Source organism: Chryseobacterium sp. GM_Chr_2, from assembly GCF_026540445.1.
In the GTDB taxonomy this organism is placed as follows: Bacteria; Bacteroidota; Bacteroidia; order Flavobacteriales; family Weeksellaceae; genus Chryseobacterium.
In genome coordinates this window covers 230,686-319,442 of record NZ_JALNUD010000005.1, presented here as the reverse complement: position 1 = coordinate 319,442, position 88,757 = coordinate 230,686, and the positions used below count along the sequence as shown (strand labels likewise).

The 88,757-nt window shown below is 34.1% G+C and carries 84 protein-coding genes; 31 read left to right on the top strand and 53 right to left on the bottom strand.

What is annotated here, in order from left to right:
* Positions 1-351: 351 nt before the first annotated feature.
* Positions 352-819 (bottom strand): VanZ family protein, encoded by a 468-nt coding sequence (locus OXQ85_RS10830; RefSeq protein WP_267404383.1) that lies wholly within the window; start codon positions 817-819, stop codon positions 352-354.
* A gap of 187 nt (positions 820-1,006) precedes the next feature.
* Positions 1,007-2,635, bottom strand: coding sequence for a carboxyl transferase domain-containing protein (locus OXQ85_RS10825; RefSeq protein WP_267404381.1), 1,629 nt, complete (start codon positions 2,633-2,635; stop codon positions 1,007-1,009).
* Between the two features lie 364 nt (positions 2,636-2,999).
* On the opposite strand from OXQ85_RS10825, the gene OXQ85_RS10820 reads away from it, so the two are divergent.
* The 4 genes from OXQ85_RS10820 to OXQ85_RS10805 are packed head-to-tail and all read left to right on the top strand — an operon-like array spanning position 3,000 to position 6,435.
* A complete protein-coding gene (locus OXQ85_RS10820; protein WP_267404379.1) occupies positions 3,000-3,878 on the top strand; it encodes an EamA family transporter in 879 nt (292 codons plus the stop codon).
* Positions 3,879-3,890: 12 nt separating this feature from the next.
* A complete protein-coding gene (locus OXQ85_RS10815; protein ID WP_267404377.1) occupies positions 3,891-4,973 on the top strand; it encodes a PorV/PorQ family protein in 1,083 nt (360 codons plus the stop codon).
* Positions 4,974-4,980: 7 nt separating this feature from the next.
* Complete coding sequence (locus OXQ85_RS10810; RefSeq protein ID WP_267404376.1) at positions 4,981-5,637, top strand: hypothetical protein; 657 nt, start codon at positions 4,981-4,983, stop codon at positions 5,635-5,637.
* Positions 5,638-5,649: 12 nt separating this feature from the next.
* A complete protein-coding gene (locus tag OXQ85_RS10805; protein ID WP_267404375.1) occupies positions 5,650-6,435 on the top strand; it encodes a hypothetical protein in 786 nt (261 codons plus the stop codon).
* A 98-nt stretch (positions 6,436-6,533) separates the two neighbouring features.
* Here OXQ85_RS10805 and OXQ85_RS10800 read toward each other — a convergent pair whose 3' ends face one another.
* Together OXQ85_RS10800 and uvrC are read right to left on the bottom strand one after the other, a co-directional pair.
* Entirely contained in the window at positions 6,534-7,313 is a 780-nt protein-coding gene (locus OXQ85_RS10800; RefSeq protein WP_267404374.1) for a T9SS type A sorting domain-containing protein, read from the bottom strand.
* A gap of 125 nt (positions 7,314-7,438) precedes the next feature.
* Positions 7,439-9,241, bottom strand: a complete 1,803-nt coding sequence (gene uvrC / locus OXQ85_RS10795) for an excinuclease ABC subunit UvrC (protein WP_267404373.1) — start codon at positions 9,239-9,241, stop codon at positions 7,439-7,441.
* Positions 9,242-9,350: 109 nt separating this feature from the next.
* Here uvrC and OXQ85_RS10790 point away from each other — a divergent pair, with 109 nt between their 5' ends.
* Entirely contained in the window at positions 9,351-11,027 is a 1,677-nt protein-coding gene (locus tag OXQ85_RS10790; RefSeq protein ID WP_267404372.1) for a T9SS type A sorting domain-containing protein, read from the top strand.
* A gap of 63 nt (positions 11,028-11,090) precedes the next feature.
* On the opposite strand, the gene OXQ85_RS10785 is transcribed toward OXQ85_RS10790, so the two are convergent.
* Together OXQ85_RS10785 and OXQ85_RS10780 are read right to left on the bottom strand one after the other, a co-directional pair.
* Complete coding sequence (locus tag OXQ85_RS10785; RefSeq protein ID WP_267404370.1) at positions 11,091-11,390, bottom strand: hypothetical protein; 300 nt, start codon at positions 11,388-11,390, stop codon at positions 11,091-11,093.
* Complete coding sequence (locus OXQ85_RS10780) at positions 11,390-11,851, bottom strand: hypothetical protein (protein ID WP_267404368.1); 462 nt, start codon at positions 11,849-11,851, stop codon at positions 11,390-11,392. The genes OXQ85_RS10785 and OXQ85_RS10780 overlap by 1 nt, the downstream gene beginning before the upstream one ends.
* A gap of 130 nt (positions 11,852-11,981) precedes the next feature.
* Between OXQ85_RS10780 and hutH the strand changes: the two genes are divergently transcribed.
* From hutH to OXQ85_RS10765, 3 genes are all read left to right on the top strand, one after another.
* Positions 11,982-13,469: a histidine ammonia-lyase gene (hutH, locus tag OXQ85_RS10775; RefSeq protein ID WP_267404366.1), complete on the top strand. Its 1,488-nt coding sequence runs from the start codon at positions 11,982-11,984 to the stop codon at positions 13,467-13,469.
* Positions 13,470-13,590: 121 nt separating this feature from the next.
* Positions 13,591-14,037 carry a GNAT family N-acetyltransferase gene (locus tag OXQ85_RS10770; protein WP_267404364.1) on the top strand — a complete coding sequence of 149 codons (447 nt, stop codon included), beginning with the start codon at positions 13,591-13,593 and terminating at the stop codon, positions 14,035-14,037.
* Positions 14,038-14,153: 116 nt separating this feature from the next.
* Positions 14,154-15,653, top strand: a complete 1,500-nt coding sequence (locus OXQ85_RS10765) for a S8/S53 family peptidase (RefSeq protein WP_267404362.1) — start codon at positions 14,154-14,156, stop codon at positions 15,651-15,653.
* Between the two features lie 211 nt (positions 15,654-15,864).
* On the opposite strand, the gene OXQ85_RS10760 is transcribed toward OXQ85_RS10765, so the two are convergent.
* Positions 15,865-17,034 (bottom strand): carboxypeptidase-like regulatory domain-containing protein, encoded by a 1,170-nt coding sequence (locus OXQ85_RS10760; protein WP_267404360.1) that lies wholly within the window; start codon positions 17,032-17,034, stop codon positions 15,865-15,867.
* A gap of 277 nt (positions 17,035-17,311) precedes the next feature.
* Here OXQ85_RS10760 and OXQ85_RS10755 point away from each other — a divergent pair, with 277 nt between their 5' ends.
* Positions 17,312-17,584: a hypothetical protein gene (locus OXQ85_RS10755; RefSeq protein WP_267404358.1), complete on the top strand. Its 273-nt coding sequence runs from the start codon at positions 17,312-17,314 to the stop codon at positions 17,582-17,584.
* A 53-nt stretch (positions 17,585-17,637) separates the two neighbouring features.
* Here the strand turns inward: OXQ85_RS10755 and ygiD are convergent, their stop codons facing one another.
* Both ygiD and OXQ85_RS10745 read right to left on the bottom strand, forming a co-directional pair.
* Entirely contained in the window at positions 17,638-18,465 is an 828-nt protein-coding gene (gene ygiD, locus OXQ85_RS10750; RefSeq protein WP_267404356.1) for a 4,5-DOPA dioxygenase extradiol, read from the bottom strand.
* A 158-nt stretch (positions 18,466-18,623) separates the two neighbouring features.
* Entirely contained in the window at positions 18,624-19,136 is a 513-nt protein-coding gene (locus tag OXQ85_RS10745) for a YceI family protein (protein WP_267404354.1), read from the bottom strand.
* A gap of 670 nt (positions 19,137-19,806) precedes the next feature.
* On the opposite strand from OXQ85_RS10745, the gene OXQ85_RS10740 reads away from it, so the two are divergent.
* Both OXQ85_RS10740 and OXQ85_RS10735 read left to right on the top strand, forming a co-directional pair.
* Positions 19,807-21,948, top strand: coding sequence for a S9 family peptidase (locus tag OXQ85_RS10740; RefSeq protein ID WP_267404352.1), 2,142 nt, complete (start codon positions 19,807-19,809; stop codon positions 21,946-21,948).
* A gap of 230 nt (positions 21,949-22,178) precedes the next feature.
* Positions 22,179-23,204 (top strand): LLM class flavin-dependent oxidoreductase, encoded by a 1,026-nt coding sequence (locus OXQ85_RS10735; protein WP_267404350.1) that lies wholly within the window; start codon positions 22,179-22,181, stop codon positions 23,202-23,204.
* Between the two features lie 128 nt (positions 23,205-23,332).
* Here the strand turns inward: OXQ85_RS10735 and OXQ85_RS10730 are convergent, their stop codons facing one another.
* The 9 genes from OXQ85_RS10730 to OXQ85_RS10690 form a co-directional block, all read right to left on the bottom strand.
* Positions 23,333-23,842 carry a hypothetical protein gene (locus tag OXQ85_RS10730; RefSeq protein WP_267404348.1) on the bottom strand — a complete coding sequence of 170 codons (510 nt, stop codon included), beginning with the start codon at positions 23,840-23,842 and terminating at the stop codon, positions 23,333-23,335.
* A 310-nt stretch (positions 23,843-24,152) separates the two neighbouring features.
* Entirely contained in the window at positions 24,153-24,344 is a 192-nt protein-coding gene (locus tag OXQ85_RS10725; RefSeq protein WP_267404346.1) for a hypothetical protein, read from the bottom strand.
* A 79-nt stretch (positions 24,345-24,423) separates the two neighbouring features.
* Positions 24,424-25,071 carry a hypothetical protein gene (locus OXQ85_RS10720; protein WP_267404344.1) on the bottom strand — a complete coding sequence of 216 codons (648 nt, stop codon included), beginning with the start codon at positions 25,069-25,071 and terminating at the stop codon, positions 24,424-24,426.
* Positions 25,072-25,216: 145 nt separating this feature from the next.
* Positions 25,217-25,957, bottom strand: coding sequence for an intradiol ring-cleavage dioxygenase (locus OXQ85_RS10715; protein ID WP_267404342.1), 741 nt, complete (start codon positions 25,955-25,957; stop codon positions 25,217-25,219).
* A 403-nt stretch (positions 25,958-26,360) separates the two neighbouring features.
* Positions 26,361-27,035 carry a LytTR family DNA-binding domain-containing protein gene (locus OXQ85_RS10710; protein WP_267404340.1) on the bottom strand — a complete coding sequence of 225 codons (675 nt, stop codon included), beginning with the start codon at positions 27,033-27,035 and terminating at the stop codon, positions 26,361-26,363.
* 5 nt (positions 27,036-27,040) lie between these two features.
* On the bottom strand, positions 27,041-28,129 hold the full coding sequence (locus tag OXQ85_RS20710; RefSeq protein WP_267404338.1) for a sensor histidine kinase: 1,089 nt from the start codon (positions 28,127-28,129) through the stop codon (positions 27,041-27,043).
* Positions 28,130-28,254: 125 nt separating this feature from the next.
* Positions 28,255-31,284, bottom strand: coding sequence for an SbcC/MukB-like Walker B domain-containing protein (locus OXQ85_RS10700; RefSeq protein ID WP_267404336.1), 3,030 nt, complete (start codon positions 31,282-31,284; stop codon positions 28,255-28,257).
* Positions 31,285-31,287: 3 nt separating this feature from the next.
* Positions 31,288-32,493: an exonuclease SbcCD subunit D gene (locus OXQ85_RS10695; RefSeq protein WP_267404334.1), complete on the bottom strand. Its 1,206-nt coding sequence runs from the start codon at positions 32,491-32,493 to the stop codon at positions 31,288-31,290.
* Complete coding sequence (locus OXQ85_RS10690) at positions 32,490-32,642, bottom strand: hypothetical protein (protein ID WP_267404332.1); 153 nt, start codon at positions 32,640-32,642, stop codon at positions 32,490-32,492. Before OXQ85_RS10690 ends, OXQ85_RS10695 begins: the two co-directional genes overlap by 4 nt.
* A gap of 884 nt (positions 32,643-33,526) precedes the next feature.
* Between OXQ85_RS10690 and OXQ85_RS10685 the strand changes: the two genes are divergently transcribed.
* Both OXQ85_RS10685 and OXQ85_RS10680 read left to right on the top strand, forming a co-directional pair.
* Entirely contained in the window at positions 33,527-33,772 is a 246-nt protein-coding gene (locus OXQ85_RS10685; protein WP_267404330.1) for a VF530 family protein, read from the top strand.
* A gap of 112 nt (positions 33,773-33,884) precedes the next feature.
* Positions 33,885-34,385 (top strand): peptidylprolyl isomerase, encoded by a 501-nt coding sequence (locus OXQ85_RS10680; RefSeq protein WP_267404328.1) that lies wholly within the window; start codon positions 33,885-33,887, stop codon positions 34,383-34,385.
* Between the two features lie 172 nt (positions 34,386-34,557).
* On the opposite strand, the gene OXQ85_RS10675 is transcribed toward OXQ85_RS10680, so the two are convergent.
* Positions 34,558-34,935: a YchJ family protein gene (locus OXQ85_RS10675; protein WP_267404326.1), complete on the bottom strand. Its 378-nt coding sequence runs from the start codon at positions 34,933-34,935 to the stop codon at positions 34,558-34,560.
* A gap of 214 nt (positions 34,936-35,149) precedes the next feature.
* Positions 35,150-37,288 (bottom strand): M3 family metallopeptidase, encoded by a 2,139-nt coding sequence (locus tag OXQ85_RS10670; RefSeq protein ID WP_267404324.1) that lies wholly within the window; start codon positions 37,286-37,288, stop codon positions 35,150-35,152.
* 59 nt (positions 37,289-37,347) lie between these two features.
* Here OXQ85_RS10670 and OXQ85_RS10665 point away from each other — a divergent pair, with 59 nt between their 5' ends.
* Entirely contained in the window at positions 37,348-38,169 is an 822-nt protein-coding gene (locus OXQ85_RS10665) for a DUF2807 domain-containing protein (protein ID WP_267404322.1), read from the top strand.
* Between the two features lie 52 nt (positions 38,170-38,221).
* Here the strand turns inward: OXQ85_RS10665 and OXQ85_RS10660 are convergent, their stop codons facing one another.
* The 7 genes from OXQ85_RS10660 to OXQ85_RS10630 form a co-directional block, all read right to left on the bottom strand.
* Positions 38,222-38,968 (bottom strand): carbonic anhydrase family protein, encoded by a 747-nt coding sequence (locus OXQ85_RS10660; RefSeq protein WP_267404320.1) that lies wholly within the window; start codon positions 38,966-38,968, stop codon positions 38,222-38,224.
* Between the two features lie 18 nt (positions 38,969-38,986).
* Positions 38,987-40,294 carry a hypothetical protein gene (locus tag OXQ85_RS10655; protein WP_267404318.1) on the bottom strand — a complete coding sequence of 436 codons (1,308 nt, stop codon included), beginning with the start codon at positions 40,292-40,294 and terminating at the stop codon, positions 38,987-38,989.
* A 596-nt stretch (positions 40,295-40,890) separates the two neighbouring features.
* The gene (locus OXQ85_RS10650; protein ID WP_267404316.1) at positions 40,891-42,768 is read right to left on the bottom strand and encodes a monovalent cation:proton antiporter-2 (CPA2) family protein; all 1,878 of its coding nucleotides are present in this window, start codon (positions 42,766-42,768) and stop codon (positions 40,891-40,893) included.
* Positions 42,769-42,774: 6 nt separating this feature from the next.
* Entirely contained in the window at positions 42,775-43,296 is a 522-nt protein-coding gene (locus OXQ85_RS10645; protein ID WP_267404315.1) for an NAD(P)H-dependent oxidoreductase, read from the bottom strand.
* A 377-nt stretch (positions 43,297-43,673) separates the two neighbouring features.
* On the bottom strand, positions 43,674-44,480 hold the full coding sequence (locus OXQ85_RS10640) for a TPM domain-containing protein (protein ID WP_267404313.1): 807 nt from the start codon (positions 44,478-44,480) through the stop codon (positions 43,674-43,676).
* On the bottom strand, positions 44,461-44,892 hold the full coding sequence (locus OXQ85_RS10635) for a TPM domain-containing protein (protein ID WP_267404311.1): 432 nt from the start codon (positions 44,890-44,892) through the stop codon (positions 44,461-44,463). The genes OXQ85_RS10640 and OXQ85_RS10635 overlap by 20 nt, the downstream gene beginning before the upstream one ends.
* Positions 44,892-45,500 carry a LemA family protein gene (locus OXQ85_RS10630; RefSeq protein ID WP_267404309.1) on the bottom strand — a complete coding sequence of 203 codons (609 nt, stop codon included), beginning with the start codon at positions 45,498-45,500 and terminating at the stop codon, positions 44,892-44,894. Before OXQ85_RS10630 ends, OXQ85_RS10635 begins: the two co-directional genes overlap by 1 nt.
* Before the next feature lie 72 nt (positions 45,501-45,572).
* On the opposite strand from OXQ85_RS10630, the gene OXQ85_RS10625 reads away from it, so the two are divergent.
* Entirely contained in the window at positions 45,573-46,058 is a 486-nt protein-coding gene (locus OXQ85_RS10625) for a dihydrofolate reductase (RefSeq protein WP_267404307.1), read from the top strand.
* Between the two features lie 104 nt (positions 46,059-46,162).
* Positions 46,163-46,732 carry a DUF2892 domain-containing protein gene (locus OXQ85_RS10620; RefSeq protein WP_267404305.1) on the top strand — a complete coding sequence of 190 codons (570 nt, stop codon included), beginning with the start codon at positions 46,163-46,165 and terminating at the stop codon, positions 46,730-46,732.
* A gap of 157 nt (positions 46,733-46,889) precedes the next feature.
* Here the strand turns inward: OXQ85_RS10620 and OXQ85_RS10615 are convergent, their stop codons facing one another.
* From OXQ85_RS10615 to OXQ85_RS10600, 4 genes are all read right to left on the bottom strand, one after another.
* Positions 46,890-47,525, bottom strand: coding sequence for a trimeric intracellular cation channel family protein (locus OXQ85_RS10615; protein WP_267404303.1), 636 nt, complete (start codon positions 47,523-47,525; stop codon positions 46,890-46,892).
* 39 nt (positions 47,526-47,564) lie between these two features.
* Positions 47,565-47,927, bottom strand: coding sequence for a four helix bundle protein (locus tag OXQ85_RS10610; protein ID WP_267404301.1), 363 nt, complete (start codon positions 47,925-47,927; stop codon positions 47,565-47,567).
* Positions 47,928-47,969: 42 nt separating this feature from the next.
* The gene (gene coaD / locus OXQ85_RS10605; protein WP_267404299.1) at positions 47,970-48,428 is read right to left on the bottom strand and encodes a pantetheine-phosphate adenylyltransferase; all 459 of its coding nucleotides are present in this window, start codon (positions 48,426-48,428) and stop codon (positions 47,970-47,972) included.
* Positions 48,429-48,502: 74 nt separating this feature from the next.
* Entirely contained in the window at positions 48,503-49,495 is a 993-nt protein-coding gene (locus OXQ85_RS10600; protein ID WP_267404297.1) for a D-alanine--D-alanine ligase, read from the bottom strand.
* Between the two features lie 156 nt (positions 49,496-49,651).
* Between OXQ85_RS10600 and OXQ85_RS10595 the strand changes: the two genes are divergently transcribed.
* The 5 genes from OXQ85_RS10595 (at position 49,652) to murI (ending at position 54,990) form a co-directional block, all read left to right on the top strand.
* Entirely contained in the window at positions 49,652-50,725 is a 1,074-nt protein-coding gene (locus tag OXQ85_RS10595; protein ID WP_267404295.1) for a PASTA domain-containing protein, read from the top strand.
* A 73-nt stretch (positions 50,726-50,798) separates the two neighbouring features.
* Positions 50,799-51,872, top strand: coding sequence for an RluA family pseudouridine synthase (locus tag OXQ85_RS10590; protein WP_267404293.1), 1,074 nt, complete (start codon positions 50,799-50,801; stop codon positions 51,870-51,872).
* 51 nt (positions 51,873-51,923) lie between these two features.
* Positions 51,924-52,874: a PorP/SprF family type IX secretion system membrane protein gene (locus OXQ85_RS10585; protein ID WP_267404291.1), complete on the top strand. Its 951-nt coding sequence runs from the start codon at positions 51,924-51,926 to the stop codon at positions 52,872-52,874.
* A gap of 50 nt (positions 52,875-52,924) precedes the next feature.
* Complete coding sequence (hemW, locus tag OXQ85_RS10580; RefSeq protein WP_267404290.1) at positions 52,925-54,049, top strand: radical SAM family heme chaperone HemW; 1,125 nt, start codon at positions 52,925-52,927, stop codon at positions 54,047-54,049.
* Positions 54,050-54,159: 110 nt separating this feature from the next.
* Positions 54,160-54,990 carry a glutamate racemase gene (murI, locus tag OXQ85_RS10575; RefSeq protein WP_267404289.1) on the top strand — a complete coding sequence of 277 codons (831 nt, stop codon included), beginning with the start codon at positions 54,160-54,162 and terminating at the stop codon, positions 54,988-54,990.
* A gap of 39 nt (positions 54,991-55,029) precedes the next feature.
* Here murI and OXQ85_RS10570 read toward each other — a convergent pair whose 3' ends face one another.
* The gene (locus tag OXQ85_RS10570; RefSeq protein WP_267404288.1) at positions 55,030-55,632 is read right to left on the bottom strand and encodes a nitroreductase family protein; all 603 of its coding nucleotides are present in this window, start codon (positions 55,630-55,632) and stop codon (positions 55,030-55,032) included.
* 84 nt (positions 55,633-55,716) lie between these two features.
* On the opposite strand from OXQ85_RS10570, the gene OXQ85_RS10565 reads away from it, so the two are divergent.
* Positions 55,717-56,070 (top strand): winged helix-turn-helix transcriptional regulator, encoded by a 354-nt coding sequence (locus OXQ85_RS10565; protein WP_267404287.1) that lies wholly within the window; start codon positions 55,717-55,719, stop codon positions 56,068-56,070.
* Here the strand turns inward: OXQ85_RS10565 and rsmD are convergent, their stop codons facing one another.
* From rsmD to OXQ85_RS10540, 5 genes are read right to left on the bottom strand one after another with little or no spacing between them, the layout of a single operon-like run.
* Positions 56,071-56,676 (bottom strand): 16S rRNA (guanine(966)-N(2))-methyltransferase RsmD, encoded by a 606-nt coding sequence (rsmD, locus tag OXQ85_RS10560; protein WP_267404389.1) that lies wholly within the window; start codon positions 56,674-56,676, stop codon positions 56,071-56,073.
* Positions 56,677-56,721: 45 nt separating this feature from the next.
* On the bottom strand, positions 56,722-57,438 hold the full coding sequence (locus tag OXQ85_RS10555) for a DUF3822 family protein (RefSeq protein ID WP_267404286.1): 717 nt from the start codon (positions 57,436-57,438) through the stop codon (positions 56,722-56,724).
* 18 nt (positions 57,439-57,456) lie between these two features.
* On the bottom strand, positions 57,457-57,951 hold the full coding sequence (locus OXQ85_RS10550) for a Smr/MutS family protein (protein ID WP_267404284.1): 495 nt from the start codon (positions 57,949-57,951) through the stop codon (positions 57,457-57,459).
* Positions 57,952-57,953: 2 nt separating this feature from the next.
* Entirely contained in the window at positions 57,954-58,451 is a 498-nt protein-coding gene (locus OXQ85_RS10545; protein WP_267404282.1) for a metallophosphoesterase family protein, read from the bottom strand.
* A gap of 55 nt (positions 58,452-58,506) precedes the next feature.
* On the bottom strand, positions 58,507-58,956 hold the full coding sequence (locus OXQ85_RS10540) for a GNAT family N-acetyltransferase (protein WP_267404280.1): 450 nt from the start codon (positions 58,954-58,956) through the stop codon (positions 58,507-58,509).
* 81 nt (positions 58,957-59,037) lie between these two features.
* Here OXQ85_RS10540 and OXQ85_RS10535 point away from each other — a divergent pair, with 81 nt between their 5' ends.
* Positions 59,038-60,582, top strand: coding sequence for a serine hydrolase (locus OXQ85_RS10535; protein ID WP_267404278.1), 1,545 nt, complete (start codon positions 59,038-59,040; stop codon positions 60,580-60,582).
* Between the two features lie 59 nt (positions 60,583-60,641).
* Here the strand turns inward: OXQ85_RS10535 and OXQ85_RS10530 are convergent, their stop codons facing one another.
* Positions 60,642-61,118, bottom strand: coding sequence for a histidine phosphatase family protein (locus OXQ85_RS10530; protein ID WP_267404276.1), 477 nt, complete (start codon positions 61,116-61,118; stop codon positions 60,642-60,644).
* Between the two features lie 113 nt (positions 61,119-61,231).
* Here OXQ85_RS10530 and ruvX point away from each other — a divergent pair, with 113 nt between their 5' ends.
* The 6 genes from ruvX to OXQ85_RS10500 all read left to right on the top strand — a co-directional run bounded on the left by ruvX (position 61,232) and on the right by OXQ85_RS10500 (position 65,947).
* Complete coding sequence (gene ruvX, locus OXQ85_RS10525; protein WP_267404274.1) at positions 61,232-61,648, top strand: Holliday junction resolvase RuvX; 417 nt, start codon at positions 61,232-61,234, stop codon at positions 61,646-61,648.
* Positions 61,645-62,217: a peptide deformylase gene (gene def / locus OXQ85_RS10520; RefSeq protein ID WP_267404272.1), complete on the top strand. Its 573-nt coding sequence runs from the start codon at positions 61,645-61,647 to the stop codon at positions 62,215-62,217. Before ruvX ends, def begins: the two co-directional genes overlap by 4 nt.
* Positions 62,218-62,317: 100 nt before the next feature.
* Positions 62,318-62,878 carry a DUF5606 domain-containing protein gene (locus OXQ85_RS10515; RefSeq protein ID WP_267404270.1) on the top strand — a complete coding sequence of 187 codons (561 nt, stop codon included), beginning with the start codon at positions 62,318-62,320 and terminating at the stop codon, positions 62,876-62,878.
* Positions 62,879-63,222: 344 nt separating this feature from the next.
* The gene (gene mazG / locus OXQ85_RS10510) at positions 63,223-63,990 is read left to right on the top strand and encodes a nucleoside triphosphate pyrophosphohydrolase (protein ID WP_267404268.1); all 768 of its coding nucleotides are present in this window, start codon (positions 63,223-63,225) and stop codon (positions 63,988-63,990) included.
* Between the two features lie 2 nt (positions 63,991-63,992).
* Positions 63,993-65,072, top strand: coding sequence for an FUSC family protein (locus OXQ85_RS10505; protein WP_267404266.1), 1,080 nt, complete (start codon positions 63,993-63,995; stop codon positions 65,070-65,072).
* Positions 65,073-65,074: 2 nt separating this feature from the next.
* Entirely contained in the window at positions 65,075-65,947 is an 873-nt protein-coding gene (locus OXQ85_RS10500; protein WP_267404265.1) for a hypothetical protein, read from the top strand.
* Positions 65,948-66,003: 56 nt separating this feature from the next.
* On the opposite strand, the gene OXQ85_RS10495 is transcribed toward OXQ85_RS10500, so the two are convergent.
* A complete protein-coding gene (locus OXQ85_RS10495) occupies positions 66,004-69,720 on the bottom strand; it encodes a metallophosphoesterase (protein WP_267404263.1) in 3,717 nt (1,238 codons plus the stop codon).
* 26 nt (positions 69,721-69,746) lie between these two features.
* Here OXQ85_RS10495 and OXQ85_RS10490 point away from each other — a divergent pair, with 26 nt between their 5' ends.
* Both OXQ85_RS10490 and OXQ85_RS10485 read left to right on the top strand, forming a co-directional pair.
* On the top strand, positions 69,747-70,919 hold the full coding sequence (locus OXQ85_RS10490; RefSeq protein ID WP_267404262.1) for a Pycsar system effector family protein: 1,173 nt from the start codon (positions 69,747-69,749) through the stop codon (positions 70,917-70,919).
* Positions 70,920-70,949: 30 nt separating this feature from the next.
* Entirely contained in the window at positions 70,950-71,864 is a 915-nt protein-coding gene (locus tag OXQ85_RS10485) for a bestrophin family ion channel (RefSeq protein WP_267404260.1), read from the top strand.
* Here OXQ85_RS10485 and OXQ85_RS10480 read toward each other — a convergent pair.
* From OXQ85_RS10480 to OXQ85_RS10415, 14 genes are all read right to left on the bottom strand, one after another.
* Positions 71,861-74,167 carry a GAF domain-containing protein gene (locus OXQ85_RS10480; protein ID WP_267404258.1) on the bottom strand — a complete coding sequence of 769 codons (2,307 nt, stop codon included), beginning with the start codon at positions 74,165-74,167 and terminating at the stop codon, positions 71,861-71,863. The genes OXQ85_RS10485 and OXQ85_RS10480 overlap by 4 nt on opposite strands.
* A gap of 233 nt (positions 74,168-74,400) precedes the next feature.
* Positions 74,401-74,856, bottom strand: coding sequence for a hypothetical protein (locus tag OXQ85_RS10475; protein WP_267404256.1), 456 nt, complete (start codon positions 74,854-74,856; stop codon positions 74,401-74,403).
* Between the two features lie 86 nt (positions 74,857-74,942).
* Positions 74,943-75,839 carry a hypothetical protein gene (locus tag OXQ85_RS10470; protein WP_267404254.1) on the bottom strand — a complete coding sequence of 299 codons (897 nt, stop codon included), beginning with the start codon at positions 75,837-75,839 and terminating at the stop codon, positions 74,943-74,945.
* 24 nt (positions 75,840-75,863) lie between these two features.
* Complete coding sequence (locus OXQ85_RS10465; RefSeq protein ID WP_267404252.1) at positions 75,864-76,235, bottom strand: hypothetical protein; 372 nt, start codon at positions 76,233-76,235, stop codon at positions 75,864-75,866.
* Between the two features lie 411 nt (positions 76,236-76,646).
* The gene (locus tag OXQ85_RS10460) at positions 76,647-77,594 is read right to left on the bottom strand and encodes a hypothetical protein (protein WP_267404250.1); all 948 of its coding nucleotides are present in this window, start codon (positions 77,592-77,594) and stop codon (positions 76,647-76,649) included.
* Between the two features lie 4 nt (positions 77,595-77,598).
* The gene (locus tag OXQ85_RS10455; RefSeq protein WP_267404248.1) at positions 77,599-79,869 is read right to left on the bottom strand and encodes a glycoside hydrolase family 104 protein; all 2,271 of its coding nucleotides are present in this window, start codon (positions 79,867-79,869) and stop codon (positions 77,599-77,601) included.
* A 17-nt stretch (positions 79,870-79,886) separates the two neighbouring features.
* The gene (locus OXQ85_RS10450) at positions 79,887-80,711 is read right to left on the bottom strand and encodes a PAAR-like protein (protein WP_267404246.1); all 825 of its coding nucleotides are present in this window, start codon (positions 80,709-80,711) and stop codon (positions 79,887-79,889) included.
* 37 nt (positions 80,712-80,748) lie between these two features.
* Positions 80,749-81,804 (bottom strand): LysM peptidoglycan-binding domain-containing protein, encoded by a 1,056-nt coding sequence (locus OXQ85_RS10445; protein ID WP_267404244.1) that lies wholly within the window; start codon positions 81,802-81,804, stop codon positions 80,749-80,751.
* 740 nt (positions 81,805-82,544) lie between these two features.
* On the bottom strand, positions 82,545-83,930 hold the full coding sequence (locus OXQ85_RS10440) for an NADH-quinone oxidoreductase subunit N (protein WP_267404242.1): 1,386 nt from the start codon (positions 83,928-83,930) through the stop codon (positions 82,545-82,547).
* Positions 83,931-83,946: 16 nt separating this feature from the next.
* Entirely contained in the window at positions 83,947-85,440 is a 1,494-nt protein-coding gene (locus OXQ85_RS10435; protein WP_267404240.1) for an NADH-quinone oxidoreductase subunit M, read from the bottom strand.
* Positions 85,440-87,353 (bottom strand): NADH-quinone oxidoreductase subunit L, encoded by a 1,914-nt coding sequence (gene nuoL, locus OXQ85_RS10430; protein ID WP_267404238.1) that lies wholly within the window; start codon positions 87,351-87,353, stop codon positions 85,440-85,442. The genes OXQ85_RS10435 and nuoL overlap by 1 nt, the downstream gene beginning before the upstream one ends.
* A gap of 2 nt (positions 87,354-87,355) precedes the next feature.
* Positions 87,356-87,685, bottom strand: a complete 330-nt coding sequence (gene nuoK / locus OXQ85_RS10425) for an NADH-quinone oxidoreductase subunit NuoK (RefSeq protein WP_055982308.1) — start codon at positions 87,683-87,685, stop codon at positions 87,356-87,358.
* 4 nt (positions 87,686-87,689) lie between these two features.
* A complete protein-coding gene (locus tag OXQ85_RS10420) occupies positions 87,690-88,187 on the bottom strand; it encodes an NADH-quinone oxidoreductase subunit J (protein ID WP_267404220.1) in 498 nt (165 codons plus the stop codon).
* The gene (locus tag OXQ85_RS10415; RefSeq protein ID WP_267404218.1) at positions 88,187-88,744 is read right to left on the bottom strand and encodes an NADH-quinone oxidoreductase subunit I; all 558 of its coding nucleotides are present in this window, start codon (positions 88,742-88,744) and stop codon (positions 88,187-88,189) included. Before OXQ85_RS10415 ends, OXQ85_RS10420 begins: the two co-directional genes overlap by 1 nt.
* Positions 88,745-88,757: the final 13 nt, after the last annotated feature.

Genomic DNA, 88,757 nt, shown 5'->3' with positions numbered 1-88,757 from the left:
TATCTATCTATCTATTTTTCAAAAAATAGGATTATCATCCTATCCTGATGTAAATCGCCACTTCGTGGCTCATGGATACCTTGAAGATTTACGAAAGTAAATATGGAAAAAGTATTTTTTTCTGAGAATATTTAAAAATCTGATTAAAATTGAAGAGCAAATTAATTGAAATAAGTGAGAAAGGAGATATTTTCTGACATCTTGAAATATTAAAATAACAGACCAAATCCCTAGTCCCGATTGAAATGAAAATCCTTTTTTGAAAAAAAAGATTGCAATGAAAAGCGGGAAATAGCTCCTAATAATTTAATTTAGATATTAGTGATCTATAAATTAATACAATTATAAATTTTAAGAAGTCTGTATTTTATAGTTTTTATCGTAAAGTTCGAAATGGGATCTGATATTTGCCAAGTTTTTCCACGTAGCATATTTAAATAAAATAAATCCTATAATCATTCCCAAAGTATTTAAAAAAACATCATCTACATCGGCCACTCCGCGACCTGTGTAGGATTGAGTTAATTCAATTAATGTGATGGTAATAATAAAGAAAAATGTGATAGGAAAGAATTTATTAAATTTTCGAATACAAAGACCTAACCACCCAAACGGACTGAAAACAAATACATTACCTATAATATTAATGATAAAATCGGTCTCCTCAACGCGACTATCTGTGAAGAACATACGTATGGTATTAAAAGGCTTGAGCTGAAGATAGAAGCAATCTGAAGCTTCTCTACCCGAACCAAAGAACATCATATATAATAAAAAGACGGCGTATACAGAAATTAGAACTGCAAAATGTTTTTTCATAGGTTTCCTTTTGGGATTAGTAATAAAAAAGTTTTGTAGTGCTATTAGTTTTTGAAGTTATTTTTATAACAAAAACCTTACCCTTATAGTATGTGGTTTAGAAACTTTATGCTTATTTAATATTTTTTAACAAAATAAAAGCCTTATTAAAAATAATAAGGCTTAAATGTATTTTGAATTAATTTTATTATACTTGAATTACTCCTAAGTTGAATTTTTCAGTAATAGGAGCGTGATTAGCGGCTTCAATTCCCATAGAGATCCATTTTCTAGTATCTATCGGATTAATGATTGCATCTGTCCAAAGTCTTGCCGCTGAGTAGGTTGATTCTGTTTGCTTTTGATATTTTTTTGAAATTGTATCTAGAATTTCTTTACGCTCTTCTTCAGAAATCTCTTTGCCTTGCTTTTTCAATGTCGATTCCTGGATTTGCGCTAAAACTTTAGCAGCCTGCGCACCTCCCATTACGGCAAGATCTGCCCAAGGCCAGGCCACAATTAATCTAGGATCATAAGCTTTTCCGCACATTGCATAGTTTCCTGCACCGTAAGAATTTCCTGTGATAATCGTAAATTTTGGAACCACAGAATTAGAAACGGCATTTACCATTTTTGCTCCATCTTTAATGATTCCGCCATGTTCTGATTTTGAACCAACCATAAAACCAGTCACATCCTGTAAGAAAACCAAAGGTATTTTTCTCTGATTACAATTTGCAATAAATCTTGTTGCTTTATCAGCTGAATCAGAATAAATAACTCCGCCAAACTGCATTTCACCTTTTCCACTTTTCACCAATTTTCTTTGATTGGCAACGATTCCCACAGACCAGCCGTCGATTCTTGCTGTGGCGCAAACAATACTTTTACCGTAATCAGGTTTATATTCTTCGAATTCAGAATTATCAACTAAACATTTAATGATTTCATACGTATCATATTGTTCAGCTCTTGAAACCGGCATAATTCCGAAAATATTTTCTGGTTTTTCTTTTGGTTGAGCACTTTCAATTCTGTCAAATCCAGCTTTCTCAGTAGAGCCTAAAGATTTCATAATATTTTTGATTCTATTCAAAGCATCTTTATCATCTTTAGCCTTATAATCCGTAACTCCGGAAATAGAACAATGCGTTGTTGCTCCACCCAAAGTTTCGTTATCAATGCTTTCTCCAATTGCAGCTTTCACCAAATAGCTTCCTGCAAGGAAAATAGAGCCCGTTCCGTCCACAATCATCGCTTCATCGCTCATAATCGGTAGATAAGCTCCACCGGCAACACAACTGCCCATTACAGCGGAAATCTGGATGATTCCCATGGAACTCATTTTAGCATTATTTCTGAAAATTCTCCCGAAATGTTCTTTATCAGGAAAAATTTCATCCTGCATTGGTAAATAAACACCTGCTGAATCTACCAAATAAATAATTGGAAGTCTATTTTCCATAGCAATTTCTTGGGCTCTCAGGTTTTTCTTGCCAGTAATCGGAAACCAAGCACCCGCTTTTACCGATGCATCATTGGCTACAACCAAACATTGTCTCCCCGAAACATATCCCATTACCACAACTACGCCACCGCTTGGGCATCCGCCGTGTTCTTCATACATTTCATAGCCTGCAAAAGCACCAATTTCTATGGAATCTGAATCTTTATCGAGAAGATATTCAATTCTTTCTCTTGCCGTCATTTTTCCTTCATCACGAAGCTTCTGAAGTCTTTTTTCTCCACCTCCTTTTTTAATTTCGGCAAGCAGACGATTTATCTCGGATAGCTTTAATCTGTTTTGATCTTCCCGTTTGTTGAATTCAATGTCCATAAACTTTCAATTTTTACGCCTAAAGATACTATTTTTCATAACATTTTAGATTTAAATAAAACGAGTGTTTAATTTATTGGTTTTCAGAAATTTGTGAAATTTTTAACTAAAAAATGTTTTTAAATACATGATTTTTTTTCTAACTTTACATCAGAGTATTGGGGATAATATCCTCTACAAAATACTCTAGTTCCTAGTTTATTTTTTTAATAGTTTATTATTTGAAGGCCCTGAAAGTTGAACAAATTTTCAGGGTTTTTCTTTTTTAATTAAGATTAAATTTCCCCTGTAATTTTTGAATTTTTTATAAGAATTGTAAAACCTATTTGTAAATTTGCATGTTGAAATTCAAAGAGGTTAAGGTATGCATAAATTAGCACTTTTCAGGTTGCATTTGATTGTTTTTTTGTGGGGGTTTACGGCAATTTTAGGAAAGCTGATTCATGCGAATGCGCAGATTCTTGTTTTCTACCGAATGCTTTTTGCTGCGATTTTTCTTTTTGCATTTATCAGAATTTATAAAAAGGAAAGTATAAAAGTTTCAAAGAAAATTTTCTTTCAATTGGCTGCGATTGGTTTTACCATGGCGCTTCATTGGTATTGTTTCTTTTATTCCATTAAAGTTTCGAATGTTTCGATAGCTTTAAGCTGTCTCTCGTTATCCACTTTATTTGCCTCAATTTTAGAACCGATTATTTTTAAACGGAAGATTGATATTTCTGAAGTTTTGATGGGAATTGTGATTGTAGCCTGTATTTTATTAATATTTAAAACTGAATTCCAATACAAAGAAGGAATTATGTATGGCGTTTTATGTGCTATTTTCGGAACTATATTTTCCGTTTTTAATGGGAAGATGTTTGGAAAGACGAGCTCTGGAAACATTATTTTTTATGAAATTTTCTGCGGATGGTTCATTTTGATGATAATTTATTTGTTTTCCGGACAAATTTTTCAAATGAATGAAATAAGTTACCGTGATATTGCGTTAATATGCTTGTTGGCGAGTGTTTTCACCGCTTTTCCGATGTTAGAATCGGTGAATTTAATGAAATATATTTCGCCTTTTACACTAATTTTAACAGTTAATTTAGAACCAGTTTACGGAATTATACTAGCTTTTTTTATCTTTGGGGAATCGGAACATATGAGCTCTATTTTTTATGTAGCATCAGGTGTTATGATACTGGCAATCATTGTCAACGGATTAATAAAAGCTAAGAAAACAAAAAAATTAAATTAAGCATCGACATCTATGATGAAAAAATATCTTTTGCTTGCATTCTCCCTGGTTTTTGGGGTATCTCAGGCTCAAATTATCAGAAAATATTCCAATGAATTTTTAAATATTGGAGCCGGAGCGAGAGGGCTTGCGATGGGAGGAGCTGTAATTTCTAATCAGGATGATGTATATTCTCCGATGTGGAACCCGGCAGGTTTAATGGCCATTCAAAAAGATTGGCAAGGAGCTGCGATGCACGCGGAATATTTTGAATCAATTGCAAAGTATGATTACCTCGCGTATGCAAAAGTATTGGAAACCGGAGTTTTTGGAGTTTCAGTGGTGAGACTTGGTGTTGATAATATTTTGAACACGACCCAAATGATCGATCCTGAAGGTAATATTGATTATGATAAAATCACAAAATTCTCTCAGTCGGATTATGCTGCAGTTCTTTCCTATGCTTTTAATCCAGGAGGAAATCAAAGATTGGATGTTGGGGTGAATGCCAAATTAGTTTACAGAAATGTAGGAAAATTTGCCAACGGTTATGGTTTTGGATTTGATATCGGTGCCATCTACAAATTAGATAATGGTTATAAAATCGGGGGAATGTTGAGAGACGCAACAACTACAGTGAATTTCTGGACGGTAAATCAAAAAGAACTTTCCACTGTTGTGAATGGTGAGGAATTCAACCCTGCGCCGAAAGATAAGATGGAACTTACGATGCCAAAACTGAATGTTGGGGTAAGTAAAAATTTTGAAATCAACAGCAGTGTTTACGTGTTGCCAGAAGCGGGTATTAATGTTGATTTTGCTAAGACAGCAGCTCTTTTATCTACAGATTTCGCGAGTATTACTCCTTATGCGGGGGCCGAGTTAGGATATCAAAAAATGATTTTTGTAAGATTAGGGGTAAACCGTTTCCAGAATATTACAGATATTGAGGATTTAAAAAGAAAAGTTTCGTTCCAGCCAAGTGCAGGTATCGGGATTAGATATAGAGGGTTAACGCTGGATTATGCGATTACCAACTCGGGAATTGGAGGTTCTAATTTTTATTCAAACTTTTTCTCTCTGAAATTAGATATGGGAGAGTTTAGAAATGATTAATTTTAAAATGAAAAAAGCAATATTCCTATTCTTAATGTTTTGGAAAATAAGTATTTTTTCTCAAACAGTTGGATTTGCAACTAACATTAATTCTAAGCTTAAACACATTCATGCTGAAGTAGGGACAAATGTTGCCGTTAAATTTACTGAAGTACTTAATTATGATGCGTCAGATTTTATAAAAAAGCTCACGGCGCAAACTAAAACGTTGAATGATTTTGATTTCAGTATTTTAGAAAATAACAATGTTTTTTCGGAGAATAAGCAACGAGAATATTTACACGATTTTTGTAGAAAAAATAATATTGATAAAATCATTGTTCTTTATAGAAATCCTTTTTTTACACAATACTCACCATATAAAAATCTTTATAGATTGAAATTTGATTTTGGAATTCTAACCCAAGAAAGAAAAAAGAAAGTTATTTATTATATGAACAGAATGATACTAGCATATTATGATAATAAGATAGATAAATTAATGCCTACTTATTTATCCGGAGAAGAATCATTCCATAGAGAATATTATAAAAGAAACAGTGGAGAAATAGTTGTAGATAAGGAGTCAAAAAAGTTGATAAATAGTAGTGAAGTTGAAGCAGATTTTATAAAAGATTTTGAAAATAGGCTTAAACAGAATTTTGATGAAGCTATGAAAAAATAAAATTTACACATTATGGACAATAAAATCAAGAAGGCAGGAATGTTAATATTTACATTTTCATGTTTAGTTGCCTTCGGACAAAAAGTTTCTGATTATAAATATATTGCTGTACCAGAAAAATTTAAAGATTTTGAGAAAGAATCTTATGGACTGGAGGGGTTTTTGTCTAAAAATTTGACATCTAAAAAATACGTTGTCATTCCTTCAGATAAAAGTAAATGGCCTGCTGAAGTAGGAAATCCTTGTAATGTCTTGAATGCAGAAGTTTTAAATACAAGTAGTTTTTTAAAGAATAAAGTTACAGTTCAGTTTAAAGATTGTAATGATAAAACTATTTCTGAAGCAAAAGGTGGCTCAAGTATTAAAGAATTTCAAGAAGGATACTCAGATGCGTTAAGAACTGCATTGGTTGGTATTTCTTCATCAAATCCTACAGTTAACTTAGCCGCTGTTGAAAATACTCAACGTGTAGAAGTACAACCCGTAAAAGAAGCTCCTGTTCAGACTCAAACTAAAGAAGCTGCCGCAACTACTTTTACAACAAGTACCGCAACGAAATTCAGCAACGGAAAATTAAATCTTCAGAAAATTAAGTTAGCCGAAGATCAGTTTATTTTGGCTGATCCTAATAGTTCTGTTCCTTACGCCACTTTTAAAGCAACAGCAAAAAAAGATGTCTTCAGAGTAAAATTGGCAAACGGTGAATCTACTCTTGGATATATTGAGAATGGAAATATCGTTATTGAAATGCCTCAGACAAACGGAGATTTTTCCAGAGACATTTTTACAGGAAAGTAAAATTAATTGTTACATAAAATATAATATCCTTAATTTCATGAAAGAATTAAGGATATTTTTTTATTAAAGGTTCTGAGAAGGATCTACCAAAAAAACTTTTATTTCTTGATAAATTTAATAGTCTGGCTTTCTTTATTATTTTTAATCTTAGCTGTATACATTCCCGGAACTAGATCTGATAATTTCACAGATGCATTTTTTCCTAATTGAGAAATATTTCTAACCATTTTTCCATTGGCATCATAAATTTCTACAGATTCGATTGTATTTTTATCTTCAATATTCAGAACATCAGAAACCGGGTTTGGATAAATTTTAGCAATTGATTTCGTCACTTCAGAAGTTGCCAAAGGCCCTAAAATATTTGCCGTGTAGTCTGTCCAGGTTCCATAAGCATAAGAACCACATGCAGAAGTTCCTGGTTGTGCATTAGCTTCACGAGTCCAGATTCTCATTCTATAGCTTCCTGTAGTAACAGATGAAGGTACAGTAAACGAACCGGAATACGTTTCCGGACTTGTATTTCCAATGTAAGCAGGCATGTAAAGATTTTCACCAGCATCATCAAAATCACCATCTTTATTAAAGTCGATAGCCAATCCGCAAGACATCCATCCCATAGTAGTTACACTCACATTATAGCTGAAATTTGTATTCAGATTTACAGAAACAGATGTTCTATCCCTACCTGATGTGCAAGTGCCTGAAGCAAATGTATTATTAAAATTAGCTCCCGGAATAGATACTTGTGTAATTCTCCAGCTACTACAGCCGTTGGAATAGGTTGGGCTACAATACGTTTGAGCATTAAACAAACCTGAAAACGCAGACGCGCATAAAAATGCAAATGATTTTGCCAAATTGTAATAATTTTTCATAATTGTACTTTTTTATTTTTACAATATGAAGATAGAAAAATAATTAAATCATTCGTAATTATAAGCGTTATTTAATGATATTAATTTAATTAGTTAAAGTTTTTTGTTACTGATAATTTTAGCAATTATGAAGAAGGTTGATTGTCGAAGAAATCACGAATAATTTTCGCCTTACTTTTTCCGATAATTTCTTCTAATGTCACCAAATCAGCCTCCTTGATCCTTTTTACAGACTTTAATTTAGATAAAAGCAATTCGATAGTCTTTCCGCCAACTCCCGGAATTTCCTCTAGTTCAGATTTTATCGTTGAGTTCTTTCTTCTGGTTCTGTGGTGTTTTACTCCAAAACGGTGCGCTTCGTCTCGAACTCTCTGTAAGATTTTCAACGTTTCAGACTTTTTATCGAGATACAATGGAATTGGATCTTCGGGGAAAAAGATTTCTTCCAATCTTTTAGCAATCCCTACAATGGTTATTTTCCCGTATAACCCTAATAATCGTAAACTTTTTACAGCAGATGATAATTGCCCTTTTCCACCATCAATCAAAATTAATTGTGGCAAATTTTCACCCTCGTCCAGCATCCTTTTGTAACGACGATAAATGACTTCTTCCATCGTGGCAAAGTCGTTCGGCCCTTCAACGGTTTTGGGATGAAAAATTCTATAATCGGCTTTACTTGGCTTTCCATCTTTAAAAACTACACATGCCGAAACAGGATTCGTTCCCTGAATATTCGAGTTATCAAAACCTTCAATATGTCTAGGTTCCACTGGCATTCTCAGCAGTTTTTGCATTTCTGCCATAATTCTGTTGGTATGTCTTTCCGGATCTACAATTTGAACTTGTTTTAATTTTTCTAAACGATATTCCTTCGCATTTTTTTCAGAAAGTTCCACGATACGTTTTTTATCACCTACTTTCGGAACGATCAATTTTACATTCGGAATTTCCACTGATAAATGAAAAGGGAGCAAAACTTCTTTGGAATCGGAAGCAAATTTCTGACGAATCTCAATCAGCGCTTCTTCCATAATATCTTCGTCAGATTCCTCAAGGATTTTTTTAATTTCAGTCGTAAAACTTTGAATGATATTTCCGTTCCTGATCTTAAAGAAATTTACATACGCCGCTGTTTCATCACTCGTCATTCCGAAAACATCAACATCATCAATATTAGGATTTACTACCGTGTTTTTAGACTGATAATCTTCCAGAATATCAAGTCTTTCTTTGATGATTTGGGCATCCTCAAACTTTAGATTGCTGGCATATTTCATCATTTGTCCGGTAAGATATTCTTTTGCTTTTCGGAAATCTCCCTTTATAATTCCGCGGATGGCATCTATTTTTTCATCATAATCTTGCTTGCTTTCCAAGCCTTCGCAAGGGCCTTCGCAATTTTTAATATGATATTCAAGGCAGACTTTATATTTTCCTTCGTCGATTTTACTCGGAGCTAAATTTAAATTACAAGTCCTTAATTTATAAATATGTTTAATGGTATCCAGTAAAATCTTTGCAGGACGCACTTTCGCATAAGGCCCGAAATATTCTGAACCGTCTTTAATTTTATTTCTCGTTAAAAATATTCTTGGAAATTCTTCATTTTTAATGCAAATCCACGGATAGGTTTTGTCATCCTTCAACATGACATTATAAAAAGGCTGATGTTCTTTAATCAGGTTGTTTTCCAGCAAAAGCGCATCATATTCACTGTTTACAATCGTGGTCTCCAATCGTTGGATTTTACTGACCATGATTTTAATTCGGTAACCCGAAAGATTTTTATTGAAGTAGGAAAGAACCCTTTTTTTGAGGTTTTTAGCCTTCCCGACATACAATAGTTGTTCGTTTTTATCATAATAACGATAAACGCCGGGCTCAGATGGTAAAGTTTTCAGCTGTAATTCTAACGAAGGATTCATAAGACAAAATTAGTAAATGAATATTAAATGGAAAACACAAATTTTTACCCCATAATCATTCGTAAGTAACCTAAAAATCAATATTTTTGTATCAAAATAAACTAAAATTATGAAAAAGCGATCAATTTTTTTAATTGCGTCAATTTCGTTGATGGGCGTAAAAGGGCAAACACTAGAATGGCAAAAAAGTTTTGGAGGAAGTAATGTTGAAGATTTTGTGAAAAATATAGAATCTTCGGATGGTAATTTTGTTTTTACAGGGAGTACTTTAAGCAATGATGGAGATATTCCTACTAATAATGGATTGAAGGATGTTTTTGTTACAAAAATAGATAATAACGGAAATTACCTTTGGAAAAAAGTATTTGGTGGAAATAATGATGATGTTCCTGTAACTATGGTTAGTTCAAATGATGGAGGAACAATTTTACTATCTAAATCAAAATCCAATTCAGGGAATTTTAATATAAATAGAGGAGGTGATGATCTTTGGGTTACAAAACTAGATTCTAGTGGAAATATTGTTTGGAATAATTCTTTTTCGGGTTCCGGTAACGAATCAGGAGCTCAAATAATATCTATTCCCAATGGTTATATATTAACAGTGAATACCAACTCCAATGATTTTGATTTTGCCCACGCAGGTACAACCGGTAAAGATGTTTGGGTAATAAGACTGGATGAATCTGGAAATGTAATTTGGAAAAAACTTTTACAGGGTTCTCTTGATGAAGTATCGAGTAATTTAAAAACTGTTAATTCTAATGAATTTTTGTTACTGGTAAATTCTGCTTCAATAGATGGTGATTACTCTTCCAATACGGCAACCAATGCCTATAAAGGATTTATCTACAGAATGGATGTGAATGGTAATATATTATTAAACTCTAAGATAGAATCAACAGATATACAACAATCGAATTTCATTAATGACATAAAAGCTTTAAGTGACGGATATATCATTGGAGGAAGGGAAAATGTGCCTTTTACTTCCGGTTCTACGACATATGAAAATTATGATGCGACATTTGTGAAAATTTCAACATCTGGAAATTTATTATGGAAAAAGACATTTTCATCTAATGGACCTCAATTTGATGAAGCATTATTTACCGAAACTACAACTGATAATGCTAATTTATTCTTTGGTTACTCAAAATATAATCTTGTGGTATTAGATTCTTGGATGATGAAGATAGATAATAATGGGAATATAATTAAGAAAACTTCATTTGAGAATTATGATAATTTATCTGACTTAAAAAAAATACCTTCATCAGGTAATTTTATTCTTAGTACGAGACGTATGGTAATCGGCTCTGGTGGAGATTTTAGACATTATGTTATTTCTCTAAATTCAATAGGTACAAATATTGTTAACAGTACATTAATCAATACAGGGCAGGCTAACCCAAGTTCTTATTTTTGCTTATCTAATGTAACAAATGAAGGTAAAATCTTTGGTTTTTTAACAGAAAGCCCCTTTAATTCAAATCCTAATTATAATGTTTTAATATCTAAATTAAATATTCCTCAATCTTTTCTTTCGGTAACAGAACTTAATAATTCTAATGTGAATGTATTCGTATATCCTAATCCTACTAGTGATTATATAAAAATTTCTGAAAAGATGGATTTATTAGTTTTATATGATTTAACTGGAAGAGTTGTTATTACAGCTAAAAATGCTGATAATATTGATGTGAGAAGTATAAACTCTGGAAATTATATTTTACAAATTAGCAATAAAAAGATTAATCAATCATTTAAGATTATTAAAAAATAATTCTTAAACACAAAAAAAAGCTGTAGAAAACTTTTCTACAGCTTTTTTTATTATAATTTAGTTTTACCCGTTTGTCATGGCAGTATATTCCTGAACCAAAAAGCTGAAATAATCCCATTCTACAGAATTTTTAGGATATTTTTTCATGAATTCTGCATTATCTCCGAAAAGAAAATCATAATTATCTTCAAAATCATCTTTGTGAAGCCACATTACTTTATCTCCTTTTTTTACATAATAAGATTTGCTAACGCCACCACCTAGCTGAGGGCTCCCTCCGATTGAAAAACCTGATGTTTCCTTCGCTCTCGGATCATAATAAACAGAAATAATATCATCAAATTCAGGATTGATGACCTGCATTAAAATTCTTTATCATCTTTTTTATTTTTAAGTGAAACGGTTTGATTTACAAAATAAATTCTGTCGTTATTGGTTCTTTTAGTTAATTTTTTCGTGCTGTAATTTCTGATGTTTCCCATGTATCTTGCCACTTTTGCAATTTTTTCGGCATTGCTTGGGTAGATATATATCTCCGCAATTTGATCGGCATTGAAAACCTCACTTTTCTTCGTGATGCTGTCTTTTAAAGCCACTTCAAAAATCTGTCCCTTTTTAGTGTCAGTTTTGCTGCAGAAGCCTTTGTGAGTACTTCCATCTTTTAAAATAATAGTAGATGTTTTCTTGGGCGATGGTGTGTTGAATCCTTCATTAAAAAGATACATCTCCATTTTTTTAATGTCTTCTTTAGAATATTTCACCTTTTGAGCAAAAGTAGTCATGCTTACAAGACATGAGGCAAAGAGTAAAGCTTTGATTTTCATAAGTTATTATAATTGTTTTAAGAGCGTAAAAATAATAAATAAAACCAGTTGTGATGCAAAATATTTTTAGTCGAAATTTAGTTTTTCCAGTTATGGCTAAATGTGTAATTTTAAGACAAATTTTTAGAGAATGATATACGGTGTAGATGTTTTCAGTTTCCATGATGTATTGGAAATCTGTAAAACTCCAAATAAAGCTAAACTGAATAAAACGGCAAAAGAACAGATCTTAAAATCTCAGAAAAATGTTCAGAAAATTGTAGAGTCGGATAGATGTGTGTATGGAATTAACACAGGTTTCGGACCGCTTTGTGATACTAAAATTTCTGCTGATGAAACTGCGCAGTTACAATATAACTTAATTATTTCTCACGCTGTTGGTGTAGGAAAACCGATTGACAAAGAATTTTCAAAGATCATGATGATTGCTAAAGTTCATGCTTTGTCAAAAGGTTTCTCAGGAGTTTCTTTGGAAGTCATTGAGAGAATGATTTTGATGTTGGAGAAAGACATTATTCCCGTAGTTCCGGAGCAAGGTTCTGTAGGAGCTTCCGGAGATTTGGCTCCGTTGGCTCACTTGGTTTTACCATTATTAGGATTAGGAAAAGTTTGGGTTGGAAATGAAATTTTCAATACTGCTGAAATCTTGGAAAAAAATAATCTTGAACCATTAGTTTTAGGTCCAAAAGAAGGTTTAGGATTAATCAACGGAACTCAGTTTATTCTTTCTCATGCCATTAAAGGGTTAGAAAAATTCGAATATTTATTGGATTTAGCGGATATGACTGCAGCGATGAGTCTTGAAGCGTACAGAGGTTCTGAAAGTCCGTTCAAAAAAGAGCTTCACGAGATCAGACCATTCGAGGGAAGTAAAAAAGTAGCTGCAAGAATGTTGAAATTCTTAAAAGGTTCTGAAAATATGAAAGCGCACGAAGATTGCGAAAGAGTTCAGGATCCTTATTCGATGAGATGCGTTCCTCAGGTTCATGGTGCGAGCAGAAATGCTTTTGAACATTTAAAAATGATGGCTGAAACAGAACTGAACTCTGTAACAGATAACCCGATTGTTTTAAGTGCTGAAGAATCTATTTCAGGAGGAAATTTCCACGGACAGTTGATGGCTTTGCCTTTAGATTATGCAACTTTAGCTGCTGCGGAATTAGGAAATATTTCAGACAGAAGAAGTTATTTATTATTGGAAGGAAAATACGGTTTACCAAGATTATTAACGGAAAGCTCAGGATTAAATTCAGGATTTATGATTCCTCAGTATACCTCTGCGGCGTTGGTTACAGAAAATAAAACGTTGTGTTTTCCGGCTTCGGCAGATTCTATTCCAACAAGTTTAGGACAAGAAGATCACGTTTCGATGGGAAGTATTTCGGGTAGAAAATTCAATCAGGTTCTTGGGAATCTGGTGAATATTTTATCGGTTGAATTAATGTTTGCGGCGCAAGGATTAGAATTCAGGAGACCTTCAAAATGTTCAAAAATTATTGAAGAAAATTTTGCTATTCTTCGTTCAAAAGTAACAAAGCTTGAAGATGACCGATTAATTGGTGAAGATATGCTGGCGATTGCAGAATTAATTAATGAAAGAAAGTTTGTGGTTAATTAATTTTAAATGATACAAAGACTTCCAGAAATGGGAGTTTTTTTTGTTTTTATCGCGTCTATTCATAAAATATTGCTGTAATTTATGTTTAAATAAATAATTTTGTACTATCAAAAACAATTCAATGACAATCACAAGAACAGACTCTTCCAATACAGATTTTCAATATTTAGTAAAATTCCTGGATCAGGATTTAGCCGTTCGCGACGGTGATGAACATGCCTTTTATCATCAGTTTAATGCTATCGATCAGCTTAAAAACTGTGTTCTTTTCTTTGTTGATGAAAAACCGGTGGCTTGCGGAGCCTTTAAAAAATATGAAGACGATACGGTAGAAATCAAAAGAATGTATTCGCTACCGGAATATAGAGGGAAAGGTTTTGCCTCAAAAATATTGGCAGAGCTGGAAGTTTGGGCAAAAGAAGAAGATTTTACCTTTGCCGTTTTGGAAACCGGATTGAAACAGCCGGAAGCCATTGCTTTATACCAAAAAAACGGCTACGAACTTATTCCTAATTACGGACAATATATTGGGATCGAAAATAGCGTTTGCTATAAGAAGACGCTTTAATTCATTGTGTTAAATTAGTATTTTAAGCATAGTAAAATTAAAGAATATTTAAAATTCATCTTTTTTTAATTCAATGTAAAGTGATAACTTGGTTTTACTAATCAAATTTACTTTATATGAAGAAAAATGTTTTTTACCTTATGATGTTGTTCTTGGTTTTCACGGCTTGTAACAGGGAAGACGTTCAGAACAATCCTGCCAATATCGAAGTGGCGCAGAAAGATCCCTTAAGTTCGAAGGAAATTAATGAGAAAATTAATGAAACGATCAAAACCAAAGGGAAATTTTCCTGGAAAGAATCTTCAGATCATTTTGTATGGAGTGCTATTTTTCAGGGAAATAAAATTGCGTCTATCGGTTTCGGATCATCATTCGACAGAGGTTTAGATTCGAATAATGCGGCTATCGAAAACGAAATTTTAGATTTAATTAAAAAATATGAAGGAAAAACCGACCGTATTTTGTTGTCTTCGGATAAATATTTAAATCAAATTGATGTTGCGATAGAAAAACAGGAAACAATTATTGCACTTCGAAAAATGAAAAATATCCGTTATCTGGAGCCTGCTGATTATCGTTATTTTGAAAATGAAAATAAATATAACGGTACAGCAGCAAAATCCAGCGGAAGTTCTTCTGGTTGCGGATTTGAATCTACCGCTTTAAATGCAGCAGATTATACAACCGTAACACCGAATGCGAAAGCGCCCTGGTCATTTGCAAAACACAATATTACAAGCGCCTGGAATTATAGCACAGGAGCCGGAGTTACAATTGGCGTAATTGACAGTGGTGTTTCTTCCGAACAGTCTTTATTGGGAAGCAGTTTCAATAACGGACTTTCTTCTGGAAGAACGATCAGTAAAAATGGAGTGTATGTAGATTCTGTTTGGCCGTGGAGTACAGGTTACGACGGTTCTGCTGATAAATGTGGTCACGGAACGAGCATGGCTTCGGCGATGGCGGCTCCGAGAAATAATCAGGGGCAGCCGGTTGGGGTAGCTTATAATGCTAATTTGGTGACTTACAGAGCGGCTTCTAATGTAGTTTTGGATGGTTATCACGAACAAAACGGAGTGAAAATCGCGTTTACAGAATTGGGAAATAATAACAATGTGAAAATTATTTCTATGTCGATGGGACACATTTTCTCTGTCGGGAAAATTGAAGATGGGGTGAAATATGCGTACTCAAAAGGAAAATTAATCTTCTGTGCGGGCGGAACTTCCACAAGTTTTACGACTTTTGTCGGGGTTATTTTCCCGGCTTGGATGCCAGAAACACAAGCCATCACAGGAGTAAAAGAAAATACGTCTAATCAAAAATGTGATGTTTGCCATTCGGGAGCTGAGATTGCTTTTACCTATCAAATGGAAAGAGCTTCAGGAAGCAATATTCCGGTGTTGAGCTATTATAACGGGCAGACAGATTACGTTGGTGGTTCATCAGTCGCAACGGCTTCTACAGCAGGAATCGCGGCATTAGTTTGGTCTAAAAATCCTTCATGGACGAGAGATCAGGTGTTGAATAAAATGAGACAATCATCAACTTATTATCCAACAAAAAATTCAGACTACGGCTATGGAAACATTAATGTTTTACAGGCTGTTCAGTAAGTTTTAACTAAAATTTTTTAACCGCAAAAGCAACATTTTTTTGTCATTCTGAATAGAATTTTGCGAAGCATTATGAAATGAAGAATCTTTTAATATTAAGATATTTGAGATTTTTCGACTTCACTTTGTTTCGCTCAAAATGACAGCGTGTACAATTGAAATTTTGAACTTAAAAAATGTATCTTTTGCGGTTAAATTTTAGAGTAATACATCAATCTCCCAACTGATAATCCAACGGCAGCATGTTTTCAATTTTATTTTTAGAAAAATCTCCCTCAGTAATCAGTAAATCAGGATTTGTAATATTTCCGTCTTTTGAAACTTCAAAAGTTTCACCTTCAGGATGCAAAAAAGAGGAAATTACAACGGGATCTTTCGTTTTTATAAATTGTTTTCCTTTCAATTCGTACTCATATTTCTGATAATTCACCTGAAGCATATCTTTAAAGGTAAACAATACTTTTCTATTCTCTCTTTTCACATAATCCGTGTCCGGAATTAATGTTTTTGTAATGGCCAAAGCGTAAGGTTTATTGGCGTTTTTCCTTTGTGAAATATCTAAAATGTCGTTAGGAACAGATGATATTTTTGAAATTCTTGCCATCTCTTTAAAATTGCTCAGTCTGGCTAGTTCTTCTTCTGTAGGGTATTTCGGATTGGGAACTTTTACCACATGATTTACAATAAACTGATCTTTAGAAATCGTATTCTGATAAATACTTCTGAAAAAATGAAGCGCACTTCCATCGTAGGCATTCATTCGGTTCAGTTTTATTTTATCTGAATTTTTTGTTTCCCTGAAAAAACTTGTCCCGACATAATTCACCATTTTAGTATTGAAATCGGCTGCGAAATTGATCAGGTTGTACTCAATTTGATAGCCGAGTATTTTATTTTCAATAAGTAATGTTTTGGGAGCTTTTACTTTTAAAATCTGATTCTTTTTATCGAAAGCAAATTTTAGAGTTCTTTGGTTTTTAATTCTTACATTTTCACGATCAAATCCAAGAAAATTATCTAAGAAATAATTAATAAAATTTTTATAAGCTTCTTCTGTGTAAGGAATAATTCGAACTTCTTCTATATCATTACTTTTCAGCAAAACAACCTTCAACGTTTTATTTAAAACTGCCGAAAGCGGCGTAGAAAATGTTTCATAACCTTCTTTCTGGAAAACAATATTTCCCGAATTGTTGGCGGGTGAATTTAAACTGAAGCTTCCATCTTCCTTGGAGTTTGTTCCAATTTTGGTTCCATCAATATAAATCGTTACGTTGGCGATTTTCTGTTCGGCATCATTCGTCACTGTCCCTTTAATAATCTGAGCAATTACTTGATAGAAAGGCAGTAATACTAAAAAAAGTAAGAGTGTTTTTTTCATGGTAAACAATATTACTAAATTTTTAGTGATAAAAAAATCCGAGGCAATAGGTACTTCTACGGAGTCTGAAAATTGAGTATTACTACGCTTTTATTTTCTTTTTTTCTGGGCTAGCTTTGTGATGTAATTATAACGGTAGCATTTTAAAGAACAATAAAGTTTTAAAATCATCAGAAAAATTGCATTCAAAAAAACTAATAACCATGGAGACCAGAAACCATTAAAAACGGGGCGAAATCCGAAAAGCCATAAGAGTAGGAATACCAAAATATTAATTATGGAAACTCAAGAATTAGTAGTAGGAGGGTGGACGAAATATCACGCTCTTACACCAGAAGATCAAAAAGTATTTGACGAAGCAATGGGCGGAATCATTGGTGTAAATTACAAACCACAAGAAGTCTCTACACAGCTTGTAAACGGAAAAAACTACCGTTTCAAGTGTTTGGCGTCTTTGCCAGGCGGTTCACAGGTTGTGTGGGAAGCGATAGTGGAAATTTATGCTCCGATTGAAGGGCAGCCACACGTTGTTTCTATCCACAGAATTTAATTACAGCATTTTCGTATAGAAATCGGAGGAATAATTTTCTTCCGATTTTTTGTTTATCCAATTCTCACGCTCGTCATGCTTAATGAGCCCCCAATTAATTCATCATTGAACAAAGCTAAATTTTCAGATTTATCTTTTAAACCTAAAGTATAAATCAATGGTAAATAATGATCTGGAGTCGGAATTGCATATTGCAGTGAAGTTCCTTGTTTTTGATAATCGATAATATGTTGGAAATCTTCATCCAAAAGCCAGTTATTGGTTTTTTCACGAGCTTCAATCGCCCAATCCCAGCCGGCTCCAACGGTGTTGATATTTCTCCAGTCAATTAATCTTAAATTATGAACAATATTTCCGCTGCCGATAATTAAAATACCTTTTTCGCGAAGTTTATTTAATCTTTTAGCTAAATCAAAATGATATTGAGGAGGTTTTGTATAATCAATACTCATCTGAATGACAGGAATATCTGCATTCGGATACATATGTTTGATGACAGACCACGCTCCATGATCCAAGCCCCAATTATGATCTTCTTCCACGAAAATAGGTGCTAATAATTCGACAGTTTCTTTTGCTAGTTCAGGATTTCCTGGCGCAGGATACTGAACATCAAAAAGAGCCTGTGGAAAACCTCCAAAATCATGAATAGTTCTCGGCATATCCATCGCGGTCACTTTCGTTCCGTGTGTAAACCAGTGTGCAGAAATACACAAAATTGCATTCGGTTTCGGAATTTCGGTTGCTGCTTTTCTAAACCCTTGCACACACTGATTTTCTTCAATCGCATTCATCGGAGAACCGTGTCCTAGAAAAAGGACAGGCATTCTTTGAGTATTATTGAAATTTTCGCTTATGTTTTGTAGATCGTTGAGGTTCATTGTATTGATTATTAAATGAAAAAAGGTTCAAGGTTTTTAGCAATCCTTGAACCTTTTTATGTTGAAATTTTTTGGATTTTATTCAATTTAAATAGGATTAGCATCCTATTCTGTGTTAAGTCGCCCTTTCAGGGCTCCCCCAAAACCCGTTTAATTTATTACGCTTGTTTTACGAACTGTAATTCTCCGGCGATTTTTACTTCTTCGCTTACCATTACACCTCCAGCTTCAAGAGCAGCATTCCAGTTTAATCCGAAATCTTTTCTGTTGATTTTCCCTTCAAAAGAGAAACCAGCCTTTGTATTTCCCCATGGATCTACGTTGATTCCGTTGAAATCTACATCAAGAGTTACAGGCTGTGTAATTCCGTTGATTGTTAAATTTCCAGTTACTTCGTTGTTCAAAGCAGAAGATTCGAAAGTAATTGTCGGGTTAGCTTCAGCGTTGAAGAATTCTGCAGATTTTAGGTGATTATCTCTGTCTGCGTTGTGTGTAGAGATAGAGCTTGTCTGAATCGTAGCCGTTGTTTTCGCGTTGGCAAAAGTATCGTCTTCAGCATCGATTTCTGCAGTGAAGTTGGTAAAGTTTCCTTTAATATTAGAGATCATCATGTGTTTTACTTTGAAAGTAAGTTCACTGTGAGCTGGGTCTAGGTTCCATTTTGTAGCCATTGTATTAATATTTTTTGTTGTTAATTATAATGCAAATTTAGATCAAGCGAGAGGTACAATTCATTGATTTAGGATAAGAAATGATTTTATGCTAATTTTTTCTTTTAATTAAACATCAATAATATCATTCAAAAACTTCAATCACCCATCTTCTGACTTCCTTTCTTTTTCAGTAGCTTTTTCCCGCTATCCACTATATCTTTTTTGTTATGGCTTCCGCTTCGCTCCAGCCGCAACAAAAAAGGATGCCGTTTCTATCGGGGCTAGGACTGTAGTATGAGACTTCAATATTTGTCATTGGGAGAAAGCAATCTTAAGAAGTTAGAAAAACTTCCATCCACTTTGTCATCCTGTAAGGATCTCAACAACCTTTTTAGATAACAGTATGGAAAGATTCGTGTCTAGATCCCTACGGAATGACAAACAGAGTGTAAAAATTTATGAATATAAATTCTTCATTCCATTATGTTTCATTTTGAAAGACAGTTAATCGCGAATCCAATATAAGAATCCCATCAACCATCAACTAAAAACTATCAACCAAAATCCTCATATTAAGGTAAGAATTATTTCCTATCTATATCACAATCTCATTTTACGAATGTTTTAATTTAACACTTCTTAACGAACCGTTTTTATTTCTTATTTTTGATGGATTCAATTTTATGCAATGAAATTATATAAGTTATCTTTATTGATGCTGGTTTTGGGTGGTTCTGCAATCGCTCAGACTCAGAAATTCACAATGGCGGAGGCAGTTAATGGCTTGAGAACGAACTTGGCCGTTAAAAATATTTCACAATTTTCATGGTCGAATGATGGGAAATCATACATTCAGGCTGTGAAAGGCGGATATTTAATCACTGATTTAAAAACCAATAAACAGGATACCTTGGTGTCTTTAACTCAGTTGAACAGAAATTTGGCGGACAATAAACTAAAAGCGGTTCCACAAATCAAATTCATCAGCAATTCCCACGGATATTACAATGCAAACGACAAAATGGTTTGGGTTGAAAAATCAGGAAGCGACTGGAAAGTGAAAAATTCTGTGTCAATTGATAAAGAGGCTTCAAATATGAAGGTCTTTGGTGATAACCAAACTTTTGCTTTTACGGTAAAAAATAATTTATTTGTTAATAAAAACGGAAAAACAATTGCTGTAACGAATGATTCTAATGAAAACATTCTAAACGGAGCAGCAAACGTTCACAGAAACGAATTCGGGATCGATACGGGAATTTTCCCTGCGCCAAATTCTGAAAGTGTAGCGTTCTACAGAATGGATCAGACGATGGTTGCAGATTATCCAATCATTGATTGGTCGGTAACGCCTGCGGTGAACCACAATATCAAATATCCGATGGCGGGGCAAACTTCTCATCAGGTGACGTTGGGCGTTTTTAATATCAAAACGCAACAAACAATTTTCCTGAATGTTGAAGGTGAAAAAGATCAATATTTAACGGCAGTTACATGGAGTCCGGATTCAAAATATATTTTCGTCGCGGTGCTGAACAGATGTCAGAATCACATGAAAATGAATCAGTATGATGCGGCAACAGGAAATTTAGTAAAAACTTTATTTGAGGAAACAAGCGATAAATATGTTGAACCACAACATCCGTTGACGTTCTTCCCGAATTCAAATACAGATTTTATTTGGCAAAGTCAGAGAACGGGGTACAATCATTTATTCCATTATAATGTAGAGAAAGGATTGGTTTCTCAGATTACAAAAGGTGATTGGTTGGTAACTGATATTTTAGGTTTTAATGATAAGAAAAAGGAAATTTATTTCACTTCTACGAAAGAAACGCCTTTAGAAAAACATTTGTATAAAATCAACTGGACGAACTTCAAAATGCAGCGTTTAGACAATGCAGAAGGAGTACACAATGGAGTTTTAAGCAGTGACGGAAATTACTTGTATGATTCTTACAGCAATGCTAATACGCCTCGAAGTATTAATTTAATCAACACCAATACCTTAAAATCAAACAATCTTCTGACTGCTGAAAATACCTTAAAAAATTATCAGCGTCCGGAAATTAAAAATATTGAATTAAAAGCAGACGACGGAACGCCTTTATACGGAAAGATCATTCTTCCAACGAATTTCGATCCGAACAAAAAATATCCGACCATCGTTTATTTATATAATGGACCACATTTACAATTGATTACAAATACTTTCCCGGCTTCAGGAAATCTTTGGTACGAATATATGGCTCAAAACGGATACATCATTTTTACGATGGATGGAAGAGGTTCTGCGAATCGTGGTCTGAAATTCGAACAGGCAGTTTTCAGAAATTTGGGAACTACTGAAATGAACGACCAGATGAAAGGGGTGGATTATTTGAAATCGCTTCCTTATGTAGATGCTCAGAAACTGGGAATCCACGGTTGGAGTTTTGGTGGATTTATGACGACAAGCTTCATGCTTCGTAAACCGGATGTTTTCAAAGTTGGTGTGGCAGGAGGTCCTGTAATCGACTGGAGCATGTACGAAATCATGTACGGCGAAAGATATATGGATACACCGCAGGAAAATCCACAAGGGTATGCAACGGCAAATCTTTTAGATAAAGTTCAGAATCTGAAAGGAAAATTACTGATGATTCACGGAGCGCAGGATGACGTGGTTGTTTGGCAACATTCCGTGAAATTCATTAAATCGGCTGTTGATAATGGAGTGCAGTTAGACTATTTTGTTTATCCGGGACATCCGCACAATGTAATCGGGAAAGACAGAGTACATTTGATGCAGAAAATCACCGATTATTTTGATCAGAATTTAAAGAAATAAAAAACAAATCCGGTCTTTTAGGGCTGGATTTTTTATTTGTTGAAATCTAAACGACCTGGGAAACAGAAGCGTTAAGAAAATTAAAATTTGATTCGTTAAAAAATTTCCACTGTTCGAAGCGCGAGAATACTATTGTTTCAAGACAAAAGAAAAAGCATATTCCATTCTTACCAAAGATCAATGTTTTTGAAGTTCCATTATCCTAATTTTGCTTATCTAAAATCAACAATATGGAATTAGGCATAGGAATGTTTGGCGATCTTTCATTAGATCAGTCAACCGGAAAATATAGAGACGCAGGCGTGAAAATTCGTGAAATTCTGGATCAGGTGAAGTTCATGGATGAGGTCGGAATTGATGTTTTTGCGATGGGCGAGCATCACCGTCCGGATTATGCGGTTTCATCACCCGAAATTGTTTTGGCTGCGGCGGCAAGTATCACCAAAAATATAAAATTGGCAAGTGGAGTAACGGTTTTAAGTTCATCCGAGCCTGTAAAAGTATATGAAGATTTTTCAACATTAGATTTAATTTCTGATGGACGTGCCGAGATCTTCGTAGGCCGTGGAAGTTTCATTGAATCTTTTCCATTGTACGGTTATTCTTTGAATGACTATGAACAGCTTTTCGATGAAAAATTAGAATTATTATTAAAAATCAATTCAGAAGAAAACGTTTCTTGGTCGGGAAAACTTCGCGCGCCGATGCAAAATCAAACGGTTTATCCAAGAGCGAAGAATGACGGAAAACTTTCGATCTGGAGAGCAGTTGGCGGAACCCCGCAATCAGTTTTAAGTGCTGCTCAGTTGGGAATGCCTTTGGTGGTAGCCATTATCGGAGGAATGCCGATTCAGTTTAAAAATTTAATTGAATTTTATAAGCACGAATATCTAAAAGCAGGTCATGATGAGTTTAAAATGCAGATTGCAATTCACTCTCATACTTTTGTAAGTGATAATCAAAATGTGGTAGACGGATATTTTCATAATTACAAATCTCAGATGGACAGAATTGGTTCGTCAAGAGGTTGGGCGCCTTACACCAAAGCGCAGTATGACGGTGGAAAAAGTAAAGATGGCGCTTTATTTATCGGAAGTCCGGCAGAAGTCGCTGATAAAATTGCTTATATGAAAGAAATCTTTGGAATTACAAGATTTATCGGTCACATGGATGTGGGAGATCCTGCACATGATGTGATGATGAAATCTATTGAATTGTTCGGAAATGAAGTAAAACCGACGATCAAAGATCTATAAAAAACAACCTCCGTTGAATTCTCAACGGAGGTTTTAATTACTTCTAAATAATTATATGAAGCCGAAAGGCAACGTTTCACTTTTAGTGAGTCCTGAAAGAACGATTTAAATCAGAATAGGATAAAATCCTATGCTTTTATAATTGAATCATAGTACGAAATTGCAACCTGCGGATGAAAAGCAAACATGTAAGTTTCAAATCCGTTTTCTGTGTTGAGATTTTTACTTAAAAGATATTTGTTGTCAATAATATCAATTAATAATAATTCAGGCGTATAAAATGTAATTCCGATTTTATGTTTTGAAGAATCTTCCACATTCGAGCTGATGAGGTCGAGTTTAAAACTTTCGATCGGAAAAAATGTATTTCCCAACACATCAGGAAGACTTTTAATTTCGCCGTTCAGTTGTGAAATATAGTTGGTAACAGAAGCGCTCAACAAAAAAGGAATTCTTTCTGCATGAGGATTTTTTGTCAGCAATTCCCAGTAATTTTTCACCGGATTTTCTTTTTCATCAAAAACCTGATGCTGAATTTTATATTCAAAATAGGTGTCTTCAAAAATATATTTATCCCACGTCAGCGTAGAATTCTGATCGATGACAATTCGGAAGGCCAGTTTTATTTTTGCTTTCATTGTTTTACGTTTTAAGCTTATTCAAACTAAATATTTTTTTAACCACAAAAGAAGCAAAAGCTATTTTTACAGGTATTACTAGACCATTAAAAGTTTTCAAAAGGATAAAAATCAAAGATTTTTAAGAGCTAATGTTTTCTTTTTTTCTGTTGAATAGTAAGCTTTAATTACATTATCAAAATCTTTTGTGCCTTTTGCGGTTGAATAAAAAAGCTTAAACAAGTTCTTTAATAAAATCAGGGCAGTTTTCCACGCCTACCCTGATTTCAAAACAAATTGATTATGAAAAAAATATCTAACACTAAATGTATTAAGTGATCTCTATGATTCGGTTTTCAGTGGATATCCCGGATGAATTTTCAATTATTATTTTCAAATGATACACTCCGGATTTTAACTGATTTCCGCTAAATTTTATCTCCTGTTTTCCTTCGGAAAGTTCCTGTTGATCAAGAATCGTCTGAAGTTTTGTCCCGTTTTCCGCATAACATTCTACCGTCACCCTAGATTTTTCATTTAAATGGATGAAAAAAAAAGTTTCTCTTCGGAACAAATTGGGAGCACTTCTTTTCACGATGGTTTCAGACTTCAAAAAACAGAATCAGCGCATTTTCGCTTAATGCTTCAAATTCCAAAATTTCCACTTCGGAAAGAAGAATAGCATCTCTGGTTTCCATCAGCCGGTTTTGGAATTCAAAAGCACCGTTGATTACCATTCCGAAAATTGATTTTCCTTTTTTGTATAAAGCATATTCCTGTTCTTCTCTTCCGTCATACAAACCGATGAAGTTGGAGAATTTCAGATTTTCAGAAATTTGAATTAATGTATTTTTTTCGTTGAGGTTTAAATTTTCAACAGAAAAAAAGGTTTCAGAGGTTCTGTTTTTAAATTCCAGCAATAAAATATCAGCTTTCTCATTCGGAAGATGATTCTGAATTTTTAAAATATTACTTTCAATCGATTGTAAGGTGAAAATCTGTTCTGAAGAAATAGGCTTTTCAAAATCATTGATTAAAATTTCACCATATAACACAATGACCAGAATGCTGCTTTTTTCCGGATAATGAAAATCAAAAACTTCATTTTCATCTACAATGATTTCGACCGCTTTTTTCAGTTTTATATTTTCTTCACCCGAGAAAATTTCATTCACCAACGACAAATTTTCCTTTTTCCAAACAGAAAAATCAGATTTAAATATTTTTGAAGGACTTTGAACTAACATCATTTCTTAGGTTTAATATTTCCACAAGGCACAGATCAACACCTTGCTTTTGATTTTTAACACTTCACATATATAGTTTCGATCGGTGTAAGCCTGTGCGTTTGTGGAAACGGGTAATAACTAATATTAAACAACCTCTCTCTTCAATTTAAGCCGAAACTTTTATGGTGTGGGTCAGAGAAAAACCTCCGCTGACACTTCCCGAAATACTGGACATTTCGTTGGAGGTTCCATCACTGAACACGTTATCATTCGCATTGTAAGTATATCCGCTCATGCCTTTGTAGCCTGTACTGGCTCCTACGAGCACTACCGCGCTGTCACTGCCTTCGGGAAATGCAATCTGAGTCACCAAAAGCGAGTGTCCGGAAGAACTGTAGACATGAACGTGAATATGCGTAGCTCTGCCATTATACCAACCCGGAAAAATAGAGGTAAAAGCTACCTGCCCGTTAGCGTCCGTTGTTTGTCTTCCTCTCAGGAAATGAACTGTTGTATAATTCGCCGACTGCATTCCCGTTCCGCCATATTCAGAATAATTTCCATCTTTATCACAATGCCAGATATCTACTAAGGCACCTTGTAAATTGGCACAGCTTGCATTCACATTCTGAATGGTAAGGGTAATGGTTAACGGAACTCCCGTTCTGTCACTCACAATATTGGTTTGAACCAAACTGGAAGGTACTTTTGTAGGAAATGGGCCTTCTGTTTCAGAATTCGTCACAGAACATCCTGTGGAAGACGAGCCTGAACCTGACGAGCTGCCGGATGTTGAATCTAAAACATCATCATCACTTCCGCAACGGATTAAAAGAGGAGCAGCAACAGCAGTTACGCCTGCTAATCCAAGAGTTTTTAAAAATCCTTTTCTTGTTACTGTTTTCATAATACGGGGTTTTTAGAGTTACTATTTTAAAAGACAATTAGGATAGCTCTCGCCTATTTTTTTGTTTTTCAAATTTTATACTTCAAATGTATTTTCAAAAAACGTCCCCGTGAAATTTATGAGGTAAACTTATAAAATGTGTCGGTAAATGATTGTTTTTTAAGAGTTGTTAAGAATATGATCAGGAAGAAATATGTGACCTAGGAAATAAAAACGTTAAGAAAATAAATTTTTATGAGCGTTAAAAAAATTCTACTATTTGAGCGTGACAACAATGCTGAAAATAAAACAAAATTTTGAATTCGCGCGAGTTTTAGAATTTTTAGAGAATAAAATTTATTTTTAGTTTTTATTTCCAGTCTTGAATTTTTGATTCTTTTGTCTTGAAACAAAAGAATAGAAGTTATTTATTCACAATCCTCATCACCTCATCCTTATAAGTTTCCCCAATCGGAATGATAAAATCTCCGATATGAATATTGCGGTTAACAATGGTTTTGATATTCTGAACCGGAACAATATAAGAACGGTGAACGCGGGTAAAATCTTTTTCAGAAAGCTTTTCCAGAATATTTTTCATCGAAGAACGCGCAATGATTTTCGAATGATCTTTTAAATGAATCTGAATATAATCATCCAGACTTTCAATCAGCAGAATATCATCAAAATTGATCTTATGAAGCTTATAATCTGCACGAATTGAAAGATGTTTTACCTCATCAGTTTCATTATTGGTTTTTACTTTTTCCACTGCGGCTTTAAATCTTTCAAAAGAAAATGGCTTCAATAAATAATCCACGGCATTCAGGCTGAAAGCATCAACAGCATACTCAGAATAAGCCGTTGTGAAAATAACTTTGGTATTTTGGGAGATATTTTTGTAGAAATCCATTCCGTTTTTGGATGGCATTTCGATATCTAAAAAGATGAGGTCAACAGGAAATTTGTTTAAATATTTTTGGGCATCACTTTGGGTATTGAAGATCTTTTCAAGAGAAAGATTTTCAATTTTTCCTGCATAATTCTCAATAATTTTGAGTGCGAGAATTTCATCGTCCAAAGCAATGGCTTTTATCATATTTTTTAGATTAAATTAATTTTTAAATCCACTTCAAAAGTAGCTCCGTTGTTGTTCATTTCCAGAGTATGTTTGTCCGGATAGGTTTGCTGTAAATGTTCTATCGTATTTTTTAGACCAACTTTCAGACTGTTTTCGTCAGCTACTTTTTTATTCACAATATTATTGAAAACATTGAAGCTCAGAATATCTTCTTGAACAATTACTTTTACTGCAATTTTTGAGTTTTCTTCGGCATTAAAACCATATTTGAAGGCATTTTCAATAAAATTCACCAAAATAAAAGGGGCAATTTTCAGTCCTTTCATTTCTCCGATTTCGGTATAAGAAAAATCTAAACTGCTGTCTGTTCTTACCAATTGAAGCGCAATATAATCCTTTAAATATTCGATTTCTTTATCTAATTCAACGAAATCTTTACTGCTTTCCTGAACCACATACCGCATTACATTCGAGAGCTTTAAAATTCCATTCGGAGCATCATCTGATTTCAACAATGCCAAAGAATAAATGGAATTTAAAATATTAAACAAAAAGTGCGGTTGAAGTTGATATTTTAAATTTAACAGTTCGGCTTTTGCTTTCGATTTTTCCAGTTCTTTTTTCTCATTATTTCTGAAAATAAAAAGTGAAGAAAGGAAAGAAAAAAGAAAGGGCAATACAGAGGAAAAGATCATCTGTCGATAAGAACCTTCATTTCTCGGTCCGAAATTTTCATGAGGAGCTCTGTCCATTGAAGGAGGAGGAAAATCTCCATTGGGATAATGCATTGGGGGTGGCCCCAGTTCCATTTGAGAGGGCTGTCCGGAGAAAATATTTTCTGAAGCCAGATAATAAGGCAGAAAAATCATCATTCCAAAACAGATTAAAATACAAACGGTGAAGGCTAAATATTTTTTCTGATTGTAAAGCTTTGGTAGAAAAATATTCAGATTGACATAAAAGAAGATAATCACCATTACAAAACGAATAAATTCCCGCTGAAATGGCGAAACTCTGAAAACAGATAACGTACCGTCAAAATCCGGAGACGAAACGATCGGAATTGTTAACAGTAATGGAATCAGTATAATATGTGGCCATATTTTCTTCACTAACTAATATTTTTATTCAAATATAAATAAAATACGAAGGACATTATCATATGAAAGACACTTCAATAAATAAAATGACCACTTTAAACCTCCTGCTTCAACCATCCATCTTCCAGCGATTGCATTTAAACGATATGGATCAAGCTTCCGCGTTCTTCATCTTTCACAATTTCCAGTGCAACAGGAATTTTTTCTTTCAGCTCTTCCACATGCGAAATAATTCCTACAATTCTGTTTTCTTTTTGAAGTGCATTCAATGTTTCAAATACAATATTTACAGATTCAAGATCCTGGGTCCCAAAGCCTTCGTCAATGAAAAAAAAGTTTTTATCTGATTGGGCATTAGCTTGGACACTTTCTGCCAAAGCAAGCGCTAGACTCAAAGAAACCTGAAAAGATTGCCCACCAGACAAGGTTTTTACACTTCTGCTGCGACCTTCATTCAGGTAATCGATAATTTCAAAATCATTATTTTCATTCAGTTGCAAACTGAGTTGATTTCGCGTCATTCTATGGAATCGGATATTGGCATGATCGCAAAGCTGTCGCAGATAAATTGATGAAACATATTGTACAAAACCGGCAGCTTTAAAAAGATTGGTCATTACTTTTAGATTTTCAGAACGCTTTTGAAGTTGAGATAATTCTTTCAGTAAATCTTCTTTTTTGCGGTATTCTTGTTCAAGTCTTTCGATTTCCGATGATAATTTTACAACCAGATCATTAATTTGCTTTAAATGATTTTCTGCATCATTAAATTCATTTTCTTTGGCCGCAAACTGTTCATGATCAAAAGAAAAATCTTTTAGTTTTTCTTCTAATTCATGAATTCCGTTCTTTAATGTTTCAAAATCGATTTTGAATTTTTGGATCCAATTTCTCCTTTCTTCAACATTTATTTTTTGATGCAGAATCGTTTCGATTTCAGAAAAACTATTAAAATTGTTTTGACTTAATGAAGCGTTGATTAATTCCGTATTCGACAAAATTTCCAGCTTTAATTCTGAAATCTGTTTTTCCAACTGATTCAAAATGGCTTTTTCTTCTGCCAGTTTTGGAGAAATTTGTTTTTCTTTCTGAACTAATTCATGATAATTTTTCTCTGTCTCAGTATTGGATTTTGACAGTGTGTGATAAATATTTTCAATTTCTTCTGTTGTTTTATCAGAATAATTTTCCCAATTCAGTATTTTTAAATTAGAACGGTTGCTATTAATTTGCTCCTCTTTTTTAGCTTCCTGAATTTTAAACGTTTCAAGTGCCTTTTGGTATTTTTCTAAATTTTCAATTTCTTTAGCTAAGGTTTCCCTTTCCTTGAAAATAGTTTGATTCAATTGCTCAATTTGCTTTTCGGCCTCGAGAGAAGAGCTACGTTTTGCCTCAAATTCAGCTTCTTTTTCATAGCTGAATTCAGTCCAGATAAATTGTTTTAGATGATTTTCAATATGATGTTGAATGTCTGAAATAATTTCCTGTTCAGCTTTTAATTGATTTTCAAAAATTCCTTTTCTTTCCAGAATTTTATCAATCTCATTTTCCTTTTTTTGTAGGTTGATTAATTCTTTATCTACAGATTGAACTTTTTCCTCAAATTCTTTCAATTCTGAATGTACATCATGAAATTCCACAATATTCGGATGTTCAGAAGATCCACAAAGCGGACAAGCTTCACCGTTATGAAGTTCACTCGAGAATTTTGCTAACTCTTGCTGAATTTTTAAATGATCCAGTTTTTGTAAAAATTCTTTCTTTTGAATCTCAAGGTTTTCCTTTTTCTGTTGAAAGTTTTCTTTGAAATTTTCAGGAAATGCTTTTAATTCATCTGAAATTTGCTGAATCTGTAATTCCTGTTTTTTTATTTTTTCAGATTGATCTTCTTGCGATTTTTTTAAATTCTTTTGTTGAATAAACCAGTTTCCAACCTGTAAAAGAAGATTGGAATCAAGTTTCTTTGGCTTTAAAGTTTCGGCTTCCTTGGAAAGAAGATCGATATTGTGCTGAATATTTTTTCTTTTTTCTTCAACTTCCTGAACTTCCTTTGAACCTTTTTGAGTTCTTTCCTTAAGTTTTTTAATTTCATCGGAATAATTGAGAATCTGCACAATTAAATTCAGGTCGTTTTCCTGTATTTTAGATTGCTCCAATGCCTCAAACTTCGGCTGAATAGCGGTAAGCTGTTCTTTTATGAAATGAAATTGAGCTTCGGTTTTCTTAACAGTGGTATTTTGTTTTTCAGCATCAGATCGCTTTGCCGAAATTTCTTTTGAAAGTTTATCTTTTTCAGCCAATAGAGGATTGAAAATTCTGGAAACTCGGTCGTAAATATCAGTTTGGGTTTCTAAAATATCAATTTCCGCTTTTTGCGCAGAAAGGTTGCTGAAGTTTTCTTTTTTCTGTTTTAAATTTTCAAAATCTGTTTTTAGATTTTTAAGCTGTTGAAAGCTCGCCGAAATTTTTTGGAAATTATCTTTTGCTTCTGAAAACTTGTGTTGTTCCGTTTTTAAAGTTTCTTTTTGCGCAGAAATCTGTTCCTCGGTAATTTCTTCAAAACCTTTTAACTGCCCATCCAGCTGATCGAGTTCAGATCTGTTTTTAACATTCAGAGAAGCTACATTATTCTGAAGATCAAAACGCTGAAGGTTGAAGATTTCCTTCATCATCGTCGTTCTTTCCGTCGCGCCAAGTTCTAAAAATTCTTTAAACTGACCTTGCGGAATAATGATGGTTCGTTTGAAATTAGCATAATTCAGTCCGATAATTTGCTCGGCATTCGAATGCTCCAAAGGAATCCATTTCCCCTCAATCTGCTGATAAAAAGTAACCGAACTTGGTTTTACATCGTCAAATTTTTTAGAATTACGTCGAAAATCTCTTGTCGCACGGAACAGTTTGTTTTCAAAATTCAAAAAATCAAACTCAATATAGGAAGTGTGCGATTTTAAATTCATCATATTATACGCTCTTTTATCACGCATATTCAGACGTTCTGTTTCGCCATAAAGGGCAAAAGAAATGGCTTCAAGAATAGATGATTTTCCGGAACCTACGGAACCAAAAATACCGAACAAACCAGCATCGGTAAGATTTTTAAAATCAATGATCTGTCTTTCCTGATAAGAGTAAAGTCCTTCGATAGTGAGCTGAACAGGGATCATGGCTTAGGCATTTAAAATTTCGTTAAACAAATTCATTAAGTCTTCATTGGCTTCCTGGCCGCCGTTTTTAGATTTAAAATAATCCTGAAACAGAGTTTCTATATTTTGGTTTAAATTGATCTCATGAATCGAATTTTCAGCAAATTCCTGATTTTTAATTTTAGGAATCAGATAGACAATTCCGTTATGCGACTGATATAATAGTTTTCTTTCGTCAGCCGTCAGAAATGTGGTGCTTTCTAATGTTAATTCAACAAAAGTATGAGGATTTTCTGTGAGCCAGTTAACCGCGTTTTCTACGGAATCAAATGTTTTTCGTACTAAACTTTTTCCGCTTTCTAACTGTATTTTTTCAAAAGAAACGTTTTTTCCGCTTTCTGCATTAATGATAGAAATATATTTTTTTTGTCCGGCTTCACTAAAACTGTAACAAAGTGGCGAAGATGAATAGATAACAGGTTTTTCAACAGTTCCGATATTTTGAAATCCGTGCAAATGTCCCAATGCGGTATACTGAATCTGATGCGGAATGATGTCTGAAAAAATAAGATCTGCATTGCCTATTTTAATGGGCTTTTCACCTTCAGGCTCTTCAATAATTTCGTTTCCTTTTTTGTTCATATATAAATGAGCCGTGAGAATATTGATTCCGTTTTCATCACAGAATTCATCGGCAAGGTATTTCCAGTTTTCTGCTAAAACGTTGTTGATTTCCTCTTCTTTATTTTCTCCAAAATATTCTTTTAAACGAATTTCATTCGCGTAAGGCGTGTGAAGAATACGAATAGGAGTTTCTGAATTTTTTAATACTAATTCTATAAAACCTTCTTCCGATTTTGAAATCGTAAAATATTCGGTTTCAAAAGGATTGATCTTCGCTTTGGGATGACCAATAAGAATAATGCCGCACTCACGCGCCAAAGGATCGGGAGCATTGATGAGATTGGGAGAATCATGATTTCCAGCGATCGCAATTACGGGACGTTTTCCGTTTAATGATAAACGTTTCAGGGTTTTATAAAATAATTCTACCGCTTCCACACTCGGATTGAAATTGTCAAAAAGATCTCCAGCAATCAAAACAATGTCTACATTTTGTTCATCAGCAATTTGAACAATTTCATCCATAATAGAAACCTGTTCTTCAAGTCTTGAAAAACGGTCGAGGCGTTTCCCTAAATGCCAGTCGGCGGTATGTAGAATTTTCATATTGTATCGTTCTCTTCTCTTGCTTTAAAATCTTCGCGAATCTGTTTTAAACGTGCTTTTCTTTCTGCTTCCGCATTTTGTTGCTTCCGTTTTTTCTGATCGATCTTCTTTTTATTTTTTTGCCTGTTGGCTTCGTTATTTTTGCTCATATCAATGTATTCCCAAAAGTAATTTTATATGAATAGATGATCAAAAATACTAAAGATTAAGGGGGAAAGCAATTTTTCAATCTAAGGTTGATGAAATATTTTATAATGAGTCATCAAACCTCACAGGTTTTTAAAACCTGTGAGGTTTAGTCATAATCACATGGATAAAGCGTAGTCATTCTTTGATTAACAGGATCTTTTCTTCCAGCGAGTTTGTTTATAACCTGCATACTTTTTACAAAGTTTCATACAAGGTTGTTTGTAATGAAATACAACTGCATTTGATTTGTTTCAAGGTTGTTTGTGACTTCCTGCGTTTGCATTTTGTCTGTTTCACCATTGTTTGTAATCAACTGCAATTGTATTTGGTTTGTTTTACTATTGTTTGTAATCAAATGCAATTTTAAATCATAAAACCAAGCTAGTTTCTGGAATCTGTTTGCGGATCAGTTACAAAATTTGGGGATTATCCAAAAAGTTTGTCATCCCCGTAGGAATCTAAGCATAGTATTAGAAAATAAAAATCAAGCAATTGTTAATTTTCTTCTTTAACGCTATTGATCGCTAAGGCTTTGTGTCTCATTATGCCTATTTTCGGTCGCAAGGGCGTTCTACTCAGCAAATGATAGCAGTATTTAACTGTTTTAACTATAAAAATTCAAAATCTTACACTTTGAACACAAAGCCCACAGAGTTTTATGATTATGATATGTTTTTAAGTTTCACAAAACGAAGTTTCGCCGATTCAGATTAAATCAATTTTATAATTGAGGCAATGCCGTTTCACTTATAAAAGACAATAATAAAGCTTATCTATTTTCTCCCCAAGTTTTGAGACTGAGCCCTGTTTGCTTTAGAAATGAAATCAATATCTTTACAGCATTATGGAACAGCAATCAAAAGATCCGCTTCACGGAAAAAGACTGGACGCCATTCTTGAGGAATTGGTAGATTATTACAATGGTTTTGAAAAGTTGGGCGAGCAGATTAATATCAAATGTTTTACAGATAATCCCAGTATCAGTTCTTCACTGAAGTTTTTGAGAAAAACAGATTGGGCGAGGACAAAGGTGGAAAGTTTATATCTTTTTGTACTAAGACAGAAAAAAAGAGACGAAAGAAAAGGGTAGAAGTAATATGGAGGGAATTCTTGTTTCAACCCAATTACTCGATCAATGATTTCAAAAGCAGTATATTTGTACAATTAATCGTGAACTGAAACTCACGACAAAAAATTAAAATATGACAATCGAAAACAATCATGTTGTAGCTGTAAAGTACATCCTTCACACGATAGAAGAAGATGGAACAAAGGTTTTAGTAGAAGAAACAACAGCAGAAAATCCATTAACATTCTTATACGGTGTGGGAATGATGATTCCTAAGTTTGAACAAAATATCCTTGGTTTGAAAGCAGGTGATAAGGCAGATTTTGTAATTCAGCCAGAAGAAGCTTACGGTGAAAAGCAAGAAGATGCTATCGCTCAGTTGCCAATCGATATGTTCGCAGAATCTGGAATTCCGCCAGTAGGAGCTATCTTGCCTTTGTCTGACAATCAAGGAAATAATTTCCAGGCATTTGTAGTAGAAGTTACTCCTGAAGCAGTGGTTGCAGATCTTAATCACCCAATGGCTGGTAAAGTGTTGGATTTCCAGGTGGAAGTTTTAAATACTCGTCCTGCGACTGAAGAGGAGTTGTCTCACGGTCACGCGCACGGAATCGACGGAAACGAAGCTCACTAAGAGTTTTCTAAAAAAATATGAATGTCCGGCAGAAATGCTGGACATTTTTTTGTTTGAATTACTATAAAATATCATACAATCAATTTTATCGAAGATAAAATCCTTGCGCCTTAAACCATAATGGCTATAAAAAACTTAGTGCCTTTGCGATGACCAACCAGAGGATTTATATTTAATCTAAAAACTCACCACTCACATAAAACCAACGATTTTGGATCATTTTGAATGTTGATAACTCATGATGAACCTGCTTCTGACCATCCTGATCAGTATAAAAAGCTTTAAATTCCACTTTATTCATAGATGGTTTATCCACAATTTCAAGTTTCGTCCATTCATTGATTTCTCCCCATTCCTGCAAATCCTTTTTATTGTGATATTTTCTTTTGGACGGAGAGGTGGTTTCCATTAAATATCCTCCATTCGGAATGGCAAACGCCGAAAACCTCGAACGCATTAATGCTTCTGCTGTAGGTGCATTTTTTTCTCCGGTGTGATAAGGTTGGCAACATTCTTCGTAAGATTTTCCTGAACAGCAGGGACAATTCATTTTTCTAAATTTTATTTAAACGCAAATTTACATTAATATTTTTCTCTCTCAGATTTTACAGATGACGCAGATTTAATATTATCATGGAGAATTAAAATACAAACATCTGCGAAATCTGCGAGATAGTTAGTAGCGCGATCCGTGAAAAACATTAGAGCCATTAGTGTTTAGAAAAAATCAAAAAAAGCATCCAAAATTGAATGCTTTTAAAAATTTATTTAATAAAACCTCTGTTTCTCAATAAAGGCTTGATATCCGGATCGTGTCCTGTAAAATCTCTGAATGCCTGATTCAGATCCACAGAATTTCCTACCGAAAGAATATATTTTCTGAACCGATCTCCGTTTTCTCTCGTCAGTCCGCCGTTCTTAGAAATCCATTCCCAAGCGTCGTTATCCAAAGTTTCAGACCACAAATAGGCGTAATATCCTGCAGAATAACCACCGCCCCAGATGTGTGCAAAATATGGTGTGTGATATCTTGGAGGAACGGTTGCCAAAGTAAATCCGTGTTTTGTTAAAGATTGTTTTTCGAAATCTAAGACAGGAATTAATTGACTTTCATTCGTTACTGTATGCCAATCCATATCCAGTTCGGCAGCAGAAACCAATTCGGTAGTCATATATCCTTGATTGAAGGTTGCTGCTTTTTTAATTTTATCAACCAAAGCCTGTGGAATTGGCTGTTTTGTTTCGTAATGTAACGCGTAATTTTTCAAAACAATAGGATCTAAAGCCCAATGTTCATTGATTTGTGAAGGGAATTCCACGAAATCTCTTGGTACATTCGTTCCTGAAAGTGAAGGATATTTTTGGCTGGCGAACATTCCGTGAATAGAGTGACCAAATTCATGGAAGATTGTTGTTACATCATCATAACTAATTAAAGAAGGTTTTCCAGGAGCTGGCTTCTGATAATTGTAGCAGTTGACAATGACAGGTTTTGTTCCTAGCAAATAAGATTGTTCAACGAAGTTACTCATCCATGCACCACCATTTTTAGAATCTCTCGTGTAGAAGTCTAAGTAATAGATTGCGATAGATTTCCCGTCGTGATCGAAAACTTCGTACGTTACCACATCTGGATGATAAACTGGAAGATCTGTTCTTTTTTTGAAAGTCAATCCATAAAATTTTTCAGCTGCGAAGAAAACACCTTTTTCCAAAACCGTTGTAATTTCAAAATAAGGCTTGATTTGATTTTCATCTAAATCGAATTTCGCTTTTCTTACTTGTTCAGCGTAAAAATTCCAGTCCCAAGGTTCAACTTTGAAACCTCCTTTTTGTTGATCGATCAAATCCTGAATATCTTTTGCTTCACGTCTTGCAGTTTCTACGGCAGGAGTTGCAATTTGATTCATTAAGTTGGTTGCCGCTTCAGGATTTTTTGCCATCTGATCCTGCAATTTCCATTCTGCGAAACTTTTCTTACCTAAAACCTGAGCTTTTTTAAGTCTAAGTTTAGCTAATTTTTCAATCGTTTCTCTCGTGTCGTTTCCGTCACCTTTTTCAGCTCTCAACCAAGAAGCTTTGAACAGTTTTTCTCTGGTTGCTCTGTTTTTAAGGTTTTGTAAAAGAGGCTGTTGCGTGGTATTTTGTAAAGCCAATAAATATTGACCAGGTTTTCCTGCATTTTTAGCATCAGAAGCTGCCGCTGCGATTTCATCAGCTGAAAGTCCGTCTAATTCTTTAGCATCATTAAAGAAAACTCCGCCTTGCTTTCTCGCTTCCAATAATTTGTTGGAATATTGAGTCGAAAGTGAAGCCAATTCCTGATTGATTTGCTTTAATTTTTCCTTATCAGCAGAAGAAAGATTGGCTCCTGCTATTTCAAAATTTTGCTTATAATATTGTAATAACCTTTTGCTTTCAGAATCTAAACCATTTTCAGAAATAGCTTTAATTCTTTTATAAAGATTTTCATTCAGATACATTTTATCAGAATGAGCCGCGAAAATCGGAGCGTATTCTTCATCTAAAGCCTGCAGAGTAGGGTTTGTGTTGGCACTTGTAAGGTTTGAAAATACAATCGTTGCTCTTTTCAGAATTTCCCCGCTTTGTTCTAAGGCTACAATCGTATTTTCGAAAGTCGGAGCTTCAGGATTGTTGGCAATTTTCAGGATTTCAGCATCGTGTTGTTGTAATCCGAAATCAAAAGCAGGTTTAAAATGTTCGTTTTTAATTTTATCAAACTCCGGAGCTTCGTACTGAAGCTTGCTTTTCTTCATGAAAGGGTTTGAAGCTAATGAAGCAGGAATTGTGATTTCCTGTTGTGTATCGGTTTTTTTCATTGTAGTACAAGAGTAATTAAATGCTAATGCAGAAATTAATAATACCGATGTAATATTTTTCATAAATTAGTTGTTAATAAAGTATAAAGATAACTAAAACTTAATTCATAAAACCATTTAACATGAAATCTACACCGCTTTTTATATTCTCAGCCTTCCTTTTACTGTCTTCGTGTAACGAAAAACATGAACGAAGATCCCACGAAAATGATAAAAATACATGGGTTGAAAAGGTTGTCAGTAAAGATAATGGACCATTAAAACAGAAGGAAATAAGCGGCGATTTTGATGAAATTGAGGTTTCTCAAGCCATTAATGCCGAAATTATAAAATCTGAAACCGAAAGAGTAGTAATCTCCGCGCCTGAAAGTATCATTAATGAAGTTTTGGTGGATATTGACGGAAAAGAACTTCATATTCATTACAAACCGGGAATTCGGGTAATGAACAATAATAAGGTAACTGCGAAGATTTATACGAGAGATTTCACAAAGTTGAAAGCAAATTCCGCAGCAAGTATCAATGTAAAAGATAAGTTCACTCAGGAAAAAACGAATATTGATATTTCGAGTGCTGCAAGTATTTCCGGAGATCTGGAAGCTAACGATTTTGAAATTTCAGTAAGCAGCAGCAGTAGTTATTCTGGAAAAATTTGGGCAGTTGACCTTGATTTGGATGCTTCTTCTGCAGCAAGTGTGGATATTTCCGGCAAGGCTAAAAATGCAGAAATTTCTTCTTCGTCAGGAAGTAGCGTGAATGCCAAAGACGTGATTGCAGATAATGTAAAAGCTGAATCTTCAAGCGGATCAAGCATTGAGATTAGCGCACTTTCCAAAGTTGATGCAGATGCGTCGTCGGGAGGAAGTGTGAATGTTTATAAAAAAGGAAATGTTTCTACAGTCAATAAAAGAGAAAGCAGCGGAGGAAGTGTAAATATTCAATAGAAATTGATACATTATAGAATAAGTTTCGGCGGCCGAAGGCCACCGAAACTATTTATTTCAAACTAAAACTAGAAACTTTTCGACCATTTAGCGGCTGAATTGATCTGTTATTGCTTTTAGGAAGGTGTTTTGCGATATCTTCAATTTCATCTTCGGTCATTTCAATAGGATTTTTAAATACAATCCATGTCACGTTATCCGAACAAGGAGGAGTGGTAAGCGAACCAGCATAAGTGAAATAACTCTTATTTTTAGGATACATTTTTTCAGGGTTGAAAATAATGTCTGTATCTTCTTTTTTCTCTTTTGCTAAAGTTTTAAATACTTTCAGCTTTTCAAAGTAAGAATTCTCTTTGCCTTCTTTTACCATCACACCAAGCACAAGAACCGAACCGTCCAAAGCTTTATGAACAAAGTGTAATTCTAAAGGATATCTGATACCATCAATTTTATGTTCTGATTCTTCATGGGCATGAAACTGCATCAGGAAATATTTCTTATTGTCGTAAGTCACAAAATTTCCATCTTTAAAATCGAATTGTAGCGTATGTCCGTTGTCATTAATATCTTTAATATCACTTTTATCATAGTTGAATCCGATGTTTTTAATTCCTTTTCCGGGAACCACTTTTGAAGTTACAATATTAATAGGAGACTGGCTTTTGCTTTGTCCGCATTTTTCATTTCCTGTCATTTCTCCCCAGTGCTCAGGAGATTCATTTCCCTCATAGCCCCAATGTTGCTGAGCATTTACAAAACCTAAAGAAAGTAAGCTGATTGATAAGATTATTTTTTTCATTATAGATGTTTATTTTAATTATAAAGATACTTGATATTGTAATAAAACTGCATTTTTTGTTGTGATTTTATCGCCTGCATTATTGTAAACAGGGTGATTTTGATAAGAAACTGTTACTTTTGAGTTTTGTCCTGAAAGTAGCCACGTTACTCCCATATCCCAAAAATTAACCGACTGATTCAGCCTTTCAAAATCTGAATGTTGAAGCGATGCATAAGGCATTAAGGTAGTTTTTCCGATGAGGTTATCCTTTAATTTATATCCGGCTTGTACGTAATATGTTGTTCCTGTTCCGTACATGGGAAAAGCGACTCCGCCACCATTTAAAATATCAGGATTATTTTCTCCGTTAATAGGATTCATCGTTCCGGCATTTCTGATGTAATTTTTTCCGAAATCAGAATGAGTGATGTTTCCATATAAGCTAATCGCTCTACCGTCCTTTCCAAGCGGGGCGTCATAGAAAACGTCTGCTGCTAAATGAAACATATTGCTTTGTATGGTATCTTTCGCTTCATTGGTTCTCCACATTGCATTTTTTTGATAAATAAGTCCGGCTCCCACATTGAAAACAGACTTTTTACCTAAATAAGATCCTGATAAATAAGGGGTTTGGTTAGATTCCTGATCTTTAAACTGATATTGAACATACCCATTATACTGCATTTTTGGAGGTAAGGCAGAAAAACTCGCATTAGAAGTAATTGCAGGATTATAACCTGCCATTTTTTTGATAGACATTGGCTGAGCCATTTGCACACGATAATCGAACTTTCCTAATTTACCTTTTGCAAAAACGGATAATTTTCTCAAGAACTGATCTGTCACATCATTCGTCATTTGCTGATACAATGGTGCGTCAATTCCTAATTGTGAACCAACTGCGGGAGAAGCAAAACGAGACAATCCGCTCCATCCGGATAATCCCATCCCTAATGATAATTTTGTTTTGTCGATCGCGTATTCACCATAGGCATCATGAACGAAAAAACCTTGCTTTCGGTCTGACAACGTGTTTAAATTATTCAATCCAAATTGAGTATACATAAAAACACGGTCTGTGATTTGACCAAAGACCTGAATATTAGTTCTTCGTATTCCGATGTCTGTGCCGCTGTTTTTTAATGTTCCATCGAAAGTAGATCCCGGATTGTATTGTGCCGAACGTATCCAGGCTTGTGTTAAAAATGTGAATTTTAAAAAGTTACTTCCATCTTCGTTCAATGGGATTTTTCTGTCTTTCAGAAAGCTGGAAGTTTGTGCATTGATGTTTTGTGCCCCAAAGAATGCCAGGCAGGAATAAAAAATTGTTTTTAAATTTTTCATTTTTGTGTTTATTGTTAAAATTGTTTTTAAAATTTGTGTAAATGGATCTTGATCTTCACTTTTCAGAAAAAGATTTCGAGAATGATTAGATAAAATCATTAAAAATGGTAAAATGAGAAGTTTTTAGCAGTCAGATCGCCACTCACAAAATAGATCGTACAAGCAAAGAGAATTACTAAATTCTGTACGATAAAAAATGGAATTAGAACTATTTTGAGAAAAATAATTCGTTTTTATTTTTAACGAAAATAGGATAGGAGAAGTAAAATATTCAAAACCCTCATCACCCTTTTCAGAATCTGAAAACTGAGAATTCAGTTCATATTTTTCAAAATTATAAGTATTGTTTTCAGAATCTTTTTTTTGAAATGTTTTTACATTACCATTATTTTTTTCATAATGGATGATGTTTGAAGTCATAAATGCCAGAAATAAAACCAGCAGCAGACTATTGCAATATTTAAAAGAATTTGAGAACATTTGTGTAATGCAAAAATAATCGCGAAAAATGAGATTCTGTTAAAAAAGCAATAGATTTATTATATTAAAAAACGTATTCGATTATTGATTTTTATTAAATTTTAAATAATTATGAATTAATTTTCGTTATTTTCTTCTTCTGTTGGAAAATCATCTACAATTCCGGTGTCGAAACTTAAATTATCATAAGCTAATAATTCTTCTTCACGTTGAAGAATTTCTTTTGTTGTAAATAACCTGATTTCGTCTTCGTCATGTTTCGCTTTTGCCAATCTTCGGATAGATGCTTTATCAATCGTCATAAATCTTTGTCCTAAACGTCTGGCTGCATATTTTCGCATTCCGGTTTCATGAAGAACGTCAACCGCCATGTCTACGGCAGTTCCCAGAGTTTCACGATAAATATTGTTGATTCCATTATTGAGGTAATCATACGCATCAATTCTGTTTTTAGCTCTTACAAAAATTTTCACTTTTGGATAATGCTCACGAACTAAATCTGCAATAAATTTGTTATCAGCAGGATCATCCAGGCAAAGAACTAATATTTCGGCATCTTCAATTCCAGCGGCACGCAGAATAGGAATTCTGGTAGCATCGCCATAATATACTTTAAAACCATAACTTCTTAACAGTTTTACACGGTCAGAATCTCTGTCCAAAACGGTAGCCGAGATTTTATTTGCCTTGAGCAAACGTCCGACCGTACTTCCAAAATGCCCGAACCCCACAATAATAATTTTCTTTTGCGAAACATCATTATCTAAAATATTGAAATCATTATCCTTTTCAGTAACTTCTTTAATGAATTTTGGAGTAATCAGTTTGTCATTAATAATTAATAAAAATGGGGTAATGCACATGGTAATCGCGATAACGGCCATCATTTGAGCATTTAATTCTGAACTTAAAAGATATAGGCTGGAAGCATAATTTATCAATACAAAAGCAAATTCTCCCACCTGAGAAAGCGCAAACGCATAAAATAAACTTTGAGGGGTGTCTATCCTGAAAAATTTTCCGATCGCAAATAGAACAATAAATTTGATTGTCAATACCGCGAATACCGTACTGAAAATAAATAAAGGATCTTTCGCAATGACATTAAAATTCATCGTTGAGCCTACGCTTACGAAGAATACGGCTAATAATAATCCTTTAAACGGATCAATCTGTGCCTCGAGTTCATGACGAAATTCGCTGTTCGCCAGCATCACGCCTGCAAGGAAAGCTCCTAACGCAGGAGAAAGTCCGATGGAAACCATTAATTCTGAAACACCAATCACCAGAAATAGAGAAGATGCGGTTAAAAGTTCTGTCATTCCTGATTTTGATACATATCGTAAAAAAGGAACAAAAACATATCTACCCAGTAATATTAAAATTACAACTCCGAAAATTACGGTGGTTGCCTGTAACCATTCGGGAAGGGTTTGTATTAAAACCTGAATATTATTATCGTTGTGTCTCGCTTTATAATTCGCAATAATCGGAAGAATAGCAAGGATAGGGATCACTGCAATATCCTGAAATAAAAGTGTTGAAAAAGAGGCTTCGCCGGCAAGTGTCTTTAAATTATTTTTCTCTTGTAGAGTCTGCAAAACAATGGCGGTGGAAGATAGGGCAAAGCACATGGCAACGGCAACCGCTTTGTCGATTCGCCAACCCGCCCACATAAAAACGGCAAAAAGTAATGAAATGGTTAATAACATCTGCGTTAACCCCAACCCGATTATTTTCTTCCGCATTTCCCAGAATTTACGGGGCTCCAGCTCTAATCCGACTAAGAATAAAAGCATGATGACTCCAAATTCGCTGGCGTGCATAATATCGTTCACGTCTTTTCCCGTTAATCGCAGAACGTAAGGCCCAATGATAATTCCTCCGGCAATATATCCGATTACGGAACTTAGCCCGAATTTCCTAGCCAGCGGAACCATAATAATGGCTACGCCCAGAAAAATCAGAGTGTTCATTGCTAAAGTAGATTCCATAATTTTTTATTGATTGAGAAGTTCTGCAAATTCTTTTTTATGAAGAATAATATCTTTTTTTGATAATTTATTGGCTTCGTAAACGATCTTTATGGTTTTAATATTGGCTTTAAAAACATTGAGCGAAACAATTAATCCACTAATGAGCTCTTCCACGGTGTATTTATAAGTTCCGTCTTTGGTAAAGGATCGTTCTCTGCCGCCGGTTGTGATCAGAATATGAATTTCTTTGCCTTCCAAAGGGTTGTATTGCCCTTCTTTGAGCCAGTCTCTGTCAAAAACTTCGTCTATCCAAAGTCGTAAAAGGGGAGGCATTCCAAACCAGATCAGCGGAAACTGAAAAATGAAACGCTCATATTCAACGATTCTTTTTCGCTCCCGAAAGGCGGCAATATGAAAGTCAGGATATTCTTCATAAAGATCCCGAAGGGTAAAATGCTGATGACGGACGTAGAAATTAATGAGCTCAACATTGGAATTGGAGTGCTCTAAATAAGGGTGTGCAAAAACTACCAACGTCTTCTTCATAAACCTGTTTTCAGTAAATATAATGAAAAATTTTTGAATTAAAGTTGGTTTTTATGTGGTATTATTAATTTTTTAATATTAAAAGAGAAGATTTATGTTAAAATAAATTAAAGAATAGAATTTTATATTTTCTTTTCTTTAATATTTGGTAATGCAAGTTTTTTAACGCAAAGCCCGAAAAGATTTTTTTAATTAATTGAGAATACTTTGTGTTCGCAAAGGCATTTCACTCAGTAAAGTGATTACATTGTTTTCATTTCGACCTACATTGAAATCTCTTAAATAATCTTAACTCCTTAATTCTAACCTTAATGGTTCAAATTTTTAAAGAAATTTATTGATGACTTATAAAAAGTATATTGGTTTTAGAAAAATATCTACCAGCCTCCAGAAGCACCGCCACCACCGAAACTTCCGCCACCGCCGAAGCCTCCAAATCCTCCGCCGCCTGAGCTGCCACCACCAAAACCACCGCCTCCGAAGCTGCCTGGAAAAGGAAAAAATCCTCCGGGATAATTTCTGCGACCTCGTCTACTGATGATAACATCATCGTCGTCATTACCACCGCCATTTCCGCCGCCTCTGTTTCTAAAAATAATAATGATGATGATAAAAATAATGAATGCTATAAGAATTGTTTTTAAAATATTTCCGTTGCCACCAGAATCAGGGTTTTCGATAGGTTTGAATTTCCCCTGAACGGCTTCCATCATTGTTGAAGTTCCGCGATTGATTCCTTCGTACCATCTGCCTTGTTTAAAGTGTGGAGTAACGATGTAATCTAAAATCTGTCCGGCAACCGAAGCGGTTAAATATGGCTCAACGGCTCTTCCTGGCTGAATAGACATGGTGTAATCCTGTGTCGCGATCAGAAAAACAATTCCGTTGTCGACTCCTTTTTTTCCGATGCCCCATTTTTCACCAAACATGGTGGCTAAAAAATTAACATCTTCTCCTTTGGTTGAAGGAATAATAATCACTTCAATTTCTGTTGAAGTAGAATCTGCAAATTTGATCAGTTTATTGTTTAAAGCATCTGTTTCCTGTTTTGAAAGAATTCCGGATTCATCATAAACAGGATAAAGGATTTTCGGTTTGTTTGGAATCTTGTATTGTGCTGATACAAAAGTGTAAAAGCATACGAGTAAAAATGAAAATACTATTTTAAGAGAACGTAATTTCATTAGATAATTGATTGGGATTTTCTCCGTTTACAGGAAAATGTTTTTTCAGTTCCAGACCAGTTTCCAGAATTCCGCTTTTTAAAGCTTTATAATAATTTCCTTTGGCAAATTCAGCCGTAATATAGTCGTGCAGGTGATCCCAGTACGATTGATTTACTTTTTCATGAATTCCAATATCTCCAATAATGGTAAGGTATTTTTGATCAAAATTAACATGAAAAAGAACGGCATTTCTTTCAGCTGTTTTATTCATGCAGAGCTCTTTGAAAACTTCAAACGCTGTCTTGGCATTGTCATCTTCCGTATGAGAATCAATATGCACTCTTATTTCGCCTGAAGAATGTTCCTCTGCGGATTGAATAGCTTCCACAAGGGAAGCTATCTGCTGATTTGTCAAAAATCTGTTGTTCATTATTCTGAGAATACTTCAGGGGCTTTATTGGCTCCTGCTTCGGCTTTGAATAAAGGTTTTTCTTTAAAGTTGGTAAAATTCGCCAAAATATTATTTGGGAAAGTTTTGATCGAAGTATTATAATCCTGAACAGCTCCGTTATAATATACCGTTTCTGTTCTGATGCTATTTTCAATCGCAATATATTCTCTTTGGAAATTGATATACTGTTGATCTGCTTTTAGATCAGGATATTTTTCAACAACCACCATCAATCTGTTTAAAGCTCCGGATAATTCTCCTTGCGCTGCTTGGAATCTTGCAATATCCTGCTCCGTCATATTGGTAGGGTCTACATTTACAGAACTTGCTTTAGAACGCGCTTCGACAACTTTCGTTAAAGTTTCCTGTTCAAATTTTGAATAGGCTTTTACTGTTCTTTCCAGATTCGGAATAAGGTTGGCTCTTTTTTGATATACGGTTTCTACGTTAGACCATTTTGTATTGACATTCTGTTCTTTGGTGACAAAATTGTTATAGCCACTTTTTCCCCAGAAGAATAGTAAGGCAACAATAATAAGAAGAGCAATGCCGATGGTTCCGGCGCTCAAACAGCCCTTGTTTTTCATAGTTTAAATTTTTAATTTCTTGTGCTAATCAAATATACAAATTATGTGCTAATTTTGCAGAAAATTATTTGAATGACAACAATCGTGGTGGCAATGGGAGAGAAAAATGAAATTGGTTTTAATAATCAGTTGCTTTGGCATCTTCCGAAAGATTTAAAACATTTTAAAGACCTTACTTCGGGACATCCGATTATTATGGGTAGAAAAACGTATGAAAGCATCGGGAAACCACTTCCTAACAGAACCAATATTGTTGTTTCCAGAAAAAAAGACTGGTTTGAAGAAGGAATTCTTATCGTTGGGAGTTTAAAAGAAGCTCTAAAATTTGCTAAAAAGATTGATGAAGAAGTTTTTGTGATTGGTGGCGGAAATATTTATCAACAAACGATGGAGATTGTGGATAAATTAGAAGTCACTTTAGTAAAAGCTGATTTGGAAGCAGATACTTATTTCCCGAAAATCGACGCGAAAATCTGGAAGAAAACGAATGAAGTTTTCCACGAAAAAGATGAAAAAAACCAATATGATTTTTATTTTCAAACTTATGAAAAAATTTAATGTTTAAAGTTTTTAGTTCAAAGTTGAAGAACATTAAACTTTAGACCTTGAACCATAAACTAAGAATCTTAAATTTCTTATCTTTGCACTTCTAAAATTTAATAATGAATAAATACATAAAAATTGTAATTGCAGCGGTTCTTATACTTTTAGGACTTTATATGATGATCTTTACAAGGAGCTTAGGATGGGGAATTGTTATTTTCCTTTTAGCATCATCGCCAATTTTACTTTTCTTTAAAAATGAATATATTCTTTTGGCTTTCTGGCAGTTGAGAAAACAAAATATGGAAAAAGCAGCGGAATGGTTAACAAAAATTACCAATTACCAAGCTCAACTTCATAAATCTCAATATGGATATTTTCATTATTTGTTGGGGTTAACTCAGGCACAGGATCATCCTACGAAAGTGGAGCCATTAATGAAAAAAGCATTGGAATATGGTTTGAACATGAAGCATGACAGAGCGATGGCAACATTAAATCTTGCGGCAGCCGCAATTTCAAAAGGAAGAAAGCAGGAAGGCCAGAAATTATTGGAAGAAGCGAAAAGATTGGACAGCGCGGGAATGATGACTGATCAAATCAAAATGATGAAAGATCAGTTGAAAATGCCAACGATGCAGAAACATATGCACAACCCGAATATGAGAAACAGAGGGAAATTCTTTTAATTGAGAGTTTTGAATTAAAAATATAAATGCACTTGAAAAATCAGGTGCATTTTTTATTTTTGAAACATTAAGATTTATTTAAGGAGCTAAGTTTAATTTGTAAAGCAACTTAAATATTCTTAATTTCTTTAGTAAATCTTAATGGTTAAGTTTAAAATTACATTTCAGAATTATTATGTTCGTAACCATAGAATTTTGGAATTTGCCAATGATATTTCACAGCAAATGTTCGGATGGCAACGATTAGTAAAATGGTGAAAATCTGTATCACAGTGTAGGAAAGGTGTGAGAATTTTGTTAATAATAAAAAGGAAGATCCGCCCACAATACAAGCTGTTGCGTAAATTTCTTTTCTGAAAATCAGCGGTATTCTATTCAATAAAATATCCCTGATAATACCTCCGAAACATCCCGTTATCGTTCCCAAACCGATACATATTAAAGGATGAATATCTGCATTCAATCCTTTCTGAATACCGATAATGGTAAATAATCCCAGCCCGAAACTGTCAAAAATAAATAAAGTCACCTGAAAATTTTTCTCAAAAGATTTAAAAATCATGGTGAAGATACTGGTTAGAATAATAACCGCACAAGTTAACAGATCATGCATCCAGAAAACCGGAATATCCAATAAAAGATCTCTCACCGTTCCGCCGCCCACAGAAGTTACAAAGGCAATAATAAGCACCCCAAACGGATCAAGACGTTTTTGCATCGCTGCAAAACTTCCTGACATCGAAAAGGAAATAGTTCCGAGAACTTCTATGGCAAAATTGAACTGTTCGTGCATAATGATAAATAATAAGTAATTGGCAATGAGTAATGAAAATTATGACGTTGAATTTTGAGATAACTTAAATTTATATTTTGTCATTACTTTTACTAATTCTTCACATTCCAGTTTTAAATGTAGAATTTTTTCTTTATTTAAATATTCTAATTCTTCAATTATTTCAAGCCAAAGTTGGGTTTCATCAATTTCCTCAACCACAATACAAAGTTTTGCAAATCTTTCTTTTTCAGATCTTGCTCTTGAAACAGCTCGGTAATTGGCAGCAACTGAAGTTGCAGACCTTATAATTTGTTTTCTAATGATTGAAAGATCATCAGAATAGGGTAATGGTGACAAAGATTTTATAATAGAGACTGAAAATTTTTTAGTTCTATCTCGAAATATTTGATTAAAATCCATCGCTGTAAAAATTACTCATTACCCATTACTTATTGCTAATTATTAGACTCTTACCGAATCTGGAACAAGCAATTCGTATTCACCTCCGTGGTTTAAAATTTCTCTCACAATGCTGCTGCTGATGAAAGATTTTCCGGATGAGGTTAATAAAAATACAGTTTCCAGTTTTTTATGAGCTAACGTTCTGTTGGTGTGAGCGATGGCTTTTTCAAATTCAAAATCAGCCGGATTTCTAAGACCGCGGATGATGTACTGTGCATTTTTTTCAAAACAGTAATCTACCGTTAAGCCTTCAAAATAATCAACTTCCACATTTGGAAATTCGGCAACAGAATTTTGAATAAACTCCATTCTTTTTTCCAAAGGGAACATATATTTTTTTTGAGAATTTTGTCCGATGGCGATGATTAATTTATCAAAAAGAGGCGCTGCTCTTTCGATAATATCATAATGACCTAAAGTAATGGGATCGAATGAACCCGGGAAAACAGCAATTTTCATATCTTATAAAGTTATAAATTAAGAGTTTTTGAGTTATGAATTTTGTGTAAAATCTAACTTCTAATCTCTAACTTTTAAAAATTATTTTTTTTTAACGCTTTTTCAACCTCGTTTCCACAAAGGTCGGTAATAGAAATTCCGTAAATTTTTGCCTGTTGCGGAAGAATACTTGCCGGAGAAAAACCAGGGTTGGTATTCATTTCCAACATATAAGGAATTCCATTCATCAAGATAAATTCACTTCTTGAAAATCCGCTCATTCCAAGAGAATTATAGGCTCTTTTGGAGATTTCTTCTACACGAATTCTTGTTTCATCATCAATTCTTGCAGGGGTAATTTCTTCGGAAGCTCCTTCGTATTTCGCTTCATAATCGAAAAATTCATTTTGAGGAACAATCTCTGTGATTCCCAAGACAATAGTTTCACCTTTATAATCGATTACACCTACGGAAACTTCCATTCCGTCTAAGAAACTTTCAATTAAAATTTCATCATCTTCTTTGAAGGCAACTTCAGTCGCAGCAAGTAATTCAGACTTTTCTTTTACTTTTGAAATTCCCAAAGATGAACCCGATTGATTTGGTTTTACAAAAACCGGCAAGCCAAGATTTTCGATAATTTCATCTGTATTTATCTCTTCACCTTTTCTCAAATACACGCTTTTCGCAGAAGGAATTCCATACTTTGACAATACCGCTAATGTATCTTTTTTATTGAAGGTTAAAGCACTTTGGTAGAAATCGCATCCTGTATATTTTTGTCCGATGGCAACCCAATAGGCTTGAAGAATTCCGTTTTCTCCCGGAGTTCCGTGGATAATATTAAAGCAAACATCGAATTTTAACGTTTCACCATTATCTAATGTTACCGAAAAATCTCCTTTATTAATGGCGTATTTTTGATCGTTTTCACCTAAAAAATACCACTCATCTTTCAGGATGACTACTTTATATACATTATACAGATCTCTGTCTAAAGAATCATAGATTAATTGACCGCTTTTCAGGGACACCACATATTCGTCTGAATAGCCTCCCATTACTACGGCAACACTTTTTTTGCTCATAACCATATAGTATCAATTAAGGCAAATTTAATCATTTTATATAATGCAATACTGGAAATTCCGAAATTTTAAAATAGGAAATGAAATGTGTTAAATAAAAAGCACATTCTAAAATTATTAGCTATATTTGCCGTTATAATTAAAGTATTTTTAAGTATGCTTAAATCACTTTTCAATTGGAAAGTTTTACTGAACTTAGTTGTAGCCATCGGGGTTTTCGTGGGGTTGGTTTGGCTTACATTTCGTTGGTTGGAGGTCCATACAAAACATGGTCAGGAAACTCCGGTGCCGAATGTTGTAAATAAATCTGTATATGATGCAGTTAAAATATTAGAAGATGTAGGATTAGAATATGAAGTAGATAGTGCTACTTATGATCCTAAATATAGACCTTTTCAAGTTTTGAAAATGTCTCCTTCTGCTGGCTCTCGTGTAAAAGATGGAAGAGCTATTCAGTTAAGAGTTAATCCTAGAACATGGGCACCTGTTGCGGTTCCGGATGTTATTAATAAATATTCAGGATTGGCCTTCCAAAGAATTGGCCAGGTTGGTCTGAAAGTAGGGGATACGATTTTTGAACCAAGTATTCAGAAAGATGCGATCATCAGAATGTTATTCAAAGGAAATGCAGTGAAACCGGGAACTTTGATTCCTAGATTCTCCACTATTGATGTTGTGGTAGGTTCTGGACCTATGAGAAATATCTCTATTCCTAATGTTGTTGGTCTTACAGTAAAAGAAGCAAGAGCGGTAATTGCAAGAAGCTTATTTGAAGTAGGATTGGTAGATCATGAAGATGGCGGAAAAGATGAATCTGATATTATTTATTACCAAGATCCTGCGTCGGGAGATGTGAGAGACCAGGGAATGCAGATGGATCTTTGGGCGAGTAAGAAAACTCCTGCAGAATTACAGGCAAAAATTAATCAGCTTAATTCTATGTATCGTATGAAAGTAGATACAGCATTACCTCCGGTGCAATATGAAGAAATTCCTATGCATCCTGAGCCTGTTTACGAAGCCCCGCCTGCACCAAAGAGAGAAGTGCCTAAGCCGGAACCCGTAAAAACTGAAACAACTCCAAAACCTGTAAGTTCGGCTTCCAAGCCAGCAACTTCTTCTTCGGAGAATAAAGCTAAATCTGCTACATCAAATTCAGGAAGTAATAGCAAACCTGCAACGACTCAACCTGCAGAAAAGCCAAAAGCTAAGAAAGTAGTTGTAGAATAATACACACTTATTATAAAGAATATGGGCTTCAACTTTAATTATGTTGAAGCCTTTTGTATAAAAGAATAATATAATGTCAGAAGATAACGAAGATTTTTTAGATGAAGAATTATTAGAATCCCACAATATCGATAATCTTGATATTGATGAGGAAAATAAGGGACTGTATGAGCATCTTAATATCACGGTTGATAAAAGTCAGGAGCCTTTAAGAATTGATAAATTTTTATTGATATTCAGACAAAATTCTTCACGAAATAAAATTTCACAAACCTGCAGAGCTGGAAATGTTGTTGTAAACGGAACTCCGGTAAAACAGAATTACCGCGTAAAGCCGGGAGATCAGATTTCGGTACTGTTGGCACATCCTCCGAGAGAAAATGTTATCATTCCTCAGAATATTCCTATTAATATAGTATACGAAGATGATGATTTAATCGTTGTAGATAAAGAACCGGGAATGGTAGTTCATCCTGGATTTGGAAATTGGGATGGTACGTTGGTAAATGCATTGGCTTATCATTTCGAACAAAACGGTGCAAAATCTGATCTGGATAGAGTAGGATTGGTTCACAGAATTGATAAAGATACTTCCGGATTATTGGTGATTGCCAAGAATGAATATGCTCTAAGCTTTTTAGCTAAACAATTTTTCGACAGAAAAACCAGAAGATTATATTGGGCTTTTGTTTGGGGAAATGTGCAGGATGAGGAAGGTACCATTAGAGGGCATATCGGGCGCCATCCGAAAAATAGAATGCAGATGCATACCTATGAAGACGGAAGCCAGGGAAAACATGCTGTAACGCATTACAAAGTTTTAGAAAGATTTAAATATATGACTTGGGTGGAGTGTAAACTGGAAACAGGAAGAACACATCAAATTCGTGCTCACTTTAAACACATCGGTCATACGCTATTTAATGATGAAAGATATGAAGGTCATACACCTCTCCGTGGAGTGAATCTTCCTAAGTATAAGCAGTTTATAAAAAATGTATTTGAAATTCTGCCGAGACATGCCTTGCATGCACACACTTTAGGATTTATTCATCCAACTACCAAAAAGGAATTGTATTTTGAGAGCCCAATGCCGAAAGATATGGCGGATGCTGTAAAAAAATGGAGAAATTATTTAGAAAACTAAAAATATATTGAGAATTTTTTTATATTTGTTGAATTGAAATCAAGATTTGTTATGAGAAAACTATATGCTATAGTGTGTTTGGCTCTTTTGTCAAATGCATACAAAGCACAAGAAACATTACCATATTATCAGCAATATCTTCTGGATGGTGAGTTCCTGTTCAACCCTGCACAATACGGTAAAACAGATAATGTTCAGCTCAACCTCAATTATCAAAAACAATTTATAGAATTTAGTGAGTCTCCAAACGTACAATCTATCGGGCTTAATGCCAATATTTTCGATAGAGTAGGTGCTGGTATTTCGATATTCAGAGATGCGGGAGGGCCTATTTCTGCTGGTGGTATTACAGCTGGTGCTTCATATTTTATTCCTCTTAGTAGTGAAGGAGACAGAAAAGATCAGTTCTCTTTCGGTACAAGTGTGAGTCTTTATAACATGAATATTGATTATACAAAACTTAATACAAATGATGCTTACGATCCTTTGTTGCAAGGTAATGAGCAGAATATATTTATGGCCTATGCCAACTTCGGTTTAGCAGCAACTTACCACAATATCTTTGCAAACGTTTCGGTTAACGATATCGCTTTAACAAATGACGAATCTATCGTAAACGGTCGTGAGCCTTCTCCAATTAAGTTTTTCTTAAACTTAGGATATGATTGGCATGTAGGAGATAATATGTATTTTACTCCTTCAGCATTAATCAACTTGAATACGAACTCTACAAGAACAATGGATTTAAACTTAATGGCAACGTTCTTTAATGATATCAACTCTTTCTCAGCAGGATTTAGCTACAGATCTGTTCAGAACAGATTTGATAGCCAGCAGTTACAGATTGCTCCGGTTGTGAAAGTAAGATTCAACAAATTTATGGTTGGAGCTACGTATAACATCGGAATGTCTGATATTCAGGAATATGGAGGTAACTCTTTCATGATTGGTCTTGGATATAACTTCGATAACTTCATTAATCGTAGAGGATATAGATATTAATCAATTTAATTTAAATAAATTTGAGCTCTGATTTTTTCAGGGCTTTTTTTATGATTTATATTCACATTCCGTTCTGTAAACAAAAGTGCAGCTATTGTAATTTTCACTTTTCAACATCTTTAAATTTTAAAGATGAAATGTTGGCTGCCATGAAGAAGGAAATTTTTCTTCGAAAAGATGAATTACAGAACAAAAATTTGCAGTCGCTTTATTTTGGTGGCGGAACTCCTTCCATACTTTCTTCGGATGAAATCAATTCTTTGGTTGATGAAGTGTTGAAATATTTCAGTTTTAATCATGATATTGAAATTACGCTCGAAGCCAATCCGGATGATTTGGATAAAAATTTTTTAAAAGGATTATCAAATTCACCAATAAATCGCCTATCTATCGGAACTCAAAGTTTTTTTGAAGAAGATTTAAAGTTGATGAATCGCGCGCACACTGCTTCAGAAGCAGAAGGTTCCATCAAAAGAGCGCAGGATTTTGGTTTTGAAAACTTGAGTATTGATCTTATTTACGGTTCGCCAACTTCCAATCTGGAAATCTGGAAAGAAAACTTAAATAAAACAATTGCGCTCGAAGTTCCACATATTTCTTCGTATGCCTTAACGGTTGAACCTAAAACTGCGCTGGAAAACTGGATCTCCAAAGGAAAAATTATCAGTCCGAAAGAAGAAGAGCAGAATAAAGAATTCTATTATTTGTCAGATTTTCTGAAAGATAATGGTTTTGAACATTATGAAGTTTCCAATTTTGCTAAACCCGATTTTTATTCGAGACACAATTCTGCTTATTGGAAATACAATGAATATTTAGGAATTGGCCCTTCTGCACATTCTTACAATGGTTTTGATGTAAGAAGCTGGAATGTAGCCAATAATCAGCAATATATTAAAAAATTAAATTCAAATCTCTTAGCCAAAGAAGAAGAATTTCTTTCTCAGGAAGATCAGTTTAATGAGATGATTATGATTGGTTTAAGAACAATTTGGGGTGTTGATTTACAAAATTTAAATAATAAATTTTCTGAAAAAATTCTGGATCATTTTAGACGTGAAATTAAAGCTAAACTTGAAGAAAAAATTTTAATCATTGAAAAAGATCATCTCAAGATTCCTGAAAAACATTGGTTTATGGCAGACGGAATTGCTTCGGATTTGTTTATGGTTTAGGTTGGAAGTCTGAAACCTAAAGATTGAAGAGCAGTTTGTGAAAAACTTCCAGCATCCAGCATCCAGCATCCAACAATTTCACTATTTTTGTGTAAAATTTCAACATCATTTTGAAAACTAAAAAGAAAGACTATTCGCATCTGTCGGCCAATCAACCTATCGGTATTTTTGATAGTGGGGTAGGAGGTTTAACAGTGGCTAAAGAAATAAAAAGGCTTCTTCCGAATGAAGATTTAATTTATTTTGGAGATACAAAACACCTTCCTTACGGTGAAAAATCTAAAGAAGCGATCATAGAATACTCTACAAAGATTACAAATTTTTTGTTGGAACAAAACTGTAAAGCCATTGTGATTGCGTGTAATACGGCTACGGCAAACGCTTTGAACGAAGTGATGCAATCTGTTGGCGGTAAAGTTCCTGTCATCGATGTAATTAATCCTGTTGCTGAAAAAGTTTCTTATGAAATTCATAATAATGTTGGAGTTATCGCGACGAAAGCCACGGTAAATTCAGGTTTATATAAGAAAAGTATCCGCAAGCATAATAAGTGGATTAAAGTGGATGAACTAGCGACTCCTCTTTTGGTTCCGGCGATTGAAGAAGGATTTAAAAATCATCCGATTACGCATGCAATTATCTATAATTATTTGAGTAATAGTAAATTGAAGAATATTGAGACCTTGATTTTAGGTTGCACTCATTATCCTTTATTGATTGATGAGATCAAACAATACTACGGAAATCGTGTTCGCGTCATAGATTCTCCCAATATTGTAGCAAATCATTTAAAAATTATTCTGGATAAATATTGTTTGCTGAACGAAGCGAATCATAAACCGAATTATCATTTTTATCTCTCAGATTTAACCAAAAATTTTGAGAAGATCTCTAAAAAATTCTTTGGTAAGACTATCGATTTAGAATTAAAAGTTTTATAAATAAAAGCTGTTTCATCATGAAACAGCTTTTTCTTTGTATTATGCTTCCAGAATTACAGTTTCACTTTTCAATCGTGATTTTGGAGTAATTTTAGGTTGATTACTATCTTGTTCAGATCTTTCGCCGATGCTTACTGCAAATAATGTTTCGTAATTTTTATTATTGAGAATAAGGTCATATTGAGCATTTTCAATACCTTCCATTGGGGTAGAATCGATTCCCATTTCTGCACAAGCAGACAGGAAAACGCCTAACGATAGATAAACCTGATGTTTCAACCATGATTTAACGGCATCATTTCCTTTTGATTTTACAAAATTTTTATAATAATTAATAGAACCTTCCGGCAAATTTCCTTCGATCTGTTTTTCAAAATCTTCAGGATTTTTTAATACTCGAAATACTACCAAATGGCTGCTATCCAATACTTTTTCTTTATTCCAGTAAGACGCTTCTGCTAATTGTTCCCTTACTTCAGAATGATTGTTTACAAAAACAAAATTCCATGGCTGGCTGTTGATAGAAGATGGACTTAATTGCAAAATTTCTTTCAACTGCTGAATTTTTTCTTCACTGATGATTCCCTGTGGATTATACTTTTTAACGGTATATCTCGATTTCATTTTTTCTAAAAAGCTCATAATTTTAAACTATATTTTTTATAGTTGCAAAACTAATTTAAGTTTAATACATTTGCAATAACGGTAAAAAATGATAGTATAAAAATGTATACGATAGACAATAAATCTTACCCATGCTGCACAAGTGTGACCATGAAATTTATAGGTGGAAAATGGAAAGCGGTAATTTTAGTTCACTTGATGGATGGCGCTAAAAGATACAATGAGCTGAGAAAACTGATTCCTACGATTACAGAACGAACGTTAAGTCTTCAATTAAAACAATTGGAAGAGGATAATGTAATCAATAGAAAAGTATATACGGAAAAGCCACCTTTGATGGTGGAATATACGCTGACAGAGTTTGGAAACACCTTAATTCCTGTATTAGAGCTGATTACCGAATGGGGAAGAGGAGCTGATAAAATATCAAAAAAAATAATCAAGGATGTCCCTTGATTATTCTTTTATTTCTGGAGTTTCTTCTTTGTTTGGTTCAAAAAAACTGAAACTCACATTTCCGTATTTTCTGGTATCTATCAGATTCGGATGATCAAACTTCATTCTGCTTTGGTGTTCCACCACAAGAATTCCGTTTTCTTTCAGGTATTTGTTGTTCAAAACTAAAGAGATCAGTTCGTGGTATTTTTTCTCTTCCATTTCGAAAGGAGCATCAGAAAATACGATCTCAAAAGACTTTTTATTTCTGAATTTCTTTAACCAATCAAATACATCACCACGCTGCACATTCACTTGTAAATTAAATCCTAATTCAGAAGCGGTGGTATTTAAAAATGCCGTATGTTTCGGATTCATTTCTACAGAAGTTACATCCTCACAGCCTCTTGAAGCAAATTCAAACGAAATAGAGCCAATTCCTGCAAAAAGATCCAGCACAGAAATCGACTGCATATCGTAAGTGTTTTCCAAAATGCTGAACAGCGCTTCTTTCGCAAAATCCGTAGTGGGTCTTACATCAAAATTTTTCGGAGCGGCTATTTTCTTGGCTTTCCATTTGCCTGAGATTATTCTGTACATGTTTTTAGTTGTTAGATTGTAGGTAATAGGTTGCAGGCTAGGAACTAAGACCTATCATCTGTTACCTGCGACCTAGTTTAATATAAAATTTTTATTAGGAAGATTATCAAATACAATTTTCAGATTCTTTACAAATTTTTGTAATTCTGAAATAAAGGTTTCATTTTCAGTGGTTTCTCCGTAAGCGAAAAAGCTGGTTTCATTAATTCCGAAACCTATTTTACTTAAAGTAAACATTACAAAATAAAGAAAATCAACCTCGGAATTGATGTCCAGATTATTGTATAAGATAATTTTTTGATTGTCGATGGCAAAAAATTCACATTGATTATGATAAAGATTAATGTGAATCTCTTTGTTATTCTTATTATTGATAGAGTTTAAAAACTTTTCACCAGAAAAATTGAAATGAACCGGAATCGCCAGTTCTTTTATTTTCTTGTAAAAATCTTTAGGAAAGGTATAATAAAACTGAATTTTAAACTTCTTATTTACCGAAAGCATTAATTCTTCATTCTCTTTATCCACAGGTGCATTAAAAGAAATCAAATCAAAACCAGCTTCATGCTCCGAAAAACCTTCAGGCATTAGCGTAAAATGATTTAAAGCAGAAATCACAGAAATTTCATCGAATCTCTGTTTAATTAAAACTTCTTCTAATTGATTAGAAATAAAATTTTCCGGCGTTTCTTCGTCTACAAAGTAAGATTTTTCCTCCAAAACGTTTTTGTTCTTTACGATTTGGTAGATTAATCCGTCTTTGGTAAAAAGTAAATTAAGTACGTTCATATTTCAATTCCTGCAAATTTAGTGAAATTCTACCATTACCGCACCCGATTGATGGTGAAGTATTTCCTTATTATAAAAATCGAGATTAGTCTGGCTTTCCAAAACATCCAAAACCATTCTTTGTAGCGTTCCATCACCAATTCCGTGAACGATTTCCAATCTTTTCAAATTATTTTTTCTACAAAAAGCCATCACTTCCAGTAATTTTTCTTTCTGAATGAATAATCTTTCAAAACTATCATAGTCACTCGGATTTTTAACTAAATTATGAAAATGAAGATCTAAAACCAAATGATTTTTATGATGTTTTTTAGAAATTAGTTTTTTAGGTTCTGCTTTTTTTACAACTTTAATATTTTCGTAAAAATCAACGTTTTTAGGAACAAGTTTCTCTTTGGGATATTGATGGGTGAAGCCATATTCATCTTTAAAAACCACAATATTTCCCTTCCTGGAAGTTACAATGCCTTCCAGATCTTCATCAACTACAGAAACTTTATCGCCAATCTTCATTATTAATTCTTTGGTCCCAATTCAATTATTTCCAAATCTTTTATCTCGGTGTCGTCTACCACAAATCTCATCATCGTCCTCACTTTATGCCATCCCTGTTTTCCGCATGCACCGGGATTTAAATGCAGTAAATTGTTTTTTTTATCAAACATAGCTTTCAAAATGTGAGAATGTCCTGAAATAAAAAGCTGCGGAGCTTTTGCTGCAATTTCATCTTTAGCCAGCGGAGTATATTTTCCGGGATAACCTCCGATATGAATCATTAAAACTTCAAGGTTTTCACAAAAAAAACGATTCACTTCCGGAAATTCCGAACGTATTTTCGGGCTGTCGATATTTCCGTAAACACCTTTTAATGGTTTAATTTTTTCAAGCTCTTCAATGACATCCATATTTCCAAAATCTCCACAATGCCAAACTTCATCAGCTTGCATGGCATAGTCTAAAATTCTGTTATCAATATAAGAATGAGAGTCGGAAAGAAGAAGGATGTTTGTCATTATTGAAAAATTCTCTGCAAATTTATGAAACTAATTAGTTTTTATAAAATTTCAGCTACAAAGTAATTTGATAAATCCTCGATTCTTCTTCCCAAGGATGATAGCCCTGCCCAATATATTGGTAACCATATTTTTCATACAAACCAATATGATCGGTACATAGATTCAGATATTTAAATCCTGCATTTTTTGCATCTTCTTCTGCTTTCTTTAAAAGCAATGAGCTGTAATTATTTCCGCGATGTTTTTCATCAATAAATAAAGCACAAATCCAAGGATAAAGATCTATTCTGCTGATAAAATCATTGGTAATTAATCCGGCACAGCCAATAATTTCACTGTCTTTTTCCAAGAGATACCACTGGGGTAAAGATTGTTCTGCTCCTATCGCATGAGTAATCGAATCTTCGTACATTTTCGGATATACTTCCGACCAGCTTTCCTGAAAGTATTGTATCGCTTTATCTTTATATTCGGGGTTGTGTCTTATCGAAATAATTTTCATTTGAATGTTTATTTTTCGGGTTAAAATTCAAATTTAATTAATAAATGCGGAATTGATTAACTTTGAGAAAATTTAAAAAATATGAAGAAGAAACTTTCTTTTTTCCTTTTTCTTTTAACGGTGAGTGCTGCCAATGCACAGGTTGAAGAGAAAAAATTGGACGAGCTGGTTCAAAATACCTTAAAAACTTTTGACGTTCCGGGAATGTCTGTCGGAATTATCAAAGACGGAAAAGTTATTTATTCTAAAGGATTTGGCGTTCGTTCGTTAACTACAAAACAACCGATGGACGATAATACTTTGGTTGGGATTGCTTCCAATTCTAAAGGTTTTACGTGTACGGCTTTGGCGATTTTGGCAGATGAAGGAAAACTGGATTGGGATGATAAAGTTTCAAAATATATTCCTGAATTTCAAATGTATGATCCGTATGTTTCCCAAAATGTGACGATCAAAGATTTGGTGACGCACAGAGCAGGTTTAGGTTTGGGACAGGGCGATTTAATGTTTTTTCCTGAAGGTGGAAATCTGACGGTGAATGATATTGTACATAACGTAAGATATCTGAAGCCTGAAAATCCTTTCAGAACGACTTTAGACTATAATAATATCATGTTTATTGTTGCCGGAGAAGTGATTCACAGAGTTTCTGGATTAAGCTGGGCTGAATTTATTGAACAGAGAATTATGAAACCTGTTGGCATGACCTCCAGTTTTGGAAGTTATAACAGAGCAAAAGCCATTACCAATAAAATTGATGCACACGCGCCGGTAGACGGAAAAGCAATCGCCGTTCCTCACGATTGGAATGAAACGGGAAATGCAGCAGGAGGAATTATGAGTAACATTAAAGACATGACGACGTGGGCAGAATGTTTGATGAATAATTTTACAACCAAAGACGGTAAAAAATTGGTTTCAGATAAAAATGTTCAACAACTTTGGAGTTTGCAGATTCCGGATAAAGTAGCTGCTAAAAATCCTTATGATACGAGTTTTTACGGTTACGGAATGGGTTGGTTTTTAAGTGATGTTAAAGGTCACAAGCAGATTCAGCACACAGGCGGATTGATTGGTACGGTGACTCAGTTTACCTTGATTCCTGATCTTAAATTAGGTATTGTAGTACTGACTAATCAACAGTCAGGTGCAGCTTTCAACACCATTACGAACACCGTGAAAGATTCTTATCTTGGAGTGGCAGACAGAAACTGGCTGAAAACTTACGGCGAAAGAATGAAAAAAGTGGATGAACTTTATGATAAACAGAAAAAAGAAGCTTTTGCTAAATCTGAAGCCTTTAAAAAAGAGAAAAATCTTCATCCAAAATCTGAACAGTTTGTAGGAACTTACAATGACGTTTGGTTTGGAGATGTAGATATTGCTCAACAAGGAAATATATACAGGCTTTCATGCAAAAATTCTCCAAGGTTAAAAGGTGAATTATTACCTTTTTCAAATAATTCTTTCATCATCAAATGGGACGACAGAAGCTATGATGCCGATTCTTATATCATTTTCAGTTACGATGAAAACGGAAAAGCACAATCTGCGAAATTAAAAGCAATTTCTGATGTTACCGATTTCAGTTTTGATTTTGATGATCTGGATTTAAAAAGAAAATAAAAATCAAAGCTTCAACTTTTGTTGGAGCTTTTTTTATTTAAATCTGTCAAAGTGATAATCTAGATCTTTCCGGGATCATAAAAGAACAGCAGTTTCTTTTTAGCACCATCAAACTCAGACCAAGAATTGCAGTCGATCTCAAAACCGGCAACACCGCAAGTCGGGAAGTGAAAAATATCTTCCGAAATAGAATTGGCGAAATTGGAAATTCCGTTATTGTGTGAGAAAAATGCAACCGATTCGTGGCTGTCGTCTAAATCATAAATTACCGATTCAAAATTGCTTTCCGAGGGATTGTAAAGTTTCTCATCCGTAATAATATTGATATGATAGGTCTGATTAAAAATTCTGCACGTATTCAGCGCTCGAACCGCCGGGCTCGATACAAAAGAATCTATGGAAACATTATTTGTTTTCATAAATCGGGACATATGCATGGCTTCTTCTAATCCCTTGTCTGCCAATGGTCTGTCGAAGTCCTCCGTTTCTTCCGGCCAGTCGCTTTTTGCATGTCTTACGAGGATGAGTTTCTTCATATTTTCGTTTTTGGAAAATTAAAATTATAAAAAAAATAACGGAATAAAACATGATTTATAAAAAAAACTGTGTTTGGAATAAAATCATTAAAATTTACTAAATTTGCAAACTTATGGGACAGATCCTTGCAATAGACTATGGAAAGGCTCGTTGTGGCATTGCTGCAACGGATGATATGCAGATTATAGCGAGTGGTCTGGATACGGTACAAACTCCTTTACTAGTTGATTTTTTGAAAAAATATTTCGGCGAAAATAAGGTAGATGAAGTCGTAATCGGGCTTCCTGTAGATTTGAAAGGAAATATTTCAGAAGTAGAAACAGACATTTTAAAGTTTATAGAAATTTTTCAAAAAGAATTTCCGACTGTAAAAGTGAATCGTCTGGATGAAAGATTTACCTCGAAAATGGCTTCGTTTTTTATTTCCCAAAGTGGAAAAAGTAAAAAACAGAGACAGGAAAAGGGATTAATAGATAAAGTAAGTGCAACCATCATATTGCAGAATTTTTTAGAACAAAGAACAAGATGATTTTACCGATAAGAGCCTTTGGGGATTCAGTTTTAAGAAAAGTAGGGAAGGATATTGATAAAGATTATCCGGCGCTACAAGAGTTGATAGACAATATGTTTGAAACGATGTACAGTGCAAACGGTATAGGGCTGGCTGCACCGCAAATCGGGTTAGACATTCGTTTATTCGTGATAGACGTTACTCCTTTAGCAGACGATGAGGATTATGAAGATATTAAGGATGAATTGGCTGCATTTAAAAAAGTTTTCATCAATGCGCAGATTTTAGAAGAATCTGGTGAAGAATGGAAGTTTAATGAAGGTTGTCTTTCTATTCCGGATGTAAGAGAAGATGTGAAAAGAAAGGAAACAATCGTGATCGAATATTATGACGAAAATTTTGTAAAACATACAGAAACTTTTTCCGATATTAGAGCCCGCGTAATTCAGCATGAATATGATCATATTGAAGGGATTTTATTTACCGACCACCTAAGTGCTTTAAAGAAGAAATTGGTGAAAGGTAAATTATCAAAAATCACTCAGGGAGACGTAAGCATCAATTACAAAATGAGATTTCCAAAATAGTTTTGAATAATTAAAAAAGAAAAATAAAAGCGCAAAAAGTTTCATACTGAGCGAGTCGAAGTACTGAAAGCCGATTGCAGAATTTACAAAAAATAAAATTATGCTGTTAGAAAAAATAATTTCAATTTCTGGAAAACCAGGACTTTTCAAATTAGTTTCTCAATTAAGAAACGGATTTATTATTGAAGATGTTACTACAAAGAAAAAAGTAAGCATTGGAAACTCTAGCCAAGTAAGTTTGCTAGATAATATCGCGATGTTTACATTCGATAAAGAAGTTCCTTTGTTCGAAGTTTTTGAAAATATTGCTAAAAACAACGATTACAAAGAAGCTATTGCTCACAAATCTAGTGATGCTGAATTGAAAGAATTCATGTTAGCTTCTCTTCCAAACTATGATACAGAAAGAGTTTACGCTTCTGATATCAAAAAATTGGCTCAGTGGTACAATATTCTTCACAAAGCGGGATACATCACTCCTGAAAGCTTCGTAAAAGCAGAGCCTGAAACATTAGAAGGTGCGCCAGCTGAAGAAGTAAGCTTAGAAACTGAAGCTCCTAAAAAAGTTGCTCCAAAAGCAGACAAGCCAGCAACGCCGAAAGTAAAAGCGACTTCAGCTCCGAAATCAGCTCCAAAAACGACTCAGTCTAAAAAAGGATAATTCTTTTTTGAACTAAAAATATCAACCTCGTCAGAAATGATGAGGTTTTTTTATGTTGGTTATTTGCAAAAGTATTAAAGTTTATCTCTAAATTCTATTTTTTAGATTCAAGGATTTTATCATTGATAAAACTTAGTTTCGTATTAGGTCTGTGAATGCTTCGACAAGCTCAGCATGACAATTTTGAAATTAACAGATAGTATTAGAAATGTCACACTGAGCCTGTCGAAGTGTTTTGAACCTTTGCGAGAAACCCACAAAAAATATTTGATATTTTATCAATCTTTTGTTTCAATACAAAACAACATTAATCCTTAAATTTGTAAGACTTGAATTTTCAATTTATGAATACCAAACAGGAAAAACTAGAAGCTTTCGGAAGATTATTAGATATTATGGATGATCTGAGAGAGAAATGTCCGTGGGATCAGAAACAGACATTGGAATCGCTTCGCCATTTGACGCTGGAGGAAACTTACGAGCTTTCGGATGCTATTTTGCAAAATGATTTACAGGAAATAAAAAAAGAACTAGGAGATGTTTTGCTTCATTTGGTTTTTTATGCTAAAATAGGTTCCGAAAAGGAGAGTTTTGATATAGCAGATGTCATCAATTCTTTAAATGAAAAACTGATCTTTCGTCATCCTCATATTTACGGCGATACAGAAGTAAAAGACGAAGAAGAAGTAAAGCAGAACTGGGAAAAATTAAAATTGAAAGAAGGCAACAAATCTATTTTGGGTGGCGTTCCGAAAAGCCTTCCGAGTTTGGTAAAAGCCTATAGAATTCAGGATAAAGTGAAAGGAATTGGTTTTGAATTTCGCGATGCCGAAGATGCTTGGACAAAGGTAGATGAAGAAATTCAGGAGTTTCACGCGGAAACAGATTTGGATAAAAAGGAGCAGGAATTGGGCGATGTCTTTTTCTCGTTGATTAATTACGCAAGAATTTCAGGAATTAACCCAGATTCTGCGTTGGAAAGAACCAATTTGAAATTCATTTCAAGATTCCAGAAAATGGAACAGCTTGCAGCTGAGGCAGATTTTAAATTAGGTGAAATGACTTTGGAAGAAATGGATGTTTTGTGGGAAAAAGCGAAGCGTTTACAATAAAAATGAAGGTACAAAATCCTATACATCACCGTTTTCAATATTTATTGGAATTCAAGCAGACAGAAAGGAAATGGCATTTTCCTGTTCTCGCTGCGTTATGTATCGGAAGTTGTTTATTCATCGGTTATTTTTTAGGAAAACCGAATTACGGAAGTCTTTCCAGCTTGGGAGCATTAACGATTCTGTATTTCACATCGGCACCAATTACGCAGAGAATGATTCATTTAGCCATCTGTGCTTTTGGAATGGTTTTCTCGTTTACGATAAGTCTGTTCTTTGGTTTTAATGTCTACTTTTCGGCATTATCATTAGGAATCGTTGCATTTTTGGCTCATTTTATTTCGTCTTATTTTAAAATTCCGCCGCCCGGAAATTTTTTCTTTATCATGGTTGCGGCAATGACGAGTACCTTTCCATTTGATTTAGAAATGATTCCCACAAGAGTAGGGCTGGTTGCGATGGGCGCTATTTTATCGTGCTCTTTTGCCTTTATCTATTCAGTTTTTGTTGAAAAAGGGAAAGTGGTAGTGGTTCCGAGAAGAGTATTTAATAAAAGACGTTATACCAAGTTTGTAGAAAGCACGATTATTGGGGTTTTCATGGCTTTAACCTTAATTATCGGTCATCTTTTGAAGTTCAATAATACATATTGGATTTCTATTGCAGCGATTGCGATAATTCAGGGAAGAAATTTTGAACATGTGCGACAACGAAATATGCACAGGATTTTAGGAACTTTTATCGGAATAGGTTTTGCATGGCTAATTCTGTTATTTAATCCCGAAAAGATTGTGATGATCGTTATTATCACGATTTTACAATTTATCATTGAATTGATGGTAGTGAGAAATTATGGTTTGGCGGTGATTTTCATTACTCCCTTAACTATTCTTTTAGCAGAAACAGGAAGTGAAATTCATCATAATGTAGAACATTTAATGCACGCCAGATTGCTGGATACAATCATCGGAAGTCTGATTGGTTTGGCGGCAGGTTTCTTCCTTCACCATCAGCAGATTATTAATAACTTAGAGAAAAATATCAGGTTCTCTTATTTTCAGTTTAAAAAATTTAAAAAATAAATATGTTGCGAACTCTTATCTTATCAGCATTCTTTTTGTGGAGCTGTAATCCGAAAGCTCAGGATTCGCCGAAAAATGAAGAATTACAAGTGGAATTTTCTTTACCTAAAAAACTAAAAGAAGTTTCCGGGATCGCTTTGTCTCAGGATAAAAAAACAATTTGGGCCATAGAAGATCAGGGAAATAAAAACGTTGTTTACGGTCTCAATCTGCAGGGGAAACAAATTGCAGATGTCTTGGTGGAAAATGCTGAAAACAACGACTGGGAAGACATTACAAAAGATGCTCAGGGAAATATCTATATCGGAGATTTCGGAAATAATGATAACAACCGGCAAAATCTTTCGATCTTAAAATTAGATCTGAAGGATGCCTCTCAAAAAAATACAAACGTTGTTCAAACGACTAAATTCCATTATGAAGGACAAACCGAATTTCCTCCAAAAAAATCAAATTGGTTGTATGATTGTGAAGCTTTCATAGAAATGGACGGAAATTTTTATCTTTTTACCAAGAACAGAAGTAAAGGTTTCGACGGAACTTTTCTTGTTTTTCAGGTTCCTAATAAAGAAGGTGATTTTGAAGCGAAATTGATTGGTAAACTAAAGCTTAACGGCGGTTATAGCGATGCCGCGATCACTTCAGCTGCGATTAACAGTACAAAAGATAAAATTGTTTTGCTTAATCATAAAAATATTCAGGTTTTAACAGGGTTTACTGCTAATGATTTTTCTAAAGTAAATATCAAAAAAATCTCTTTGCATCATAATTCTCAAAAGGAATCCGTTGTTTTTCTTGATGATAAAACATTGCTGATTGCCGATGAAAAGGATAAGAAAACTGGAGGGAATGTTTATAAGTTTGATTTAAAATAAAAAAAATCCGCAGATTATTTCTGCGGATTTTTTGTAATTATTTAGTTTATTTCTTTCTAAAAAGTCATTCCTAAAGCTGCTGAAATTCTTCCGCCATCTGAACCGTAGAAATAGTTTAGTCGTGCAGAGAACATTTCTACAACGCTTAACCAAACTCCACCACCAACAGATTGATGCCATTTTCTGGAATCTTCATGGTCATTCCATACTCTTCCCAAATCATAACCCAATAAAATTCCCATATTGGCCGGAACAATATTATTTCTGATTCTTCCGAAATCCCAACGAATTTCCGAGTTGTTGGTAAAGTAAGATCTTCCTGAAAAACGGTCATTTCTGAAAGCTCTCATTCCGTTATTTCCACCAATGCTCGCCGCTTGGTAAAATTCAAAATTATTATTGCTGATCCACATTCCGTTGCTGGAATTGGCAAAAACGAAATTTCCTCTGGGATCAATTCTATGATCGATGGTAAAAGTTCCTTCCAAGGCAAAAAAGTTTTTATCAAGATTGGAAAGATTGGTTTTCCATTGAAGATTAGCCAAAAACTCCATACCCAAAGTAGGGAAGGCAGCATTATCCAAGTTTTTATATCCGAAAGTATAATTAGCTCCTCCAAAATACTGATTATTAAATACCTCCGGATTTACATCTTGTGAAATATCTACAAAACGATTTCCTTTTCGCTGAACTTTATTGTTCTCAAAATTCAATTGAAATTTATTCTCAATATTTCCCCAGCTTTTTCTTGAAATAGACGGTGCAAAATAGATCTTAGAAATTCTTGCTCTGTTGTATTCACGCTCCGTTTCCTGCTTATCATACGGACTTTCATTAGATAATCCGAAGAAGTTTTCAGAAAAACGCGGAGTGCTGTAAAGAGCATCTAAATTGAAATCCCAGCCCCAGATCGCTTTCTTGAAAATTCCTTTATACGCCACGTTGAATCCCGCGGTTGCTGTATAAAAATTTACCTTCAACGTATGTCTTTGGGTAAAAGGATCACGGATGAAATTATTCACGGTGTAAGAACCCAATAGGCCTACGATAACACCGTCATCAGGATTGTAATCTAAATTAGGATAGCCCGCAAAAAAGTTGTATTTCGGATGTTTATAATTATAGGTATTAATATCATAATCATCAGAGATATTTTTCGTGGCTCCGTGTGTATTGTAAGTGTTTTTTTGAGATTTGAAATCGTAAATTTTCACTTTACTTCCATTCGTAACGTTGTAAGTATCATGATTATAGCCTCCAATCAAACGGATGGTTGTTTTAGGTTTTCCATCACCTGAAACATCATAAATATCATCATCTTCCAAACCATAGATCCACAATTCTTTAGTTTTAGAATCATCATACGTTTTTTCAAAAACTAACTCGGGATTTTCCTGCTTTTTGTCTAATGAATATTGTTTTACATTAACTGAATTTCCTGTTTTTGTAATCACAAATTTATCAGGATGTACCGTTCCTGCTAACGGAACTTTTTCCTGCAAAACATCAAAATATTGACTCGCATAAGTCTGTAATTTCAGTTTTCTGGCCTTTAATTTTCTCTGAATATCAGCAATCGTTTCATCTTTTACTTCTTTCGGAAGATTGTCAAAAGCTTCATCAATATCTTTATCACTCAAATGATCCTGAATGTATTTTGCCTGTTCGATCCATTCTGGTTCTGTAGATCTTTTCAAGAAAATTAAATCCAAAGGATAAGGTTCCATCGCCAGCCATTTTACACTTTTAATATCATCTTTAAACGTCTTCATATGGCGAATTGCAGGAATATTCATAATGATTTTAAAAGCGGTACCATCATATTTACTGAAAGCCTGATCTCTGTCTCTTGGGATTGGTTTGTAAATTACTTTGTCACCTTCTTGATATTCTGCCCATTTCCATTGGTCGGAATGTCTGTCCCAGTCGCCAATCAACATGTCAAATATTCTAGCTCTGATGTAAGATTCCTGATCAATCGAATATTTAGAGTTTTTATTCAAATTTTTTAAAACATCATCCGTAGAAACTATATCTTTAGCATTTCCTAATGACGCCAATGTTTTCGGATCTGAAGAAAAACGTTCTTCGATCATGTACATTTCATCTCCGTAATGTTCATTATATTCTCCCAAAGCCTTTTGTTTCGGAATGTAATATAATCTCGGATTGCTGTGGAAAAGATTCACTTTATCCGCCAGATTTCCTACTGAAAATGGAGTGAAAGGATGATTGGTTGTATAGAAATCAAGCAAGAATTTTTCAGGGAAAGTATTATTCAGTTCATTTCCGAACGTACTTTTTTTGAAAGCGACATTATTAAGAAAACGAACCGCACTTTTTTTCACGCCTCGCATTACAAATTCCTGTCCGTCCTGTGCTTTTAATCTCAAACTGTTAGACTGGTTTCCGCCACCTTCGCGGAAAGGTGTATAACCGCCATCCAGTGCGGCAATATTAGCGGTTGGCAGATCGATTGGCATTCCGTAATATTTTCGGTAATGCTCGCCCCAAAGCCAAGTGTAAAAACCTCCTTTTTCGGTTAATTTTTTAGGATAAATGGTTGATGTAACCTGTGATGGAATTGAACTTGGAAAATCATTGATAAACTTCTTCGGCTTGTCAAAAACTTGGATCTGGGCTAATTTTTCGAATTTATTGTCTTTTGTAGAAAAATATTCTACATCGGTGCTTTGGTCTTTTCTGATATTTAAAACTGCAAATCCACTTCCTCCGTAAGAAAAATCAGTCTTCTCTGCAATGGTGGCAGGGTCTGTTTTTGAACCCGCGCCACTGATGATTTGTCGGATATTTCTTTCCTGATGATATTGCAGATTATGATCGTGCCCGGAAACAAAAATAATATTGTCTTTATCCTGAACAATACTTTTTAATCTTCCGGCAAGATCGGCGTAATGTTGATTGTTGATATCCTGTGGATTGGCTCCTGATGCATTTCTCAGAATATTAATCGTCGTAGCAATTGCCGGAGCCGGAATTTTACCTTTTAATGGGAAGAGATGAGTTTTTGCAGAATTAAAACCTGCGTGAGTTCCGCTGCTTATGATTGGATGATGAAGCGCAACAATGATTTTTTTGTCTTGATTTTTATTAATTAAATCTTTAAATTCAGTGAAGAGATCTTCGCGGGCTTTAACGTCACAATTTTTATTGATTCCCGGATATTTATCCCAATTTACGAGAGCCCATTCTGTATCAATAACAATTAATTTAATATCTTTTGTTAAGCTGATATCATCAATTCCGCATGAATTTTTTGGCAGAAAAGCCTTTTTATCATTAAAATAATTTTTAACGAAATCTTCCTGAGCTTTTAAGCCGTTCAATCCGTGATACCAATCATGATTTCCGGGAATGACGACCGTTTTACCCTTGAAATTTTTGGTAATATCTAATTGATTTTCCAGTTTTTGCTTTGCCAATGCGTAATCTTTGCTGGATTCTTTAGGCATTCCGCTGGGATAGATATTATCTCCCAAAAAGATCAGCATAGAATTTTTATCTGCAGAATCTAGCTTTGATCTCAGAAAGTTTAAGGTGTTCTGAGCCTGCGTTTCATCGGAATTTCCGGCATCCCCAATAAGGAAAATTTTAAAGTCATTTTCAGATTGTATATCAGATTTTTCTACTTCAGATAAGTTTTTACCCTTTTTTACGTTATATGTTGCGCAGGAATAAAGAACTCCGGCAGACAATACTACTCTAAGGACAATAGAAGTATTTTTTAGATGAGTTTTAAAGGATAAATTCATAAATTTACATTAACAAATAATCGGCCATGAGCATTTTACAAAAAGCCAAAGATTACGTTGAAATCTTATTCAAAGATAAGTTATCTTCTGTATATTTTTATCATAATTTTATCCATACCACATATACGGTAAACAAAGCGGAGGAAATTATGAAAAACACACCTATCTCGATAGAAGATCAGGAAAAAGTGTTGTTAGCACTTTGGTTTCACGATACAGGATATATCGAATGCGCGCTTAATCACGAAGAAAAAGGCGTAGAGATTATGAAAGATTTTCTACAAAAAGAAAATTATCCGGAAAATGAGATTGGAGAAATCACCAAGCTTATTTTGGCTACCAAAATTACTTACGAGCCTCAAAACTTATTGGAGCAAATTGTAAAAGATGCCGATTGCAGCCATTTTGCAAGCCATGACTACAACGATATTTCTGACGCGCTGAGAAAAGAGTGGGAGCTTACCAATGTACGATGTTTCTCGAATGACGAATGGAATGCCGGTAACCTTGAAATGCTGAAAAACAAGCATCAATATTATACTGAATATGCGAAGACCAACTGGCAGCCGCTGAAAGAGAAAAATATCAAGAAAATTGAGAAAAAACTAGAAAAAGAAGAAGATAAAAAAGAAAATTCGGGAAGTAAAAAGGAGAAAGAAAAAGAAGCAAAACCAGATAGAAGTGTGGATACTTTATTCAGGGTGACGCTGAATAACCATACCAGATTGAGTGATATTGCCGACAGTAAAGCGAATATTTTACTTTCTGTAAATGCCATTATCATTTCCGTTTGTCTTTCTGTATTAGTTCCAAAATTGGATGCTCCGAAAAATTCTCACCTGGTTATTCCGAGTTTTATTTTGTTATTATCCAGTGTTCTGACGATTATTTTCGCCATTTTATCCACAAAACCGAACGTTACTAAAACAAAATTCACCAATGAGGATATTCAAAACAGAAAAGTGAATCTTCTGTTCTTCGGAAACTTCCATCAAATGCTGTTTGATGATTATCATAATGCGATGAAAGATTTGATAAAAGACCGAGATTATATTTATGATTCTATGGTGAAAGATCTTTATTTTTTAGGTAAAGTTTTAGACAGAAAATACAAGCTTTTATCCACAACGTATAAGATTTTCATGGCGGGAATTATCATTTCTGTGTTGTCTTTCGGATATGCGTTTCTTTCGCTTTAACTGTGAAATTTAATATAAACCAATAAGAAAATGATTGTCAGACAGCGTGCCAATTGGCTGAGAATGTTATTTATATGGAGAGGTTCTGTGTTGAAGAAAATCATCGTTCAGCTTTCTGTGATTGTGCTGTTTTCGCTGTTTATTTATTTTTTTAAAGGAAGAATTTTTGACTATAAAGTTCATCTTAATCCGACCATTTTCACGTTAATTGGTTTGGCTTTAGCGATTTTTATGGGCTTTTGTAATTCCGCGAGCTATGACCGCTTTTGGGAAGGAAGAAAACTTTGGGGATTGCTCGTAATTGAAACCCGATCGCTTACCCGACAGATTTTATCTTATATTCCGAATGTTTCCCAAGAAGAAAAGCAAAAAATCGTAAAACTGATCTCTGCATTTTGCTGGGCTTTGAATTATCAATTAAGAGATAAGTCGGGAACGGGAAATTTGCCTCAGTTGCTTTCTCCCGAGCAGCTGGAGCAGATAAATGGGAAGAAGTTTATTCCGAGTATTATTTTAGGTTTTATTGCAGATTGGCTTAAGGAGCAACATCAAAAAGGAAATATTGACACGATTATTTTAACCCAAATAGACGATCAACTGAATCAGTTTTCGAATATTTCCGGAGGTTGCGAGAGAATTTATAACACGCCTTTGCCTTTTGCATACAGCGTTTTGCTGCATCGTACCGTGTATTTGTACTGTTTTTGGTTACCTTTCGGGTTGGTAGATACTTTGGGCTGGATGATGCCGTTGATTGTTTTGTTGATAAGTTATACTTTTATTGCTTTGGATGCTATTATTCAGGAGATTGGTGAACCGTTCGGTGAGGAAGAAAATGACTTAGCATTGAATAGCATTTGCAGAACGATTGAGTTTTCAATTTTTGAGCAGGCGGAAATTCCGCAAGGAGAATTGAAAAAACCGGATTCTTATTTTGTTGATTAAATACGAGTTAAGGAAACCCTCAACGCCAATAATCCCGTAATCCCCTGCAGATCTTCAACTCTTAAAAACTCAACATCACTCTGAAGAATTCCTTTTTTCTGAAGTTTGGTGATGTATTCTAAGTATTCTTTCTGGTTTTCCATGCCGAAATAAACGATAGTAATTTTTCCGGGGCAGGTAATTCTTTCCTGAGAATCTTTTACATGCGCTTTATCCAGACGTTTTTTGATTATTTCGTAGTACGAATTGTAGGCGCCATCAATATCAAAACGTTTTTCATCCATTCGGAAACGGATGTCTACTTTTTCATTATAAACAAAAATTAGCGAAGCAATATCTAAAGGAATCGAAAGATCCTGTTTGAAATTCTGAAATTCCCGTTCCATATTACAAATGGTTTTCAGCTGCCAATATCTCAGTTTATGAACGACTTTCGAGGAATATTGGAGATCAGGAGCGATATTTTGACCGATAAATAAATTATGTTCTACTCCGTCAGATTTAAAACGCTCATAATAATGTGGGAAAATCTGCTGTGCTTTTACCTGACTTTCATCCAACATGTCGGCTAATTTTCTGTTAACCAGTGTAATTGATTCGTCTAGGCTTTTTCTATGGCTGTAAAACAAATGATTCTGACTGAAAACTTTAGAAAAATATTCTTTGATTTTTTCCTTTACATTTTCAGAGCTTTTTACTTCAAGCTTGCCCTGTAAATAAGGATGAATTTCATCTCTCAGTAATCTTTGCAGGCGTTGCTCCGTGTCTGCTTTAATTTCATTATTCAGCTCATTTTCAAAAATATCCAGTGCTAGTAAATATTTCTCTGAATCTGAATTAATGATTGAAAAAATATCGTGAAGACAATCGATTTGCTCATTCAGGTCTTCCAACATTAAATTGAAACGTTTTTCTGAAGAAGAACGAATGTCTGAAAAGCCAAAAAGCGGCGTTAAATTTTTAAATGAAATCTGTTTTAAAGTGTATATTTTTTTTGATAAAAAAGCATTAAAATATTTTTCAGCTTCACTTCTGAATTTCCAAACAACACTGTCGTGAATCGTGGTATATTCACGCTGAATAATGGCTTCAATCTGATTGTTTCGCTCAAAACTGAATCTTGACAGTGAGAAAAGAATCATATCAACAAAAAATTCAAGCTTTTTAAGTTTTAAACCATTTAAACTGTTGGGTTGAGGCGATGTAAACTCCATGATCGCCAACAGTTCGTTGTCTTTCATAATCGGAATCACCATAAAACTGTTGATATTGTTATCTTTTAAAATATTAAAAGATGGCATTTTTTTGATGTGAGAATCTAAGTTATCAACATTGGAAACTACAATTGGTTTTGAATTATAACTAAAATTCTCAAAAGCCGTTTTTCGAACTTCTTCATCAAAAGTGTTGATCCAGAAATCAAGAATGTGATTGGTAAATACATTTTCGTAGATCGGAACTTTATCAAGTCTTTTTTCTTTTTTGTTAAAAAGCATCAACCCAAAATTGAGTTCGGAAATGTCGAAATAAGACTTAAAAATCTCGGTTAAATTCTCATCGGGAATCAGATTTTCCGGATCTATTTTAATCATACTTGATTTTAGATCTGATAAAGCCACTTCAGAAGTACAATCAACCAGGGAAATAATAGAAAATCCGCTTAAAACCCATGATTTGGAAGGAAAATATTTTTTCCACAATTTGATATCATCAAGATTTTCCAAAAGCATATTGATGGTATCTTCATCCGGAATTTTCACGCCGTCCGTAGGATAAACTTCACTAAAATCGGAGTTTACCGTAATTTTATAATGTTTCATGATTCCCTGTTTATTGGGAATATCATAATAAAAAGGGATGGAGGCTTTTATATCCCGTTTGAAATAGGTCTGAACGATAAGGCAGCAGCAGAAAACATAGAATTCATCATCATTGATATTTCTTAGTTCTATTTCAAAATCTTTTCCGGCGTCTTTCAGAATATTTTTAAATCTTTCGGTGTAATTGAAGGTAATATTTGAAAGGGGAATGCTTGCCGCTTTTATTTCATTGTTGGTAAGTCCGGTCGGGAAAAGGTCTGCCAGAAGGAGTTTGATGAGGTCTTCGTATTTATCGAGTAAAGTCAAATCCTGAAAACCATCTCTCAGTTCCTGAAAGTTTTTTGTTTTATCAATCAGTGATTCGGCGTAGTTGACACGATACTCCAGTCTATCATTATATCGAATATGCTCCAGCACATCCAAATATTTTTTGAACGAAATATAAACCTGAAATGGAGAATCTTTTTTGTGGAAACTAGCCAAAGCTGAAATTTCAAGTAAAGTTATGAAAAAAGCGGGATTTGAAGATCGTGTATTTTTATTATTCTTCTAAGTGTTTGAATAGATTGTTATCAGATTTTATTTAATTTCGAAATTCGACATCAAAAAACGCAGCCTTTGGAAGGTTTTAATTCTTTGTGAAGAAAAGTGAATTATTTTTGGTTTTCATGAATCCCTCTTCAACTTTCATTTAGAGTTAATGAATATTTACCAAATCATTTACTACTAGTAGATTTGGCTTTCTTCTTTTCAAAAAGAATATTTTTATAACTTTTAAAAATGGTATTGAGCCTTTTGTAAGATTCTTTTGAAGAATTGAGATTTTCACTTTTTTTTGATATTATTTTAGGATTTGAATTCATGTAAATAGGCTCTTCATATCTATAAATTTTGCAAGCACCTTCTTTAAAAGTTTTATTAAAAACAAAATGATATTCGGATTTTCCAGTTTCACCAAAAACTTCACTATTAATTATAGAGTCATTATTATTTTCATTAACGAAAAATGTAACTTCTTCACCCTCGGAAGAATTTATAAAAAGTGTTGTATCCTTTATTTTTCTTACAGAATCTTTCTTAGAAATTATTTTATCTTTAAATTCAGATTGAATTCTTTTATTTTCTTTCTTGCAAGATAATATTGATAAAAAGATCAAAACTATGTATTTCATTCGGCTCTATGTTTTAAATTAGTTTTCTAAAGTTACTTTTATGGTTTGATTTATTATCAATGTAAAAAGTATATTATATTTAAAATCTATAATTTCTCAATTTTATTACTTTCTGTATTTATTTGATAATTTTCAGTCTTTATTATTTTCTTTGAATTCTTATTTTGTCCTGTGCTGAATTCTAAGGAAATTTTTAAATTTTCATCAATTTTAAAATCAATATAATTATCTAGAGTACCATTTTCATTTTCAATTGTTTCACTTTTCCCTATCAGAAGTTCTGATACCAAGTTTTTATTTTTATAAGTAACTAGATACCATTTCTCATTATCTCCATCAAACCATGCTACAAAAATATTATCATTTATTTCATATACTGCAGTTGCTTGACTGTCATCAATAATTATTGTTTTATTAATTTCAGGGAAACTCTCAAAATCTTTTTTTGATAGTACTTTTATTACTTTTCCAATTTCTTTTGTATTAGCCTTTTTAAAGCATACAATACATCCGTTATCATCAAAAATCATATAATCACCTATGAAAAAAGCATCTTCAAAATATTGATTTAATAACGAGGAATTATCATACGCTTTTTTATTTCTAATTGATTTTACTTTTAATGGAAAATCTAGATTTAATTCTTCTTTCAATCTTTTCTTATAGGCTCGATATAAATATTGCTGGTCAAAATAAGATGTGCTTGTTATTGAATTAGTATAAACATCATCGGTATATTTTCCATTAATAAAAATAGAGTCTTTAGATAAACCAAATTCTACATTTTCATACTTTTTATATTCACATGAATAATTACTTGAAGGTGATAATGAAAATATCTTTACAAACTTCCAAGTATCTACTGAAGAATTTTTTTTAACACTTTTAGTTTCGATTACCTTCTTTTCATTTTCCCTTGAAGGTGCTTTTTTGCACGAAAAGAAAGTGAAAAATAAGAGGTAGAAAATTATTGGTATCTTCATTTACTTACACTTTTTAATTTTTACTTAATCAGCATTATAAATTATTGATCTTTTAATATTTTTTCCTTCTTGTTCAAGTAAAATCTCGGTTAATCCTCCATCATATAACATAGAGATTTCTATTTTTTTTGTTTCAACTTTATATTCAATAGAAATTACACCATTGTTATCTATTTTTATTTCCTTATCAGTGTTAGGAAGCTGAGAAAGTAGTAAGTTAGAATCATCTACTTTTCTATTTTTTATTAAATCCTCATATACTTTCTTTATCGAAGAATTTTTAATTATACATTCTTCACCACTTCCCATTTCGATTTGAATTTTTTTACAATCTTCGTTATTTTTTGTTGGAATATTTTCATTGTTTTCAATCTCTTTTTTGCAGTTATACCACAAATTTTCGTTAGGATATCTAATTGGGAATATTTATATTTTAAATTTATAGGATTTTGGGGGTCTGAAGTAACATTAATTAGTTTTTGACTAGTGGGAATAAAAATTAGCCAAGCAATTGTACTTTCCACTATTTGCTTAGAGTTAGGATTGTCAGATAAGTTATTCTCAGTATATACTTGTATTTTTAAACTATCGGACTGCATATTTTCAATTCTGATGTCATAATTATCTTTGTATAATGAAAGGTCAAGATCGCTCGATTCAATAATTTTTTTTTAAATATCGTTACATGTAGGTTCTTTTTCAGATGTTTTGTTTTTCAAAAGACCAATTTCATCGTCAATTTTTAATGTTTGTGAGTCGTTCTTTTTACAATTGACCAAAATCAATAAAACAAAGATTATTAAAAATTTATTCATTTATTTTTTCTTGTTTAGATGTAGTTTTCCAAGTACCATTAGAGTTATATTTATATTGGTTAATGTTGATATTACAACATCCAACAGGGTTTTTAGTTGTTATTGTCTTATCATTACTATTAATATCTTCAGCTAATACGCCATGTTGTAAAGGAAATGAATCTATAGGAACAAAGCTTCCGCTTTTATCTTGGATATAATATTCATATAACTGGCCTGCGTTACCACCATTATCCCATACAAATGCAAAATCCTCTAAACCATCAAAATTAAAATCATTGATTATAAATTTATCACAGGGTAAATCACTGTATTCAATCCAAGAATTAGGCTCAAAATAAATTTCTTGCTTTTTATTATTTCTTTTATTGGTTACAATAATCCATGCTGATGTGGGATTTTTTTGTTCCTTATCATTGGAAAACTGTGCTGCTTCGATCATAAATTTATATTCTTTTGAAGCGTTATTGATTTCACAGGATTTCTTTTTTTGCTGACAAGCTTTATTTTTTATAGTTTTTATTTTACTTTCATTAATAAATAAAGTTGGAGCATAATCATTAAATTGATAGGATATAATACCTTTTTCTTTATCAACCCAATCTAATATGTAATATGAATTTTCTTGTTTATCAACATAAAAAAAGATCTTGTTTCCTTGAATTTTTGTATGATCAATATTAAAATTAGAATCTTCCATAGGAGTATGGTCATATATTATGTTACTGTTTATTTCAACAAATCTATCAGCATCTGTACAATGGTAATAATTACTATTTTCTTTGTTGATTAAAAGCCATTTACCTACATATTCATTGTCTGCTGTATTTTTATTTGAAGGTTCTTGATATAGTGTTTTCTTTTCTTCTTTTGAGTGACATGCATTCAATATGGAAAAGAATATTCCAAAATAGATGAACTGTTTTAATGTATTTTTCATTTAATTAATTTTTTCTTATTTGTGTTACAGTATAAAAATGTCCGTTATATACCGTCTTACCTTTAAGGGAGTATTCTTCTTTATCTAAATATAATCTGTTAGCATCATTAGCACCCTTTTCTTTGTAGATTGTTCCAACATCATAAAAGATATAATAACATTTATCACCATCACATTTTCTTCCTACTATTACTACAAAATGATCAGTAGAATGATCTAGATTATTGTTAATTTTATATCCTAGTCCATGATCTACTCCCACCTGTACGGGATGCCCTTTTTCTAACTCACTATCTAAATATGCGATAGCATCTTTTGAAATTTGATTGTTTATAATTAATTTAGTATGGCTATCATTCTCAATAGCAGTTTGATATATTCTAGATGGGCTTGTAGCTTTAAGACCATTATTTATTAATATATCATCACATGTTCTTTTGCAAGCTACCAATTGTCTATCACGGCTACCCCATTTAGGGTCAAACTGTGTTTGCCATTTTATTTTATTTCTTAAATCTATTTCCGATTTTCCACATGATGTATTTATAGATGGTGTTTGCACATTCTCTTCAGTACAGCAATTATATCCAAACTCTTTTAAAAAACCAGCTTTTAAATGCAATGGGCTTTTTCCAGATAACTCTTCTTTGTAAAATTGATCATAAAATTCTAAAACTTTTTCCATATTTTCGCTGGGTTGACCATATCTACCAGGAGGTAAACTTGCCCACTCATAGCTGCCATATAGCTCTGTTGCTTTTTTAATTTCGCCATTGACTATTAAGTCTAGCATTCCTGGTCTTTTATACTTGAATAGAATTATACAATATTTATCTTGACTTTCGGGTGAAAAGTCTTTTATTTTGTGAGAATTTCGTTGTGCGATCATACCTTTATCTTCCCAGTTATATCCCATTACTTGATAAGCTCCTGAAGCAGAGCTGTATACCTTTTTTCCTTTTTTATTTGTATACCAATAAACCATAATATTAGGATGATCATTCATACTTTTATTGTGTGGAGATTGGGTAAAATTACTACCACCAAATAATTTTTTATAGCCATTTTCAAAGTCATAAGGAATATATATGGTCTCTACCTTTTTTGTTTGCTTATTGATTTTTTCAGATTTAATAAGCTCTCCAGTCCCTTCACCAACTCTTAACATTCTCATATAAGCTCTTACTCTAGCTTCACATTCACAAACTTTATTATCTTCTTGTTTTTTCTTCTTCTGCGCTTTCACTCCCACTGTAGAATTTCCTTCAGGCTTGCTGCTTGTCATTTCCCGAAGTTTAGACATGATACCGCTACTTTCGGCAAAATCGGCAAGGTAATCTGTGGCTTTGGTAATAATTCCTTTTTCTTCTTTTTTAGAAATAGGTTTTTGTTCAGCAGGTGAACCTTTAGCTTTTGGCTGTCCTTTTTCTTTGGGAAGCTTTGTACCAATAGGAGGGGGTACAACGCCTGGCGTCCAGTATAAAGGATTTTTCACATTTACATTTTCAGAATCATGAATCTTTCCTTTGTAATATTCTACAGTTACATAAAATTCCAACTCTTTGGCATCTGCTTCACCTTTCATAGCCTTTTTCATCAGAGCTTTTGTCAGCTGAAATTCTGCAATAGCCAATCCGTTCGTATCCACACGTTCTGTTTTTTCCTCTACCACCAAATTTTTAGGATCATGACCACTTCCTTTTTTATCATCTTCCCACAATGTGAAAACAAGTTCTTTTCCAGAAAGGTTAGTAGTATGAGCTTTTGCTCTCAATTTATCATAAAAGCTGAAAGTATCTCCTTTTTTGTTATCTACATAATGAAATTCAATCTTTCCAATTTTTGGAACTTTTGCGGGTTGGGGGTTAATGATCAATCCTCCGCCTTCAGGCTTATGAAGATAAGCTTCCAAACGATAGGTATATTGTGAAGCTACTTCTCCAAACGTAAAGCTGCTAATCCCTGTTTTTTTTATATTGGTAGTTGTAAATTTTCCGTTTGTTCTTTTTTTGAAAAGCTCCCAAGTTACTTTCAAAGGATTTCTTTCCAGCAAAGGTGTTCCTTCATACCATTGTGTAACGGTGTAGGTCACTTTTTCACCAACAGTGGGAGAGGGATTTCCAGAAATCATAGAAACACCTCGCTTTCCCTTGTTGTCAAGCCTTAGTTTAGCTTCTTTTTCGGATAATTTTTGTTCTTCTGCGAGTTCTCTTTGGTATTCTTGTTCATGTTTTTCGTCTTCATCTGCCAAAAAGCTAAATTTTCTTTTTGCCATATTTTTGTGTTTTTAATTTAATAAGCATCTAATTCTTCTTCGTCCAACTGGTCATTAAACTTCCTCAAATCCACTGTCGGGTTAATGTATTGATGTACTTTCGGATCAGCATTTTTAAAATTCTGTTTGCTGAGCTGTGCGCGTTGCCCGTGATCCAGGATTTTTATTTTTCCCCCCATGGAACATTGAAGTTCTGAGATTTCGGTCAGAAAAGCATTTCCCAAAACTTTGGTGTCTGGATAAAATTTCTTCCATTTTCCTGCGGGAGCAAAGGTGCAGGGTTGATTATTTTGCAGCGAACAGTTTCCAAACGGAACTGCAGACGGATTAAACTGAAGATCATTTTCGGTAACAGCAAGATAATCATCAGAATTATCTTCGTTATTGATGTAATGTTTTTTATGGCTGCTCACTTTAAATTGCGGAAACTTTGTTCCTTTATCGCAAATCGCCTTTCCTTTCTGGATGATAAAAAGTTTGCCGTCATGCTCACCCGCATCTTTCTCTTTCGTTTCTTTTTCTTCTTTGGGCTCTGTATTCTGCTCAGCATTTGAAGATGAATCAACAGAAGATTTTTCTGTATCATTATTTTCGGCATTGTTTTCTTGAGCTTTAGCTTCTTCCGCTTTTTTCCTTCTTTCTGCAATTACAGCATTCATTTTTTCTACTTCATGCGGTTCCGGAATGGTGAGAATCATGCCTTCTTTGATCTCATTTCCGATCCCTCGTTCGATGGGGCCTTTGAAGTTGTGGAATTCTTTAAGCGAATAGGCGCTCGGTAAGCCTAATTTTTGAGAAAGGGACAGCAGAGTATCACCTTTTTGAACTTTATATTCTTTCATGATTGTGTTTTTTTTGTATTTTATCAAATGTATAAAATTATTTTAAATTGAGTTCAATTTTTGCAGTTTCCTTTACATTATAGAAATATGAATCGATAATAATATCAGCCTGTTGCAGGAGTTTATGTTGTTTAGACAGATGAAAGTTTCCGGTAATTTTAGATTCCAGCAATTCATCTTCGTCGTGTTCTGCATTGCTAATCGGCAAATGATTCAGAATTTCCTGCTGACTTCGATCATCGATACATTCTGCATTGAGCGTGACGGAAATATCCTCTGCGATCGTGAGGAGGTGTTGATTTTTATACAAAATTCTTTCAGGCATATATCTGCTGTTGCTTTCATTTTTTCCTGAAGTGTATTTTTTGAAATAAGGATAAAAATAGGTTTGCAAAAACAAATCCTGCTGATAAGCTTTTATAAGCTCATTTTTTACTTCAATGGTTCTACGGACTTCTTCAATATACGCGATCGAATTTTCATCCGTATAAGTTTTCAGTAAATCGTGTTGAGTGGTTTTCCATCGTTTCAAAATTTCATGATAATTTTTTATGTCATGAATTTTTCTGTTAAGATCAATTTCCAGTCCTGCCGGATATAAGCAAGCAGAACATTTCAATGCCAGTTCATAAGCTTTCATTTCTGCTTTTTCACCGTTTACCGTAAGTAGTTTTTTTTGATACAGAAAAGTAAAAAGTTGCTCTTCTTTCTCCAAATACTTCAGCCGTACTTCAAATTCACTCGTATTTTGAAGAATATCATCCAAAAAATCCTGAATGATGAATTGAATTTTTTCATCCATCTCATTAAAAATCGGAAGCAGAATTCCGTTTTCAATTAGATTGTTTGCCCGGTTTGTCCTTTCTTCTAAAACTTGCTTTTTTCTAAGAATATAATGTTCAATTTCTTTTTGGTCGGGTATGAAAATTTCCTGTCCGACAAATAGAGTAGGACCTAAATGGTTGGAATCATCAGGCGTATGAAGGTAATGATGATCTTTTAAAATATTAAGATCCGGGATATGATACATTTCGGCAATTTGTTCCAATGTTTCACCTTTTTTCACAATATGGGTTTGTAAAAATATATTCATGATGCTGAAAATTTACAGTGAAATGATATTGAGAAAAGTGAAAAGTTGCTGACCCGATTGTCGCAAAAAGAATTTCTTTTGAAAAGTGGTATTTTTCATTATTTGGTGTTTTATATTTTCAAAAATAGAAAATTAAAATCAGATAATATGATTTTGGTAATAAAAAGTTTAGGTAGGAATTGATTTAAGTTAAAAGTAAGCGTTAAGGCTGGAAGATGGAGGAGGGAAGAAGTAAAGTATTCAACTTTGAGCTTGCGTCTGTCAGCTAATTAAAGGATCAGTTACAAAACTTGGGGGAGTAAGGAAAAAGTTTGGCATCCCAGAAGGGATTTAGGCAGGGTATTAGAAAACAAGACTAAAATAATTCTTTATTTTCTTTTTAACGCTATCGATCGCTAAAGCTTTACCTATCATTTTAAATATTTTCGATCGCAAAACGAAGTTTAGCCGATTCCAATAAAACAAACATAAATTTGAGGCAATGGCGTTCTACTCAGCAAATGATAGCAATACTTAACTATAAAAATTCAAAGCCTCCAACTTTGAACACAAAGCCCACAAAGTTTTATGATCAAGAGATGTTTTAAGTTTCACAAGGCCGTTCCACTTATAAAAGATAAAAAATTCTCCCCCAAGTTTTGAGATTGAACCTAATTAACCAAGTTTCAATCGAATTTTAAACCCACAAAAAAGCACAACATAAATGCTGTGCTTTTGATTTTTATCTTGAAGATTGATTTTTACAATCCGAAAACTCCTGCAAATAAATCCGGAGCAACTCCTAAAACAATAACTGATGCGATGATGCAAACTGCAACGATATTGTAAGTCAATGTTACTTTTTCTGAAGATTTGAACGTGCTTTCTTTGAAGAAGAACATAGAAATAATCAGTCTTAAATAGTAGGCAATAGAAAGAGCAGAACCCAAAACTGCTACGATTACCAAGAATACTCCGTGGTTAGAATTCATTGCCTGAGAGAATAAAGCAAATTTCCCCATGAAACCAGCCGTTAACGGAATTCCTGCCATTGAAAGCATAGAAATTGCCGCTACTGTTGCCAATAAAGGTTCTGTTTTTGCCAATCCTTTGAAAGCTCCGAAAGAAGTTTCTCTTTTTAGCTTTTCAACATAAATCAGACACATAAAAACTCCTACTGTTGATAATGCGTACGCAAATAAATAGAACGCCAAATTGTAAGTAGAAAGGCTTGTCATTCCGAAGAACACCAAACCGATGTATCCCGCGTGAGAAACTGAGGAGTAGGCCAACATTCTTTTTGCATTCGTCTGAGCAAGACCCATAACGTTTGCCAAAAGCAATGTGATAATTAAGAATACTCCGAAAACATTGATCCATTCTTCTGTAACACCACCGAAACCAACGGTCATTAATCTGAATAGTGCGAAAAATCCTGAGATCTTCACCACACTCGCCATGAAAGCGGTGATTAATGAAGGCGCTCCGAAATAAACATCAGGGCTCCACATGTGGAAAGGTGCTAATGCTACTTTGAATGCCAATGCACAAAGAATCAGTAAAACTCCTAAGATGAACATCACGTCTTTTGGATTTGAAACTCCGAAATCCTGGATTTTATATAAATCGAAACTTCCAACACTTCCGTAAATAAATGCGATACCGAACAGTAAGAAACCTGTAGCGAAGGCACCCATTAAGAAATATTTAATTGAAGCTTCGTTTGATCTTAAATCAGTTTTGTTAGCTCCCGCCATTACATATAAAGGAATAGAAAGAATCTCAACGCCTAAGAATAGCGTTACTAAGTTTTGGTATCCGAAAAGGATAATTCCACCGCACAATGCGAAAAGCATTAATGCGTATAATTCTGACTGGTGACTTCTGTGGTTGCTGAATGCAAAACCTCCCAAAAAGAATAATAATAATGTCGTTACGATTGATATTTTAGTGAATAACGCAGTATTGGCTGTGTAGTCATACATATGTTTGTACTGTCCGAAGAAAGCACATTCTGGCATGAAACTTACCCATAATGCGATGATTAATCCCAAAATCCCAATGTATCTTGCGAATTTCCCTTGTTCAAAAACTCCTGAAAATAACGCAACAACTGCCGTTAGGAAAACAATAATTAAAACACTCATTTCTTAAAATATCAAATTAGCTTACCATTGATTGGTAGATAAACTTCAACGAACTATTCACCATTTCGATTATCGGTTGTGGGAAAATACCAAATACAATCACAAAAACCGCTAAACTTGCCAATACAGAGAATTCTACTGCAGATAAATCTTTTACTGTGCTCAACACGGCGTCGTCACCTTGTCCGAACATTGCTTTTCCGTAGAATCTCAATAAGTATACAGCACAAAGAATTACCGTAAGACCAGCGATTACCGCTGCCAATCCGTTAAAATCATATACTGCTTTCAACAGGATAAATTCTCCGATGAATCCATTAGTCAATGGAACTCCCATTGAACCTAATAAAATGATCAGGAACAACACCGCAAACTTAGGAGCAACTTTCGCCAAACCTCCCATTTGTCTGATGTCTCTTGATTTAAATCTTTTGTATAAAATATCACAACAGTAGAATAGACCTGCCACGTTGATACCGTGAGCAAAAGTCTGTACCAAAGCACCTTCAGCACCTTCGATGTTGAAAGTTCCCCTTAACGTAACTACCGCAGAAGCGAAGATACCTGCCACCATTAATCCAACGTGAGAGAAAGAAGAATACGCAATGATTCTCTTCATATCTGTCTGGATGATAGCGATCAATGCTCCGTGAACAATTCCTACAATTGCAAGGATAATTACAATCTGCCCTGAAATTCCTGCAATTGGAAGGGGAGTGATTGGTAATAAATAACGCATAACTCCGTACACCGCCATTTTAAGCATGATCCCCGATAAAAGCATCGATCCCTGAGTTGGTGAATAAGTATACGTATCCGGTTGCCAAGTGTGGAATGGGAATACCGGTAATTTCACTGCAAATGCAAAGAAAATAAACCAGAATACCACCGTTTGTTGTGTTTCATTTAATTGAGCATTATATAAATCTGTCAGTGCAAAAGATGCCGAGTGATTGTAAACATAAATCAATCCGGCTAACATGAATAATGACCCCACGAATGTATATACGAAGAATTTCGTAGTGAATTCCATTCTTTTATTTTCTTGACCCCAAAGTCCAGCAATGAACCAGATCGGAATCAAAGTTACTTCCCAGAAAATGTAGAACAGTAATCCGTCCAGCGACGTGAAAACTCCTACCAATCCGAATTGCATTAGCAAAATCAAACCATAGAACGTGTTTCTGTAGCTTACATTTTCATTAAAAGAAGATAAAATAATGATTGGCGCTAAAATATTCGTCAACAATAAAAGAAGTAAACTCATCCCATCGATACCGAAGTGAAGAGAACTCTTCATAAATTGTGACCAAGGGTAATTGATCTCGTGCTGCAATACGCTGTCTACTGTTGGCGTAAAATTAAAATCCGCTGTAATGTAGAAGGTAACAAGCATTTGTACCAATGCAATTCCCAGTGCCAAATATTTGCTGGATTTATCTTTCCATGCAAAAACTAATCCCGAACCTACTAGAGGTAATAGTAATAATGTTAATAATAAACCAGACATTATTGTAATATAAAGTTAACAATCAGTATAATTCCCACAGCCAAAGACATGATTAGAATGTAGTTTTCTACATTTCCATTCTGGATACGCTTCATCGCTTTTCCGCTGTCTTCAGCACCTTCACCTACGAAGTCTACAAAACGATCAAGAATACCTTTATCAAACATCTTTCCTCCGCGTCCTAATCCTTCAACAGTTTTTACAATTAATGCATTGTAAAGTTCGTCAATATATAATTTTTTAGCAGACAGTTTCTCCCATCCTGTGTACTGCTCTTCCGGTAACGCTTGTTTTTTCTTATTTACATAAGTATTTTTAACAATGAACCATACGCAGAAGAACATTAGAACTGTTGCTCCTAAAAGTATCATTTCAGTACCAAACGGAACTCCCGAAAGAGTAGCCTCCATTTGTTTAAAGCTTTCCTCAGTAAGAACCGGCTTCAACCATTCCATTAATTTTGCATAATGACCGTGACCGATGAAGTGAGGAAGGTTAATTAAACCACCTAAAACAGAAAGAATAGCCAATACGATCAATGGTAATGTCATATTTGTCGGGCTTTCGTGTAAGTGGTGTTTTTGATCTTCAGTACCTCTAAACTCTCCATGGAAAGTCAAATAGTACAATCTGAACATATAGGTTGCAGTAATAGCCGCTAAAATGAATAAGAATACCCAGTAAATAGGGTTTTTAGCAAAAGCTGCTACTAAAATTTCGTCTTTAGAAATCATCCCTGATAATAAAGGGAATCCTGAAATAGCCAATGTTCCAACAAGGAAAGTAGCGTGAGTGATCGGGATATATTTTTTCAAACCTCCCATGAAACGCATATCCTGTTCGTTGCTCATGGCGTGGATTACAGAACCTGCTCCCAAGAACAATAATGCTTTGAAGAAAGCGTGCGTCATTACGTGGAACATTGCTGTTGTGTAAGCTCCAAGTCCTAAAGCGATGAACATGAATCCAAGCTGTGAAACTGTAGAGTAGGCCAATACTTTTTTGATGTCGTTCTGACGTAATGCGTAGAATCCTGCCAAAGCAGCAGTTAAGAATCCGATGAATAAAATTCCTCCCTGAACGGTTGGTGCTAAAGTAAATAAGAAGTTTGATCTTACTACTAAATAGATACCTGCCGTTACCATCGTTGCCGCGTGAATTAACGCAGAAACAGGAGTTGGCCCAGCCATCGCGTCCGGTAACCAAGTATATAATGGAACCTGAGCAGATTTACCCGTTGCACCGATAAATAAACTCGCCGTAATAAAAATAATTACGCTTCCGTCTAATTCAAATTTTCCAGCGTTTTCTGCTACGGTAAGATAATCAACAGCGTTTGTTTGTCCAGCGATCATGAAGATACCGATTAGCAACGCAAGGTCACCAATTCTGTTCATAATGAAAGCTTTTCTTGCTGCTTTACCATATTCTTCGTTGGTGTACCAAAATCCGATTAATAAATAAGAACACAATCCTACACCTTCCCATCCGATGAATAGGATCAGGTAGTTGCTTCCCATTACCAATAATAACATTGAGAAGATAAATAAATTTAAATAAGTGAAAAACTTATAGAAACCTTTATCGTGGCTCATATATCCGATAGAGTACAGGTGAATTAAAGAACCGATACCTGTGATGATCATTACCATCATTAATGACAACTGATCAATCTGGAATCCGAAATTGATCTGAACTCCGTTTACTCTAAACCATTCAAAAGCTTTTACGATTACGGGTTGGCTTTCTGAATTGAAACCCAAGAAAATACTTACTGCGATGCAGAAAGATGCAAAAACCATTGCCGTAGCCAAACTACCCACAACAATTTTTGGAAGATTTTTCCCGAAAAGACCGTTAATAAGAAACCCTAAAAGTGGTAAAAGTACTATTGCATATACTAAATTCTCCATTCTTATCCTCTTAATTTATTAAATATACTTACATCTACAGAACGGGTATTTCTATATAGCATAGCAATAATTGCTAAACCTACTGCTACTTCCGCAGCAGCAACCACCATAATGAAGAAAACTAAAAGTTGTCCGTCTCCGTTACCTTTGTATGCTGAAAATGCAGCCAATAAAAGGTTCGTAGAATTTAGCATAAGCTCAACACAACCCAAAATAACAATAGCATTTTTTCTCAACAATACGCCTAACACTCCCAAACAGAATAATACTGAAGAAAGAATGATGAAATAATTCAGAGGGATGCTTTGTATAAATGTATTTACTTCTCCCATAATTTTATAGATCTTTTTTACCGATTAATACCGCACCTACAATACCTGCCAAAATAAGGATGGATGCAAGCTCAAACGGCAAAACATATTCATTAAACAAAAGTCTGCCCAGATTTTTCGTTAAACCAACACCTTTGTCTACATTTTCAACAACGATATGGTTCTGCTGAACACCTCTGAATACGCCTAAAATTCCAATTAATAAAAGACCGGCTGTAAAAACTCCGACAAACTTTAAAGTATTGCCCTTCTTACTTTCGTCTTCTTTATTAAGGTTAAGCATCATCAGGATATAAAGGAATAATACCATGATCGCTCCGGCGTATACAATAATCTGGATAATCGCAAGGAATTGTGCATTCAGAAGGATGTACATACCTGCAATAGAAAACATCGTAACAATTAATGACAAAATAGCATATAAAGGATTTCTGGCAAACACGAAATAAACCGCACTCGCCACTGCTAAAAACGCCACCAAGAAAAATAAAAACTGATCCATTATTTTACCGCATTTTTTTGTTTCTCGGATTGTCTTTCAGTGATATCAATCCTTTGATTTATTTTTTCAACCAATTTATCTTTTCCATAGATGAAAGAACCTCTGTTGGTTTCCACGTCTACCAATCTGTCTGTAAGATAGATCGCAGATTTCGGACAAGCCTCTTCACACATACCACAGAAAATACATCTTAGCATATTGATTTCATATACCGATGCATATTTTTCTTCTCTGTAAAGATCTTTTTCTTCTCTGGTTCTTTCAGCAGCAGTCATTGTAATTGCTTCTGCAGGGCACGCCACCGCACAAAGTCCGCAAGCGGTACATCTTTCTCTGCCTTCCTCGTCTCTTTTCAAAACGTGTTGACCTCTCCAGATATCTGCTCTCGGTTTCTGTACTTCCGGATACGAATATACTGCGGGAGCACCTTTCAATACGGTTCTTACAGCATGCTTAAATGTAATCCCCATTCCTGTAAAAATCGCAGGTAAGTAGATTTTTTCAGCAAGGGTCATTTCTTTGTTAGAAACAACTTTTGATCTGTTCGTAAGTTTCATTTTCTTTTATTAT

Bases quoted from the DNA above. Each gene is read 5' to 3' on its own strand.
- OXQ85_RS10550 (WP_267404284.1), bottom strand. From the start codon at position 57,951: ATGAAGATTGGCGATAAAGTTTCTGTAGTTGATGAAGATCTGGAAGGC.
- OXQ85_RS10625 (WP_267404307.1), top strand. From the start codon at position 45,573: ATGACAACAATCGTGGTGGCAATGGGAGAGAAAAATGAAATTGGTTTT.
- OXQ85_RS10585 (WP_267404291.1), top strand. From the start codon at position 51,924: ATGAGAAAACTATATGCTATAGTGTGTTTGGCTCTTTTGTCAAATGCA.
- OXQ85_RS10530 (WP_267404276.1), bottom strand. From the start codon at position 61,118: ATGAAGAAACTCATCCTCGTAAGACATGCAAAAAGCGACTGGCCGGAA.
- OXQ85_RS10670 (WP_267404324.1), bottom strand. From the start codon at position 37,288: ATGAAAAATATTACATCGGTATTATTAATTTCTGCATTAGCATTTAAT.
- OXQ85_RS10745 (WP_267404354.1), bottom strand. From the start codon at position 19,136: ATGGCTACAAAATGGAACCTAGACCCAGCTCACAGTGAACTTACTTTC.
- OXQ85_RS10810 (WP_267404376.1), top strand. From the start codon at position 4,981: ATGAAAAAAGCAATATTCCTATTCTTAATGTTTTGGAAAATAAGTATT.
- OXQ85_RS10595 (WP_267404295.1), top strand. From the start codon at position 49,652: ATGCTTAAATCACTTTTCAATTGGAAAGTTTTACTGAACTTAGTTGTA.
- OXQ85_RS10555 (WP_267404286.1), bottom strand. From the start codon at position 57,438: ATGAACGTACTTAATTTACTTTTTACCAAAGACGGATTAATCTACCAA.
- OXQ85_RS10540 (WP_267404280.1), bottom strand. From the start codon at position 58,956: ATGAAAATTATTTCGATAAGACACAACCCCGAATATAAAGATAAAGCG.
- OXQ85_RS10475 (WP_267404256.1), bottom strand. From the start codon at position 74,856: ATGAAATACATAGTTTTGATCTTTTTATCAATATTATCTTGCAAGAAA.
- OXQ85_RS10630 (WP_267404309.1), bottom strand. From the start codon at position 45,500: ATGAAAAACAAGGGCTGTTTGAGCGCCGGAACCATCGGCATTGCTCTT.
- uvrC (WP_267404373.1), bottom strand. From the start codon at position 9,241: ATGAATCCTTCGTTAGAATTACAGCTGAAAACTTTACCATCTGAGCCC.
- OXQ85_RS10610 (WP_267404301.1), bottom strand. From the start codon at position 47,927: ATGGATTTTAATCAAATATTTCGAGATAGAACTAAAAAATTTTCAGTC.
- nuoL (WP_267404238.1), bottom strand. From the start codon at position 87,353: ATGGAGAATTTAGTATATGCAATAGTACTTTTACCACTTTTAGGGTTT.
- OXQ85_RS10500 (WP_267404265.1), top strand. From the start codon at position 65,075: ATGTTGCGAACTCTTATCTTATCAGCATTCTTTTTGTGGAGCTGTAAT.
- hemW (WP_267404290.1), top strand. From the start codon at position 52,925: ATGATTTATATTCACATTCCGTTCTGTAAACAAAAGTGCAGCTATTGT.
- OXQ85_RS10450 (WP_267404246.1), bottom strand. From the start codon at position 80,711: ATGAAAGAATATAAAGTTCAAAAAGGTGATACTCTGCTGTCCCTTTCT.
- OXQ85_RS10765 (WP_267404362.1), top strand. From the start codon at position 14,154: ATGAAGAAAAATGTTTTTTACCTTATGATGTTGTTCTTGGTTTTCACG.
- OXQ85_RS10715 (WP_267404342.1), bottom strand. From the start codon at position 25,957: ATGAAAACAGTAACAAGAAAAGGATTTTTAAAAACTCTTGGATTAGCA.
- OXQ85_RS10415 (WP_267404218.1), bottom strand. From the start codon at position 88,744: ATGAAACTTACGAACAGATCAAAAGTTGTTTCTAACAAAGAAATGACC.
- hutH (WP_267404366.1), top strand. From the start codon at position 11,982: ATGATATACGGTGTAGATGTTTTCAGTTTCCATGATGTATTGGAAATC.
- OXQ85_RS10590 (WP_267404293.1), top strand. From the start codon at position 50,799: ATGTCAGAAGATAACGAAGATTTTTTAGATGAAGAATTATTAGAATCC.
- def (WP_267404272.1), top strand. From the start codon at position 61,645: ATGATTTTACCGATAAGAGCCTTTGGGGATTCAGTTTTAAGAAAAGTA.
- OXQ85_RS10660 (WP_267404320.1), bottom strand. From the start codon at position 38,968: ATGAAAAAAATAATCTTATCAATCAGCTTACTTTCTTTAGGTTTTGTA.
- OXQ85_RS10645 (WP_267404315.1), bottom strand. From the start codon at position 43,296: ATGAAGAAGACGTTGGTAGTTTTTGCACACCCTTATTTAGAGCACTCC.
- OXQ85_RS10620 (WP_267404305.1), top strand. From the start codon at position 46,163: ATGAATAAATACATAAAAATTGTAATTGCAGCGGTTCTTATACTTTTA.
- OXQ85_RS10780 (WP_267404368.1), bottom strand. From the start codon at position 11,851: ATGAAAATCAAAGCTTTACTCTTTGCCTCATGTCTTGTAAGCATGACT.
- OXQ85_RS10570 (WP_267404288.1), bottom strand. From the start codon at position 55,632: ATGAGCTTTTTAGAAAAAATGAAATCGAGATATACCGTTAAAAAGTAT.
- OXQ85_RS10470 (WP_267404254.1), bottom strand. From the start codon at position 75,839: ATGAAGATACCAATAATTTTCTACCTCTTATTTTTCACTTTCTTTTCG.
- OXQ85_RS10690 (WP_267404332.1), bottom strand. From the start codon at position 32,642: ATGAGCAAAAATAACGAAGCCAACAGGCAAAAAAATAAAAAGAAGATC.
- OXQ85_RS10760 (WP_267404360.1), bottom strand. From the start codon at position 17,034: ATGAAAAAAACACTCTTACTTTTTTTAGTATTACTGCCTTTCTATCAA.
- OXQ85_RS10445 (WP_267404244.1), bottom strand. From the start codon at position 81,804: ATGAATATATTTTTACAAACCCATATTGTGAAAAAAGGTGAAACATTG.
- OXQ85_RS10635 (WP_267404311.1), bottom strand. From the start codon at position 44,892: ATGAACAACAGATTTTTGACAAATCAGCAGATAGCTTCCCTTGTGGAA.
- OXQ85_RS10640 (WP_267404313.1), bottom strand. From the start codon at position 44,480: ATGAAATTACGTTCTCTTAAAATAGTATTTTCATTTTTACTCGTATGC.
- OXQ85_RS10420 (WP_267404220.1), bottom strand. From the start codon at position 88,187: ATGGATCAGTTTTTATTTTTCTTGGTGGCGTTTTTAGCAGTGGCGAGT.
- OXQ85_RS10460 (WP_267404250.1), bottom strand. From the start codon at position 77,594: ATGAAAAATACATTAAAACAGTTCATCTATTTTGGAATATTCTTTTCC.
- OXQ85_RS10710 (WP_267404340.1), bottom strand. From the start codon at position 27,035: ATGATAAAAGCCATTGCTTTGGACGATGAAATTCTCGCACTCAAAATT.
- OXQ85_RS10770 (WP_267404364.1), top strand. From the start codon at position 13,591: ATGACAATCACAAGAACAGACTCTTCCAATACAGATTTTCAATATTTA.
- OXQ85_RS10735 (WP_267404350.1), top strand. From the start codon at position 22,179: ATGGAATTAGGCATAGGAATGTTTGGCGATCTTTCATTAGATCAGTCA.
- OXQ85_RS10675 (WP_267404326.1), bottom strand. From the start codon at position 34,935: ATGAATTGTCCCTGCTGTTCAGGAAAATCTTACGAAGAATGTTGCCAA.
- OXQ85_RS10720 (WP_267404344.1), bottom strand. From the start codon at position 25,071: ATGATGTTAGTTCAAAGTCCTTCAAAAATATTTAAATCTGATTTTTCT.
- OXQ85_RS10455 (WP_267404248.1), bottom strand. From the start codon at position 79,869: ATGGCAAAAAGAAAATTTAGCTTTTTGGCAGATGAAGACGAAAAACAT.
- OXQ85_RS10755 (WP_267404358.1), top strand. From the start codon at position 17,312: ATGGAAACTCAAGAATTAGTAGTAGGAGGGTGGACGAAATATCACGCT.
- OXQ85_RS10790 (WP_267404372.1), top strand. From the start codon at position 9,351: ATGAAAAAGCGATCAATTTTTTTAATTGCGTCAATTTCGTTGATGGGC.
- OXQ85_RS10785 (WP_267404370.1), bottom strand. From the start codon at position 11,390: ATGCAGGTCATCAATCCTGAATTTGATGATATTATTTCTGTTTATTAT.
- OXQ85_RS10655 (WP_267404318.1), bottom strand. From the start codon at position 40,294: ATGAAAAATTTAAAAACAATTTTTTATTCCTGCCTGGCATTCTTTGGG.
- OXQ85_RS10680 (WP_267404328.1), top strand. From the start codon at position 33,885: ATGACAATCGAAAACAATCATGTTGTAGCTGTAAAGTACATCCTTCAC.
- OXQ85_RS10535 (WP_267404278.1), top strand. From the start codon at position 59,038: ATGAAGAAGAAACTTTCTTTTTTCCTTTTTCTTTTAACGGTGAGTGCT.
- OXQ85_RS10685 (WP_267404330.1), top strand. From the start codon at position 33,527: ATGGAACAGCAATCAAAAGATCCGCTTCACGGAAAAAGACTGGACGCC.
- OXQ85_RS10435 (WP_267404240.1), bottom strand. From the start codon at position 85,440: ATGTCTGGTTTATTATTAACATTATTACTATTACCTCTAGTAGGTTCG.
- OXQ85_RS10515 (WP_267404270.1), top strand. From the start codon at position 62,318: ATGCTGTTAGAAAAAATAATTTCAATTTCTGGAAAACCAGGACTTTTC.
- OXQ85_RS10615 (WP_267404303.1), bottom strand. From the start codon at position 47,525: ATGCACGAACAGTTCAATTTTGCCATAGAAGTTCTCGGAACTATTTCC.
- mazG (WP_267404268.1), top strand. From the start codon at position 63,223: ATGAATACCAAACAGGAAAAACTAGAAGCTTTCGGAAGATTATTAGAT.
- OXQ85_RS10665 (WP_267404322.1), top strand. From the start codon at position 37,348: ATGAAATCTACACCGCTTTTTATATTCTCAGCCTTCCTTTTACTGTCT.
- OXQ85_RS10800 (WP_267404374.1), bottom strand. From the start codon at position 7,313: ATGAAAAATTATTACAATTTGGCAAAATCATTTGCATTTTTATGCGCG.
- OXQ85_RS10440 (WP_267404242.1), bottom strand. From the start codon at position 83,930: ATGAGTGTTTTAATTATTGTTTTCCTAACGGCAGTTGTTGCGTTATTT.
- OXQ85_RS10740 (WP_267404352.1), top strand. From the start codon at position 19,807: ATGAAATTATATAAGTTATCTTTATTGATGCTGGTTTTGGGTGGTTCT.
- OXQ85_RS10600 (WP_267404297.1), bottom strand. From the start codon at position 49,495: ATGAGCAAAAAAAGTGTTGCCGTAGTAATGGGAGGCTATTCAGACGAA.
- OXQ85_RS10485 (WP_267404260.1), top strand. From the start codon at position 70,950: ATGATTGTCAGACAGCGTGCCAATTGGCTGAGAATGTTATTTATATGG.
- coaD (WP_267404299.1), bottom strand. From the start codon at position 48,428: ATGAAAATTGCTGTTTTCCCGGGTTCATTCGATCCCATTACTTTAGGT.
- OXQ85_RS10730 (WP_267404348.1), bottom strand. From the start codon at position 23,842: ATGAAAGCAAAAATAAAACTGGCCTTCCGAATTGTCATCGATCAGAAT.
- OXQ85_RS10815 (WP_267404377.1), top strand. From the start codon at position 3,891: ATGATGAAAAAATATCTTTTGCTTGCATTCTCCCTGGTTTTTGGGGTA.
- OXQ85_RS10830 (WP_267404383.1), bottom strand. From the start codon at position 819: ATGAAAAAACATTTTGCAGTTCTAATTTCTGTATACGCCGTCTTTTTA.
- ygiD (WP_267404356.1), bottom strand. From the start codon at position 18,465: ATGAACCTCAACGATCTACAAAACATAAGCGAAAATTTCAATAATACT.
- nuoK (WP_055982308.1), bottom strand. From the start codon at position 87,685: ATGGGAGAAGTAAATACATTTATACAAAGCATCCCTCTGAATTATTTC.
- OXQ85_RS10650 (WP_267404316.1), bottom strand. From the start codon at position 42,768: ATGGAATCTACTTTAGCAATGAACACTCTGATTTTTCTGGGCGTAGCC.
- OXQ85_RS10545 (WP_267404282.1), bottom strand. From the start codon at position 58,451: ATGACAAACATCCTTCTTCTTTCCGACTCTCATTCTTATATTGATAAC.
- OXQ85_RS10495 (WP_267404263.1), bottom strand. From the start codon at position 69,720: ATGAATTTATCCTTTAAAACTCATCTAAAAAATACTTCTATTGTCCTT.
- ruvX (WP_267404274.1), top strand. From the start codon at position 61,232: ATGGGACAGATCCTTGCAATAGACTATGGAAAGGCTCGTTGTGGCATT.
- OXQ85_RS10490 (WP_267404262.1), top strand. From the start codon at position 69,747: ATGAGCATTTTACAAAAAGCCAAAGATTACGTTGAAATCTTATTCAAA.
- OXQ85_RS10820 (WP_267404379.1), top strand. From the start codon at position 3,000: ATGCATAAATTAGCACTTTTCAGGTTGCATTTGATTGTTTTTTTGTGG.
- OXQ85_RS10565 (WP_267404287.1), top strand. From the start codon at position 55,717: ATGTATACGATAGACAATAAATCTTACCCATGCTGCACAAGTGTGACC.
- OXQ85_RS10700 (WP_267404336.1), bottom strand. From the start codon at position 31,284: ATGATCCCTGTTCAGCTCACTATCGAAGGACTTTACTCTTATCAGGAA.
- OXQ85_RS10695 (WP_267404334.1), bottom strand. From the start codon at position 32,493: ATGAAAATTCTACATACCGCCGACTGGCATTTAGGGAAACGCCTCGAC.
- OXQ85_RS10805 (WP_267404375.1), top strand. From the start codon at position 5,650: ATGGACAATAAAATCAAGAAGGCAGGAATGTTAATATTTACATTTTCA.
- OXQ85_RS10505 (WP_267404266.1), top strand. From the start codon at position 63,993: ATGAAGGTACAAAATCCTATACATCACCGTTTTCAATATTTATTGGAA.
- OXQ85_RS10825 (WP_267404381.1), bottom strand. From the start codon at position 2,635: ATGGACATTGAATTCAACAAACGGGAAGATCAAAACAGATTAAAGCTA.